This window comes from Roseibium aggregatum (assembly GCF_014692675.1).
Classification (GTDB): Bacteria; Pseudomonadota; Alphaproteobacteria; order Rhizobiales; family Stappiaceae; genus Roseibium; species Roseibium aggregatum_C.
In genome coordinates, this window is the sequence record NZ_JABFCZ010000021.1 from 1 (window position 1) to 115,343 (window position 115,343).

Here is a 115,343-nt window from a genome sequence, read left to right on the forward strand (position 1 = left end):
CAGGCTGCACACGTTCTTGCCAAGATCAATTCCAAGTACAAAAATCGACATCGGTCCGTTCCTCTCTACCTCAAATACAGAGCAATCCTATCGGATCGCTCCGGAGAGGGGCGGGCCATCCCATAATCACACCTCGGGCGCCAGCTCCCGCGACCAGTGGCGCCAGAATTCGTCTACGATGGGCCCGCGATCGGACGCGGAGGGTACGGCAGAACTCCAGGGTTCCAGACGCTGAAACGTGGAGAAGAGGAAATCCGCCAAGACCGGATCCAGAAGACCGGTGCCGATTTCCCCGGTTTGCGCCTTCAACCGGAGCAGCTCGTCGATTTTTTCCGAGACACGCTCCGGAATATCCGCCGCCGCCCGCAATTCATGAAAATTCATCGGAGCGACGGATGCATCCGGATTTGCTTCCAGCCAGAGAATGGCCATGAGCGGCCGGAGTGCATAGAGAACCTTCTTGAGGGCAACCGGTTCGGTCGGAGGGATGAACCGTTTCATCTGGTTCTGCGCCAGATGATAGTAATGCTTGCCGATCAGTCCGCGATCACACACTTCGGCTGCCAGCTCCAGCGCGGCGTTTCGAAAGGCCCCGTCCTCCTGATAGGCAAAGGTCGACCTGAGCCATTCGACAATCACCGCATTGCCGGCAAGCATCAGCCGCAGAGCCTTGGAAAGTTCCCAACCGTTGATGTCGAAGACTTCGGTCAGCGGTTCCTCGATGACATCCCGCTGCGGGAAAAGCGTAAAAGTTTCGGCAAGCGGCCGGACATAGACAAACCGGCAATCGTAGTCGCTGTCCGGAGACGGAAATCCCCAGGCCCGGCTGCCGCTTTCGATGGCAAGCGGAATGGCAATCCGCTCCTGCGCTTCCAGCGCCTTCAATCGGGACCGGATTTCAGCAACAATCGTCTCGTCCATGGGAACCTGATGGTGAGAAACCTTTTGGAGCGCCTTATTTTTTGGTCAATCCGCGAAGAAAGTCCAAAACCTTATTCGTCCGGACAACGCTCGGACGGGAAATATCAAGCAGCTCGTTTACGCCGGCACGATCGAAGGCATCGGTCAAGACGTCAGTTCCCTGCTGCAACTTGACGTCTCTTTCGTCATCGTAAAGGAACACCACGCTCAGGAACGTAAGGTCGCGGCCGTTCTTCAGCTTCATGTTGATTTGCTCCGGCCGCCAATGCACCGGCACCAGAATGAGCGCGTTCGAAAGCTTCGTATTGCTGGAATAGGGTTCGGCGGGATCGCCATTCGGAAAGGAATGGCCGTACCAGATCCAACTTCCGTACTCGTGCGGAAACCTGGCCAGCCACTGCAGCATTTCGACGGGCCAGAATTTTTGCTGGTCCTCGACCACATCAGCTGCAACCAAACCCTTCTCATCGGCAACAAACCAATCCTCGGGAAGCAGCAGGACGAGTTCGGCAAGTTCCACCCCTTCCGGATCCTCCAGGCCGTCCGGAACCGTCATCGGCAGGTCGCTCATCCCGCTCGTCACCAATGTCCACCATTCCTGTCCCGGCCGCGGCGGAAAATACAGGACATCGATGTGGACCTTGTCGGAGTCCGTTTCGTGGAAAACGCCCGTGTTCTCGCCGAGAAAGCCTTCCAGGAAATCCGTGATCTCGTCCAGGTTCCTGCCTTCTCCTTCAGGCGCGCGAAACTCGTATTCGTGACCTTCGTACCGATGGATTCTCGATCCGCCGGGCGTGATCTCATCCTCGGACATCGCCCCTCCCGCGCTCATGATCGAAAAAAACACTCCCAGAAGGCCGAAGGCCATTCCCTGGAAACAACGATGCATCATGAGGCGCCACTCTATTTCCAGTATCAGAAAATCAAATCACTCGTTTTGGGAACAATGGCTTACCACGCCCCATCATGCAATTTCGAAGTTCGGAAGATCTGGAGGCAGCAGGTTCGGAGGTGGCAGACGCCGCCCACCGAAGCCGGAATGTCAGTATGAGACAGGACGCGAAAGCAGAGGGCGTTCCGCCGGTCATTTCGGCCGTGACCTCCATCAGAACCTTGATACCGGGCGGCACCAGCGCTTCACCGTAAAAGGCGTTCGACTTTTAGAAATCAAACCGCGAAACCGTTGTGATCGAGAATGCCCATCACCATTGTTCCTCGGGATCGGTTAGACTCTATGATGCAATTCCTACTTCTTCTATTCTCGCATCGACAATGCGCAGCAAAAGATTTGCCAACATAATAATTTCGAACGCTTCGGCAGGGTTATCCAATTCAATATCTTTATGAGAATGAGGATTCTTGAAAGAGCCGATTGCTCCTGCGAATAGGTGCGCCCGCATTTCCCGTTCAGCTTCTTCCATGGTTAGATCGGTCAGCGGGCCTGCAGTTTTGTCAAATGCTTTCCGCATTAGTGGAACACCGATCATGTCAGTAAGCCCGGACGCCTCCCGCACTGCAACTTCTACAGCCTTCATTGCTTGAAATACCGCAGTATCGTACTCGCCGCGCATGAAGGACATCCAAACAGAATTTGCTATGCGTCTATTCAGTGTCTCTTTTGAAAGCCCGCGAGCAATACTATAATTTTTAAACTCTTCAGGGTTTTCGAACCTATGGGCTCTGCGACTTAGCACTCGCCATCCATTCTGGCCATTTATGCCAGGCACTGGCACAATGAGCGCTTGAGCTTCCAACCATGCCCAAGCCTCAGAAATAGCTAAATTAATGTCTTCTTCAAAAGCTCTATCATATTTCGGATGAGCCGCAGTTCCGTTACCCCACACCTCACCAGCCAAATTGTATGGGTGAAATTTCTCTCTCCCTTTCGCTTCACGCAATAGGAACAGCATTATTGAAGCTAATTCTTCTGGCTCTAAGGAAATTAGAACTTCGGGATCAGGAACCGTTTTTGGAAGTTGCCACATCAAGGACATACCTCGGTTAGCTTATGTCTAGCATCAAACATAACAAAAAAGCCGCCCGGAGGCGGCCTTCCTGAATGATATTCCTCGGCGCGATCACACCCGCCGTTCGACCATCATCTTCTTGATCTCGGCAATCGCCTTGGCCGGGTTGAGACCCTTCGGGCAGGCTTGCGAGCAGTTCATGATGGTGTGGCAGCGGTAGAGCCGGAACGGGTCTTCCAGGTTGTCCAGGCGCTCGCCGGTGGCTTCGTCGCGGCTGTCGATCAGCCAGCGGTAGGCCTGTAAGAGGATGGCCGGGCCGAGGTAGCGGTCGCCGTTCCACCAGTAGCTCGGGCACGAGGTCGAGCAGCAGGCGCAGAGGATGCACTCGTAGAGGCCGTCCAGCTTGGTCCGGTCGTCGTGGGACTGAAGCCATTCCTTTTCCGGCGCCGGAGACACGGTCTGAAGCCAGGGCTCGATGGAGCGGTGCTGGGCGTAGAACTGGGTCATGTCCGGCACGAGGTCCTTGACCACCGGCATGTGCGGCAAGGGATAGATCTTGACCACGTCGCCGGCGACCTCGTCCATGCCCTTGGTGCAGGCGAGCGTGTTGGTGCCGTCGATGTTCATGGCGCAGGAGCCGCAGATGCCTTCGCGGCAGGAGCGGCGGAAGGTCAGCGTCGGGTCGATCTTGTTCTTGATGTAGATGAGCCCGTCGAGCACCATCGGACCGCAGTCGTCGGTGTCTATGAAGTAGGTGTCAACGCGCGGGTTCCGGCCATCGTCCGGGTTCCAGCGGTAGATCCGGTATTCGCGCAGGTTGGTCGCGCCGGCCGGCTTGTCCCATACCTTGCCTGCCGTCACCTGGGAGTTCCGGGGAAGCGTCAGCTGAACCATTTTTCATCGCTCCGCGTTTGGGCCCGCTTTATCGCGTCCGGGCCACATCTGTGCGGCGTTCAGGCGGGAAGCTCGAACACCGTGTTGTCATTCGTTACGCCGGCGGCGCGGTAGCCGAGGGTTTCCAATTCGGAAACACAGTCCTCGGCCCAATGCGGCCGGCAATTCGTTTCAAGCATGATGACCCGCGGCCAGGCGGACCGATCCGTATTGCGCAAAAAGGGAAGGACCACCCGGTCCTCGAAGCCTTCCACATCGACCTTGAGCACATCGACCTTGTCGAGACCTTGCTCGGCCAGCACATCCGCCAGCGGACGCACCGCCACTTCCTTCGGGGACCAGTCGCCGGCCCATTCGCCGGTGGTCAGGTCTTCCACAAGGGTGGCAAAGCCGCAGTTGGAGGGCTCCAGCCAGAGCGACAGGGTGCCTTCGGTTTCGCCGATGGCGACCCCGGCAAGCTTCACCTGATCCAGGCCGTTGGCCTTGATGTTGAAGGCGAGCTTCCGTGCCGTTTCCGGGTTGGCCTCGACTGCCAGCACCTGCGCGCCGCGGCTTGCGGCGAACAGCGTGTAGCTGCCGATGTTGGCGCCCACATCCACAAACGTGATGCCCGGCATCAGGTAAGGGCGCAGCAGCTTGTGCTCGTCCTTTTCCGGCAGCCGGCCCTTGGCCAGGATCTTGCGGTCGTCGTAGTTCTGGCCCGGATAGATCCGGAACTTCAGGCCATCGGCCTCGGTGTCGTAGGGTCCGGTGAACAGACGCGCCACCAGGGCACGGATCCGCTTGCGCAGGGACGCCGACAGATCGTGACGATCCGCCAGCTTCCAGGCGTAGCGGACGAGCCCTTCGGCCTTGTAGGTGCCGAAGGGGCTTTCCGTATCCATGATGGCAGCCGATGCGCTCACGGGACCTGCCGCTCCTTAGTAGACGCGCGCCTTTGGCGCGATCTTCTTCGGGTCGATGCCGCCGTCCTCAGGCTTGGTCAGCGGTTCGGTGACCACCGGACGGTACTCCAGCTTGACGTCGCCGGCCTCGCTCACGCGGGCGAGCGTGTGCTTGCGCCAGTTCTCGTCGTCGCGGCCGGCGAACGGACCGTCCTTGAAGTCCTCGCGGGCATGGGCGCCACGGCTTTCCTTGCGGGCTTCCGCGCCGAACACCGTGGTGATGGCGTTGGCCATCAGGTTTTCCAGCTCCAGCGTTTCCACCAGATCGGAGTTCCAGATCATCGACCGGTCGGTGACCTTGATGTCCTTCAGCTCGCCCCAGATTTCCGTCAGGCGCTTGCAGCCCTGCTCCAGGCTTTCCTGGGTGCGGAAGACGGCAGCGTCTTCCTGCATGGCGCGCTGCATCTTTTCGCGCAGGTCGGCGGTCGGGATCGTGCCGTTGGCGTTCCGGAGCCGCTCGAAGCGTTCCATGATCTTTTCGCAGGAGGCTTCGTTCGGCGTCGGCACGGCCGCCTTCCGGTCGATCACCTGGCCGGCACGAATGGCGGCGGCACGGCCGAACACCACAAGGTCGGTCAGCGAGTTGGAGCCGAGGCGGTTGGCGCCGTGCACCGAGGCGCAGGCGGCTTCGCCGACGGCCATCAGACCCGGCTGGATGCGGTCGGGATTGTCGGCGTCCGCGTTCAGCACTTCGCCCCAGTAGTTGGTCGGAATGCCGCCCATGTTGTAGTGGACCGTCGGCAGGACCGGGATCGGCTCCTTGGTCAGGTCGACACCGGCAAAGATCTTGGCCGATTCGGAAATGCCCGGGAGACGCTCCGCCAGCAGGGCCGGATCCAGGTGATCCAGATGCAGGAAGATGTGATCCTTCTTCGGGCCGACGCCGCGGCCTTCGCGGATCTCGATGGTCATGCAGCGGGAAACCACGTCGCGGGACGCCAGGTCCTTCGCCGACGGTGCATAGCGCTCCATGAAGCGCTCGCCTTCGGAGTTGGTCAGGTAACCGCCCTCGCCGCGCGCGCCTTCGGTGATCAGGCAGCCGGCGCCGTAGATGCCGGTCGGGTGGAACTGCACGAATTCCATGTCCTGCAGCGGCAGGCCCGCACGGGCAACCATGCCGCCGCCGTCGCCGGTGCAGGTATGGGCCGAGGTACAGGAGAAATAGGACCGGCCGTAACCGCCGGTCGCAAGCACGACCATCTTGGCGGAGAAGCGGTGGATGGTGCCGTCGTCCAGGTTCCAGGCGATCACGCCCTGGCAGACGCCGTCGTCCGACATGATCAGGTCGAGCGCGAAATACTCGATGAAGAATTCCGCATTGTTGCGCAGCGACTGGCCGTAGAGCGTGTGCAGGATGGCGTGGCCGGTCCGGTCCGCGGCCGCGCAGGTGCGCTGCACGGGGGGGCCGTCGCCGAAGTTCTGCATGTGGCCGCCGAACGGGCGCTGGTAGATCTTGCCTTCCTCGTTGCGCGAGAAGGGCACGCCGTAGTGTTCCAGCTCGATGACGGCGGCAGGTGCCTCGCGGGCGAGGTATTCCATGGCGTCGGTATCGCCGAGCCAGTCGGAGCCCTTCACCGTGTCATACATGTGCCACTGCCAGCTGTCCGGCGTCATGTTGACCAGAGAGGCGGCGATGCCGCCCTGTGCGGCAACGGTGTGGGAGCGGGTCGGGAAGACCTTGCTGATACAGGCGGTGCGCAGCCCCTGTTCGGCCATGCCGAGGGTCGCACGCAGGCCAGCGCCGCCGGCACCGACCACGACCACGTCGTAGCTGTGGTCGACGAATTCATATGTGTTGGCCATCAGGGTCAGCCTCCAAAGCCGATTTTCAGCACGGCAAAGATGCAGCCGAGGCCGATGAATGTACAAAAGAACGTGTTCGCCATGAGGGACAGGACCTTCAGGCCCTCGCCGTGGACATAGTCCTCGATGATGACCTGCATGCCGAGCTTCATGTGATAGACGCCAGACAGGATCACCAGGAGAAGGACGATCGAGACGATCGGGTTCTTCAGGCTGGAAATGACGTCCGCATGGGAAGAGCCCTGCAGGGCGATCACGAGAATGACGAAGAAGGAGATCAGGAACACGTTGGCGAAGGCCGTAAGACGCTGTTTCCAGAAATGATCGGTGCCTTCCTTGGCGGAGCCGAGGCCGCGAACCTTGCCAAGAGGGGTGCGCATATCAGTCATTGTCTTCTCCCTCAGCGAACCGCGTAACCGATGATCCAGAGCACGATCGTGAGCGTGACCGAGCCGATGATCGTGGCGCGCGCCAGCCATTCGCGGGCCTCGCGGCCGAAACCCGCGCCCATGTCCCAGATGAAGTGGCGCAGGCCGCCGAGCATGTGGTGCACGAGGGCCCAGGTGAAGCCGAAGAGGATCAGCCGGCCGATGAACGAGCCGTAGATCCCGTTGACGAAATCGAAATAGTCCGGACCGGCCGCAGCGGCGATCAGCCACCAGGCGAGCAGGATCGTTCCGAAATAGAGGGCTGCGCCGGTGATGCGGTGCAGGATCGACATGACCATCGTCAGGATCGGCTTGTAGATCTGAAGATGGGGCGACAAGGGGCGGTTGCCCCGCAGGTCGGCATTCGACATGGAACTTCTCTCCCGTACGACGCCTGCTTACGTTTACGTTAGCGTAAGCAATTCAAGGCGTTGTCCAAATGCGTTCTAGCGCCAAGATATCGTCCCGTCAAAGCATCCAATGGATGAATTTGAATTGTTTTTGACAGCCGCGCTTCAAAACTTCACGCGATACAAACTTCCGGGCAAACTTCCAGGCAACTTCAGGGTACGCTTCCGGACACGTAAAAGCGTTGCACAGAACGAAGGTAGTGCTCAACCGAAGACTGACCACCCGGTCTTCCTGGCGAACATTTCCATTGCCTCGGTGCCGAGCTTGGAATTGCCGTAGCGATTGAGCCCCGGCGACCAGACCGCGACCGAGGCCTTGCCCGGCGCAATCGCGAGAATGCCGCCGCCGACACCGCTTTTTCCCGGCAGGCCGACACGGAAGGCAAAGTCGCCGGAGCCGTCATAGTGGCCGCAGGTCATCATCAGCGCCGCGATCCGGCGCCGGCGTTCGCGGGACACCAGTTTGGGCGTGTCGTCGGTATCGATCAGGAACCGGCCGGCCAGGGCAAGCTGGCGGCAGCTCATCTCGATGGCGCACTGGTGGCAATAGGTGCCGTAAACCTCGTCCACACCGGAGTGAAGATTTCCGAAGGACGCCAGGTAATGCGCGAGCGCGACATTGCGGTGCCCCGTCGCTATTTCGGAACGGGCGACCATTTCGTTGATGTGGATGTCCTCGTCATCGGACGCGGCGCGCACGAAGCGCAGGAGCTGGCCCAGGGCTTCTTTCGGCCGCGACCCGGCCAGGTAGATATCGGTCGCGATCAGCGCGCCTGCATTGATGAAGGGATTGCGCGGGATACCGTCTTCGCGCTCCAGCAGCAGAAGCGAATTGAAGGACAGGCCGGAGGGCTCGCGGCCGACACGGCGCCACAGCTGGTCGCCGACCTTGCCCAGCGCCAGCGCGAGAGCGAAGACCTTGGAGACCGACTGGATGGAAAACGGCACCTCCGCATCGCCCGCCGTATAAACCTCGCCATCCGCAGCGGCGACGCACATGCCGAACTGGTGCGGATCGATCTTGGCGAGCTCGGGGATATAGGTGGCCACGCCGCCACGCTCAGGGGAGAGGCCGATGTTTGCGTAGATGTCGTCCAGGAGATCCTTCATGCCGGCCCGTCAGCAAGATTTCGCCGCGGCCTTGCGGCTATCTGCTCCCAGCTTCTCCATATCGGGCGGCCTGTCCAGCGGAAATCTGCTTGAACACATGCATCATGAAGACGGTGGCAAAGATGGGCGTGATCAGGTTGAGGATCGGAACAGCCAGAACACCGGCGATGACCAACCCGCCCATGAAGACGGTCCCATTACGCGCTTTACGCAGGCGTTTGGCTTCCTCGACCGGCATGAAGCGGGTGGCGGCGAATTCGAAGAATTCCCGGCCGAGCAGGTACCCGTTGACCACGAAGAAGGCGACCAGGTTGATGCCAGGGACCAGAAGCAAAAGCAGGGCGAAGATGTTGCCGAGGATCACCACGCCGGTGAACTTGATGGCCAGAAAGATCGACGGCATCAGGGCCATGGCCTTGCCCGGCGGATCGGCCGGATAATCCCGCGTCTCGACGATATCGGCGATCTCGTCCTGGAACAGGCCGGCGAACAGGGCCGAGACGGGGGCGATCAGGAAGCCGAGACCGATGATGGCGCCGACCCCGGTCAGGATCGAGAGCGCCGTGTTCAGCCAGGGATAGGGAAGGTCGACGAAGCCTGCGACCAGCCCCTCGAGCCCGATCCAGATGACCAGAAGAACCGCGAGGGTGAAGCCCAGCATTTTCCAGAAAATGGCCCGGAAGGGCTTTTCGAAGACCTGGCCGAAGGCGCGGGAAGCGGCTGAGAGCATCTGGTTCCTTGCTCGGTTTGAAACGGACAGCCCCGACATAAGTGCGAAGCCAATGGGGTGCAAGGGTCCTGCGGAAAGAAGCCTCGACCACCGGATAGGCCCTAATAAGGAGCTGGTTTCATGCCTTCGTACTCCCAATTAAAATGCTTCCTGAGGCAATCCATCCATTGCTCGAAACGATCCGAGGCACAGCGGTCGACAAGAGCCAGGATCTGCGCTTCGACTTCATCCGGATCGAACCGCTCACATTTTATGAATTTCCAGCTAGCCTTCTGTTTACCCGACTGTCTGACGTTATACCGGTCGCGGCCACACAGGATCGTTATACCGAAGTCGTCGCCGTAAAACTTTCCGGTGTCGTTAATTGTCAGCCGGGCGAGCATCGTCAGGTCATCGGCTGGCGGAATTTCCCGAATGTCAAAAATGGGTTGAAACCCATTGCCCGCATAACTGAATTCCCATCGAACGACATAGAGTTTCCCGGTCACGTTTCCCCCTAAAACGCAGTCACCATCTGTACCGATTCAAGAGCAAACTCATCGGTACAGTCAAGCTGACCACCTATGCGTGGTCGGACCGGCGAAAGGTCTGACTTTAGGGAAACCTGCTCGACCTTACCTTGGCTGCACCAGAAAAGGCGCATGCCGGTAGTGCCGCCACAGGCCGATCAGCTTCCTGCGGCACAGTTTCTCGATCAGGTGATAGCTGGCGAACGCACTAGCGTAGGCGGCGGCGACCGCGATCAGGACGGCGAGCAGGTTCGGCAGCCTCGACCCGATCAGCCGCATCACCAGGAACATGACCGGCACATGCAGGAGATAGAGCGAGAAGCTGATCTTGCCCGCCAATGTGAAAATGCCCGAGCCGAGAACCGCATCGGAAACCGAATTGCCGAAGGCGGCCAGAAAGACGACGACGGCGGCGCCGAAGGCGGTCGTCAGGCTCCAGAACTCGGCCTGCGGCGACACGATCGTCCGGTAAAGCAGATAGAAGGTCAAAAGGGCAAGGCCGACAAAGCCGGTCGCGGGATGATCGAACCGCTGCCGCGCCCGTGCGAACACCCGTCCCGCGATGACGCCGAACAGGAAATAGGGAAGCTTTGACGTGAGCAGGATGCCCGGCCCTGCGAGGCCCGACAGGGTACAGAGAACCACGAGAGCGGCCGTCAGCAGGGGAACCCACCGATAGCGTTCCGGATTTTCCAGCCAGAGCCAGATCAGGAGAAAATAGAAATAGAACTGGATTTCCGGAGGGATCGACCAGAACACCCCGGTCGAGCCGATCATCAGAAGATGGCGGGCGATCTGGACCGGGCCTTCGATGGGCTCGATATAGCCGAGGCCCGGCAGGGCGCTCAGAAGCGTCACCAAGATCACCGAGACCATATAGACGGGAAAGATGCGTGCGAACCGGTGAACGATATAATCGGGCGCATCGAACCGGCGCCCGCCGTATAGAAATGCCATCAAAAACCCGCCGAGCGAGAAAAAAATGGCAACAGATTCGCCCCCGAGCCCCACCGTCAGCCACTCCGGGGTGAACCGCGGTGCCAGGAACAGGTCGAGATGGCTGACGACGACGAGCGAGGCGACCAGACCGCGCAACCCGTCCAGATTGGAAATCCGGGCGGGGTCGGCTGCCTTCCGGCTGTCCGTATGTGTCGCTTCGAAACTCACAAAAAACGCTCAAGCTTGCCGCCGGCTGACGGGGAGACGGTCATCCTCTTCTGAAAAGGCCGGGCGGCGCGCAAGACGTCATCGGGTGCCCGAACCTCCTCAAAGGTTAAAGCCCCGTTAACAATTTATTTCAAATGATTGTCGTCCCTATGGTTAAGGCCGCTCAGAACTGCGTGCGGGCCTTCAGGGCCTGGGCAAGTGTGCCCTCGTCGAGATAATCGAGCTCGCCGCCGACCGGGACGCCGTGAGCCAGGCGAGTGACCTTTACGTCAAGGTGAGCCAACTGGTCAGTGACGTAATGGGCCGTCGTCTGGCCTTCGACAGTGGCGTTGATCGCCAGGATGACTTCCTCGATGGCCTCGCTGCCGCAGCGCTCGATCAGCGCGGCGATGTTGAGGTCCTCCGGGCCGACCCCGTCAAGCGGCGACAGTGTACCGCCGAGGACGTGATAGCGCGCGTTGATCGCGGCGGCCCGTTCCAGGGCCCAGAGGTCGGCGACGTCTTCGACCACCACCAGAACGGACTGGTCGCGGCGCGGGTCGGAACAGATGGCGCAGGGGTCGGAGGTGTCGACCGTGCCGCAGACCGAACAGATACCGATCTTCTCCACCGCCACGCCCATGGCCTCGGCGAGCGGCACCAGAAGCAGGTCCTTCTTCTTGATCAGATGGAGCGCGGCGCGGCGCGCCGAGCGCGGCCCCAGTCCGGGCAGCTTCGCCAGAAGCTGGATCAGCCGCTCGATTTCCGGTCCGACGACCTTGTTCTGCGCCATAGTCAGTTCATTTCCCTAGGCGGCGGTACCCAAAACCACTGCCGGATCCCCTCACCCGGGCCTGCGGCCCGACCTCTCCCCCCAATGGAAGTAAAAAAGGGGGGGAGAGGTTAATTGAAGCAGAAATCGAGGCTTGGCCGAGATATCCTTCTCCCCGAGGGAGAAGGTGGCCCGAAGGGCCGGATGAGGGGTGACAGAGCCTGCCGGCCTCCCAACCCGATCGACAAGCCTCAGCAAATTCAAAACGGCAGTTTCATTCCGGCCGGAAGGCCGAGGCCGCTCATCATTTCCTGGGTCTTTTCCTGCATGGCCTGCTCGACCTTGGCCTTGGCCTCGTTGTGGGCGGCGATGATCAGGTCCTCGAGGATTTCGACGTCCTCTTCCTTGAACATGGCCGGATCGATCTTGACGGCCTTCAGCTCGCCCTTGCCGCCGATCTTCACACTCACCAGACCACCGCCCGCGGTGCCTTCGGCCTCGATTTCGGCAATCTCTTCCTGCAGGGAGCCCATCTGCTCCTGCATCTGCTTTGCCTGTTTCATCATCTTGAGGAAGTCCATGGCCTCATTCTCCATCTGATGCGCCTTGCCCGGTCCGGGCAATCTTTCGGGCAGGCTTAGTCTAATGGAAAACAGAGAGCAAACGGGAATTTCGTTTACTCTTCGTCGGCATCGTCGTCGCCTAGCGCCTCACCCAGAAGCGGGTCGGCGAGTTCCTCGTCCTCGTCGGTCTCCTGGACGCTGACGTTGACGATCTTCGCGCCGGGAAACTTGCCGAGCAGTGCTGCGACCGTTGGATGCGCGCGGGCATCGGACAGGAGCATTTCCCGGTTCGCTTCGCGTTCCTCGTGGATCGTCGGACGACCCTGAGCCCGGCTGATGCTGACGATCCAACGGGTGCCTGTCCATTCGGTGAGCTTGCGGCCGAACTCGCCGGCAATGTCGGCCGATGCGTCCTCGGTCGGCTGGATCTCGATCCGGCCCGGCTCGAACTTGACGAGCCGCATCTGGCGCTCAATAGCGACCTTCATCGGGATGTCGCGCTTTTCGGATGCCAGTGCCGCGCAGTCCTGGAGAGAGCCGAGCGCAACCGCCGGAACGGCCGGCTGGACCTGAGGCGCTGCCTGGGGCCTGATCTGGGGCGGTCGCTGAGCGCCGCCGCCGGCGATGGCGGCAAGCTTCGGCCGTGGCTCGAAGGAGGCGGCCGGACCGCCGCCACCGGGTCCACCAGAAGAACCAGTTGGGGCAGGCGCCCCGCCACCGGCGGAAATCGTTCCGCCGCTTTTCAGAAGCGCCAGCGCCTCGCCCGGATCGGGCAAATCGGCCGCATAGGCCAGACGGACCAGCACCATGTCGGCGGCGGCCAGCGGCTTGGGCGCGGCCTGCACTTCCTGAACGCCCTTCAGCAGGATCTGCCAGGCCCGGGACAGGGCGCGCACGGACAGCTTTTCGGCGAACTCATGACCTTTCAGCCGTTCCGTCTCGGTGACCGAGACATCCTCGCCCGCCTTCGGCACCACCTTCATCCGGGTCACCAGATGGGTGAAGTCGGCCAGATCCGTCAGAACGATCGCGGGATCGGCACCGACCTGGTACTGGGCAGCGAGTTCCTCCATGGCTTCGGCGACGCGGCCGGCCATGACATGGTCGAACAGGTCAATCACCCGAGCCCGGTCGGCAAGACCGAGCATCTGGCGAACCTCATCGGCCTCGATTGCGCCGGCCCCGTGGGCCATGGCCTGATCGAGCAGGGAGAGCGAGTCACGGGCCGAGCCCTCACCGGCTCGGGCGATCAGGGTCAGGGCCTCGTCGGTGATCTGAATGCCTTCGGCATCGGAAATGCGGCGCAGGAGGCCGACCAGCTTCGGCTGCTCGATCCGGCGCAGGTCGAACCGCTGACAGCGGGACAGAACCGTGATCGGAACCTTGCGGATTTCCGTGGTGGCGAAAATAAACTTCACATGCTCGGGCGGCTCCTCGAGCGTCTTCAGGAGGCCGTTGAAGGCCGCCGTCGACAGCATGTGCACTTCGTCGATGATGTAGACCTTGTAGCGCGCCGTCGCCGGACGGTAACGCGCAGCGTCGGTGATCTCGCGAATGTCGTTGATGCCGGTGTGGGAGGCGGCGTCCATCTCGATGACATCCACATGCCGGCCTTCCATGATGGCGCGGCAATGGGTGCCTTCCTGTTCGAGCTTAACCGTCGGCCTGTCGGCTTCGCCGGGAACCTCGTAGTTGAGGCCGCGGGCGAGGATGCGGGCGGTGGTGGTCTTGCCGACCCCGCGCACGCCGGTCAGCATCCAGGCCTGGGCGATGCGCCCGGTCTCGAACGCGTTTTCCAGCGTCTGCACCATGGGCTCCTGACCGACCAGATCCTCGAAGGTCTGGGGCCGGTACTTGCGCGCCAGCACCCGGTAGGCGCCGTCTTTCGCAGCCCCGGTCTTCACGCCATCTTCAGGAAAAGCCATCTCGTCCATGGGCGCACCATACCGCCTTTTTTGCGCCGGTGTCGTGATCCTTTTCCGATTTTTCTGTGCACCATCGGCAAAAGAAATCGGGCGCCACAAGACACCCTTACGGCACATTCGGAACGGACTTTAAGGAAAGGGTGGGAGGCTGGCACGGTGACCCGTGCCGAGATCTCGTTAGGGCTGCTTCCTTCCAGACCTGACCCGGTTGGCGAGTGGCTCGTCCACCACCAACCTCCCGAGGCCCTTATATCAGAACGAAGGGGGCCTTTGGCAAGGGGGTGGGACGAATTGTTTGCCGGCTGGCCGATACCGGAAAAACCGGTCCGCCAAGCCCCTCGCCCAAGACCCTCGCCAAGGCTTCTTTTCATGGTGTAGGCTGTCGGCGTTTTATTTCAGATGCGGACCCGCCTTTTCATGATTCAGTTCGATCTCAACCCCCGTCTCGAAGGCGACAGCTACCCGGTCATCGACCTCGAGCTGTGCGCTGTCCGGCTGATGAAGGATGCCAATTATCCCTGGGTCCTGATGGTACCGCGCAAGTCCGACCTGATCGAAATCATCGACCTGGACGCCCGTGACCGGGGCCGGCTGATGGAGGAAATCGCCGCCGTCTGCGAGGCGCTGAAACAGGTGACCGACTGCGAGAAGCTCAACGTCGGGGCGCTTGGCAACCAGGTGTCCCAGCTGCATGTGCATGTGATCGCCCGCTTCCGGGACGATCCGGCCTGGCCCGGCCCGGTCTGGGGCGTCGTTCCGCCCGAGCCTTACGACCATGACAAGGCAGATCAACTCATTAATGCACTCAAGTCGGCGCTGACCGGTTCTTCGGACTGAACCTTCCAGCGACACCGCCCCCGAATTCAAAGCCAAGGATCTTCTCATGACGGCATCGGCCGGAAAGCCGCATGGTCGAACATCGATCATGAACTTCATCGACAACAGGCTCGATCGCCTCGCGGTGCGGCGGGGCGATACGAACTGGATCAAGGATCAGCTTTACCGCAGTGACACCGAAGTCGTCCTGTCCACCGCAAACCGGCTGGTTCTGCCCGTAGACAACCCTTCACATATCGGATTGCCGCTCGGCAGAACGGTCGAGCTGGGCGCAAACCTGGAGGAGATGATTTTCCTCGGCCTGGACAACACGCGAAATCGCGCGCTCTTCGCCGCCACGACTCCCGGCAGCGACGAGGAAATGGAGGCCGTCGAGGGCGTCAGGGTCATCGACCTGCGCACGCTGGCGCTGGAAGCGGAACATTCCCGGGAAGACCTGAGTGCCCTCTCCCAGGCCCGGGCCCTCATTCACTGGCATCGCACCCACCGGTTCTGTTCGCGCTGCGGTCAGCCGACGACGCTCGCGGAAGCCGGTTACCGGCGCGATTGCCCGTCCTGTGGCGGACAGCATTTCCCGCGCACCGATCCTTGCGTGATCATGCTGATCACCGACGGCGACCGGGCGCTGCTCGGACGGCCGCCGCGGCTGGCGGAAGGCATGTTCACCACCCTTGCCGGTTTCATGGAGCCGGGCGAGACCATCGAACAGGCGGTCCGCCGCGAAACATTCGAGGAAGCCGGCATCCGGGTCGGCGATGTGCGCCTGATCTCCAACCAGCCCTGGCCCTTTCCGGCCAATCTCATGCTCGGCTGCCATGGCGATGCGCTGTCGAGCGAGATATCGATCGGCGACGACGAACTGGAAGCCTGCCGCTGGTGCGACCGGGCAGAAGTCCGCCAGATGGTGGACGGCACGCACCCGCTGGGCCACCGCATCCCGCCGGCCATATCCATTGCCCATGAGCTGATCGTCGGCTGGCTCGGTGAGGCGGACTGAGTTTCCGCCATGACGTGTTAGGGTTGCGTCCGGTCCCCGGTCAAAGGAGCGATTCGTGATCAAGGCGCTTGGTGTTTTCCCGCTGATTTTCATTCTGGCCGGATTTGCCCTGCCGGCGCATTCGGGACCGTACGACAAGGAATTCAGGGCCTATCTCGACAACCAGGTGATCCCCGCCGCTGAGAAGGCCGGCGTCTCCTCCCAGACCCTTCAGCGGGAACTCAAGGGCCTGACCCCGGACACATCGCTTCCCGGCCTCGTCGGCCCCGGCGGCAAGGGCGCACCGCCGAAGATCAATTTCCAGGCGGAATTCCGGGAACCGGCCAATTATTTCAGGGACAGCCAGTTCAATGCCCAGATCGGCCCCGGACGCCGGAAAATGCAGCAGCATGGGGCGGCCCTGGCGCAGATTGAAAAACGCTACGGTGTGCCGAAGCGGATCATCCTGGCCATATGGGCCCGGGAATCGGGCTATGGCGGCGCAAAGATCCCCTATGACGCCATCCGGGTGCTGGCGACCCGGGCCTTCATGGGCCAGCGCCCGGACTTCTTCAAGGGTGAGCTGATCGCGGCACTGAAGATCCTGCAAAGCGGCGATGTCTCCAGGGCGGCAATGAAGAGCTCCTGGGGCGGGGCCATGGGCCAGCCGCAGTTCCTGCCATCGAGCTTCTTGAAATATGCCGTCGATTTCGACGGCGACGGCCACCACAACATCTGGAGTTCCGACGTCGACGTAATGGCCTCCATCGCCCATTACCTGCAGCAGCACGGCTGGGTAAGCGGACGGGACTGGGGCTATGAGGTCTACCTGCCCGATACGGTCTCCTGCACACGCGAGGGCCCGGACAACCGCCAGCCCATCCGCGACTTCGTCAGGGAAGGCGTCAAACGGGTCAGCGGCAAGCCGTTTCCCGACTACGAACTGGCGCGCCCGGGCAATATCCTGATGCCTGCCGGCCGATACGGCCCGGCGTTCATCGCCACGGAGAACTTCTACGTTCTGAAGGACTACAACGAGAGCGACACCTACGCGCTTTTCGTCGGCCATCTCGCGGACCGGTATACAAGCAACAAGAGCTTCGTCGGCGCCTGGAAACCGACCCGGAAAACCACCCGGGGAGCGGTGCGCACCCTGCAGCAGGTCTTGCAGAAGAAGGGCTACGACGTCGGCGGCGCGGACGGTCTCATCGGCTACAAGACCCGCAGGTCCATCGGCAAGGACCAGGAAGCGCAAGGGGCCTTTGCCACGTGCTGGGTGGGATGAGCGGACTTGCGCAGGCCATTCCAGGCCTTAAAAGGGGAGCGACATGACGATCTGACAGAATGGATTTTTTTACCGGTGTCCCCCTCTTATCTTGCATTGCGCTGGATGCGCTTCCTTAGATCCGTTGCCAAACGCACCAGGACGACTTTTCTCTACAATCACAAGATCCACGGGCGATTGCTTCTGGACAGCAGCGAACCGATGTCGCTGGCGCTGTATAGCGGATACGAATACGAAACCGATGAATTCGCGCTGATCCAGACCCATCTCCAGACCCACCCAACCGATGTATTTCTCGATATCGGGGCAAACTGGGGCGGTTATTCCCTGCTGGCCGCACGATGCGGCGTGCCGCAGATCGAGGCATTTGAACCGAACCGCAAGGTTTTCGGACTGCTTGCCGCCAATATCACGCTCAACCGCTTTCACAACCAGATCCGGGCCTGGAACATTGCAGCCGGCGACACGGACTGCGAGACCGAACTTCACATCGATCCCCGGGCAACGGAAGTTTCGACGCTCTCGCCCGATGCCATGCCGAAACGGTGGCAGTTTAGTAGTATCCAGAGTTGTTTCGTCCGCCGCATCGGCGACTTCCTCCCGATCCGGGACAAGACCGTGTTCATCAAGGTCGATGTGGAAGGCTTCGAACAACAGGCGATTGCCGGTTTGAATTCCATCTTGCGGAACAACAAGGTCCATATGATGGTCGAAGTCCTGAATGATCAACACACTTTCGAAGCTTTTGCGGATGCTCACGGGCTGAAGCTGAGGTCGCAATTCGGAAGTAACTTCATCCTCGAGAGCGCTTAAACCGCTCTGCTGCTCCAACCAAGCCGGTAAGAGAGCCGCAAAATTGTGGCCGCGGCGATTGACCCGGCCGGGTGAGGGTCACTCGCTCACCACGCCTTCCGGCGCGGTTTCCAGGCGGAACGCGGCGGCCATGAGCGCCTTGGTGTAGTCGGTCTTCGGATTGTCGAAGATCTCCTCGGCGCGGCCGGCCTCGACCACCTTGCCCTGGCGCATGACGATGACATCATTGGCAAGCGCGCGCACGACCTTGAGATCGTGGGAAATGAACAGATAGGCCAGACCATGGGCCTTCTGCAGGTCGCGCAGCAGATCGACCACCTGGGCCTGAACGCTCATGTCCAGTGCCGAGGTCGGCTCATCCAGCATGACGAATTTCGGTTCCAGCACCATGGCGCGGGCCACGGAAATGCGCTGGCGCTGACCGCCGGAAAACTCGTGCGGATAGCGCCAGCGCGTCGACGCATCGAGACCGACCTCCTCCAGCGCCCTGGCGACCTTGCGGTCGCGCTCTGCCGCCGACAGATCCGGAAAGTGCACCTTCAGGCCTTCACCGACGATGTCGGACACCGACATGCGCGGCGACAACGCGCCGAAGGGGTCCTGGAAGACGATCTGCATGTCGCGGCGGAGCGGCCGCATTTCCTTCCACGAATTTTCCTGGATGTCCCGGCCGTTGAAGGTGATCTTTCCCGTTGAGGAAATCATCCTGAGAATGGCAAGGCCAAGCGTCGTCTTGCCGGATCCGCTTTCGCCGACGATCCCGAGCGTCTGGCCTTCGCGCACGGCGACATCGATGCCGTCGACGGCCTTCACGTACCCCACCGTCTTGCGCAGAAAACCGCGTTTGATCGGGAACCAGACCTTCAGGTCCTCGGCCTCGACCACGACCTGTTTCGTCGTGTCGGAGACCGGCGGCTTGCCCTTGGGTTCGGCAGCGAGCAGGTGTTTGGTGTAGGGATGCTGTGGATTTTCGAAGATGTCCTTCACCGGCCCGTGCTCGACGATCTGGCCCTTGGTCATGACGCAGACCCGGTCGGCGAACTTGCGTACGATGCCCAGGTCATGGGTGATGAACAGCATGGCCATGTGGCGCTCGTGCTGCAGGTCCTTCAGGAGCTTCAGGATCTGCGCCTGCACGGTCACGTCAAGCGCGGTGGTCGGTTCGTCGGCAATCAGGAGGTCCGGTTCGTTGGCAAGGGTCATGGCGATCATGACACGCTGGCGCTGGCCGCCTGACAATTGGTGCGGATAGGAATTGAGCCGGCTCTCCGGATCGTGGATGCCGACCTGGTTCAGGAGTTCCAGGACCCGCTCACGCGCCTTCGAGTCGCTCATGCCCCGGTGGATCTTCAGGATCTCCGACACCTGCCGCTCGACCGTGTGCAGCGGATTGAGCGAGGTCATCGGCTCCTGGAAGATCATGGAAATCTCGTTGCCGCGCACCTTGCGCAGGGTCTTCTCGTCTGCCTTGAGCAGGTCCTCGCCGCGATAAAAGATTTCGCCCGTGGGGTGAGACGCTGCCGGATAGGGCAGAAGCTTCAGGATCGACAGGGCGGAAATGGATTTGCCCGATCCGCTTTCGCCGACCAGGGCGACCGTCTCGCCCTTCTTGATGTCGAAGGAAACGCGGTCCAGCGCCAGATTGGTCTTGCCGGCCTGGGTAAAGGCGACGGACAGATCCTTGACGGATACCAGGGTGTTAGAGGTCATATCGGTCATCCCCTCCTCACCCGAGGCTCTTGCGCGGATCGAAGGCGTCGCGCACCGCTTCGCCGATGAAGATCAGAAGGCTCAGCATGAGCGAGATCACGATGAAGCCGGTGATCCCGAGCCAGGGCGCCTGAAGGTTGTTCTTGCCCTGGGCCAGGAGTTCGCCCAGCGAGGCGGATCCGGGCGGCAGGCCGAAGCCGAGGAAGTCGAGGGCCGTCAGGGTCGAGATCGATCCGTTCAGGATGAAGGGCATGAAGGTCAGGGTCGCCACCATCGCGTTGGGAAGCAGATGGCGCCACATGATGACCGGGTTGGAAACGCCCAGAGCACGCGCCGCCGCAATATATTCGAAGTTCCGGCCGCGGAGGAATTCCGCGCGCACCACCCCCACCAGCGACACCCAGGAAAAGGCCAGCAGGATGGCGAACAGGATCCAGAAACTCGGTGTGAAAACGGATGAGATGATCAGGATCAGGTAAAGGGTCGGCATTGCCGTCCAGATCTCGATGAAGCGCTGAAAGAGCAGATCGAGCCAGCCGCCATAGTAACCCTGGACGGCGCCGGCGGCGACACCGATCACCGAAGATGCCAGGGTCAGGACAAGGCCGAAGAGAACGGAGATCCGGAAGCCGTAGACAAGCCGGGCGAGCACATCGCGGCCCTGGTCGTCGGTCCCGAGCCAGTTCCAGTTGCCGATGTTGCAGTTGGGATCGTTCACGCCTTCGGGATAGCGCTGGCAGCGTTCCTTCTTGTCCATCATCCACGACGGCGGCGCAGGCGCGGGCACCGGAATCGCGTTGTTCACGGTCCGATAGGAGTAACGGACCGGCGGCCACAGCATCCAGCCGTTTGAATTGATTTCGTTTTGAACGAACGGGTCGCGGTAGTCGGTGATCGCCAGGAAACCGCCGAATTTTTCCTCCGGGTAATTCACAAAGACCGGCGCCAGGATCTCGCCCTTGTAGGAGACGATGATCGGCCGGTCGTTGACCAGGAATTCGGCCAAGAGAGACAGGATGAACAGCACCAGAAAGATCCAGAGGGACCAGAAGCCGCGACGGTTCGCCTTGAAACTAGCAAGCCGGCGCCGGTTGATCGGCGACAGGGAAAAACGCGCCGGCGGCGGCGCCGTTTCCCCCGGCAGCGGATTCATGACATCGAGGCCGGTTTCTTCCAGGTCTTTATTCAGGCGACTATCCACTTGTCAGACCTCCCGGCTTTCGAAGTCGATCCGGGGATCGATCCAGGTGTAGGTGAGGTCCGAGATGAGGTTCACCAGCAGCCCCATCAGCGAGAAGATGTAAAGCGTGGCGAAGACCACCGCGTAGTCGCGGTTGATCACCGATTCGAAGCCCAGCAGCCCGATCCCGTCGAGCGAGAAGATCGTCTCGATCAGCAGAGACCCCGTGAAGAACGCCGAGATGAAAGCTCCCGGGAAGCCCGCGACCACGATCAGCATGGCATTTCGGAAAACGTGTCCGTAGAGCACCTGGCGTTCGGTCAGCCCCTTGGAGCGGGCCGTTACCACGTATTGCTTGCGGATCTCGTCCAGGAACGAGTTTTTGGTCAAAAGCGTCGTTGTCGCGAAGGCCGACAGGGACAAGGCGGTCAGCGGCAGGACCAGATGCCAGAAATAATCGGCAATCCGAGCCGGCCAGGACAGGGTCTCCCAGTTCTCTGATGTCAGGCCGCGCAAGGGAAAGAGATCAAGGAACGACCCGCCAGCGAAAAGCACGATCAGGAGCACGGCGAACAGGAAGCCCGGTATGGCATAGGCGACGATAATGACGCCGGAGGTCCACACGTCAAATGTGGAGCCGTCCTTGACGGCTTTCCTGATCCCGAGCGGAATGGAAATCGAATAGGAAATCAGTGTCATCCACAGGCCGAGCGATATCGAAACCGGCATTTTTTCCAAGATCAGGTCCGTGATCCGGATGTCCCGGAAATAGCTGTCGCCGAAGTCGAACCGGGCGTAGTTCCAGAGCATATCCACGAAGCGCTCCAGCGGCGGCTTGTCGAACCCGAACTGGGCCTCGAGCTGCTTGATGAATTCCGGATCGAGCCCCTGGGCGCCCCGGTATTTGGAGGTCACGCTGTCGCCGGCACCGGCACCGGACGCCTCGTTCATGGTGCCGCCCATATCGCCGCCGCCGCCGGAAATGCGTGCGGTCGCGGAGACGTCCGTTCCCGAAAGCTGGGCGATCACGCGTTCCACCGGTCCGCCGGGTGCGAACTGGATGATGACGAAGTTGATCGCCATGATGCCGATCAGCGTCGGGATCATCAGGAGAAGGCGTCGGAGAATATAGGCGCCCATATCGGTCTTTCACTGCCTCTTTTGCTGCGGCTTTTCAGGTCGCTACTCTAACTTTCCTTGCCGATTTTTTTCGCCTTTTCTGTGTCGACCCACCACGTGGTTTCAACAGGCAAATCATAAAACGGCGGCTTTTCCGGGTGACCGAACATATCCCAATAGGCCAGCAGGTGGTTCGGATTGTACCAGTGCGGAACCGCGTAATAGCCCGCGCGCAGAACGCGATCGAGCGCCCGGGCGGCAATCGTCATCTGTTCGCGGGTTTCGGCGCCAATCGCCTTTTCGATCAGGGCATCGACCGCCGGATCGGCGATGCCCGCGAGATTTCGGCTGCCGGGCACAGACGCCGCCTTGGACCCCCACAATTGCCGGATCGCGTCGCTCAGGGTGGCGCCCGTCGGAACCCTCTGGGTCGTGACATCGAAATCGAAGGTGTTCAAACGCGACTGGTACTGGGCCGGATCGACGAGCCGGAAGGTTGCCTCGATTCCCAGACGTTCCAGGTTCTTGGTGAACGGCAGAACAATCCGCTTGAAGCTGGGCGTATTGTTAAGAAATTCGATCGTGAACGGCTTGCCGTCCGGGCCGTTGAGGACGGACCCGTCCCGCTTGAACCCCGCCTCGCTCAGCAATCGCGCAGCCTCTCGCAGCAGCTTGCGGTCAAAGCCCGAGCCGTCGGAGACCGGAGGCGCTGGCGCCTCTTCAAAGACGTCCGCCGGCACCTGGCCGCGGAAGGGCTCCAGCAGGGCAAGTTCCCCCGCCGACGGCCTGCCTTCCGCCTTCATTTCCGAATTTTCGAAATAGGACGCCGAGCGCGTATAGAGCCCGTAAAACAGCACCTGGTTGGTCCATTCGAAGTCGAAGGCATAGCCGATGGCCTTGCGGACCCGCGGATCCTTGAACTTGTCGCGGCGCGTGTTGAAATACCAGCCCTGGGCCCCGGCGGGACGGTTGTCGCGGATCTCTTCGCGGACCACCTTGCCTTCCTCGACGGCGGGAAAATCGTAACTCGTCGCCCAGATCTTGGAGGTGAATTCCTCCTGGAACGTAACCGTGCCTTTCTTGAACGCTTCGAAGGCGGCCTGACGTTCGCGAAAGAAGTCGATGCGAACGACATCGAAATTGTAGCGCCCGACGACAACCGGCAGGTTTGTGGCCCAGTAATCCTTCACCTTTTCGTATTCGACATAACGTCCGACCGCGTGGTCTCCGACCTTGTAGGGGCCGGAAGACAGCGGCGGGGTCAGGGTCGACTGCTTGAAGTCGTAGTCCGTGTAGTAGCGTTTGGAGAAAATCGGCAGTTCGGCCACGAACAGCGGCAGTTGCCGGGTCTGTTTTCCCGAAAACTGCACCGCGACACGCGTGTCGTCCCGCGCCTCGGTATCGACCATTTCCTGGAGGGTCTGGCTGATCTGCGGGTGGCCGTCCGCCTTCAGCAGCATGAGCGAAAACGCCACATCCTCGGCCGTCAGCTTCGAATCGTCGTGAAACTTCGCTTCCGGACGCAGGTTGAAGACGTAGGTATTGCCGTCCTCAGAGATCTCGACGCTTTCCGCCAGGAGCCCGTACATGGCGTCCGGCTCGTCGAGAGCCCGCACCATCAGCGTATCGAAGCACAAACCCATGCGCGGCGGCGCATCGCCCTTCAGGATATAGGAATTGAAGGTATTGTAGGTCAGCACATTCTGGTTATAGGCCCAGCTCGGCGGCCGGAAATTGATCCTGCCGCCCTTGGGCGCGTCGGGATTGACGTAGGCGAAATGAGAAAACCCGGGCGGATATTTCAGGTCCCCGAAAACCGACAGCCCGTGCCTCCTGTCCGCGGCAAACGCCGGCAGCATTAACCCCGGAACGCCGTAGAGCGCGGCGGCGGCGCCCGCGCCTTTCAGGACCGTACGTCTGGAAACCATCTAAATTCCGTCCCCCTTGAGATCCGTCACTTCGGCGCCCCTGTCTTGGCAGCTTTCGCCTCGTCGTACCACCAGATGGTCGGAAAGCCGTTCGAATATTCGGGAATATTGTCCGGATGGCCGAAGCGATCCCAACGAGCCGTCCGGTCGAAATCCAGGTACCATTGCGGGATCACGAAATTGTGGAACATCAGGACCCGGTCGAGTGCATGAGTGGCGGCAACCAGTTCATCCCGGTCCTTGGCGAAAATCACCTTGTCGATCAGGGCGTCGACGCCGGGATCCTTGATGCCGGCGTAATTCTGCGAACTCGGCTTATCCGCCGATTCAGACCCCCAGTAGTCCCGCTGTTCGTTGCCGGGCGACAGGCTTTCTCCCCAGCCCAGCGTTGTCATGTCGAAGTCCCGACTGCGCACCCGGTTGATGTACTGAGGTGTATCCAGAACCCGCATGGTCATCTGGATGCCGATGAGCTTGAGGTTTTTCGCATAAGGCAAAACGTATTTTTCAGCGCTCGGATCCTGGGCGATGAACTCGATTGTGAAAGGCTCTCCGGTCTTTGCATTGACGAGCTTGCGTCCGTCCAGCTTGTAACCGGCCTCGGACAGCAGCTTGAGCGCCTCGCGCAGGTTGGCCCGGAGTTTTTGCGGGTCGCCGTTGACCGGGTTCTCGTAAGGCTTGGTGAAGACCTCCGGCGGAACCAGGTCGCGGACGCTTTCCAGGATTTCAAGCTCCTTGCCCTGCGGGAGACCGGACTGGGCCAGTTCCGTTCCGGCAAAGAAGGACGATATCCGCTTGTACTGACCGTAGAAGGCCGTCCGATTGGTGGATTCGAAATCGAACGCCAGATTGAGCGCCCTTCGCACACGCTCGTCTTTGAATTTTTCCCGGCGCAGGTTGGGCACGAAGGCCTGCATTCTTCCCGACGCCTTGGCCGGAAACTCTTCCAGGATCACTTTTCCTTCCTTCTCCGCCGGAAAATCATAGGCGGTCGCCCAGAACTTCGCGACGTTTTCAACGCGCCAGTCGTATTGGTCAGCCTTGAAGGCTTCCAGAGCCACGACGCTGTCCCGGTAGGAATCATAGCGGATTTCGTCGAAATTGTTGGTGCCGACCCGAATGGGCAGATCCTTTCCCCAATAGTCGTCCACCCGTTCGTAGGTAACCTGGCGGTTGGGTTCGAAATCCTTGATCTTGTAGGGGCCGGACCCGAGAGGCGCTTCCAGCAGGCCGCTTCCTATATCACGTTTTTCGCCCTTGGCATTTGTGCCTTCCCACCAGTGCTTCGGCAACACGGTCAGCTGGCCGACGATATGCGGCAGCTCGCGATTGTTCGCGCTGTCGAATTCGAACCGGACGATGTTGCCGGGCAACGCCTTCACGCTGACGACATTGTGGTAATAGAATCTCCGCCGAGGATCGAGTTCGACCGCTTTTTCAAACGACCAGACGACATCTTCCGCCGTGACGGGAACCCCGTCGTGCCAGCGCGCCTTCGGATTGATCCGGTATTCGACCCAGGAGAAATCATCCGGATAGCGGAGTGCTTCGGCAATTACGCCGTATTCGGCGCTGATGTTCAGCTCATCCAGCGACGACTCCATCAGGCTGTCATAGATCAGGCCGAGACCGGGGGCGGCACTTCCCTTCGGCAGAATGGGGTTGAAGGTATCGAAGCCGCCCATGTCCCACATCCGCAGCAACCCGCCCTTGGGCGCATCCGGATTGACATAGTCGAAGTGCTTCACGTCGGGGCCGTATTTGGGCGTACCTGTCAAGGCCGTCGAATAGTGCCACTCCGGCTCCGCCGCCTGTGCCAGGCCCGCGGCAAGGACAGTGCAACAGGCGAAGGCCGCCGCCCGCATCGTCCAGAGCCACTGTTGCCGCTTCGGTTGTCTACCCGGCATGCCTTCCTCCGCAAGACTGGTCATTTCCCGAAACGCGCAACATGCGGTATCGGGTGCTCAACCGGATACTAGGGAGCATCACGGGCGCCGTCACCCGTTCTTGATCAACATGACAGAAATTTAACCGGTCTGGCCAGCAAGGACCGCCGGCTGCTTGATGACGGAGCGGTTGGCTTTTTGATTGTACATGCGCGCATCCGCGATCCGGAGCAGGTCTTCTATGGTACCGGCCTCCTCGGGATAGCTGGCAAAGCCGATGCTTGCCGACAGGCTGATCGTGGCCCCTGGAAGGGTGAATTCCTGGCAGATCTGATCCATCATCCGTTTCAGGAAGCCCTTGCGCTCGTCCTCTTTCATTGCACCCGGCGTCAGGACGATAAATTCATCGCCGCCGACGCGGGCGACCGTGTCGGTCTGGCGGGTCTGGAACTGCAGCCGGTAGCCGACTTCGATGAGCACCTTGTCGCCGACCGCATGGCCGTAACTGTCGTTGATCGGTTTGAAGGCGTCCAGGTCCAGATAAAAAATCTCGAAACCGGACCCGTTGCGGTCGGCCATGGCCAGAAGCTGCTGCATCCGGTCTTCCAGAAGACGGCGGTTGGCCAGTCCGGTCAGGGGATCGTGCAGGGCCATGGTGCGGACCTTGGCGACTTCCTGAATGAGCAGGAAGGCCATGGTCGATATGATCAGCGTGACGACCATGCCCAGAATACGGGTCATCCAGACTTCCTTGCTGTCGATCGACCAGCCACCGACGGGATAGCTGAGGATTTCCCATTTCTTGTCGCCGGGCAGAACCAGCGGCAGACTGACCGCTTCACTGTGCACCAGATCGCCGTCGCCGAAAATCAGATCCGGGCTGCCATCGGATTGCCCTGACGAAACGATCGCGAACCGGTAACCGTCCGAGACCTCCGCCAGTCCGGCAGCCGCAAACAGCCGGCTCTCGTCGAGGACCAGAGTGGCCACCCCCCAATAGTGGCGCTCCGCGATCGGCTGCTGCGGATAGGCGGGCGGGAAAACCGGGACGCGGACCAAGAGGTGGCGGCCGCCCTGAATCATTTCGACCGGGCCGGACAGCACACTGGACCGGCTTTCCATCGCCTTTTCGATCGACGGCCATTGCTTCGGCATCTGGCGATAGTTCAGCCCGATCGCCGCCGCGTTGCCTGAATAGGGATAAATATATTTCACGACGTTGTCGGGCGCGAGGCCGAGCGAGCGGATGAAGGGAACATCGTCGATCAGTTCGGAGCTGAATTTGGTAAACTCGTCCTGGGTCAGCTCGTCCTGGATGACGTAGCCTCTGAGCCCCTTGCCCAGGGAAATTGCCGCGCCGACCTGTCCCTCCAGGCGTGTTCGCGCTTCAGACAGCTTGGCAAGCGCCTTTTGCTGGTGCTGGGCGGCGATGATGTCCTCGACCAGGCCGGCAACATGGGAGGTTATGAAGAAACCGCCGATAAGGCAGCAAACGGCCACGGCAACCGCCGCCCACAACCCCTTCGAATGGGGCAGGGAAAATATCCGGGCGGTTTTAAATCCCATCGACGTGTCAGCCTTTCGCTCGCCGGCGCCTCACTTAACGTAACGACAGAATTACGCAGAAACGTTAAAATTTATTTCAGGCAAAACAAAGAAAGCCGCGCTTACGAAGCGCGGCTTCCAAAATTGGATTTGGCGTAAAGCCTTGAAATTACGAGCGATTATTCCGACGGCAACGGAACCGGGTCCGAAGACTGTTCCCGCATATAGGCAATCACATCCGCCCGGTCTTCAGGCTTGCGCAGGCCGGCAAAGCCCATTGCGGTCCCGTTGATGTAATCCTTCGGCTTGGTCAGGAAATGATCCAGTTCCTCAAAGGTCCAGGCGGCATTTTCTTCGCCGAAAGCGGTCATGGCGGCGGAATAGCCGAAGCCTTCATGGCTACCCGGCTTGCGGCCGATCACGCCCCACAGATCCGGTCCGACCTTGTTGGGGCCGCCTTGTTCGATCGAATGACAGGCCTGGCACTTCTTGAAGATCTTTTCGCCGGACTCGGCAGACGCGGCGACCAGCCGTTCGCTGATCGGTGCCACTTCCGGCACCGCGTCTGCTTCAGGAGTTGAATCCGCCTCACTGGAAGCGACAACGATCTCATATCCGGGCTTACCCGGGATCGTCGGCTCGAAAATGACATCAGATACAATTCCGACACCCATTGTCAGAAGAAGAACCATCAAAACCGCACCAGCGATCTTGTTAAGCGTGAAGGAATCCATTCTCTCCGGCTCCAAGCTAAGACGCGTCCTGATCCGTAACACCAGTTACGAACCCATATCAGCTTTAAATTTGTGCGGAACCTACAAATTTTTTGGCCTTGCTGTCCATAGGTATAAAAGGTCTCAGCCAAAACTTTCGAATAAAGGACACGCGAAAGGCCCGCAGACGGCATGTTCCGGACGATATTTCCGCCGTTTCCAAAGGTATCTAAGGGTTTAAACGGATGCGACGCCGGCAAAGGACCCGGCGAGATACGGGACAAAGGGCAGACGTTTCGGCACAGATTGCCGTCCGGAGACCGCCTTGGGCGTGAAAGCCGCTTGACCATCGCGCGGGCTATGCTCTAGGCCATACCCTCATAAAATCGACTGAAATGGCGCAGCAAACGGCAATGGGCTGCAAGGAAAAGCGCGAAAAGCGGGCCAAGACGGAGAGACGTCCTTGAATTCTGCACTTGTCATTATTCCGGCACGGCTGGGTGCGACCCGGTTGCCGCGCAAGCCGCTGGCGGATATCTGCGGCAAACCCATGATCGTCCGTGTGCTGGAGCAGGCGCAGAATGCCGCCATCGGACCGGTCGTGGTCGCCTGCGACGACCCCGATATCGCGGCGGCCGTGAAGGCGCACGGCGGTGACGCCGTCATGACCCGGGCCGACCATGAATCCGGTTCCGACCGGATCCACGAGGCCGCCAACCTGGTCGACCCGACCAGCGCGCATGATGTCATTCTCAATCTGCAGGGCGATGTGCCGCTGATTGCGCCGGATGCGCTGCGCGCCGCTTTCAGCCCCCTTGCCGACGAGGCCGTCGACATCGGCACCATCATGACCGAAATCCGGGACGAGCGTTTCCGCGACGATCCGAGTTTCGTGAAGGCGGTGACCACTTTGACGCACACCGGCACCAATCGCGCGCTTTATTTTACGCGGGCCACGGCGCCGAGCGGCCCCGGCCCGCTTTATCAGCATATCGGCGTCTACGCCTATCGCCGGTCCGCGCTGGAAAGATTCGTGTCCCTGCCGCCCTCTCCACTGGAGATCCGGGAGAAACTGGAACAGCTTCGGGCACTGGAAGCCGGCATGCGTATTGATGTATCGATCATCGACAGCGCGCCGATGGACGTCAACACACCAGAGGATCTGGAACGGGCTCAAGCCGCCGTCGCAGCCGGGGCTTGATAGAAAGAAGCAAAATGTCTGACCGAAAGAAAATCGTGTTCCAGGGCGAAGTGGGAGCAAATTCCCATACGGCCTGCCGCAATGTCTATCCCGACTATGAGGCCGTTCCCTGCGCGACTTTCGAGGACTGCTTTTACGCGATCGAAAACGGCGAGGCCGATCTGGGCATGATCCCGGTGGAAAATTCGGTCGCCGGACGGGTCGCCGATATCCATCACCTGCTGCCACGCTCCAGCCTGCACATCATCGGCGAATATTTCCTGCCGATCCGTTTCCAGCTCATGGCGCCGAAGGGCGCCAAGATCGAAGGTCTGAAAACGGTTCAAAGCCATGTCATGGCGCTGGGTCAATGCCGGAAGGTGATCCGCGACCTGGGCCTGGCCCCGGTGATCGGCGCCGACACGGCCGGGTCCGCCCGCCAGATCGCCGAACGCAACGATCCGACCGCAGCAGCGCTTGCCCCCGAGATGGCCGCGGACATCTACGGGCTCGACATCCTGCGCCGGAATGTGGAAGACGCCGACTACAACACGACGCGCTTCCTGATCCTTTCAAAGGAGGATCTGGTTGCCGCCAACACGGGCCAGCCGATCATAACGACCTTCATCTTCCGCGTTCGCAACGTGCCGGCAGCCCTTTACAAGGCGCTCGGCGGGTTTGCCACCAACGGGGTCAACATGACCAAGCTGGAATCCTACCAGCTCGAGGGCCAGTTCTTCGCCTCCATGTTCTACGCGGACATCGAAGGTCATCCGGACGACAAGTCGGTTACGCTGGCCCTGGAGGAACTGAAATTCTTCTGCGCCGAGTTCAAGCTGCTCGGCATTTACTGCGCTAGCCCGTTCCGGGAGAAAATCCGCGAACCGGAAGCCAACCGGGCCCTCAGGCCCAGCCCGCAGATCTGACCCGACCCAGGGGGCCTGACCTCAATCCAATTACAGAAAGGTGCCTATGACCGATATCCGTTTTGATGCCCTGTGCATCGGCAACGCCATTTGTGATGTTTTCGCCCACGTTGAGGACGACTTCCTCGTCCGGGAGGATCTGATCAAGGGCTCCATGCGCCTGATCGACACGGAAGAAGCCGTACGGCTCTATGACAAGATGGGCCAGACGGTTCGCGTTTCCGGCGGCAGCGCGGGCAACACGGCGGCCGGTATCGCCTCTCTCGGCGGAACGCCGGCCTTTTTCGGCAAGGTTGCCTCGGACGAACTCGGCGACAGTTACTTTCACGACATGAAAGGGACCGGCGTCCACTTCGAGACCCCGCGCCTCAACGGCGGCACGCCGACCGCCCGGTCGATGATCCTGATCACGCCGGACGGCGAGCGCACCATGAATACCTATCTCGGCGCCTGCACGGAATTCGGCCCCGCAGACGTGGATCCGGACGTGGTCGCGGCCTCGGCCATCACCTACATGGAAGGCTATCTCTGGGATCCGGAAGAAGCCAAGAAGGCGTTTCTGGAAGCTGCGAAGATCGCCCACGCCAACGGCCGCAAGGTCGGGATCACCTTGTCCGATTCGTTCTGCGTCGATCGCTACCGCGCCGAATTCACCGGGCTCCTGCGCGACGGCGTCGTTGACGTGATGTTCGCCAACGAGCACGAAATCAAGGCGCTCTATGAGACCGCCGATCTCGATACCGCCATTGCCGCGGCCCGCGAGAGCGGCGCGATGACCGCCCTGACCCTGGGCGAGAACGGCGCCATGGCGATCACCCGGGAAGAAACCATCAAGGTCACCGCCCAGAAGGTTGACGAGGTGGTGGACCTGACCGGCGCCGGCGACCTGTTCGCCTCCGGTTTCCTGTTCGGCCTTGCGCGGGACTACGACCTCAAGTCGGCCGCGGAACTCGGCTGCCTGTGCGCGGCAAACGTGATCGGCCACGTGGGCGCCCGTCCGGAAACCGCGCTAAAGCAGATCGCCGGCCAGGCCGGTTTCGAAGTCTGATCCGACAGAAACAAAAGAGGCGGCCCGCCGGGCCGCCTCACAACATTCCATCAGGCCGCACCCTCAGGCGGCGAGGTCTTCCACGCTGATGACTTCCCCGTCCTCATTGAGGCGGTAGATGATCGGCGTGCCGGTGCCGAGTTCCCGCTTCAGGATCTGTTCCGGGGTGAGCTTTTCCAGTTCCATGATCAGCGCGCGCAGGGAGTTGCCGTGAGCGGCGACGATGGTGCGCTTGCCCTGCAGGACCCGCGGCAGGATTTCGCTGCGATAGTAGGGCAGAACCCGCTCGGCGGTCATTTTCAGGCTCTCGCCGCCCGGAGGCGGAACATCGAAGGACCGGCGCCAGATGTGGACCTGCTCCTCACCGAATTCCTTGCGCGCCTCGTCCTTGTTCATGCCGGTCAGATCGCCGTAGTCGCGTTCGTTGAGCGCCTGGTCCTTGATCGTTTCCAGACCGGTCTGCCCCAGTTCCTCCAGGATCAGATCCAGCGTCTTCTGCGCGCGGCTCAGATCCGAAGTGAAGGCGATGTCGAACGTCAGCTTCAGGTCGCGCAGCTGCTCGCCGGCCTTCTTGGCTTCCTCAATGCCCTTTTCGGTAAGACCGGGATCTTTCCAGCCGGTGAAAAGGTTTTTCAAATTCCATTCGCTTTGACCGTGGCGAACGAGCACCAAGAGGCGATCCATGGTCAGGTCTCCTGTCTGTCGGAAAGTAAGGGATCAATCGTTCAGGCCGAGCACGTCGGCCATGGAGTAAAAGCCGGGCTTTTTGTCGAAACCCCAAAGGGCGGCCTTGACCGCGCCACGGGCGAAAAGCTGTCGGTCCTCGGCGCGGTGGGTGAGTTCGATCCGCTCGCCCTCACCTGCGAAAATCACCGAATGCTCGCCGATGACCGAGCCGCCGCGAAGGGTCGCGAAACCGATATCGCCCGCCTTGCGCGCACCGGTAATGCCGTCGCGCGAGCCGACGGAATGGTCGGCAAGGTCGATACCGCGTCCGCCGGCCGCGGCTTCGCCCAGAAGCAGGGCCGTGCCCGACGGGGCATCCACCTTGTGCTTGTGGTGCATTTCCAGGACTTCAATGTCGAAATCCGCATCGAGCGCCTTTGCGGCCTTCTTCACCAGCGCCGCCAGCAGATTGACGCCGAGGCTCATGTTGCCCGACTTGACGATACGCGCGTGGCGGGAAGCCGCGTGAAGCGGCGCGTCTTCGCCCTCGGCCCAGCCGGTGGTGCCGATCACATGGACGATCCGCGCCTGGGCGGCGAGTTCGGCAAAGGTGAGCGACGCGGCGGGCGCGGTGAAATCCAGAACCCCGTCGCTGGCTGCAAATGCCGTCAGCGGATCGTCGGTCACCGGAATGTCCAGCGTGCCGACGCCTGCGAGGTCGCCCGCATCCTGGCCCAGGAACTCGGATCCCGGACGCTCGATCGCGGCGGTCACCCGGGCCCCTTCGGCCTCGCAAACGGCGCGGACCAGAGCCCGTCCCATCCGGCCTGCGGCCCCGACTACGACAAGGCGCATTTCACTCATGCTTCACCTCTCATGCCTGTTCGGCTTGGGGTATAGCAGCTTCCCGGGACGACGCAACCAAGCTGAGCCGCAGAAGGCTGCAAACGCAAACGGGGCGGAGACCGATGGTCTCCGCCCCGCCTGAAATTATCCAAAAAACCGGGGAAGACGCTCAGTCTTCTTCCTTCTCGATTTCCTTGCCGGTGTCCTGGTCGACGACCTTCATGGACAGGCGCACCTTGCCGCGCTCGTCGAAGCCCATCAGCTTGACCCAGACCTTGTCGCCTTCCTTGACCACGTCGGTGACCTTGGCGACCTTGCGCGGAGCGAGCTGGGAAATGTGGACCAGACCGTCCTTGGCGCCGAAGAAGTTCACGAACGCACCGAAGTCGACGCATTTCACGACCGTACCTTCGTAGATCATGCCCACTTCCGGCTCGGCGGCGATGGAGTTGATCCAGTTGACGGCTGCCTTGATCGCCTTGCCATCGGCAGAGGCGATCTTGACCGTTCCGTCGTCCTCGATGTTCACCTTGGCGCCGGTCTTTTCCACGATTTCGCGGATGACCTTGCCGCCCGAACCGATGACTTCACGGATCTTGTCGACCGGGATCTTCATCACTTCGATGCGCGGCGCATGTTCACCCAGCTCGGAGCGGGCTTCGGTGATGGCCTTGGACATTTCGCCGAGGATGTGCACGCGGCCGTCCTTGGCCTGGCCGAGAGCGACCTTCATGATCTCCTCGGTGATGCCCTGGATCTTGATGTCCATCTGCAGCGAGGTAATGCCGTTGGCGGAACCGGCCACCTTGAAGTCCATGTCGCCGAGATGATCCTCGTCGCCGAGAATGTCGGACAGAACCGCGAAACGGTCGCCTTCCTTGATCAGGCCCATGGCGATACCGGCAACCGGCGCCTTGAGCGGAACGCCGGCATCCATCAGGGCCAGCGAGGTGCCGCAGACGGTCGCCATGGAGGACGAGCCGTTGGATTCCGTCACTTCCGAGACAACGCGCAGCGTGTACGGGAAATCGTGGTGGGCCGGCAGCATCGGGTTGATGGCGCGCCAGGCGAGCTTGCCGTGGCCGATTTCGCGGCGTCCGGGAGAGCCCATGCGGCCTGCTTCACCGACCGAATAGGGCGGGAAGTTGTAGTGCAGCATGAAATGGGACTTGTAGGTGCCTTCGAGCGCATCGACGAACTGCTCGTCTTCGCCGGTGCCGAGGGTGGCAACCGCCAGGGCCTGGGTTTCACCGCGGGTGAAGAGCGCAGAGCCGTGGGCGCGCGGCAGGATGCCGACTTCGGAAGAAATCGCACGGACCGTCGACAAGTCGCGGCCGTCGATGCGGGACCCGGTGTCGAGAATGGCGCCGCGGACGATGGCAGCTTCCAGCTTCTTGAACTGATCGCCGAGAACGGTGGCTTCCGGTGCGGCGTCACCGCCGTTGGTGATCAGCGTTTCGACAACCTTCGCCTTGACCGCGTCAACCGCATTCTTGCGTTCGGTCTTCGCGGTAATGGCGTAGGCCGCCTTCAGTTCGTCGGCCGCCATGCCCTTGATCTGCTCGTAGAGAGAAGAGTGATCGGGCATGGTGAATTCGCGCGGCTCCTTGGCGGCGGCTTCCGCCAGCTTGATGATCGCGTCGATCACCGGCTGGAAACCGCGGTGGCCGAACATCACGGCGCCGAGCATGGTGTCTTCGTCGAGTTCCTTGGCTTCGGACTCCACCATCAGGACCGCGTCAGCCGTACCGGCGACGACCAGGTCCAGAGAGGATTCGGGCATGTCGTCAACCAGCGGGTTGAGAACATATTCGCCGTTGATGAAGCCGACGCGCGCGCCGCCGATCGGGCCCATGAAGGGAACGCCGGAAAGCGTCAGCGCAGCGGAGGAGGCGACCATCGCCAGGATGTCCGGTGCGTTTTCCATGTCGTGGGAAAGCACGGTGATGACGACCTGGGTCTCGTTCTTGTAGCCATCGGCGAACAGCGGGCGGATCGGACGGTCGATCAGGCGCGAGGTCAGGGTCTCGTGCTCGGACGGACGGCCTTCACGCTTGAAGTAGCCGCCCGGGATCTTGCCGGCGGCGAAGGCCTTTTCCTGGTAGTTCACGGTCAGCGGGAAGAAATCCTGACCCGGCTTCGGCTGCTTGGCGGAAACGACCGTCGCCAGCACCTTGGTTTCGCCGTAGGTCGCCATCACGGCGCCATCGGCCTGACGGGCAATCTTGCCCGTTTCGAGGACGAGAGGACGACCGCCCCACTCGACTTCTACACGATGAATATCAAACATCATCTTTCCTTACAGCTTTGTCCGTCTGCGCAGGCATTCCTTCAGTTGCGCAAGGACATATCATCGGTCGGCCCCGTACGGGCCGGTTACCGATCGGACAAGCCACGGGCAAGACGACAAGCGGCTCCCAAGTTCACGGAAGCGGCCGGCAATCCTGCCCCATGACCGTCACGGGACTTTCTATAGTCAAACGCGGCGGGCAAATCCACCCGCCGCGTTTGTCTCAACTCGCTTCTTAGCGGCGAACGCCAAGACGCTGGATCAGGGACTGATAGCGCTCTTCGCTCTTGCCCTTGACGTAGTCGAGCAGCGAACGGCGCGAAGCCACCATCTTCAGGAGACCGCGGCGGGAGTGATTGTCCTTGCCGTGGGCCTTGAAGTGTTCGGTCAGGTTATTGATCCGTTCGGTCAGGATTGCGACCTGGACTTCCGGAGAACCGGTATCACCGTCCTTGGTGGCATATTCCTTGATCAACTCAGCTTTACGCTCAGCAGTAATCGACATCGCTCTTTCCTTTCAAAGATGCGGCCGGGAAAACCCGGCGTTTCGGGGATGCCGGAAAACCGGCCCGATCCGCACCATCACCAGAGCCGAGATGTCGGTCAGCAAAGGTTGGTACGGACGGATTGAGCCCAAGGACCCAATGGCTGCGATATATGGCGGAAAACGCCCGCCATTACCAGTTCTTTTTAACGGCCCTCGCGGGCCGTGGTTTTCAAAGATTGAACACCCGGCTCGGCTGGAAGCGGCCCTTGTCGATGGACCCGAGCGCGACGGGCACGCCGGCGTGGCTGGCGAAGGCCGCCTCGCAGGCGAGCGGCGCGGACCGGCCGCGCAGGAGCACGGCCATGCCCTTGCGGATCTTGGCCGCATCTTCCAGCGAGACGGGCACCTCTTCCAGATTGTCCATCGCCTCGCGGACGGGCAGGACGAAGTCCTCGACCAGCGCCTCGACGCCTTCGCCTTCTTCCAGCTCTTCGGCGGCCTCGATCAATTCGTCCAGGGTCACCATGTCGTCTTCGCCGAAGGGACCGACCAGCAGGCGGCGCAGGTCGGTGACGTGCCCGCAGGTGCCGAGACGCCGGCCCATGTCGCGGGCAAGCGCGCGCACATAGGTGCCCTTGCCGCATTCGGCCTCGAACACGGCCCTGTTTTCGTCCGGACACTCCACCAGGTCCAGCCGGTGCACCTCGATCGGACGGGCTTCGAGTTCGACCGTCTCGCCATCGCGGGCAAGATCGTAGGCCCGCTCTCCGTCCACCTTGATGGCGGAAAACGCGGGCGGCACCTGCATGATCGTACCGGTGAAACCGGCCAGGATCGCGCGAATGGCATCCGGATCGGGACGCACGTCGGAGGTCGCGACGACCTCGCCTTCCGTGTCGTCGGTGTTGGTCTCCGCGCCCCAGGTCACCTCGAAGCGGTAGATCTTGCGGCCGTCCATGACGAAGGACACGGTCTTGGTTGCCTCGCCGAACGCCAGCGGCAGACAGCCGGTGGCCCGTGGATCGAGCGTGCCGGCGTGACCGACCTTCTGTGGATGCAGGATGCGCTTGATCTTGCCGAGCGCGTCGTTGGAGGTGATGCCATAGGGCTTGTCGAGCACAAGCCAGCCGTTGATGGCGTTCCGGTTCTTGCGTGCCTTTTGCCGCGCCATGTCTGTTCCGTCGATTTATGTGTAGGCGTTCAGTCGCCGTCGTGATCCAGGTCGCGCGCCACGGTCGGCGAATGCAGCAGGGTCTCGATCCGGTCGTCATCGTCGAACCGGGTGTCGAGCACGAAGCGCAGATCGGGCATGTATTTCATGGTCAGCCGGCGCGACACCAGACCGCGCAGGAATTTGGCCGACCGGTTGAGCGCCTTTTCGACCTTTTCGCCTTCGCTGCCGCCGAGCGGCATGACCAGGCAGGTGGCGAGCCGGAGATCCGGCGTCATGCGCACTTCCGGAACGGTGACGATGACGCCTTCCAGATCCGGGTCCGACAGTTCGCCGCGGGTCAGAATGTCGGACAGTTCCTTGCGGACCAGTTCGCCGACGCGCAACTGGCGCTGCGACGGCCCCTTCGGTCCATGTCCGTGTCCGCTGTGTCTAGACATTGTTTCTATCCTTGCCGGCTACAGGCCGGCAGCAACTTTCAAATAAAAGACGCCGGCGTAATCGTCTGGGATCACGCCGGCGTTCGATTTCCGATGCGGCCGGACGCTTAAAGCGTCCTGGCGATCTCCTCGACACGGAAACATTCGATGATGTCTCCGGGGCGCATGTCCTGGTAGTTGACGAAGTTCATGCCGCATTCCTGACCGGATTCGACCGATTTGACCTCGTCCTTGAAGCGCTTGAGCGTGCCAAGCTGGCCTTCGTGGATGACGACGTCGTCGCGAATGAGGCGAACATTGGCGCCGCGTTCCACGACACCTTCGGTGACCAGACAGCCCGCGACCTTGCCGACCTTGGAAATGTGGAAGATCTCCTTGATCTCCGCATTGCCGAGGAAGGTCTCGCGCCGCTCCGGCGACAGCAGCCCGGACATGGCCGCTTTGATGTCATCCACCAGGTCGTAGATGATGTTGTAGTAGCGGATCTCGATGCCTTCGCGGGCCGCCGCTTCGCGGGCCTGCTTGTTGGCGCGCACGTTGAAGCCGATGATCGGCGCCTTGGACGCGGTTGCCAGGGTGACATCGCTTTCGGTGATGCCACCGACACCAGCGAGCAGGATGCGCGCCGCGACTTCGTCGGTGCCGAGTTCGTTGAGCGCATGGGAGATCGCTTCGACCGAGCCCTGCACGTCGCCCTTGAGCACCAGCGGGAATTCCTTTTTGCCGGTTTCCTGCAGGCGGTTCATCATCTGCTCGAGCGAACCGCGGGCGCCGGACGCCAAGACAGACGCCTTTTCGCGGATCTGGCGCTGACGGTAATCGACGATCTCGCGGGCACGGGCTTCGTTCTCGACCACAGCGACCATGTCGCCGGCTTCCGGCGTGCCCTGGAAGCCCAGAACCTCGACCGGCTTGGACGGACCGGCTTCGGGCACCTGATTGCCGTCCTCGTCGAGCATGGCGCGGACACGGCCCCATTCGGCGCCGGCGACGAGGATGTCGCCCGGACGCAGGGTGCCCTTCTGGACCAGAACGGTCGCGACCGGACCGCGGCCGCGGTCGAGCTGGGCTTCGACCACGATGCCCTCGGCCTTGCGATCCGGATTGGCCTTCAGTTCGAGAACTTCGGACTGAAGCAGGATCATTTCCAGAAGCTTGTCCAGGTTGGTGCCCTTAAGTGCGGACACCTCGACGTCGATGACGTCACCACCCATGGATTCCACGACGATTTCGTCCTGCAGAAGCTCGGTGCGCACCCGGTTCGGATCGGCACCGACCTTGTCGATCTTGTTGATCGCGACAATGATCGGCGCGTCGGCCGCCTTGGCGTGGGCAATGGCTTCCTTGGTCTGCGGCATGACACCGTCATCGGCCGCCACAACCAGGATCACGATATCGGTCGACTTCGCACCGCGGGCACGCATCTGCGAGAACGCGGCGTGGCCCGGCGTATCGATGAAGGTGATCTTGTTGCCGTCCTGCTCCACCTGGTAGGCGCCGATATGCTGGGTGATGCCGCCGGCTTCCCCGGTGACCACCTTGGAATTGCGGATCGCATCGAGCAGCGACGTCTTGCCGTGGTCGACGTGGCCCATGATGGTCACGACCGGAGGCCGCGGCTTCATGTTTTCAGGTGCGTCCTCGGCGGAGAACAGGCCTTCTTCAACGTCAGCTTCAGACACGCGCTTGACCGTGTGGCCCATTTCGACCGCGATCAGTTCCGCCGTATCGGCATCGATGACGTCGTTGATCTTCATCATCTGACCCTGCTTCATGAGAAGCTTGATCACATCGACGGCGCGCTCGGCCATACGGTTGGCGAGTTCCTGGATCGTGATGGCTTCCGGCAGGATCACTTCACGCATGATCTTCTCGCGGACCACCTGCTGGCTGCCGCGCTTTTCCTTTTCGCGGCGGCGGCGGAGCGAGGCGAGCGAGCGCGAACGCTGCTCGTCGGACCCGCCGGTAGCGGCAGAAATCGTCAGCTTGGACCGGCGGCGATCATCGCCACCGCGCGTCCGGGCCGGGGTCGGAGCAGGCTTCTGGCGCTTGACGGCACGCAGGCCACCCTTGCTGCGATCGTCGTCGCCGCCCTCTTCTTCCTCGCGGGCCGGCCGGGCCCCTGCCGGACGCTCGGTGCGTGCCGGACGGGCTTCCCCAGGCTTGGCGGCTTCGGGCGCGGCAGCAGCCGGCTGGGCCGGCGCTTCGGCGGGCTTTTCGGCCGCCGCGCGGGCTTCATCCGCCGCCTTTTCGGCCGCGAGCCGGGCTTCTTCTTCCTCGCGCTGCTTGCGCTCTTCTTCCTCGACCTTGCGCCGGGCTTCTTCCTCAACCTTGCGGCGGGCTTCCTCCTCGGCGCGCCGCTTGGCGTCTTCCTCGGCCTGCTTGCGTTCCTCGACCTCACGGACCTGGGCCATCTTCAGCGCGGCAGCGCGTGCTTCGGCCTCTTCCTTGGTCAGGGTGCGCAGGACGTTGCCGCCCTTCGGGCGCTGTACGCCACGGCGGGCCGCCTGAGGCGCCTCTGCCGCCGGCTTGGCGCGCGGTGCTTCTGCAGCCTCGTCGGGGCGCTTGGCTGCGGGTGCGGACTGATCAGCCTTCGGCTCCTGGCCGGGCACCACAACGCGACGCTTCTTCTTCTCCACGACGACCGCCTTCGACCGGCCATGGGAGAACGATTGCCGAACAGTTCCCTGGTCGCCACCACTCCGCTTGAGGCCGAGCGTCTTGCGCTCAACGCTGATTGTCTTGTCGCCTGGGTTTTTCGTATCGCTCATATTGCCTTCAGTCCTGCGCAACCGCACTGCCTGCGTTGCCTTGTTCATCTGCGGCGGAATTCGACCGGAATGCTTCCAGTTCGCGCACTCGCGACAGGAAGTTTTCGCTCGCCGGACCCGCAAGCAGTGCAGCATGTATCACATTTGACCGACCCAATGCCAAATCCAATTGAGTCGAATCGAACAAACGGACGACGAAACACCCGTTTGCAGTGTCAAATCGGCTGCCGGCCACCGCCGCCAGCTTTCGAATTCCATCCTCGGCTGCATCCGAGGCATGAATGAGGCCCACGACGTCGTCCCGCCGCAAAGCCGCTTCAACTTTCGAAAAACCGGTTACCAGCTCACCGGCCTTGCGGGTCATGGACAACGCCTGCAGGGCGCTCCTTTCCATGAGAGCATCAATCTGCTCCGCAAGTCCCGGTTCAACGCGGGCCTCACATTTGAAGCCCCTGCCGAAAACCCGTTTCTTCTCTTTTTCCGCGGCACGGACAACGTCACGCGCCGCGGTAATCCAGACGCCCCGTCCGGGGAGCCTGCGTTTCAAATCCGGCACCACCCGGCCTTCCGGGTCGAGAACGAAGCGTATCAAACGATCCACCGGAAGTACCTTGCGGCTCACGGCGCATTGCCGTTCCGTCGGTTCGTTCTTTTTTGGCACTCACTCTCTCCGGCCGGATTGCCTGCGATCGGCCCGTTCAGCCGTTCAGAATTGCACCCGCAGGCGCTGCTTCGGTTTCCGCCTCTTCGACTTCCTCGGCGTCTTCCGCCTCGGCTTCGGCCGACATTGCGGCCAGTTCTTCCTCGGTGACCCAGCCGGCGGCGACGCGCGCTGCCATCACCATGGCTTCGGCTTCGGCCCGCGACAGGTCCATTCCGCTCAAGGAGCCCTCGAACCGCTTGGTCTCGCCGTCCTTGCGCTCGGTCCAGCCGACCAGATCGTCCGCCGCACAGCCGGCGAGGTCTTCCATGGTCTTGATGCCGTCCTTGCCCAGAGCGACCATCATCGCCGTGGTCATGCCGTCGATGGACCGCAGATCGTCGGAAACGCCGAGTTCGGTGCGTTCCTTGTCCAGGTTCGCTTCCAGCTCTTCCAGATAATCGCGGGCACGGGCCTGGATCTCTTCCGCGGTTTCCTCGTCGAAACCTTCAATCATGGCGATTTCGTCGAGTTCGACATAGGCCACTTCCTCCACGGAGGTAAAGCCTTCGGTCGCCAGCAGCTGGCCGACCATCTCGTCGACGTTGAGGGCATCCATGAACAGCTGCGAGCGTTCCTGGAATTCCTTCTGACGGCGCTCGGATTCTTCCTGCTCGGTCATGATGTCGATGGCCCAGCCGGTGAGCTGGGAGGCCAGACGCACGTTCTGGCCGCGCCGGCCGATGGCCAGAGACAGCTGTTCGTCGGGAACGACCACCTCGATGCGCTCCGCGTCTTCGTCGAGAACGACCTTGGCCACTTCCGCGGGCTGGAGGGCGTTGACGATGAAGGTCGCCGGATCCTCGTTCCACGGGATGATGTCGATCTTCTCGCCCTGCAGTTCGCCGACCACGGCCTGCACGCGGCTGCCGCGCATACCGACACAGGCGCCGACCGGATCGATCGAGCTGTCCTTCGAAATCACGGCGATCTTGGCGCGCGATCCCGGATCGCGGGCAACCGACTTGATCTCGATGACGCCGTCGTAGATTTCCGGCACTTCCTGGGCAAACAGCTTTGCCATGAACTGCGGATGGGTCCGCGACAGGAAGATCTGCGGACCGCGCTGCTCGCGGCGCACGTCGTAGATATAGGCGCGGATGCGGTCGCCGGTACGGAACGCTTCGCGCGGGATCAGTTCGTCGCGGCGGACAATGCCCTCGCCGCGGCCGAGATCGACGATCACGTTGCCGTATTCGGCCCGCTTGACCACGCCGTTGACGACTTCGCCGACACGGTCCTTGAATTCTTCGTACTGGCGGTCACGCTCGGCTTCGCGCACCTTCTGCACGATCACCTGCTTGGCGGACTGCGCCGCGATACGGCCGAAATCGAGCGGCGGCAGCGGCTCGGCAATGAAATCGCCGATGTTGGCTTCCGGGTTGCGGGCGCGGGCGTCGTCGAGCGAAATTTCGGTCGAAACGTTTTCGACGGCCTCGACGACCTGCAGGAGACGCTGGAGGCGGATTTCACCGGTCTTGGCATTGATCTCGGCACGCACTTCCGTCTCGGTTCCATAACGGGACCGGGCAGCCTTCTGGATCGCATCTTCCATCGCCGTGATGACGATGTTGCGGTCAATCGACTTTTCCCTGGCAACCGCGTCGGCGATTTGCAGCAGTTCCAGCCGGTTCGCGCTGATAGCCATTCAATCCACTCCTCTTGCACGTCTCATTTTCCGCATGACGCGCTTCTGTTTAGTCGGAAGCCCCAATTCGGCGGGCACTTCCTCAGTTGGCCTTGCTCTCGGTTTCCAACTGCGCCCCCCGCGCGGCCAGAGCCGCTTTTTCCGCTTTCAGCGCAGCAGTAATCAGATCATCTGTCAGAACCAGCTTGGCTTCGCCGATGTCTTCCAGAGGCAGTTCGAATGTATCCTGTTCGCCCTTGGGGACATCCGCCAGGCGGACCAGCGCCGCTCCGTCCTTCACGCCCAGAAGCGTGCCGCGGAACCGCTTGCGGCCGTCGAGCATCACGGCGAGCTCGATCTTCACTTCATGGCCGGCCCAGCGTTCGAAATCGCTGGCACGGACAAGCGGCCTGTCGATCCCCGGAGACGAAATTTCCAGGTGATAGGCCCGGTTGATCGGGTCTTCCACATCAAGGGCGGGCGAAACCGCCCGGCTGATGGTTTCGCAGTCCTCGACCGTCATCGTGCCGTCGGGGCGCTCGGCCATGATCTGCAGCGTGCAGCCGTTGGCCGCGCTGATCATGGTGCGCACAAGCCGGTAGCCGAGATCCTCGATCACGGGCTCGACAATAGCGGCCACACGGGCATCCAGACCCTGCTCCGTTATGATTCTCGCCTCTTGTGCGCTCACGCCCTGCTCCTGCAATATCCCTTAATTCCCGATGGAACCGGGATCAAAACCGGCAGCCGGCGCGTGTTCGCAGCCTTCCGCCGATCGGTCTCAGCGTGCCCTGTAAGCAAAAAAGAGCGGGTCCCCTGCGGGCCCACTCTCAAACCGCCATATGAGCCGACTGAGGTGAAACAGCGACTGTATACCGTCAAACAACGGCAAAACGCAAGGGCAAACCCGTTTCGGTCAGCTTTTAGATGGTCGCTGACCGCCGGAAAGTCAAATAGCGCGGAACCCGGCCCTCGCGCAGGGCCTTCGCCTCGTAGCGCGTACCGGGCCAGCCGGCCCAGGGCCGGCGCCAGTCGTCGGCGCATTCCGCCGTCCATTCGAAGGCCGGATGATCGTGGCAGTGGCGCAGGGTCCAGTCGACATAGGTGTCGATGTCGCTTGCGAAGCGGAATTCGGCGCCCGGTTTCAGGACCCTGGCGTAACGATCCAGATTCTTTGCATTGACGAAACGGCGTTTCCAGTGGCGCTTCTTGGGCCAGGGGTCCGGATAGAGCTGGTAGGCAAGATCAAGCGAGGCTTCCGGCAGCCAGTCGAGGACATCGACGGCGTCGTCGTCATGGAGGCGGATGTTCTTGATCCCCTCGCTCACGATCGCGCTGACCGCTTTCGCCATGCTGCCGATGAAAGGCTCCACGCCGATGAAGCCGACGTCCGGATTTTCCCGCGCCCGGTGCAGCAGGTGCTCGCCGCCCCCGAAACCCACTTCCAGCCAGACCTCGCGCACCGGTCCGTCGAACAGCTGTGCGAGGTCACCCGGCGGCGGAGCGGTCAGGTCCAGGCCCAGGCGGGGCAGTTCGTTTTCCATCAGCGCGCTGCGCTTGGGGCTGAGCGGCTTTCCCTTGCGCCGGCCGAAAAAGGCGCCTTCGTATCGATCGGTCATGGTTTGGCTTATACGTTTCCGCCGGCCCGTAACGGGGCCGGCGGAATGTTTTCCATCTTTATCGTCAGGTCAGCGATTAGCCTGCAACGGTCTTCAGGGCGTCGACCAGGTCGGTCTTTTCCCAGGAGAACCCGCCGTCGGCATCCGGGTCGCGGCCGAAGTGGCCGTAAGCCGCGGTGCGGGCGTAGATCGGGTTGTTGAGCTTCAGGTGCTCGCGGATGCGGCGCGGGGTGAGCCCCATGACTTCGCGCAGGCCCTTTTCAAGCTTGGCTTCGTCGCAGTTGCCGGTGCCGTGCAGGTCGACATAGACCGACAGCGGATCGGCAACGCCGATCGCGTAGGACAGCTGGATGGTACACTTTTCGGCCAGATCGGCGGCAACGACGTTCTTGGCGAGATAGCGCGCAGCATAGGCGGCGGAGCGGTCCACCTTGGTCGGATCCTTGCCGGAGAAGGCGCCGCCGCCGTGAGGGGCGGCCCCGCCGTAGGTGTCGACGATGATCTTGCGGCCGGTCAGGCCGCAGTCGCCGTCCGGGCCGCCGATGACGAAGGCGCCGGTCGGATTGACGTGCCAGACGGTGCCGTCCGTGATCCAGCCAGCCGGCAGGGTTTCACGGATGTAGGGCTCGACAACCTTACGCACGTCGTCAGAGGTCATGGATGCGTCCAGGTGCTGGGTCGACAGCACGATGGAGGTGACTTCCACCGGCTTGCCGTTTTCGTAGCGGACGGTGACCTGGCTCTTCGCATCCGGACCCAGAACGCCTGCGTTGCCGTATTTGCGGGCTTCGGCGAGGGTTTTCAGGATCTTGTGGGAATAAAGGATCGGCGCCGGCATCAGTTCCGGCGTTTCACGGCAAGCGTAACCGAACATGATGCCCTGGTCGCCCGCGCCTTCGTCCTTGTTGTCGGCCGCATCGACGCCCTGCGCGATATGGGCGGACTGGGCATGCAGGTGAACCGCGACGTCGCAGCTCTCCCAGTGGAAGCCCTCCTGCTCGTAACCGATATCCTTCACCGCCATGCGCGCCAGATGCGCGATGTAGTCCTTGGTAATCGTGTTCGGGCCGCGGGTTTCGCCGGCAATCACGATGCGGTTTGTCGTTGCCAGCGTTTCAGCGGCAACTCGCGCTTCGGGCATTTCAGCCAGAAATGCATCGACAACGGTATCGGAGATTCGATCGCAGACTTTGTCCGGATGTCCTTCCGACACGGATTCAGAGGTGAAGAGATAATCTTGACGGGCCATTGGCTATCGTCCTTCTGGGAATGAATATGATTGAAGCGGCGAATTCACTCGCCGCTTCAATGCGCATCAATCCTGAAAGTTTTTCCCCGCGTCAAGCGCGAACCCGCATTTCTTAGTCGTCACCGGCCAAAGAACGGACCAGATCCACAATTCTACGGCGAACTTTGGGGTCTTCGATGCGAACGAACGCCTTGTTGAGAGACAGGCCTTCGGAGGAGGAAAGGAAGTCGACCACATAGGATGTAGGCTGAGATTCGCCAAAGCCCTCGGCTTCCTCCGGCGTACCCGGAGCATCTTCGAAGAAGAATGCAACCGGCACTTTCAGGATCGTCGCAATGTGCTGCAGGCGGCTTGCGCCGATCCGGTTTGTGCCTTTTTCGTATTTCTGAATTTGCTGGAAAGTGATGCCTAAAGCTTCTCCGAGCTTTTCCTGGCTCATTCCAAGCATCATACGCCGAAGCCGAACCCGGCTTCCAACATGAACATCAATCGGATTCGGTGCCTTTTTGCTGGGCATGGGTCTTTGGTCTTTCTTATTTTAATTGGCGGAATTCCGCCAAGTTCTCCATGAGAAACGGATGAACAAGCACCTACCCCCGCGCACCTGATCAATGTGTTGCCAACACTACAAGTCCGCTTCACCGCGCTTCGTCATCCGAAGCAATGTCACGGTTGTATCACAAGGTATTCACATTCCCCAAGCAGAAAAATCAATTTTTACGCGAACCCGGATTGTATCGATGTTTTGCAAGTAAAACAAAACTTAAAATTGCGCATATCGTAAAGATCCCGTCGCCGTACCTTGCGTAAATTGTCATGGGTAAACGTTCGGGCAATCTGCCGTCGATCACGCCCCGGGACAGAAGCGGCAGTGAGCCGATCACCCGCCCCTTCGCGTCGACAACCGCGGAAATCCCGGTGTTTGCGGCCCTGACCAGGGGAAGTCCCTGTTCGATCGCCCGCATCCGGGCCTGGGCAAAATGCTGGTATGGCCCCGGCGTATCCCCGAACCAGGCGTCATTCGTCACATTCAGCAGGAAACCCGGGCGGACGTCGGACGCGCCTGCGAAATCCGGAAAAATCGCCTCGTAACAGACCAGCGGCAAAAACGACGGAGCCGTCTGCGGCACCATGACGCGGTGGCGCAGGCCCGCATGAAACGTCCCCGGCGCATCCACAAGCTGCTCCAGCCCGAGCCGCTGGAGCAACCATCGCAAGGGCAGGTATTCGCCGAAGGGAACCAGATGGACCTTGTCGTAGACGTCCCGCACTTCGCCGTTCGGATCGACCAGATAGACGCTGTTGTAATAGGCCGGCCCCTCGCTCGACTGCTCGAACCGGATCGCACCGGTGATCAGCGCGGTTTGCGGCGGAAGCGCCTGCGAGATCCGGTAAAGCGCGCCCGGCTCATGGGTCAGGAGAAAGGGCACGGCGGATTCCGGCCAGACGATCAGCCGGTCATGACCGACGCGGGCGGTTCCGCCAAGCGGCTTGTGGGTGAGGTCCAGATAGGTATCGAAGATCCAGCCCTTGTTGTCAGGCACCCACTTTTCCGCCTGGGCGATGGACGGCTGAACGATACGCACGTCCACATCGCTGAAACCGGCGTCCTCGACGAGATCAAGGCGAACGAGGCCGAAACCGGCCATTCCCGCGAGCAGTGCGAGGGACCCTGTCAGGCCGGCAAGACGGGCGCGCAGGGGCTTGTGATCGGCCAGGACCGCCGGCAGGGCAAAGATCAGGACGGCCAGAAAGCTCAGGCCGTAGATGCCGGTCAGGCTCGCGGTTTGCGCCAGAAACAAAGGCTTGGAGAACGCATAGCCGAACAGGTTCCAGGGAAAGCCGGTCAGGACATGGCCCCGGACCCAGTCTGAAAGCGACAGGAACAGCGCCAGAGCCAGGACCCGGCTCCAGCGATCGCTCCAGAACAGAGCGGCCAGGGCGGTTCCTGCTGCGGTGAAGAGCGCTAACCCTAAGGGCATCGCCAGAACCGCAAAGGGCATCATCCAGGCGAACCGCTCGGCTTCCACGAGGAAGGCGCTGCCGATCCACCACAGGCCCGCCAGGAAATATCCGAACCCGAACCACCAGCCGATGGAAAACCCGGACGCAACGCGCCTCAGGGCGGATTGCCGAGTGCCGGATTCAATTGCCCCGTCCAGCAGCCAGACGAGGGCGGGAAACGTCACGAAGAGGACGGGAAACCAGCCATAGGGCGGGAGCGCGAATGCGGAGACGCCGCCTGCGGCAAAGGCAAGACCGCGTCTGCGCCACCCCCAGGCAAGCAGGCAGGCGTTGGGCACCGCCATCAAAGCCCCGAGGCTACGCTTCATCGCTTTCAGTTCCCGGCCGAATCGCTATCGACCCGAGCTTTGCGCCGCCCGCAAAGCAGGGTCAAGTCCCGCATCGGCTGCGCGAAATATCGCTGTTCGGGATTTGGGAGTTATTCGTCTGCCGCCGGTTGCCCGGCACCTGTCGGAGCGTCGGCTTTCTTCACCCGCCGGCGCTGCTCCGGCAGCCGGCCGTCAAGCTTGCGGCGGCGGATGCGCAGGCGCTTGATCCGGCGCGGATCCGCATCCAGCACTTCAAACTCGTAGCCGGGAAGCCCGGGAGCAGCCAGAAGCTCGCCGCGCACCGGCACACGGCCGATCGAAACGAACAGCAGCCCGCCGAGCGTGTCGACGTCTTCGGAAATCTCGCCGGTTGCGAATTGCGTACCCAGGGTCTGGTCGAGATCCTCCAGCGGAAGCCTCGGGTCCGCGATCCAGCCGCCGTCCCCGGTTTCCGCCAGCATCGCTTCCTCGTCCTCGTCGTGCTCGTCCTCGATATCGCCGACGACTTCCTCGACGAGATCCTCCAGCGAGACGAGACCATCGGTTCCGCCATATTCATCGATGACGAGCGCCATCTGGATCCGGTCCGCCTGCATCTTGGCCATCAGATCCGTCGCCGGCATGGAGGGCGGGACGAACAGCAGTTCACGGACAAGGCCGGCTTCCTTCAGCGACCCGGACAGATCGACCTGGGACAGATCCAGTTCACGAAGGTTGTGTCCCCGCGGCGGCGCGTCCTCGCCGTTCTCACCGTCCTCACCGGAGGTCTCCGGCTTGTCGTCGTTTACGACCGCACGGGCGGCTATGAAGGCCATCAGGTCCTTGATGTGGATCATGCCCCTCGGATCGTCGAGGGTTTCCTCGTAGACCGGCATGCGCGAATGGCTGCTTTCCTCAAACAGTTCCATCACCCGGGAGAGGCTGGAACTGCTTTCGACCGCATCGATGTCCGCCCGGGGGATCATCACATCGTCGACGCGCAGCTCCCTCAGGCGCAGGATGTTGCCGAGAAGCATGCGCTCTTCCGGCGAAAAGGCCGTATCGCCGCTGCCTTCCCGGGCAAGTTCGTCTTCCAGGTTTTCCCGCAGGCTGCCGGTCGGCCGGCGCACGCCAAACATCCGCCTGACCGTATCCCAGATGGCCGCCTTCTTCGGCGGCCCGCTCTGTTGCGGGTCTTCGGCATCCTGCTTGGCCGCGCTTTCGAATGGCGCGGGAGAGGTTTCGGGACTTCGGGCGTCTGAAGCAGTCATTGTCGTCAATCTAGGCAATCCAACCGTTTCAAAAGGCCTGGCTCAATTCTCATCGGCAAGCAGCGGCCTGTCCTGATAGGGATCGGCAATATCCAGCTTTGCAAGGATCGTTCTTTCAAGCTGTTCCATCGCCTCGGCCTCATCTTCTTCCTGATGATCATAATCGAAAAGATGAAGGATTCCGTGAACAATCAGATGGGTAAGATGATCGGCAAATTCAATTGCCAATTCATCTGCTTCGCGGTGAACGGTTTCACTTGCCAGAACGATGTCGCCGAGCATCGGTCCGTAGATCTCGCCCTCCGGATCGCTTCCGGGGAAGGAAAGCACATTCGTCGGCTTGTCCTTTTCACGCCAGCGGCGGTTCAACTCGCGGATCGAAGCATCGTCGGTGAACAGGAGCGACACCTCCGAACCCGGGAAAACCTCCAGCTTTCCGACACTTAAGGCACAGCCAATTGCCCGGACGCACAGCTTTTCAAGCTCTGCTGCGTCCGGCCAGTCGCCGGCCTCGATATTGAGGTCGATCTGGAAGTCTTCCGGCAGAACCTTTTCCGGACCTGCCGCCTCTTTCGTCATTGTGCCGCTTCCGCCCCGCCGGACCGGCGGCGTTCGCGCTCCTGGGAGGCCTCGCGCGAGGCGTTGTCATAGGCCGTGACGATCCGCGCGACAAGTTCGTGCCGGACCACGTCGGCCTCGGTAAAGCGGACATGAGCCACGCCTTCGACGTCGGTCAGCAGCGACAGGGCTTCGCGCAGGCCGGACATCTGGCCAGGCGGCAGATCGATCTGGCTCGGGTCGCCGGTGACGATCATCTTCGATCCCTCGCCCAGACGGGTCAGGAACATCTTCATCTGCATGGAGGTGGTGTTCTGCGCCTCGTCGAGCAGCACCACGGCATTGGAAAGCGTGCGCCCGCGCATGAAGGCGAGCGGCGCGACCTCGATCATGCCCGACTGCAGGCCCCGGTCGACCTTTTCCGGCGGCATCATTTCATAAAGCGCGTCATAGAGCGGACGCAGATAGGGATCGACCTTTTCCTTCATGTCGCCGGGCAGGAAGCCCAGGCGTTCGCCGGCTTCCACGGCCGGGCGGGACAGGATCAGGCGCGAGGCGTCGCCGCGTTCGATCAGGGCCGCCGCATAGGCAACGGCCAGAAACGTCTTGCCCGTTCCGGCAGGTCCGGTGCCGAAGACAAGGTCGGCGCGGTCCATGGAGCGGATATAGGCATCCTGCGTCGGCGTGCGGGCGACGATCGTCTTGCGCCGGGTCGAAATCTGGGCGAAGGCGAGACGGGACTTCGGCTCCAGGGTCGGCAGCGGCAATTGCGCTTCCGCGGCGGCCGCCATGCGCAACGCACCGTCCACATCGCCCGGGTGAACCTCGTGGCCCTGCTGCAGGCGCTGGTAAAGCGCCTCGAGCGCGGTCCGCGCCTGGGCACACCCCGCATGGCTTCCCTTCAGAGTGACCTGATTGCCGCGTGCAACCGCATCGATGCCGAGCCGCTGTTCGATCAGAGCAAGATTCTGATCGAACTGGCCGAAGAGATCACCGATGAGCCTGTTGTCTTCGAACGCGAGAACGATATGCGTCATGTCGGATGCCGGAACTGCAGATGTGTCCGAACCCTTGCGTGCCGTTACTTGGCTGTCACGCGTCAAATGCCGCCTCCTTGATGGCGCCGGGACGAGTTGATCCGCTTTCATCTTGCCTTTCAATCAGGCGTCCGAACAGCGAATTGGCGCCGATCTCGATGATTTCCACCGCTTGTATGCTGCCGATCAGATTTTCCGGCGCATCGAGCTGAACCGCCTGCAGCCAGGGCGACTTGCCGGCCAGCTGGCCGGGATTGCGTCCCTTGCGCTCCAGGAGCACGTCGCAGGTCATGCCGAGCCGCGAGGCGTTAAAGGCTTTCTGCTGCGCGCTGACCAGGTCCTGGAGGGCCGCAAGCCGGGCGCTCTTGATGTCTTCGGGCACCTGATCGTCCATGGCCGCGCCGGGCGTGCCGGGGCGCGAACTGTATTTGAACGAAAAGGCCGAGCCGTATTCGACCCGCCGGATCAGGTCCATCGTGTCCTCGAAATCCCGGTCCGTTTCGCCCGGAAAGCCGACGATGAAATCGCCGGAGAGCGCAATATCGGGTGCCGCTTCCCGGATCCGGTCGATCAGGCGGAAATAATCCTCGCGGGTGTGGCGGCGGTTCATCGCCTTCAGGATCCGGTCGGAGCCGGACTGAACCGGCAGATGCAGATAGGGCATCAGCGAGGTCAGATCCCGGTGCGCGGCGATCAGGTCGTCGTCCATGTCGCGCGGATGGCTGGTCGTGTAGCGCAGCCGGTCGAGGCCGTCGATCTCCGCCAGGCGTCGCAGCAGCCGGCCAAGACCCCAGGCCTTGCCATCTGCGCCTTCGCCGTGCCACGCGTTGACGTTCTGGCCGAGAAGGGTGATTTCCCGGACGCCGGATGCGGCCATCCGCTCCGCTTCCGTGACGATCTGCTCCACCGAACGGGACACTTCGGCACCGCGGGTGTAGGGGACGACGCAGAAGGTGCAGAACTTGTCGCAACCTTCCTGCACGGTCAGGAACGCCGCCGGCGGGCGCTTTTTCACGGGTGCTGCCGCCTGTTCCGACAGGTGCTCGAATTTCGCGTCGATGTCGAACTCGGTTTCGACGACCTTTTCACCGGCGCCGGCCTTGGCCAGAAGACCCGGCAGGCGGTGATAGCTCTGCGGGCCGATCACCAAGTCGACGATCGGCGCACGGCGGGCGATTTCCTCGCCTTCCGCCTGGGCGACGCAACCAGCGACGCCGACCATCATGTCCTTGCCCTGGCGCGCCCGCTCTTCCTTCACCTTGCGGATACGGCCGAGCTCGGAATAGACCTTTTCGGCGGCCTTTTCCCGGATATGGCAGGTGTTCAGGATCACCAGATCGGCGTCTTCCAGGTCCTCGGTCGCCTGAAAACCTTCGGGCGCCAGCACGTCGGTCATGCGGTCGCTGTCATAGACGTTCATCTGGCAGCCATAGGTCCGCACAAAGACCTTCCGCTTCCGGCCGGGGCTGCCGGTCTCGTCCTGGGCCGGGGCTTCAACGATTTCAACTTCCGGACGGCTGGGCCGCATAGCTCACACTCTCTGAGATCTTTGGTAGATGGTTAGCGGCCGATCGGACCTCAAGGCCCCGGTATGCACGCATTTTCCGGCGCTCGTTCAGCGCCCTCACTGTTCTGCGCCTGCTTTAACCGGTTTTTCCTCACTTGAGAATAGGGAAGCGGCCGGGTTTTCGGCAGAATCTTGCGGCCGGTTTTCGGCACCGGTCAGCGATGCCACCGTCATGGCCCTCACCGCCGCCTCCAGATCCCGGGTCAGGGCCTTGCGGTCCGTCGTCGCGTCCACTTCTACCGGCTCGCCCCAGGTCACCAACACATCAAGCGCGCCTTCGGTAAACACACCCCAGAGATGACCGGCCAGTTCCATGTCGCCGTACCAGGCCACATGGGGCCGGAACTGGCGCCCCATCGGGAGGCCGTGGAGGCTTCTGTAGGCCACCGACAGGGGCTGGACCCAGACCTTGCCTTCGTCGCCGAGCGCCCGCGTGGCAGCGCCCAGCAGGGCGGATCGGAACGGCAGCACCGAATTGCCGTCGTTCGAGGTCCCTTCGGCAAAAAGCACCATCGCGTCGCCCTCAGCCATCCGCCTTGCGATTTCATCCGCGGTCCGGCCGGTCTCACTCCGCCGGGTCCGGTTGACGAACACCGTGCGCTGCAGCTTTGCAAACAAGCCGAACACCGGCCAGCCGGAGACTTCGGACTTGGCGATGAAGGACAGCGGCATCAGCGAGCCGACGACGGTGATGTCCACCCAGGAGGCATGGTTCGCCGTGATCAGGAGCGGGCGGTCGCCGGCCGGCTTTCCCTCCTGATGAATTCGGATTCCGACAAGTCGGGTGGCGATCACATGCCAGAGATGGGGCAGCTTGCGCTGGACGGGATGGCCTACCTTCATCGCCAGCCACTGCAGCGGGATCAGGACAAGGGAGACGACCGTCAAAGCAAGGATCGTCAGGACTGCCTTAATCTGAGCCATTGCTCCTGCCTCGATCATCGGTCATGCGGCGAGAGATCCACGCGCATGACAAGCGCCGTGCCATCCCCCTCGCCGGAGCGATAATAGCCCTTGCGCTCGCCGACCTGGCGGAACCCGAGGGCCCTGTAGAGCAGGATGGCCGGTTCGTTGGCGGCGTCGACCTCCAGAAACAGACTGGCGCAGCGGTCGCCGTAAAGACGGAACATGCCGTCCTTCATCAGCTTTTTGGCGACACCCCGGCCACGCTGGCGCGGATGAACCGCAATGGTAATCACTTCCGCCTCGTCGGCGGCCTGGCGGAGGATCAGAAATCCGAGCGGATTGCGCGTGCCGTAAGGGCTCGCCCGGCGGGCGACACGGATCGATACGCCCGGCTGCGCCTTCAGGCGCGCCAGTTCCTCCGCATCCCAGTCATGTACAAAGGACTTCGCGTGGATTTCGGCGAGCTTGGGCAAGTCTTCATCCAGCGCGTCCTCAACGACAGGCGGTGCCGTCCAGAACCACCAGAAACTCATCGCCTTTCAATCCTTCCCGATTTCGGCGGCGACGCCTCAGGCGGCCGCAGGTAAAGCGGAACAGGTGCGGCCTCTTTCGGATCGGCCGAAATTCCAAGGTGCGCAACATCCCTGATATCCGGATAGCCGCGTTCAGACAAGACACGCTCCGGTCCGTAGCCGGCCGCTTCGGCCACCGCACGTGCCGCAGAACCGGCAAAGCTCACATCGGGGGCCAAGTTTTCCTTCAGCTCGGTCAGGGTGCGCACGGCAGGCTCGCCGGCTGGCTCGCCACGGCCATCAAACTCCTGGCAATAGACTTCCTCGCCTTTTCCCGTCAGCGCCACCAGGATGGAGGACCCGGCCTTCGGGTCGTTTGCCGCGGCGCAGGCAAGGGCCGCAAGCGTGGTCACGCCGACCACCGGCTTGCCGAGAACGAGGCCAAAACCGCGCGCAACGGACAGGCCGACTCGCAATCCGGTGAAACTGCCCGGGCCGGTCGTCACCACCACCCGGTCGAGATCGGTGAAGGCTGTCGAGGATTCGGCCATGACCTCGCCGATCATGTCCATCAGCTTTTCCGCATGCCCCCGGCCGATCTCCTCGCTGCTGACCGCCAGACACTCGGGTCCGGCGCTGTCATCACAGACGGCAGCGGCACAATTGGCAAGGGCGGTATCGATAGCAAGAACGCGCATGGTCCGTTTCAATTACCCTCGTCCCCGGCACCCGTCCACCCGCGCTTTGGACTTAGCCCGAAGGTCGGGCTTGCAACCCGGGAAATACAATTTCCCTCGACGCGCGCATGAAAAGGCCCGGCAAAGCACCGGGCCCAACCTCTTTTACGGAAAGGAAATTTCCTAAATCGGACGCACTTCCTGCACTTCCGGAACGAAATGCTTCAGAAGGTTCTGGATACCGTGCTGGAGGGTTGCGGTGGAGGACGGGCAGCCGGCGCAGGCGCCGCGCATGGACAGATAGACCACGCCCTGCTTGAACCCCTTGAAGGTGATGTCGCCGCCATCCTGCGCCACGGCCGGGCGCACCCGGGTTTCCAGAAGATCCTTGATGACGTTCACGGTCTCTTCGTCGGTCTTGTCGAAGAATTCGCCGTCTTCCAGGTCTTCGCCCTGATCCGTCGCCATCACCGGCTGGCCGGACATGAACTGTTCCATGATCGCACCGAGGATGGCCGGCTTCATGTGCTGCCAGTCCGTGTCGTCCTTGGTGACGGTGATGAAGTCATGGCCGAAGAAGATCGCCACGACGCCCGGCACCTGGAACAGCTTTTCCGCAAGCGGAGAAGCGGCCGCGTCGGCGGCAGAGCGGAAGTCGTAGGTTCCTTCCGGCAGGACGACGCGCCCGGGAAGGAATTTCAGGGTTGCCGGATTCGGCGTTGCTTCCGTCTGAATAAACATCTCTTGATCCCTGCGGCCGCATGGCCGCGCCTGTCCTGTTCGCTTCCGTCAGTCCATCGTAAAAATACGATGATAAGTACTAACCCATACGGGCGCACTTTGGAATAATTAAAATGTAGATATACCCGTGAGGTCAAATATCAACCCCGCGACGGCGGGCCATTCCATCATTCATCGGCCTCAGGCCAGAGCCGCGATCGAATCGTCATCCAGGTTTCCGGGCACGATCGTCACGGGGATCGGAAAGTTTCCGGCCGACTTTCCGGCGATCGACGACACCAGGGGGCCGGGCCCTTCCGAACTCGTCCCGGCCGCCAGCACGAGAATGGCGATATCCGTGTCGGCCTCGATCAGTTCCAGAACCGCTTCGGCCTTGTTGCCTTCCCGGATGACGGTCTCCGGTTCGGTCTTTGCGACGGAGCGCACCCGTTCCGCCGCCTTGGCAAGCGTCGCCTCGGCCTCTTCCGTGGCCTCGGCACGCATGATGTCCTCAACGCCGAGCCAGTGCTGGAAGTCGCCGGGGGCGACAACGAACAAAAGCGTCACAATCCCGCTCGTCCGCGCGGCCCGTTTGGCGGCATAGACAATCGCGCGGTCACATTCCGGCGTGTCGTCGACCACCACCAGAAACTTCCGGCGGTGTCCTTCCTCATTGCTCTTTCTGATCGCTACCATGCGCGCATGCTGCCATCCGCCGCGCCCGCCTGCAAGCAGGACGAGAGGGTCATGAACAGGACCTCGCCTGTGACACGTGCGGAAGCTAGAGAATGAATTTCGACAAGTCGACGTTCTTCGCCAGTTCGCCGATGTTCTCCCGGACATAGTCCGCCGTGATCTCGACGGTTTCGCCGTCCCGGTCGGGCGCAGTGAACGAGATTTCATCCAGGATGCGCTCCATCACCGTCTGCAGCCGGCGCGCACCGATATTCTCGATGGACGCGTTCAGGTCGACGGCGACCGAGGCGATCTCCTCGATGGCCTCCTCGGTGAAGGACAGGTTGAGGTTTTCCGTCTGCATCAGGGCGACATACTGCTTGATGAGGCTTGCCTCGGGCTCGGTCAGGATCGCGCGGAAGTCTTCCTTGGTCAAAGCCCTGAGTTCGACGCGGATCGGCAACCGGCCCTGCAGTTCCGGAAGCAAGTCGGAGGGCTTGGCGACGTGGAAGGCGCCGGAGGCGATGAAGAGAATATGGTCGGTCTTTACCGGGCCGTGTTTGGTGGAAACCACCGTCCCCTCGATCAGCGGCAACAGGTCGCGCTGGACGCCTTCACGGGAGACGTCGGCGCCGGCGCGCCCTTCGCGCGCGCAGATCTTGTCGATTTCATCGAGGAAGACGATACCGGAGTTTTCCACGAGCGACACGGCTTCCTGGGTGATCTTGTCCTCATCGAGGAGCTTGTCGGATTCCTCGTTGATCAGGACCTCGTAGGACTCGCTGACCGTTGTCCGCTTGGTCTTGGTGTGCCCACCAAAGGCCTTGCCGAGCAGATCGGAGACATTCATCACCCCGACGCTGGCCCCCGGCATGCCCGGCAGGTCGAAACTCGGCATCTGCGGCTGGGCGCGGACCTCGATCTCGATTTCCTTTTCGTCCATCTCGCCTTCGCGCAACTTCTTGCGGAAGCTGTCCCGGGTGGCGGGGCTGGCGCTGGTTCCCACCAGCGCATCGAGCACCCGCTCTTCGGCCAGAAGATGCGCCTTGGCCTTCACGGACTCGCGCTTTTCGGCGCGCACCAGGGCGATACCGGCTTCCACCAGGTCGCGGACGATCTGTTCCACGTCGCGGCCGACGTAACCGACCTCGGTGAATTTCGTCGCCTCCACCTTCGCAAACGGGGCATTGGCCAGTTTTGCGAGCCTGCGGGAAATCTCCGTCTTGCCGACGCCGGTCGGGCCGATCATCAAAATGTTCTTCGGCAGAACCTCTTCGCGCATCTGGCCTTCGAGCTGCTGACGCCGCCAGCGGTTGCGCAGCGCGATCGCCACGGCGCGTTTGGCGTCCTTCTGGCCGACAATGTAGCGGTCCAGTTCGGAAACGATCTCGCGGGGTGAAAAGTCGGTCATGTCTTTTCCATCAAACAGGGAATATCAGTTGTGCCGGTCACGACAGGCATGGACGTGATGCCGGCGCCGTTTCTATTTTCTCAGACGCCGTCACGTCTCGCTGTCCAGGCTTTCGACGAGCACATTGGCATTGGTGTAGACGCAGATGTCGGCGGCAATCGCCATCGCCTTGCGCGCCACCGCTTCCGCATCATGTTCGCTGTCCATCAGGGCCCGGGCGGCCGCCAGAGCGTAGTTGCCGCCGGAGCCGATGCCCATGACGCCGCCTTCCGGCTCCAGAACGTCGCCCGTTCCGGTCAGCACCAGGGACACCTGCTTGTCGGCCACCAGCATCATGGCTTCCAGGCGGCGCAGGTACCGGTCGGTGCGCCAGTCCTTGGCCAGTTCGACACAGGCGCGCATGAGCTGGCCCGGATATTGTTCGAGTTTCGCTTCCAGCCGTTCAAACAGGGTGAAGGCATCCGCCGTCGCCCCGGCAAAGCCGGCGATCACCTCGCCCTTGGCAAGGGGACGAACCTTCCGGGCGGTGTTCTTGATGACGGTCTGGCCGAGCGAGACCTGCCCGTCGCCGGCAATCACGACCTTGCCTCCCTTGCGGATCATCAGGATCGTGGTGCCATGCCAGGTCGCGGGTTCGCGGCTATCGCTCATTTCATCCTCATCGGGGCTGGGACCGGCCGAGTCCGGTCGGACCGGCCGCCTAAAAATCTATAGTCGAGACCTATGTAATCCGGCGGTCCGCCGATTCCAAGTTAACGGGAGCCTTACAATGACATCTGGAACCGGGTCTGGCGCAGCAACGACCTGACCAGGGTCTCAAGCTGGCCGGCCGCGCGCTCATCGGTCAGGTCGCCCTTGCTATCGAATCCTTGCGCTGCCCGCGCGACGACAATCATCTGCGGCAGGACGTTTGCACCCAGACCGACTTCCAGGATCGTGCGCACGCCGATCAGCCCGCGCATGCCGCCGAAAGCCCCGGGCGATGCGGCTCCGATCGCGAAAAGGGGAGACCTGAACGCCGCCATGGGTTCTTCGCCCGGATCCTTGATGCGGCTGACCCAATCGATGGTGTTCTTCAAAAGAGGGGTGATGCCTGCATTATATTCCGGACATGCGATGAAGATGCCGTCGCTCTCCTGCATCAACCGCTTCAGTTTGCGGGCGTTCTGCGGCACGCCGTCCTGCGCCTCCAGATCCCCGTCATAGATCGGCATCGGATAGTCCTTGAGCGAAATGCGCGTCACCTCCGCATCCGCCAGCGCCAGGTGCTTGCCGACAAGGGCCGCCAGTTTCGAATTGTGGGACCCGGCGCGGACCGAGCCGGAGAAAATCAGGATCCGGGGTTGGCGCATGTCATCTCCTTTGAAGGTGGCCCTAGAGCGAGTCTCCTTCACAATATGGGAGGGAAATCCGGCTGGTGAAGCCCGATCCCCGTTTGCGGCTCAACGGGTCGGACGGTGAGACCGGCCGCCGGCGTCAGTGGATCTTGCGATAAACCCAGACCCTTGCCGGGGGAAGGTTTTTCCAGATCCATTCCGAAGCGGTCATGTTGATGGTGCCGCAGCGGGGCCGGACGGGCGGGAAAATGCCGTAGGAAAACTGAATGAAGGGCGCGCCCGGCTTCAGAAGCGTCATGGCCTCTTCCAGAAGCGCAAGCCGGGCAGGCTCCGAACGTGTCAGCAGCGGCAGGGACGAGACGATCCCGTCCAGGCCGCCTTCCAGCCCGCCCGCAGGCACGCCGAAATGAGCTTCCAGTTCCCCTTTCAGCGCATAGGCATCGCCCTGCAGGACATCCAGGCCCGGATAGCGGGAATTCAGAAGCTTGCAGAATTCGGAACTGTATTCGAGAACCGTCAGATCCTTGTGGCTGACGCCGCGGTCGAAAATCGCCTTGGTGACCACACCGGTCCCCGGTCCGAGTTCGACAAGACGGGCGCCTGGAACCACGTCGAGATAAGACGCCATCCTCGCGGCGAGTGCCGGCCCCGAGGGGGACACCGCACCGGTCTTGAGGGGGTTTTCGATCCAGGATTTCAGAAACCTGACTTCGTCGAGCGCCTTTGCCTTCAAGGCACGAACCTTTCGAACCTTCGCTTTCAGGGTATCAGAACCCAAATCGGACATATGCGACAACGAAAGTTCCTCCGGCTCGTAGGGCCAGCACTGTAAATATTACATTGGGCCAATTTCAAGGCGATGACCGGTGTCACGCGCCCAGATTATCGATGAAGTCCTTGACCTTAGAGAAGAATCCGGCGGATTCCGGATGGTTTTCGCCGGAACTTTCCTGTTCGAATTCCGCCAGCAATTCCCGCTGGCGCTTGGTCAGGTTGGTCGGCGTTTCGACCGTGACCTGAATGTACATGTCACCGTGCTGGCTGGAGCGCATGATCGGCATGCCCTTGCCGCGCAGGCGGAACTGCTTGCCGGCCTGGGTGCCTTCGGGAACCTTCACGCGGCTGGTCGACCCGTCCACGGTGGGAACGTCGAACTGCCCGCCGAGGGTCGCCGTCGTCATGGAAATCGGCACGCGGCAATAAAGATCTGCACCGTCGCGCTGGAACAGGTCGTGGGGTTTCAGCGACAGGAAAATATAAAGGTCGCCGGCCGGACCGCCGCGCAGACCCGCCTCGCCTTCGCCGGCAAGGCGAATGCGCGTGCCGTCCTCGATCCCGGCCGGAATGTTGACGGACAGGGTCCGTTCCTGGGTCGTCCGCCCTGCACCGCCGCAACTGGTGCAGGGATCGGAGATCACCTGGCCGCGTCCCTGACAGGACGGGCAGGTTCTCTCCAGGGTGAAAAAGCCCTGGGCCGCGCGGACCCGTCCGGCTCCGCCGCAGGTGCGGCAGGCGGTCGGGCTGCTGCCCGGTTTGGCGCCGGAGCCCGAACAGGTCTCGCAAGTCACGCTGGTGGGAACCTCGATTTCCACCGTCTTGCCGGAAAAGGCTTCTTCCAGGGTGATTTCGAGATTGTAGCGCAAGTCGGCGCCGCGCTCGCGGCCGCTTCCGCGACGGCCGCCGCCCATGCCGAAGAACTCCTCGAAGATGTCCGACATGGTGGAATGGAAATCGGCGCCGTGCCCGGCACCGCCGCCGCCGAATCCGCCGTTTTCGAAGGCGGCATGGCCGAAACGGTCGTAGGCCGCCCGCTTCTGGTCATCCTTCAGCGTGTCATAGGCTTCATTCACTTCCTTGAAGCTGGCTTCCGCCTCCGCATCGCCCGGATTGCGATCGGGATGATATTTCATCGCCATCTTCCGATAGGCGCTTTTCAGCGCCTTTTCGTCCGCATCGCGCGAAACACCCAGAACTTCGTAGAAATCGCGTTTGGCCATCAAGGTTACCCGTTAATCTCAGCTTGGGTCCGGCTTCGTGTCATTATTGCGTTCAAATGCGTGCGTTTAAGCAGCTTGTAGCCGTTTTCGGTGCAAAGTCGAATCAAAGGTGGATCGACCTTTTTCCGGCCGACCTCCGCGATAATCATCTCCGGATACAAGTCGGTCGTACCGGAGGCGAAAAACGCTTCAAGAGCCGCGAAGTCATGTCCCTCGATATCGACCTTCAACGCGTCGATCCGCTTAATGCCATTGCGCCGGCAGAGTTCCTCCAGCGGCACGACCTCGAAGCCCCCGGCCACGTCCTCCGCCGTCAGCGCAATCCTGTTCGCGCCGCGGTTCCTGGCGTTGCGCGTCATGTTGGCCCAACCGCTCTCGGCACCGATGCCGCAGGCCTGCACCGTTATGTCCTCTTGCGCGCCGGATGCCGCAATATTGAACTCAAGCCGGCGCCGTGTCTCCCGGTCCGGCTCCACCGCGACGATCCGAACCGGCCGGCCGACCTGCCGCGACTGTGCAACAGTCCAGAGGCTGTAAAAACCCACATTGGCGCCAAGGTCCAGGAAAATAAAGGGATCCGACCTGGAGCCTTTCAGCGCCTCCGCCAGGGCTTGGCGTTCCGGAAGATCGAAAAACTGCGGCCCTGCGACCAGCCGTTTTTCGCATCGGTTCGTGGAAGGAAACAGCCGCGCACTGATCGTCGGAAAGACCGTGACATCGTACGGTTCTTTTCTCCCGAGCAGACAGACACGGCGCACCAGGGAGGTCATCAACCTGCCGAACCCGTTTACCGGGAAAGACCTGGCCATCTCCAGACAACGCTCGACTGCATCTGGCAACGCATAAGCGCCAAAGGGAAGTTTGAAGTGGCTCAAAGTCCGGATCCGCAACAGCAAAGCCGGCCCGGTTACGCATAACCGGGCCGGCGTTTTTTAATCGATCAGGCCGACTTCTGGCCCTTCTGGTCGTCGTCCTTGACTTCCTCGAAGTCCGCATCGACGACGTCCTCGTCCTTGGCAGCGGCTTCTTCACCGCCTTCGCCGCCTTCGCCGCCTTCGCCGCCTTCGGCAGCTTCGGCCTGGGACGCCTGATACATGGCTTCGCCGAGCTTCATGGACACTTCGGCCAGAGCCTGGGTCTTGGCCTGGATATCTTCCAGAGCCTCGCCTTCAAGCGCGGTCTTTAAAGCCGCCAGAGCGTCTTCGATGGCGGACTTGTCGTCCGCGCTGACCTTGTCGCCATAGTCCTTCAGGGACTTCTCGGTGGAGTGGACCAGAGATTCGCCCTGGTTCCTGGCTTCGACCAGTTCCTTGCGCTTCTTGTCCTCGTCCGCATGAGCTTCGGCGTCCTTGACCATCTGTTCGATGTCGGCGTCGCTGAGGCCGCCGGAGGCCTGGATGCGGATCTGCTGCTCCTTGCCGGTGCCCTTGTCCTTGGCCGACACGTTGACGATGCCGTTGGCGTCGATGTCGAAGGCGACTTCGATCTGCGGCACGCCGCGCGGCGCCGGCGGCAGGCCGACCAGGTCGAACTGACCGAGGATCTTGTTGTCCGCAGCCATTTCACGTTCACCCTGGAAGACGCGGATGGTCACGGCCGTCTGATTGTCTTCAGCAGTCGAGAACACCTGGCTCTTCTTGGTCGGGATCGTCGTGTTGCGGTCGATCAGGCGGGTGAAGACGCCGCCGAGGGTTTCGATACCCAGCGACAGCGGGGTCACGTCGAGAAGCAAGACGTCCTTGACGTCACCCTGCAGAACACCGGCCTGGATGGCGGCGCCCATGGCGACCACTTCGTCCGGGTTCACACCCTTGTGCGGCTCCTTGCCGAAGAAGGTCTGAACGGTTTCCTGGATCTTCGGCATGCGGGTCATGCCGCCGACAAGAACCACCTCGTCGATCTGGCCGGCGGACAGGCCGGCATCCTTCAGGGCTGCCTTGCACGGCTCTATGGTGCGCTTGACCAGGTCTTCGACCAGCGACTCGAACTTGGCGCGGGTGAGCTTCAGGGTCAGGTGCTTCGGACCGGAGGCATCTGCGGTGATGAACGGCAGGTTGACTTCGGTCTGGGTCGAGGACGACAGCTCGATCTTGGCCTTTTCGGCAGCTTCCTTCAGACGCTGCAGGGCCAGCTTGTCCTGCTTCAGGTCGATGCCCTGGTCCTTCTTGAATTCGGCAGCCAGGTAGTCGACGAGGACCATGTCGAAGTCTTCACCGCCGAGGAAGGTGTCGCCGTTGGTGGATTTCACCTCGAAGACGCCGTCGCCGATTTCGAGAACCGATACGTCGAAGGTACCGCCGCCAAGGTCGTAAACGGCAATGGTCTTGCCGTCGTTCTTTTCCAGACCGTAGGCGAGCGCGGCCGCAGTCGGCTCGTTGATGATGCGCAGCACTTCAAGGCCGGCGATCTTGCCGGCGTCCTTGGTGGCCTGACGCTGGGCGTCGTTGAAGTAGGCCGGAACGGTGATGACCGCTTGGGTGACCTTTTCACCGAGATAGGATTCGGCGGTTTCCTTCATCTTCTGAAGAATGAAGGCGGACACCTGGGACGGGGAATATTTCTCGCTGTGGGCTTCGACCCATGCATCGCCGTTGTCTGCCTTGACGATGCCATAGGGAACCAGAGCCTTGTCCTTCTCGACGGTCGGGTCTTCGTACCGGCGGCCGATCAGGCGCTTGACTGCGAACAGCGTGTTGGTGGGGTTGGTGACCGCCTGGCGCTTGGCCGGCTGGCCGACGAGACGTTCGCCGTCGTCGGTGAAGGCCACCATCGAAGGCGTGGTCCGTGCGCCTTCCGCATTCTCGATGACTTTTGCATTCTTGCCGTCCATGACGGCCACGCACGAATTGGTCGTGCCGAGGTCGATACCAATGACCTTTGCCATAACTTGCCTCTCTTTCTAGCAAACCGAAAAGACCCGCAGCGGCATCCCTTCGGTTCCTTCTCACAAGATATCCGGAAGTCATGTCCGGATGTCGCGCCGAGCGCGTTGATCGCTATATAGGTGGATGAACTTGCTGCTGCAAGACACCTGGGTGAAGCGTTTCGCTGTCTGCCATTTTAATGACCGACAATTCTTCCAGGAACGTTACCAGCAGACAGATAACTATAAAAATAGCAGGGAAACATTCCGCAATGACCGCAAAACCTGTTCCGCCGGAAGGCTTCAGGCTGCTGCCCGGCACCTTCGACAGGGACCGGCAGGAGGCCCTTGTCGCCCAGATCCGGCAGATTCTGGAGGAATCCCCCCTGTTCCAGCCGGTCATGCCGCGGACCGGAAAACCGTTTTCCGTGCGCATGAGCAATTGCGGGCCGCTCGGCTGGGTGTCGGATATCAACGGCTACCGCTATCAGCCGACGCACCCGGTCACCGGCAGGCCCTGGCCGCCGATGCCTCAGATGCTGAGCGAGCTGTGGCAGACCGTCGCGCCTGAGTATCCGCCCGCACAAGCCTGCCTGATCAATTTCTACCATGCGGATGCGAAGATGGGCCTGCACCAGGACCGGGACGAAGAAACCTTCGATGCGCCGGTCGTCTCCGTTTCCCTCGGCGACACGGCGACATTCCGGATCGGCGGCACCACCCGCAAGGGCCCGACAACCTCCATGCGCCTTGCCTCCGGCGACGTGGTGGTGCTCGGCGGCGAGGCCCGGCTCGCCTATCACGGCATCGACCGGATCCTGAAAGGCTCCTCGACGCTGTTGAAGAACGGCGGCCGGATCAATCTGACGCTGAGGCGGGTGACCAAGGGCTGACGGTCAGTTTCGGGCAACTGAGGGAAACCTGCGGTCCGGCCGTTCCTAAAACGAGTGAACCACATAAACGACCACCGCAATCGCAATCACCCAGAGCGCGATCCGTCCTGAGCGGGTGTGGCGGGCCTCCGCCTTGCCGATCGCTTCCGCCGTCGCCCGGTCGAAGCGCAGGCCGTTGGCGGTCATGTTCTCCAGTTCTTCCGACATGCGCCCGACCCGGTCGGCGAAGATCGGCAGGTCATTGGCGACCCGGGTGAGCGCGCCGAGGGCCGCGCCCGCGTCGCGGAGCTTGCCGACCGGGCCGAGATTGTCCCGGATCCAGTCGCCGACCACGGGTTCGGCCGTTTTCCACATGTCGAGATGCGGGTTCAGCGTGCGCGCCACCCCTTCGACCACCACCATGGTTTTCTGCAGCATGATGAGCTGGGTCTGGGTGTGCATGTCGAACAGCTCGGTCACCTCGAAAAGCTGGGTCAGAAGCCGCGCCATGGAAATCTCGCTGGCGTCGTGGCCGTGGATCGGTTCGCCGATCGCCCGGATGGCCTGGGCGAACATGTCGATGTCCTGATCGGCAGGCACGTAGCCCGCCTCGAAATGCACCTCGGCCACCCGGCGATAGTTGCGGGTGATGAAGCCGAACAGGATTTCGGCCAGAACCCGGCGTTCGCGCACACTGAGCCGGCCGGTGATGCCGAAATCGACGGCGACCAGCGTGCCGTCCGGCTCCACGAAGAGATTGCCCTGGTGCATGTCGGCATGGAAGAAGCCGTCGCGCAGGGTGTGGCGCAGGAAGCTCTGGATCACCGCGGCGCCCAGCGCCTCCAGATCGTGGCCATCGTCCCGCAAGCCCTCGACATCCGACATCTTGCGGCCGTCGATCCACTCCATGGTGAGCACGCCCTTGGAGGTGCGGATCCAGTCGACTTCCGGCACCCGGAAGCCGGGATCGCCGGCCGTGTTTTCCGCCATTTCGGAAAGGCCCGCCGCCTCCAGACGGAAGTCCATCTCCACCGCGACGGAGCGGGCCAGGGTATCGACGATGGCGACAGGCCGGAGCCGCCTTGAGGGCGGGTGAAAGCGTTCCGCAAAACGGGCCACAAGATAGAAGCTGTCCAGATCGCGCCTGAACCGGCGGGCGACGCCGGGACGCAGGATCTTGACCGCGACCTTGCGCTCCGTGCCGTCCCGGTCGAGGACGGTCGCCAGATGCACCTGGGCGATGGAGGCCGCCGCCACCGGCTCGCCGAAGTCGATGAAGATCTCGTCCACCGCCTTGCCGAGCTGGTCGGCAACTGCTGCTTCGGCTTCTTTCTGCGAGAAGGCCGGAAGGCGGTCCTGCAGGGCGGAAAGTTCGCGCGCCGCCTCCTTGCCGACCACGTCGGCACGGGTTGCCAGGAACTGGCCGAGCTTCACGTAGGAAGGCCCGAGCCGGTTGAGCGCATCGGACAGCCGCAGCTCCGCGCTCTTGTTGCGCACCGAGCGGCGCTCGAACAGCCGTGCGACACGGATCGCCAGGCGCGGGCCGGACGGCAGGTCCGGCAGATGCGCCAGCCCGAATACCCCCTCGCGCGCCATCACGAAACCCGCCCGCACAAGGCGGAGAAACGGCATCACCGCAAGCCCCATGGATCAGAGTTTCCAGCCGGAATGAAGGGCTGCGATGCCGCCGGAATAATTGCGCCAGGTGACCTGTTCGAAGCCGGCTTCGCGGATCATTTCGGCGAAACGGTCCTGATGCGGGAACTTGCGGATCGATTCCACCAGATAGCGATAGGGCTCGCCGTCTCCGGTGACCATCCGGCCCATGACCGGGATCGCGTTGAAGGAAAAGGCGTCATAGACCTTGTCGAGCATGGGGACGTCGACATCGGAAAATTCCAGGCACATAAAGCGGCCGCCGCGCTTCAGCACCCTATAGGCTTCGCGAAGCGCCTTCGGGATATCCGGCACGTTGCGGATGCCGAAAGCGATCGTGTAGGCATCGAAGCTCTTGTCGGGGAAAGGCAGCTCTTCCGCATTTCCTTGCGAGAACCGGATCAGGTCCGAAAGACCAGCCTTTTCCGCCCGGTCGCGTCCGACAGTGAGCATGGATTCGTTGATGTCGCACACCACCGCCTTCACGGTTTCGCCCGAACGGCGGACGACCCGGGTGGCGATGTCGCCAGTGCCGCCGGCCACATCGAGCAGCGTCCACGGTCGTGCCCCCGATTTCGGCGGCGCAAGCGCGGACACCATCGCGTCCTTCCAGACCCGGTGCATGCCGCCCGACATCAGATCGTTCATGAGATCGTAGCGCTCGGCCACCTTGTGGAAGACATCGTCGACGAGCGCCTGCTTTTCGCCCTCGCCGACAGTGGTGAACCCGAAGCTGGTCGGCATGTCTTCCGGAGAGCGGTTCGATGTCCGCTGCCGTTGCTGGCCGTCCTGCATCATGTCTTTGTCTCCTGGGCTTTTCTCAAAGGCCTTGCCGGCCGGGCCGGCACGCCTTATCGCGGTGCCGGAGGTCCGGCGCAATCCGATTTGCGGCGGAACATAGTACAAGCAACCTGCGAACGCTATCATCCGCTTGCCGAAAGTGTCATATGCCGCAAGTGCCTAAACAAGTTGGCTGAAGGAGCCTGTCCGATCCATGCCAGAATTGCCCGAGGTGGAAACCGTGCGCCGGGGGCTTGCCCCGACAATGGAAGGCGCACGGATCGTCAGGCTCGACCAGAACCGGCCCGATCTCCGGTTTCCGTTTCCTGCCGATTTCAAGGCCCGGCTGGAGGGAAGGACGATAACGGCGCTCTCCCGCCGCTCGAAATATCTGCTGGCGGATCTCAGCAGCGGCGACGTGCTGGTCATGCATCTGGGCATGTCCGGTTCGTTCCGGATCGAGGAAGAGGTCGAGCACACGCCGGGCGCCTTTGCTCTTGCCCGGTCGAAAGATCCCAAACACGACCACGTCGTCTTCCATCTGAAGACGGCCAAAGGGTCGGACGCGCGCGTGATCTACAATGACCCGCGGCGGTTCGGTTTCATGACGCTCGTTCCGCGCCCTCAGCTTTCGTCCCATCCGCTGTTTGCGAATTTAGGGCTCGAGCCGCTCGGCAACGAACTGAACGGGGAAACGCTGTCGCGTCTGTTCGCCGGCAAGACCACCTCCCTGAAGGCGGCCCTTCTCAACCAGAAGCTCATTGCCGGCCTCGGCAATATATATGTGTGCGAGGCGTTGTGGCGGACGGGCCTGAGCCCGACGCGACAGGCCGGGTCGATTGCCGGCAAATCCGGCAAAGCCACGGCAAAAACCACCGCGCTTGCCGGGCATATTCGCGAAACCCTTAAGGAGGCGATCGAAGCGGGCGGCTCGTCCTTGCGCGATCACACTCAGGCAGACGGATCGCTCGGCTATTTCCAACATAATTTTGCAGTCTACGACCGGGAAGGCGCCCCCTGCCGGCAGGCAGGCTGCACCGGCACGATTGCCCGGATCGTGCAATCCAATCGCTCGACTTTCTACTGCCCGAAGTGCCAGCGTTAGACCCGGTCTAGTCCATTGGCGTAAGCGCAACGGTGTTGCCAGCCGGAATGGGCTCGGTTACCCCTCTAGCCCATCAAGAATTTGGAAGGGGAACCGCCAGATGGGATATGAGAACATTCGCGTCGAAAAGCGCGGCCGGGTCGGCCTGATAACCCTCGATCGCCCGAAAGCGCTGAACGCGCTGAACGCTGCCCTGATGAAAGAAGTCAGTACCGCCCTTGACGGTTTCGAGGAAGACGAGCGCGTTGGCTGCGTCGTCCTGACCGGTTCGGAAAAGGCCTTTGCCGCCGGCGCCGACATCAAGGAGATGCAGCCGTTCGATTTCGCCCAGGCCTATCTGACCGACCTGATCACGCCCTGGGACCGGGTCGCGCGCAACCGCAAGCCGATCATTGCGGCCGTTGCCGGCTACGCACTCGGCGGCGGGTGCGAACTGGCGATGATGTGCGACTTCATCCTTGCCGCCGATACGGCCAAGTTCGGCCAGCCGGAAATCACCCTCGGCGTGATGCCGGGCGCGGGCGGCACCCAGCGCCTGACCCGCTTCGTCGGCAAGTCCAAGGCCATGGAAATGTGCCTGACCGGCCGGATGATGAATGCGGAGGAGGCCGAGCGCAGCGGGCTGGTCAGCCGCGTGGTGCCCGCCGACGAACTTCTGGAAGAGGCCCTGAGGGTCGCGGAGAAGATCGCGGAATTCTCGCTGCCGGTCGCCATGCTGACGAAGGAAAGCGTGAACCGGGCCTATGAAACGACGCTTGCGGAAGGCATTCGTTTCGAACGCCGTGTTTTCCACGCGACCTTCGCCACGGAAGATCAGACCGAGGGCATGAATGCTTTCATTGAAAAACGCACGCCACAGTTCCGCAACAAATAAAGCGGATTTCACGTGGCAAAGGCCATTGACTGAGGCCTGAGGCCCCATTATAAGCAGCGCCCAACCGGTGGCGGGATCCCTGCCACCGTTGCTATTTGATCTGGAGCTTCCCTGCCTAAGGGCGGAGGTTCTGATTGTAACCGGACATTAGTTCCACTCACGGACCAGGATTGAGCCCATGGCCAACACACCCTCGGCCAAGAAGGCGGCCCGCAAGATTGCCCGCCGGACGGCCACGAACAAAGCTCGTCGGAGCCGCGTGCGGACCTTTTTGCGTAAGGTCGAAGAAGCCATCGCTTCCGGAGACCAGGCAGCCGCAAGCGACGCTTTGAAAGCCGCTCAGCCGGAAATCATGCGCGCAGCCGGAAAAGGCGTTCTTCACGCCAACACGGCGTCCCGCAAGGTGTCGCGTCTCAATGCCCGCGTGAAGGCGCTCGGCGCCTGATACCAGCTGCAAATTCGCGTTCGAAAGACCCGGCCGTCGTGCCGGGTTTTTTTTAGCCGCGCAATTATATCAGGGCTGATACGGCTAAACACATTTGCAATATTGAGAGAATTTGCAAGTTTGTGTTGTGTCATAATTTTCTGTTATATTTCAATTACTTATTTGCATATGCAGTTACCCCGCCCCGCATGAGCCGCAATTCATACGAGTCAAGAGATTTCTCATTAAATTTTTTTCGCCTCCCCGTTTTTGGGCCCTTTTATGAATACACATTTGGAAAAATCATTGAGACAAAACGCTTTTGCCCGATCATGGAAACGAGGCACAGGGGAAGTTACGTAAGGGCGTTTTCAAGCCGTTTATAATTTGTTAAACCGACGCGGTTGCTCACGCAGGACGGCCTGTATATGTTTAAAAAGTCGGGAGCGCAGACAACCGGCCCAGAGAACAAAAACTAATCTGTTTGGATAAGAAATGATCAAGTCAACCAATCAGAATCCTGAGCATATGAAGACCCATCACCGAAATGAATACATTAGTAAATTTTCATTTCATGACCGTAAAGCTCTCTGAGCTTTAACCTCTCAAAATAAAAACCTTGAATTACATGACGCCAATGGCATTGCTATTGGTACAGGGGGGCTGTCATGCAATTTTCAAATCAGTACGCAGGTGACGTGGATTCTGCTCAAGCCTACGATCGGCTGTCGGGCAATGAGAATGCCGTCCTCATCGATGTGCGTACGCGGGCAGAATGGAATTTCGTCGGCGTACCGGATCTGTCGGCAATCGGGAAAGAAACGCTGTTCGTTGAATGGCAAAGCTTTCCTCCCGCCGCGCCGGTCACCGATTTCGCGTCCGACTTGAGTGCGCTTCTGGCGCAACGGGGATGTGACAAGGACACCGAGCTCTTTTTCCTGTGCCGCTCGGGTCAACGCAGCCAGTCCGCAGCGATCGCGCTGACGCAGGCAGGCTTCGGCAAATGTTTCAATGTTTCCGGCGGTTTCGAGGGCCCTCTCGACCCGAAAGGCCACCGGGGAACGCAATCCGGCTGGAAAGCGGCTGGACTTCCTTGGGTACAGAGTTAAAAGGCCGCCAGACAGGCGGCAGAAATCGGGTCCGAGTTTTGGCCCGTTTGTGAGTGAACCGTCCCTGATGGGACATAAAACAGCTGCAAATGCAGCATATTGGCGAAAAAGGAAGAAAGACTGTGGCGGATCTTTCTTCATCTAGACAGGAGGCGGAAATGCAGGTTCAGGAGGCAAGTGGCTCTGAACATTGGAATCGCGTTAAGAAGCGGCTTCGCGCGGAATTGGGCGACGATGTTTTTTCCAGCTGGTTCGCCCGCGTCGATCTGGAAGAACATCACGACGGCACGGTCCGTCTGTCGGTCCCGACCCGGTTTTTGAAACAGTGGATTCAGTCCCACTACAATGACCGTCTCATGGGTCTTTGGCAGCGCGAATGCGAAAATGTTCACCGGATCGAACTGACGGTGCGCGGCGCCATGCGTCCGCGGCAGAGCGCAAGCCCGGCCCCGTCGGGCCTGGCAACGCCGAAGCGCCTCCCGGCCCAGGTCGGCGACCGGCGCCTGGAGGGCTTTGGCGAAGGCAACTCCGTTGCAGCCGCACAGGCAGAGACAGCGGCGCTCGGCCGAGGCGAAGCGGAAGCGGCGCGCGATGTCCTGCAAGGGGCCGCGCTCGACCCGAAATACACGTTCGAGACCTTTGTCGAAGGCGATTCCAACAGCCTCGCGCTGGCGGCGGCCCGCCAGGTTGCCTCCGGCGGCGCGGTGACGTTCAACCCGCTTTATCTGCATGCCTCCGTGGGCCTGGGCAAGACTCACCTGATGCAGGCCGTTGCCGCAAAGGCGCGCGCATCGGGCCGCAAGGTACTGTATCTGACGGCGGAACACTTCATGTACCGCTTCGTTTCCGCGCTGAAGGCCCAGTCCGCTCTGGCCTTCAAGGACACGCTGCGCAGCATCGATCTCCTGTTGATCGATGACATGCAGTTCCTGCACGGCAAACAGGTTCAGCAGGAGTTCTGCCATACCCTCAATGCGCTGATCGACGGTGCCCGCCAGGTGATCGTTGCGGCCGACCGCGCGCCGTCCGAACTCGACACCCTGGACGACCGGGTCCGCTCGCGCCTGTCCGGCGGCCTCGTCGTCGGCATCCAGGAGCCGGACTTCAGCCTGCGGCGGAATATCCTGACGGCACGCGTTGCGGCCGCCAAGCGCACCTATCCGAATTTCGAGGTGCCGGAAACCGTCCTGGACTACATCGCCAAGCATGTGGCCTCCTCGGGCCGGGACCTGGAAGGCGCTCTCAATCGTCTGGTCGCACATAACCAGCTGACCAACCAGCCGATCACCCAGGAGATGGCCGAGCTCACCCTGCGCGACCTGATCCGCTCCAGCGAGCCTCGGCGGGTCAAGATCGAGGACATCCAGAGGGTGGTCTCCAAGCACTATAACGTGACCAAGGCCGACCTCCTGTCCGCCCGCCGGACCCGGACCATCGTGCGGCCGCGCCAGATCGCCATGTACCTTGCAAAGGTCATGACGCCGCGCTCGCTTCCCGAAATCGGGCGCCGATTCGGAAACAGGGACCACACCACAGTGCTGCACGCGGTCCGCAAGATCGAAGAGCTTGCAAAGGGCGATTACGCGCTTGCCCAGGAACTGGAATTGCTCAAGCGCATGCTCGACGCTTAAAAGCGGTCGAAATATCTTCAAAATCAGGGGCGTCCGGCAGGGCGCCCCTCTTGCATTTCACGGCCTTTGAGGGCAGTGTCGATCCCCCGTTCCCTCCTAGGGAGCCAACAATTTCATTCAGTCGGCGCCTTCCGGCCGGCCCCTCACGAGTACGGACTTTGCGTATGAAAGCGACACTCGAGCGCAGCGACCTCCTCAAGTCCCTGACCCATGTACACAGGGTTGTCGAGCGCCGTAACACGATCCCGATCCTGTCGAACGTTCTTCTCAGGGCCGAGAGCGATTCCCTGAAGCTGAAGGCAACGGACCTGGACCTGGAAATCCTGGAAACCGTTCCCGGCATGATCGAGATGAACGGCGCCACCACGGTTCCGGCGCACATGATCTATGACATCGTCCGCAAGCTTCCGGAAGGCTCCCAGGTCGTCCTGGAGACGACCGGTGACAACGCGACGCTGGAAATCCGCGCAGGACGGTCGAAATTCACCCTGCAGATGCTTCCGGAAACCGATTTTCCGGACCTGACCGCGGGCGAGTTCACCCACGGGTTCGCGCTTTCGGCGAGCGATGTACGCAAGCTGATCGATACCACCCAGTTTGCGATCTCGACCGAGGAAACCCGCTACTACCTGAACGGCATCTACCTGCACACGGTCGACACGCCGCAGGGCCAGAAGTTCCGCGCGGTTGCCACCGACGGCCACAGGCTGGCCCAGGCGGAAGTTCCCGCGCCGGCAGGCTCGGCCGGCATGCCGGGCATCATCGTTCCCCGGAAGACGGTCGGCGAAATCCAGAAGCTGCTGGAAGAGCCGGAAGCCGATGTCCAGATCGAACTGTCCGACACCAAGATCCGCGTGACCACGGGCAGCATCGTGCTGACGTCCAAGCTGATCGACGGCACCTTCCCCGATTACGGCCGGGTGATCCCGCAGGGCAACGACAAGGAAATGCGCGTCGACCGCGACGAGTTCAAGGAAGCGGTCGACCGTGTTTCGACGATTTCGTCGGAACGGGGCCGCGCGGTGAAACTGTCGCTTGACGACGGGCGCATGGTGCTGACGGTCAACAATCCGGACTCCGGCAGTGCGACGGAAGAGGTTGCGGTCGAATATGATGCCGAACCGCTGGAGATCGGCTTCAATTCGCGCTACCTGCTCGACATCGCCAATCAGCTCAACAGCGACACCGCCCTGTTCAAGCTTGCGGATTCCGGTTCGCCGACGCTGATCCAGGACAATACGGTCGACGACTGCCTGTTCGTTCTGATGCCGATGCGGGTGTGAACGGACGGCATCTTGCGCGGCGGCCAATGAGGTCCCATGACGACTGAAACGTCAGCGGCGCTCACTCGCCTGACCCTGACGGACTTTCGCAACTATGAGCGTCTCGATCTCGCATTTTCCGAGCCGCTCGTCGCCTTTGTCGGCAACAACGGCCTGGGCAAGACCAATATCCTGGAAGCGATCTCCTTTCTGACCGCAGGACGCGGACTGCGCCGGGCAGCGTTTGCCGACATCGCCCGTGTGTCCGGTTCCGGCAACTGGGCGGTTTCGGCCGTTCTTTCGGCAGACGGCCTGGAAACCCGGTTCGGAACCGGTTTCACGGCCGGCGAACCCGGACGGCGGGTCAGGATCGACGGCGAGGACGTCAAGTCGTCGGAGCGCCTGCTCGACCATATGCGGATCCTCTGGCTGGTGCCGGCGATGGACGGCCTGTTTACCGGTCCGGCCGGCGACCGGCGCCGGTTTCTGGACCGGCTGACCCTGTCGATCGACCCGGGACACGGCCGCAGGGTCAGCGATTTCGAAAAGGCGCTGCGCCAACGAAACCGGCTTCTGGAGCAAGGCGGATCGGACAGCTATCTCAGTGCGATCGAACAGCAGGTGGCGGAGCTTGGAACCGCCGTCTCGATCGCACGGCACGAGACTGTCAGCCTGCTCGGGGATACGCTCAAGGTTCAGGCGGACGCCGGGCTGCCGTTTCCGACCGCAAGCCTTGCCCTGGAAGGCGCCTTTGAAACGGCGACGGTGGGCATGAGCGCGGCGGACCGGGAAGATCACTACCTGGACCTCCTGCGCGAGGGCCGCGGACGGGACCGGGCCGCCGGCCGCACCCTGATGGGGCCCCATCTGAGCGATCTTCAGGTGCGCCACGTGGCAAAGGCCATGCCCGCGTCCCAGTCCTCGACCGGGGAACAGAAGGCTCTGCTCGTCGGCCTGATCCTGGCGCATGCGGACCTGACCGCCGCCGTCTCGGGAATGAAACCCGTTCTGCTTCTGGATGAAATCGCGGCCCATCTCGACCCGAACCGTCGGGCGGCCATGTTCACCCGGCTTTCGCTGCTGGGCCTGCAGGCGTTCATGACCGGCACCGATGAAATCCTGTTCAAGGACATGCCGGCCCAAAGCCAGGTGTTCAGGCTTGCCGACGGCCACGTCGAAACGCTTCCGCCGGCAACCTGAGATTTTTGAAAATCAGCCTGAAAAGGCTTGTCAGGCCGTTATGTCGACCTTGGATCCGGTGCCGGCAGCCGTCGGCGCCTTTCCGCCGGGAAGATCGTCCGAATCGTGGTCGTTGACCTGATCGGGCCCGGGGCCTTCGGCTGCTTCGCTGCTGGTCGGACGGATGCTTTGGGGCGGTGCGGAGAGCGCACCAATGGTACCTACATTCATGAGATTGTCCTCAGATTAAATACCCCCAATGACGCCACCATTCGCCGGAAATCGTATATAATTCATTAACGAGACGGACGGTGGGATGCCGACAATGTCAAAGTCGTGGCGGCAACCGCCGGAAACCAGTAGCCGGCAACGAAAGAAATGCAGTCAATTCAGTATGATACGCCTGCAGATCCGGCCGAGTTGAATGCAGCCTGAAACACCGTATAACGAACCATAAAACTCATATCGACGAGCAGCTGATTCGCATGAACGATACCCCTCAGAACGACGCCGCCGCAGCCGAATACGGCGCGGAATCCATCAAGGTCCTGAAAGGCCTGGATGCGGTGCGCAAGCGCCCGGGAATGTACATCGGTGACACCGATGACGGGTCCGGCCTGCACCACATGGTCTATGAGGTCGTCGACAACGCGATCGACGAGGCGCTTGCTGGACATGCCGACCTGGTCACGGTCACCCTGAACCCGGACGGATCGGTCACCGTGACCGACAACGGTCGCGGGATCCCGACCGACATGCATGCCGAGGAAGGCGTGTCGGCGGCGGAAGTCATCATGACCCAGCTTCATGCGGGCGGAAAGTTCGACCAGAATTCCTACAAGGTCTCCGGCGGTCTTCACGGCGTGGGCGTCTCGGTGGTGAATGCGCTTTCCACGCGGCTGGACCTGAGGATCTGGCGCAACGGCAAGGAACATTTCATGTCCTTTGCCCATGGCGACGCAAAGGGTCCGCTTGAGGTGGTCGGCGAGGCCAACGGCAAAAAGGGGACGGAGGTCACCTTCCTGCCGTCGCCGGAAACCTTCACCAAGACCGAGTTCGACTTCTCCACGCTGGAGCACCGGTTGCGGGAACTCGCCTTCCTGAATTCCGGCGTCCGCATCGTCCTTACCGACAAGCGCGGTGTCGAGGATGTGGTCGAGAACCTTTACTACGAGGGCGGGCTCGAGGCCTTCGTGCGCTATCTGGACCGGGCGAAACATCCGCTGATCGAGGCCCCGGTCACGATGACGGCGGAGCGGGACGGCATCACGGTCGAAGCCGCCATGTGGTGGAACGACAGCTATCACGAGCACGTCCTGTGCTTCACCAACAACATTCCGCAGCGCGACGGCGGCACCCATCTGGCCGGCTTCCGCGCCGCGCTGACCCGCCAGGTGACCGGCTACGCCGAAAGTGCCGGCCTTTTGAAGAAGGAAAAGGTTTCGCTCACCGGCGACGACTGCCGCGAAGGCCTGACCTGCGTGCTGTCGGTCAAGGTACCGGACCCCAAGTTCTCCTCGCAGACAAAGGACAAGCTGGTCTCCTCGGAAGTCCGGCCCGTCGTGGAAAACCTGATCTCCACCGCCCTTGCCGAATGGTTTGAGGAAAACCCGGCGCCTGCCCGCTCGGTCGTCTCGAAGGTGGTCGAGGCCGCTTCCGCGCGTGAGGCGGCCCGCAAGGCCCGCGAGCTCACCCGGCGCAAGGGCGCGCTCGATGTCGCCTCCCTGCCCGGCAAGCTTGCCGACTGCCAGGAGCGCGACCCGGCCAAGGCCGAACTGTTCCTGGTGGAGGGTGATTCCGCAGGCGGTTCGGCAAAGCAGGGCCGCCACCGCGAAAACCAGGCCGTCCTGCCCCTGCGCGGCAAGATCCTCAACGTGGAACGCGCCCGCTTCGACAAGATGCTGTCGTCGAACGAGATCGGGACCCTGATCACCGCGCTCGGAACCGGGATCGGCAAGGAAGAATTCAATCTGGAGAAGCTGCGCTACCACAAGATCATCATCATGACCGATGCTGACGTGGACGGCGCCCACATCCGGACCCTGCTTCTGACCTTCTTTTTCCGCCAGATGCAGGAGCTGATCGAAAGCGGCTATGTCTATATCGCCCAGCCGCCGCTCTACAAGGTCAAGCGCGGGCAATCGGAACAGTATCTGAAGGACCAGAAGGCGCTTGAGGATTACCTGATTTCCAGCGGCCTGGAGGATTCCTCGCTCACCCTTGCCAACGGCGAAGTGCGTACCGGCGAAGACCTGCGCGAAGTTCTCGAACAGGCACGTGCCATCGCATCGATCTTCGACGGCCTGCATTCGCGCTACGACCGCACCGTCGTGGAACAGGCGGCAATCGCCGGCGCCCTGAATCCGGAAGTTCTGCACGACCGGGACAAGGCAGCGGAAGCGGCCGCCTATATCGCACGCCGTCTCGACATCCTGGCCGATGAATTCGAGCGCGGCTGGACCGGTGAGGCCCGGGACGACGGCAGCCTCGTCTTCCGGCGGACCGTTCGCGGCGTCGAAGAAGCGGCGACGATCGATGCAGCGCTGTTGAGTTCGGCGGATGCCCGGCGGCTGGCGTCTTATGCCGATCATCTCCAGGAAGTCTACGGCAAGGCGGCCAATCTGCGCCGGAAGGACATCCATACCGAAATCCGCGGGCCCAGGACCCTGCTTGAGCAGATTTTCGCCTACGGCCAGAAGGGCATTTCGCTGCAGCGCTACAAGGGCCTCGGCGAGATGAACCCGGAACAGCTGTGGGAAACGACGCTCGATCCGAACGCCCGCTCCCTGCTGCAGGTCAAGATCCGCGAAGCGGACGACGCGGACGACATCTTCACCAAGCTGATGGGCGATGAGGTCGAACCGCGCCGGGAATTCATTCAGGACAACGCCCTGAGCGTCGCCAACCTGGACATCTGATTTATCGCATCCGCCGCATCCGGAACCCTGTCCGGATTCGGGGAAGCCCGATCCGTAAGACCAACCGCAACTAATTGGTTCCTGTTAATTGCGGTTGGTCTTACGCCCAAGGCGCCGGTTTGCCGAAGAAATACCCCTGGGCCGCCTCGATCCCGAGCGCGCGCAACAGCGCCATTTCCCGCTCGGTCTCTACATGTTTGGCGATCACCTTGATGCCGAGATCATGGGCGGCGTCCGTCAGGCCTTTCAAAACCAGGGCCTTGGACCTGTCCCTGGTCACAAGCTGGGTCAGGCTGGAATCGAGCTTGATCCAGTCGACCCTGAGATCGGTCAGGCGCGCAAGCACCGGCCAATGTCCGGCAAAATCATCGATCGCCGTCTGGCAGCCGAGATCGATCAGGAACTGGAAAAAACTCTCGATAGTGGTCGGTTCCCGCAGGAAGTCCCGTTCCGCGACTTCCAGACAGATCCGGCTTGCCATCAGCGGATCGTTACAGAGCCGCTTTTGCAGGAGATCCCGGAAATCCGGATTGCCGGCCGATTCAGCGGAAACGTTGACGGTCAGGACGGTCTTGCCGTCACGGGCGGCTGCCGCGTCCAGAACCTTGTCCAGGGTCCAGCCTTCGATCTGCGCCACGAAACCGCTGCGTTCCGCCGCCGAAATAAGCACCTTCGGCGAATAGCCGGACGCCTGCTCGCCCCTCAGGCGCAGAAGGATTTCCTCTCCGCACGGCCTGTCTTCCTGCAGAAACCGGATCGGCATGGAATAAAGCGCAAAGTCGTTCGCCCGGATGTCGTCCGGCTCGAGGACCTGTGCCGGCACGGCATCGTCGAGCCGGAAGTCGTCCGCATCGGCCTTGTGCAGATGGACCGTCCGGCCGCCCACCCTCTTGCCGCGCAGGCAGGCGGCATCCGCCAGCCGCAACAGGGCGGAGGGATCGATGGGCTTGTCCGCGACCTGCGATGTCAGGAAGGAAATCCCGATCGAGCTGCCGATGGTGAAGATGCGGTTGCTGACCTCCAGACGAATTCGGGACAACGCGTCCAGGACCCGTTCGGCATGATCAAGCGCATGGCCTTCATCCGGCAACAGACACATGCCGGCGAACTCGTCGCCGCCGATCCTGCCGACGCAGCCGGTATCGCAAAAACAGCGCTGCAGGGCGAAAGCAACCCGCACGAGCATCTCATCACCGGCGTCATGCCCGCCCAGGTCGTTGACCTTCTTGAACTCGTCGAGGTCGAAATAAAACACCGCCAGTCCGCCCAGCGGATTTTCCTCCAGCCGCGCAAGGTGTTCCTGGAGAAAGGTGAGAAAGGCGCGCCGGTTCGAGAGGCCGGTCAGGGCATCCTGATAGGCCAGGCGCCGGTATTCCTCCACCTCGTGGGGGCTATCCACGTTGCTGCGGACAATCGCCATGACGCCCGGCCGGTCCCGGTCCGACGGTTCGGCCAGCGGCACGAGACGGATTTCGGTGATTTTTGCCGCCGACCCGGGTTCGCAATGGGCTTTCCGCGCGCTCAGGCCGGCATAGAGCGTCTGCACGTCGCCGTTCAGGCAGTTTTCGAGCATGACTTCCAGTTCGGCCAGATCGATGGATCCGCCGGCGGCGTCTTCCAGGGGGGCCAAGATGGACGCCGGCTCCTCGAGCGCTCCGAAAATCAGCACATCGTCCGGGAACCGGGTCAGAAGGTCGTCGATTCCCAAACTTTCCGGTTCCTCAGCGACGCCATCGAACTGAAGCAGGACAACGGCGGACGCCTCTTCCTGGAGCGGGATCGGCGTACAAACGGCCCTGCTTCCCAGATCCGCGCCCGAAGCCGACACCAGCTTGCCGCTGATTTCGGCCGGCGTTCCGTTGAAGGCGGCTTTCAGGGCCGGCCGGCAGCGCCGCCGGGTTTCCCGGGACAGGCAGTCTGAGAACCTGGTGCCGATCGGGTCGCCGGTTCCAAGTCCAAGGAGATCTCCGAAGGCCCTGTTTACAGCTACGACCGCGCCGTCGGTGTTCAGGAACGCCGCCGGCTGGGGGATCACCTCCAGCAGGGAACCATATAATCCGGTCGCTCTGTTTGCAGCCGGCCGAAAGGAGGTTTCCTCCTGACTGCAGACCACCCCATGACTATTCGGCACAAGCCGCCCTTTCAAAATTTCGACGGTATTAAGGTCAGCAGGCAAAGACGCCCCCGCCCTTCGGGTTTGCCAGGGAAGGCCGGCCAGACCGCAACATCGAACCTGGATAGGGAAAAACCTGTCCTGCGCTCGCCCTTACGCTCATTCCAACCTTCCCTGGCAAACAGAATGAGCAAAATCAATGTGTCCTGATCCTGGAAACGCCACTACTCAATAACTAATCGACGTTTTTTGAATTTCTTCATGTTTAACACGAGTCCTCTCTCGAGAAATATTACGATCTGAATACCCACAGACCTTCGAGAAATTATATTTAACGGGATATTAATACGATCTACTTGTTTTTTTAGTGTTCAATTTATTATAAAAATACAATAAACCTCGCCGTGTAAAATTTCCCGCCTCAATTTCACCACCTTGGCCGGCAATAGAACGCCTTGAATTTTCAGCGCGCTTTCGACGGAAAGCCGGTCGCAAGGATAAGCACATGCCCCCGCCCCAGATCCGCACTGCCTTCGTAAAAGTGCATACATTTTTCCCGTCCGCGCTGCCGGCGTCCAGGACCTTCGCCCTCGCGGGCCTGATGCTGTTTTCCGCCTGTTTTCTTGTTCCGCCGTTTCAGACCGCCGAGGCGAGCACGGCTTTTGTCCAGTGCGGCAAGGCCTCCTGGTACGCGCTGACGTCCATGACGGCGAGCGGGGAACGCGCCGATCCGAATGTGCTGGCGGCCGCCCACCGGACCTTGCCGTTCGGAACGCTCGTCAAGGTCTCAAATCTCAGAAACGGCAGGGAAATCACGGTCCGGATCAACGATCGCGGCCCCTTCGTCAAAGGCCGCGTGATCGATGTGACCAAGGCCGTCGCGCACAAGCTGGGTTTTCTGCCGCAGGGCGTGGCAAAGGTGCGCATCACCGTGGCCGGTGCCGACGGCAAGGCGCTCAAGGGACCGGGCTGCGGGAAGTGACGGTCTTCGGGCGCCGGCAGGCCGCCGGCCCTGCGGATGGTCTTCCGGCCGCCGTCCTTTGAATGAATACAAGTGATCGATTCCCGGACGGTAAATCAAAAAATAAATTATTTTACGGTAATGACAAACGGTGCCGTCCTTAGTAGTATGCGCGCTGTGGTCGATGGGGCCACGTGCACAGTAACTTATTCCGCGCGGCCCGTGTTTGGTCGCGCGTTTTTTTTACTGCCCGCCGAACCACGCTTTCCAGCCCCGAAACGTTAACGTTTCCAGGCCCCCGGGGTCGGCCGTCGGGGTGAGCACATTCCGGCCCGCCCGACCCTGAAAACCCGTGCCTGCCCGAATTTGCCCGGATTGCCCGCTGTCCGCCGTCCGGAATGGTCGGGGCACTTCATTGACGTGCGTGTGGGTCTTGTTTTTCTACACGCATATCTTGCAGAAAAAATGGCACCGGAAATCCGCAGCCAGGTATGCAAACACCGGAAGCCGGACTTTCCAAAAGCCGGCGGCCGTCTTTTGAAGAAAGCAATTGCCCCTGACTGGTCAATCGGGTATCAGGACAGTCTGTCGGCACCAAGCATGCCGTCCGCGCACCCGTAGCTCAGCTGGATAGAGCGCTGCCCTCCGAAGGCAGAGGTCACAGGTTCGAATCCTGTCGGGTGCGCCAATTTTTTCTCTCTTCACGCTGTCGCGATCGTTGATCGCTACGCTCCAGAGCGGGCGGCCAAAAGTGGCCGACGCGCGTTTGCGCTTGCGAACCCTGCGGGTTCGACGGTGTGCCGAGGTGCTACATGTTTTCGCGCTTTCGGCCTTCGGCCTGCTTGAGCGTGAATCCCCCTTTCTTCCCCTGCCATACTTCGGCTTTAACGAGTGCAGACGTGTTATTTTCCGGCTATTGACGTCCTGCGGTTGCTGGCTCGGATACAGAACGCCCACACAAGCCAAGCCCCCGCTCGTTGTCACGAGCGGGGCCTGTTCGTCATGGTCACTCACCCTCGCCAAACGGCCAACGTTATCCGCTTCAATAGCTGTCGTGCAGCTTGACCCAGCCCATGATGGAGCCGTTTTCGTTGCGGCCCTTCGGCGTCAGGTCGAGCCAGTTGAAGGCACCCATGAGGAGTTCGGCGCCGCGGTGGTAGGTGGAGTAGGTGTGATAGACCGCACCTGCCTCGTCCTTCGCAAAGACGCTGACGCCGAACATGTCCTGGGCCTTTTCGATCCTCGTCTTGCCGTAATTGTAGCTTGCTCGGCCGGCGGCGCGGTCATCCTCCGTGAAGGAGACGCCGAAATCGTAGTTGAAATCGTTGCCGCCGGAGGAGACCCAGTTGAAGGTCCAGCCCATGCGGTCCTTCACTTCCATGATCCGCTCGACCGGCGCGCGCGAGACCGCGGCGAAGGCGAGATCCGCGTGCTCGAAATGCTGGCGGGCGGCGTCGATGTTGTCGGCGATGAACGAGCAGCCCGGGCAGATGTGGTCCGAGCCCGGCGTCAGCATGAAGTGATAGACGGCAAGCTGGCTGCGGCCCTCGAAGAGATTCTCCAGGGCGCAGGGGCCTTCGGGTCCTTCAAAGACGTAAGGCTTGTCAATCCGGACCCAGGGCAGCTGCCTGCGCTCAGCGCGCAGGGCATCGAGGTCGTGGGTGATATCAAGTTCCTTCGCCAGAAGCGCCTTGCGGGCATCCAGCCACTCATTTCGTGAAACGACGGAATGTTCCATGGTCAGTCTCCTTCAGATCAGGTTGCTTGTCAGGTCGTTGGCCGCGGCCGGCGGGAGGCGAGCTTCAGCCAGGGCGGCAGGTGGAAAAGGCTCATCAGCAGGTACATCCAGGTCATGCCGGTGATCGGCGGCAGGCCTGAAGCCGATGAGCAGATCAGGGTCTGCGCGGCATCGCCCGCCGACATCCACGCCATCAGCGCGAAGACCGGAGAGGCGGCAAGGCCGAGCCAGCCGGCCGCGTCGCGAGGCAATTGCGCCCCGGCCTTGCCGTTGGCCGTTGTTGCTTGTGTGGTCATGTCCGTTTCTCCGTTCCGATTTCGGCGTTGCCTGCGGTTGCAGAACCGGACAAGGATGTAGGACGGGGGAAGGACCGGGTGTGAGTTACAAGTGTGACGGGATTTGAATGGACTCGCTGATCACCGCAGCCGGGCGCGCCCTTGCAGGCGGCGATCCGCTCGGCGCCCTGAAACGGGTCGCACTGCGCGACGACGCGCCGGCGCTCGCCCTGCGCGGCATCGCCATGGCGCAGCTCGGCGACCTGCCCCTTGCCCGGGAGCTGTTGCGGAAGGCGGCCCGCGCCTTCGGGTCGATGGAGCCCATGCACCGCGCGCGGTGCCAGGTCGCCGAGGCCGAGATCGCGCTTGTCTCCCGTGACTTGGGAAAATCGTTGCAGGCCCTCGGGCCGGCGCGGGCGGCCCTTTCAGCCCATGGCGACCGGACGAATGCGGCCTATGCCGGCTTTCTCGAGGCCCGGCGGCTGCTTCTGATCGGGCAGCTCGACGCGGCCGAACGGATGCTTGCCGGGATCGATATCGACACCCTGCCGCCGGCGGCCCGGCCGGGATACGAGCTGGTCACCGCCGGGATCGCCATGCGGCGTATCCGGGCGAAACCGGCTCGAGACGCCCTTGAACGGGCGGCGCTGGCGGCGCGCGAAACCGGCATTCCCGCGCTGGAGGCCGAGGTCGGCCGGGCGGTGCAAGCTTTTGAAGCCCCCGCGGCGCGCCTGATCACGCGCGACGGCGAACGGATGCTCAAGCTCGGTGATGTCGAGGCCCTGCTGGCATCGGATGCGCTTGTCGTCGACGCCTGCCGCAACGCCTTGCGCTGCCGGCAGAACGTGGTTCCGCTGGCAAGCCGGCCGGTGCTGTTTTCGCTCCTGCGGGCGCTTGCCGAAGGCTGGCCCGGCGATGTGGCACGGGAAGCGCTTCTCACGCGGGCCTTCGGCGCGCGGCATGCGGACGAGTCCCATCGCGGGCGGCTGCGCGTCGAGATCGGACGGCTTCGCGAGGCGATCAGGCCGCAGACCGAAATCAGCGCCACAAGCCAGGGCTTTGTGCTGCAACCCAAAACGGCGGCGGCGGTTGTAGTGCTGGCGCCGCCGGTGGAGGAAGAGCACGGCGACATCCTGGCCCTGCTCGCCGACGACGAGGCCTGGTCGAGTTCGGCGCTGGCGCAGGCGCTCGGCGTCAGCCCGCGCACCGTCCAGCGGGCGCTCTATGTGCTGTCGGAGACCGGCAAGGTCGAGCGCTTCGGCCGCGGGCCGGCCTGCCGCTGGATCGCGTCGGCGGTGCCCGGTTTCCCGACAAGTTTGTTACTCCCCGCCTCCGCGATCAACCGCTAGAGTGGGCCTATGAAACGCAGATCCGCAGAAATCCTTCGCGAATACGGTCCCTTTCCCGGCGTCGACGCCGTGGCCGGGGTCAGCTTCGACGGTAACAAGGTCTGGTTCGCGACCGGCGACCGGCTGACCGCCCTCGACCCGGAAAGCGACGAGACATCAAGCACGATCGAGATCGGTGCGGATGCCGGAACCGCGTTCGACGGCAAGCACCTGTTCCAGATCGCGGAAACGGTCATCCGGAAGATCGATCCTCAGACCGGAGAAGTGCTCGGCACGATCCCGGCGCCCGGCGAAGGCGGGGATTCCGGGCTGGCCTGGGCGGAAGGAACGCTCTGGGTCGGCCAGCACCGCGGCTGCAGGATCCATCAGGTCGATCCGGAAACGGGAAGGATCCTGCGCACAATTACCTCCGACCGTTTCGTCACCGGCGTCACCTGGGTCGACGGCGAGTTCTGGCACGGCACCTGGCAGGACGACAAGAGCGATATCCGGCGCATCGATCCGGCCACCGGCGCGGTGCTGGAACGCCTGGACATGCCGGAGGGAATGGGCGTGTCGGGCATGGAATCGGACGGCGCCGGCCGTTTCTTCTGCGGCGGCGGCGGCAGCGGCAAGGTGCGCGCCGTCCGCCGGCCCGGGAAAACCGGCGTGGCCTGACCTCATTCCGGTTCAGGCAAACGACACGTCCAACCGCGTCACCATATGGCGAATTCCACTGCTGTCCGGTTTTATGTTGGACATCTCATATATCTCATTTGAATGATTGAAGAATTTCAGATCATTCGGCTTAAAGACGCGCGATGATCCCCCCACTTGTCATTCCGGTTTGACGCGGCAGCGGCAAGACCGGAATCCAGTACTCCGTGTAGCATACGAGTGAAAAAGATAGCAGATTCAATAGATTACTGGATCCCAGCCTTCGCTGGGATGACAACAAACTCTCAGATCAAGCGGATTGCCATATTCAGCCAAACTTAAACCGGACAGCAGTGGGCGAATTCCGCGCTGCTTTCGAGCAATCGGACCGAGAACCCGAGCCGTTCGTTGCCAATAAGGGCCTTAACCCGGTTTGCTTTCCCGCCTCACGCCATCAGGCCGCATATCTTCCACGTCACCTGGGCTTGCTCTCCCAAAGGACCGGATCTTCGAGCAATGCGTCCGCAGGCTCCTGCTGCCCATGTCTCACGAACGTTACTGGAAACAAGGCGTCCCAATGATTCTCTCAGGGCACGACATTCATTCGACGTTCTGGACTACGCATAATTGACAATATCAAGAGACAGACTGCGGATAATTGGAAATATAAGCATGCAAACGAATATTCATGGCACGCGGCACTCGCCACAGGACGTTTTTCGTCGACATATCAATGATTTCTACAACGTTATATATACTATGGATAATACTATTGATTGAATTCAATTTTTCTTTCCATTTCAAGTTTTAAACAACAAAACTAGATAAATTAATTGTAAACGGACCGAAGCAAACTATTCCCTAAGGTTAATTTTAGACCTTGGGGGTTACAATGAACTTTTTCGCCGCAAGTGACGACAAGGCAATTCTGGATGCGTTCAGCCGTTCCCAGGCAATCATTGAATTCGAACCGAATGGGACGGTCATCACAGCGAATGACAATTTCCTGAACACGCTCGGGTATTCGCTTGACGAGATCAAGGGCCAGCACCACAGCCTTTTCGTCGAGCTGGATTACGCCAAGAGCCAGGATTATAAAGACTTCTGGTCAGGCCTCGCCCAGGGTGAATTCAAGGCGGATGAATTCAAGCGTATCGGCAAAGGGGGCAGGGAAGTCTGGATTCAAGCCAACTACAATCCAATTCTCGATGCATCCGGAGTTCCGTTCAAGGTCGTCAAATTCGCAACCGACATTACCGAGCAGGTTCTCGAGCGGAAGCGGCGCGAAACCGTCCAAAAGGACATTGACGCGCAGCTGACCGAAATTGCCCAGGCGATTTCAAACACAATGGAACAGGCCTCCGGCTCAGCTTCGGCCTCGACCCAAACCGCAGCCAGCGTCCAGACCGTTGCGGCAGCTGCCGAAGAGCTTGTCGCCTCCATCCAGGAAATCAGCCGTCAGGTGCAAAAGGCTTCCGAGATTTCCCAGAAAGCCGTTGGCGAGGCGGCCCAATCCAACGAAACAATGGTCGGCTTGTCTGAAGATGCCAAGACGATCGGCAGTGTCATCGAACTGATCGACAACATTGCCAACCAGACAAACCTGCTTGCCCTGAATGCGACCATAGAAGCCGCACGTGCGGGCGAAGCGGGAAAAGGCTTCGCGGTGGTTGCCGCCGAGGTGAAAGAACTTGCTTCGCAAACCAGCAAAGCGACCGAAGAGATTTCAAATCAGATTGAATCCATGCAGGGCACAACAGACCAGGCGGTCAGTGCCATCGCGAGCATCATGGATATCATCAATGAGATCAGCGACATCTCTACGAGCATTTCTTCCGCGGTCGAAGAACAGTCCGTCGTTACCCAGGAAATTTCCACCAATATGCAAAGCGCCTCCCAGGGCGTGGAACTCGTGACTTCAAACATCCAGGCCATTTCGTCCGCGACATTCCAGATCGACGCTGCAACCGAAAAAGTTCGGGAAGCATCAAGATCCATTGCCTGATAGCCGGCGTATAGGAGAAGCGAAGAGGTAAACGAAGGGATTGAATATGCGCCAGAACTTCAGGCCGGAGACAAAGCCACACGTTTCGACACGTTCACCGGAATTGCCGGGAACATCGTGCCGCGTCGTGATGATGCAAACTGGAATCCAAGACAAAACGTCTCAAGCAACTGCTTCAACAAGTAAATAAAAATAAAGATCATGAGGCTGGCACAGAAAACGTCCGTCGCGGTGAAATTGCTGGCGCTTTTGTCCAGTCATAAAAACAACAAATACACGGCGGAGGAAATTGCAGATCGCCTGAAAGTAAGCCGGTCTCTGGTAGCGCAAGTTGTTATGGAATTGCGGCGAAATCACTATGTAACCACCAAGACCGGAAAACATGGCGGCATCTCGATGCTGAAAGACCCGCAATCCATTTCCTTGACTGAAATCATTCAAATATTTGAAGCTGATTTTGCTTTAACGAGGTGTCTTAAACACGACCATGACGCGGACTGCATCTTTCCCAATGGCTGTCCAATGAAAGAAATTTTTACGAACGCGTTGGATAAATTTTTTGACGTTCTTTCAAAAGCGACGATTGACGACCTATTAGACGCGGATTTCACCCCTTAAATTTCATAAATACTCATAACCTTCGGACGAAAAGCCGCTAAAAAGACTTTAACCCCTCGCCGTTTCTTCCACGGCGAGGGCAACGGCGGCAAGGTGCGCGCCGTCCGCCGGCCCGGGAAATCCGGGGCGGCCTGACCTCATTCCGGTTCAGGCAAACGCCTCATCCGATCGCGCCACCATATGGCGGTCGCCGATGTCATCATAACGAACCCGCTCCACGGTCTCCCCAATGCCATGGATCGGCGAGGGAACATCGCCGACCGGAACCTGGAACATGTCCCGCCGGCGGGACGGATCGGGGATCGGGACCGCCTCCATCAGGCGCCTTGTGTAGGGATGGCAGGGGTTTTCGAAGATCTGCCGCCGGGTGCCGGTTTCGACGATCTGGCCCAGATACATGACCGCCACCCGGTGCGACACCTGTTCGACCACGGCCATGTCGTGGGAGATGAAGAGATAGGCGAGCCCCATCTCGTCCTGCAGTTCCTTCAACAGATCGAGCACCTGGGCCTGAACCGACACGTCGAGCGCGGACACGCTTTCATCGGCGATGATCACCTTCGGCGACAGGGCAAGTGCGCGGGCGATGCAGATCCGCTGCCTCTGACCGCCGGAAAACTCGTGCGGGTGGCGGGACATCTGTTCTGTGCTCAGCCCGACGCGGCGGAACAGGCCGGCGACCCGGTCTTGCAGTTCCGTTCCCTTTGCCAGGCCGTGAATGACCAGCGGCTCGCCGACGAGGTCTCCCACGGTCATGCGCGGGTCGAGCGACGCGTAGGGGTCCTGGAACACCATCTGGATGTTGCGCCGGAAGGCCCGGTCGGCAGCAGAGTTGCGGCCGCTCATGAGATGCTGGCCGGCGACCCGGATCGAACCGTCCCAGGGCACGAGGTTCATCAGCGCCTTGCCGATGGAGGACTTGCCGCAACCGCTTTCGCCGACGAGGCCGAGGGTCTCACCGGGGCGGATATCGAAGGAGACGCCTTCGACCGCATGCACGCGGGACACGACCCGCTGAAGCAGGCCGCCGCGCAGGTCGAAGCGGACGGTCAGGTCGTTCACCTCCAGGGCAGCGCCTGCCGCCTTTTCCCTGATCTCAGAGTCCTTTCCGGACATGGCGCCCAGTTTCGGCACGGCGGCCAACAGCTTTTGGGTATAGGGATCGCCAGGTGTCTGAAACAGCGGCCCCACCGGACCGTCCTCGACGATCTGGCCCTGGTTCATGACGATGACGCGGTCGGCCATTTCGGCAACGACGCCCATGTCGTGGGTGATCAGGATGACCGCCGTGCCGAAGTCCCGCTGCAGGTCGCGGATCAGCTGCAGGATCTGCGCCTGGATGGTGACGTCGAGCGCGGTCGTCGGTTCGTCGGCAATCAGGACTTTCGGGTTGCAGGCCAGCGCCATGGCGATCATGACCCGCTGGCGCATGCCGCCGGAAAGTTCGTGCGGATACTGTTTCAAGCGCCGCGGCGGCTCCGACAGGCGGACGGCCTCGAGCATCTCCAGGGCCCGTTTTTCCGCCTCACGGCGGGAGACACTCTGGTGCGCGATGACCGCCTCGCGCAACTGCCGGCCGATGGTCAGCACCGGATTGAGCGACGTCATCGGCTCCTGGAAGATCATCGCGATATCGCCGCCACGGACGGAACGCATGGCCGTCTCGTCCAGCTGGCACAGGTCGCGGCCGTCGAGCAGGACCGAGCCGCCGCCGATCCGGGCCATGGGCTCGGGCAGCAGGCGCATGATCGACAGGGCGGTCATCGACTTGCCCGACCCGGATTCGCCTGCAATGCACAGGGTTTCGCCGCGCTTCAGATCGAAGGACAGGCCGTCCACGACGGTCTTGCTGCCATCGGGTGTGGCCACTTCCGTCTTCAGATCGCGGACGGAAAGGACGATCTCTTCGAGCTGGCTTGCGGAAACGTCGGTCTGTTGCATCGGCTGCTTGCTGGTCTGGACCCGGGAGTAGAGAACCGGCAGACGGTAATCCGCCGGTTCAAAAGGCTCATTCGAGAACGAGCTTGGGGAAGTAGAAGGAAACGACCCAGTTCGGCTCATCGACGATCTCGGAAATCCGGAGATCGCCGCAGACCGAGCACAGCATGTAGGCGTCGACCGCGGAATAGCCGTGGCGGGCGCACAGGAGGTCGATCATGTTCGACACGGCTGCCTGCGCGCCTTCAAACAGGTTCTCGCCGATGCCGGTCGTGACCTCGTACCCCTTCTCGTCAAGATGGCGGGTCACCGGACCGGGGGTCTCGAACCGCGGCATCTTCAGGTCTGCGCCCTTGATCAGGTCCAGTTCAAGGACCACGCTCATCGGGCTTTCGATGGCCGTGCCGCAGACTTCGCCGTCGCCCTGGGCCGCATGGGTGTCGCCGATGGAAAACAGCGCGCCTGCGACCTCGATCGGCAGGTAAAGCGTCGTCCCGGCAGCGAGATCGCGGATATCCATGTTGCCGCCGACACGGCGCGGCGGAACGATGGAGTGGAGCCCGGCTTCCGCCGGCGCCACGCCGATGGTTCCCGCGAAGGGCTTGAGCGGCACCTTTCCGTGCGGGGAAAAGGCCGACATGCCGAGATTGTCCTTGTCATAGGACCACACATGCAGCGCCGGATCCTTGAACTGGTCCGCCAGCAGCCCGAAGCCGGGAATATTGGCGGTCCAGCCGAAGCCGGAGGGTTTGAACTGGTGGATTTTCACCACCAGCGCATCGCCCGGCTCGGCCCCATCCACATGGATGGGACCGTTGACCGGATTGATCTTGCCGAAGTCCATCTCGGCAACGTCCTTCACGGTGCTTTCCGGGGTCAACTGACCGGCGGAGCTGTCATTGCATTCGAATTCCAGCACCGTGCCCGGAGCCACTTTCTCGACCGGGGCAATGGAATTGTCCCAGCCGAAGTGATGTTGTGCCGCGTGGATCGTGTAGCTCGCGGCCTTGCAGTTACTGCACATCTTTCGCCCAAACGTAGTCGTAGTTGACGGGAATATGGACCGGATCGACGAAGATCGCGTCCGGGCCACCCAGACGGTCCGACCGCATGGTGAACCGCTGTTCGTTGAAGATCGGAACCCAGGGCGCGTCGTCCATGATGGAGATGAAGATCTTCCGCCACAGGGCCTCGCGTTCCGCCTTTTTGGCCGGGTCGGTGATGCTGTCGGCCTCGGTCGCCAGCTTATCGAGCTCCTCGTTGCAGTACCAGGACCAGTTCCAGCCGCCCTTGACCGCGCCGGCACAGCCGAGGATCGGGCCGTAGAAGTTGGACGGATCCGGGAAGTCGGCGATCCAGGCCATGCCGCCCGACCAGATCATCGGCGCCTGATCCGGCTCGCCGCCGGCTGCAATGACGTTGGCCTGGGCCAGGGCCTTCAGCTCCGCCTTGATGCCGATGGCGGCGAGATCCGCCTGGATCGACTGGGCGATGCGCGGGTTCGGGTCGGTGTTGTAGACGTAAAGCTCGGTTTCGAACCCGTCCGGGAAGCCGGCGTCAGCCAGCATCTTCTTGGCCGCTTCAGGATCGAACGGATAGCCCTTGTAGTCCTTGTCGTAGCCGGGCATGGACGGCGGCAGCGGCTGGTTGGCCGGAACGGCGCGGCCGTTGATGATCCGCACGATCCGGTCCTTGTTGATGGCCATGTTGACCGCCTTGCGGACTTCCGGCTTGTCGAACGGCGGCATCTTGACGTTCATGGTCACGTAGCCGGTCTGAAGCTGGCCGCCCTCGATGATCAGGTCCTTGTATTGCGGATCCTTGGTCACCTCGAGGAATTTCGCGGGCGGAATGCCGTCGCCGGGAATATCGGCCTCACCCCGCTGCAGGCGCAGCAGCGCCACGATCGGCTCCTGACCGACCTCGAAGTCGATCTCGTCGAGTTTCGGAATGCCCGGCTTCCAGTAGTCGGCATTGCGCTTGAACACGAGGCGCTGTCCGAGCGTCCATTCGGCCAGTTCGAAGGCGCCGGAACCGACCGGATGCTTGCCGAAATCGGCGCCCCATTTTTCGACTTCCTCCTTCGGAACGACGGAGGAGAAGTTGATCGCCAGAACATGGAGCATGGTCGCGTCCGGGCGGGAGAGTTCGATCTTAACCGTGTAGGGGTCGACGACGGTGACGCCGGACAGAGAGTCCGCCTTGCCTGCGGAGACTTCATCGAAACCCTTGATGGAGCCGAAGAAGCCGGCGCCCGGGCTCTGGGTTTTCGGATTGGCGACGCGGTCGAGGGAATACTTGACGTCGTCTGCGGTCAGTTCGCGGCCGTTATGGAACTTGACGCCCTTGCGCAAGGTGAAGGTGTAGGTCAGGCCGTCATCGGAAATGGTGAAGTCCTCGGCCAGATCCTTTTCCAGATTGGTCGTGCCCGGCTCATAGTCCATCAGGCCGTCGAACAGGCTCTTGATCATCGACCAGTTCTGCCAGTCGTAGCCGATGGCCGGATCGAGGGTCGAGACGTCATCCTTGTAGGTGACGATCATCGAGCCGCCCTGCTTGATGTCATCCGCATTTGCCGGCACGGCAAGGGCGGCTGCCAATAGAGCGGCGCCCGCCACTCCCGTCAGAAATCTGCTTTTCATGTTCCAACCTCCGTTTTCGGTTTGGTTCCGCGTCCCGGCCGCTCTCTTGGCGGCTTACAGGGCGCGCATTTCGCCTTTACGCATCAGCGAAGCTTGATCCGCGGATCGATCAGCGGTGCGATCATGTCCGCGAGGAAATTTCCAAGGACGATGGCGCAGGCGGAAACCAGCGTGACGCCCATTATGATCGGGATGTCGACGCGCTGGATCGCCTGCCATGCGAGCTGGCCGATGCCGGGCCAGCCGAAGACGCTTTCCACGACCACGATGCCGCTCATGAAAAGGCCGATATCGATGCCGATCATGGCGATGATGGGCAAAAGCGCGTTGGGTACCGCGTGGCCGAACAGAACCTGGAACCGCTGCAGACCCTTGGCGCGGGCGGTGCGGATATAGTCCTGGCGCAGCACGTCGAGCATGGAGGAACGCATCATGCGGGCGTACCAGCCCGCCCCCAGGAGCCCGAGGGTGAGCGACGGCAGGACCATGTGCCGGAAGGTTCCGTAGCCGCCGATGGGAAACCAGCCGAGCTGCACGGCGAAGACGTAAAGCAGCAGGATGCCGATCACGAACTGGGGTGAGGACACGCCGGCAAAGGACAGCACCATCAGCGTGTTGTCGGTCGCCGAATTACGCTTCAGCGCCGCGATCAGCCCCATGGAGAGACCTATGACCAGTTCGCAGACGATCGCCCCGGCCATCAGCAGCAGCGTTGCCGGAAGCCGGGCCGCGATCAGTTCCGACACTTCCGTTTTCTGCAGGTAGGAGCGACCGAAATCGCCCTGGACCAGCCCGAACAGGTACCGGCCGTATTGCTGGTAGAATGGCAGGTTGAGCCCGAGCTGCTCGCGGATGTTTTCAACCGTCTGCGCGGTGGCGCTGCGGCCGGCGATCTGGCGCGCCGGGTCGGCGGGAATGAGATAGAGCAGCACGAAGGTGAAGAGCGACACGCCGAGCAGGATCAGGGCCGACTGCAGGATGCGGCGCAGAACATAGGAGACCATTCAGTGCCTGCCTTTCTGCGTCGGATCGAGCACTTCGCGCAGGGCATCCCCCAGGAGGTTGAAGGACAACGCCAGCGCGATGATCGCAACGCCCGGAAAGAACACCAGCCAGGGCGCGGAGGTGAAATAGGTCTGGTTCTCGTAGATGATGTTGCCCCAGGAGGGGGTGGGCGGCTGGACGCCGATGCCGAGATAGCTGAGCGTCGCCTCCAGCAGCACCGTCGTCGAGATCCCCAGGGTGCCGAACACCACGATGGACGAGACCAGATGCGGCAGGATATGGCGGAACAGGATCCGCCCGAGGCCGGCGCCCATGGCCCGTTCCGCGACGATGAATTCGCGCTCCGCCAGAGACCGGGTTTCGGTATAGACGACACGGGCCATCTGCACCCAGTTGACCATGGCGATCACCATGGCGACGATCCAGAGGCTCGACCGGAACAGGGCGGCGAGAGTAATCGCCAATAGCAAGGCCGGGAACGCCATCATCAGATCGGTGAAGCGCATCAGCACGGTCTCGACCCAGCCGCGGAAGAACCCGGCCAGGATCCCGACGAGCGCGCCGACGGCAACGGCGATGCCGTTGGCGACGAGGCCGATGATCAGGGAGGTCTGGGCACCGTAGATCAGCCGTGACAGCAGGTCCCGGCCCAGAAGATCGGTGCCGAGCCAGAACCGTTCGCCAGGCGGCAGCGGTGCGCCTTCCAGGGTCAGGCCGTCGAAATACTGTTCCGCCGGATCGAAGGGGGCGACCAGGGGCGCGAAAACCGCGGCACCGACGATCAATACAATTGTCACCAGTGCAACCACCGCCAGTTTGCGGCGGAGCAGGCGCTGCAACGCTCCCTGCCGGCGCGGTTCGGAGGGTCCAGCCGTTTCGGCCGGCAGCGCCATGGCGTCAGGCTTCGCGTCTGTTGCCACGCGCACCTCCCATCCGGGCGTTCAGCTCGTCGGCGGCATCCTCGATGGAGAGCCGGCCGGCCATGGCCAGTTCGCGGAGATCCCGGTAGGCCGTCCGGGCATCGCAGTTCTTCTGCTCCATCAGGGCGAGGATCGCCTCGACCACCTGAGGCCGGCGCGACAGACGGTGTTCCAGAACGGAAATCCGCTCCTCATAGGCAAGCCGCTCGTCAAAGGACCGCTGCGCCACGACCAGCGCTCCATAGACGCCGCTGGATCCGATCGGCTTGTTGAGATGCGCGCCCGCGCCGCGGCGGATCGCCCATTCGACGCGGCCCGGGGCTTCCGTGCCCAGAAGCGCGATCATGGGCATGGGCTGAATATCCGCCTTCCAGGGAAACTGCGCCTCATGGCCCATGTCGCCGTCGAAGACGAGTACATTCGCATTGGCATGCTCGGGTTTCAGTTCCGGCCAGACACACTCCACCGTGAGGCCGAGACGCTCCATCTGGCGGCAGAGATTGTCCCGGTCCGAATGGGACCGGTGCAGCACGACGGCATGCCATCCGCGGAAGCTTGGTGTGCGGAATGCGCCGGCCATCAGGTTACGAGCCTCAGTTTCGGACCGGACCCCTGGCCGCCGCCGGCCGAAAACGGCCGGTTCGCATCGGCCCCGGCATGGGGATCGTAGTCGACCAGATAAGGATCGGGCGCCATTTCGGTCGCCGCGGCATCGAGCAGACGGAACCGGGGCATCGGCCGTTCCTCGCCGGCGCCTTCGACCACGCCGATATAGGGCGTCAGATAGGCATGCTGGGTCTTGCGCTCGATCCTGACGGGCCCGAGCGGCGTCAGGAGCGGCATGTCCGGCAGACCGGCGACGATCCCGTCCGGATCGTCCGAGCCGGTCGCGGCAATCGCGCGGGCCAGGAGCCAGACTGCCAGATACGGTCCGACGAACATGTGCGACACGGACGCGTCCGGTCCCCGCAACAGGCGCATGCCGCCGGTGAAGGAGCGGTTTTCGACCGTATCGAGGGTCTGGAAATAAGTGGAGGTCGAAATCAGGCCTTCGGCCGCTTCCCCGAGAACCGGCAGTTCGGCCTCGGTCAGATTGCAGCTCAGCACCGGGCAGCGGGAGGGATGGAAGAAAGGATCCTCCTCGCCGAGCTTCCGGTAGGCCTTCAGGAAGGCGTAGCTGCTGGTGCCGATGAGGTTGTTCAGGATGAAGTCGGGACGCTTCAGGCGTATTTCCTCGATCAGGTGGCCGATCTCCTGATCTCCGATCGGGATATAGCGCTCGCCGAGAACGCTTCCGCCGTAGCCGCCGAGGAGCTCGCGCGCGATCCGGTTGATCTCCCAGCCCCAGATATAGTTGGAGCCGACAAGAAAGGCGCGGTTGCCGAAGGCCGGCACGGCGTACTGGAACAGGGGCACGACGTTCTGGTTCGGACAGGCCCCGGTGTAGATGACCCGGTCATGGCTTTCGAACCCCTCGTAGGGCGTCGGATACCAGAGCAATCCTCCGAGGCGTTCCAGGACCGGGTGAACTTCCTTGCGGCTCCAGGACGTCTGGCAACCGATGATGTGCCGGCAACCGTCCTTGCGCATCAGGCGGTCGGCAAGGGTCGCATAACGGTCCGCCTCGCCCCTCGGGTCCGCCTCGATGCCGCGCAGGGTAAAATCAAAGGCATCCGACGCGTTGATTTCGTCGATGGCGATGCGCGCACCCCAACAGGCCTCCCGGCCGATAACCGAATACGGTCCGGTCGTCGAGAAAAGGACGCCAATCGGGATTTCCTTCCGCGCCATGTCCTTGCCGTACTCCTTAGGACTGTCCCCGCAGCCCGCTTGTGTGACCGTTGCGGCACAAAAAAACCCCGACCCGCAGTCCTGAAAGCCTGCGAAAGATCGGGGCGCATTTGCCGTGCGGCGAAGCCTGTGCCGCTATTTGAGGATCAATGCTTGTCGATCCGAATTCGCTTGTCAATGCCCCGACTGCATAAAAATTCCGCCCGCCTATTTCTGCATCACTTGCATCGGCAGTACCGCGTGGATGCCGCCCTCAGGCAGGAACACGGAATGGAAATGCAAGTCCCGTACCGGACGCCGGTGGCGACGGCACCGAGGGAACAAGATATGCATCCAGGCTATTGAATTCGCGACCAATGCGAATCCATTTTTCAATTGGCTCGCCATCGAAATGGGCGGTTTGCTCCTGCATTCAACCCGCGGCAGACGCGCCCACACCTTGCGCATACCGCCCAAAATGAAGGCAGGCGCGTTCCCCGAAAATCGCTTGTTCAGCCACTGTATTCCAGATCCACCCCACGTCAAGACACTTGGAATCAACCGATTTTCCCAGTGCTTAGGGTCACGACCGATCGGGAAGGACTGCCATCTTTCAAAAATAGCAACAGTGCCTAATTAGGGATCTTGCCCCTTTTTGAAACATGCTCCAATAATGTGACCAATATAAATTGGTTCCACAAAGTTTGGCCATGACCGGAAACGACAGACCCGCACAGAAAAATTCCAGCCTCGCGCTGGAGCGCCTGAGGATCATCGTCGATCAGCTGCAGATGGACGGGCGCGATCAGCTTCCGACCGAGCGGGAACTGGCCGAGGAGATCGGCGTCGGCCGGCGCGCCGTCCGCCGGGCGCTCGAGGTGATGGAAACGGAAGGCCGCATCTGGCGGCGGCAGGGCTCCGGCACCTTCATCGGACCTGAGCCGACCCATCCGGAACGCCAAATCCGCAAGCTTCCTGAAGTCAGCAACATGCTTGAGGTCATGGAAGTCCGCCTGCGAATCGAGCCGGTGCTGGCGCAGCTGGCCGCGCTGAGGGCGACACCATCTGATGTCACTGCCATGCGCGACCTGGCCGAAAAGGTCGCCAGCGCCGACGACCTGGACAGCCGCGAACTCTGGGACGGCGCCCTGCACCGGGCGATCGCGAGTGCGGCCGGCAACACGCTTTTCCTTGCCCTGTTCGACGTGGTCGACCGGGTTCGCCAGAACGATGCCTGGCGCCACGTGCGCGAAGCCATCCGCACCAGCGACGCCCTGACGCTCTACAAGTCGCAGCATATCCAGGTGATCGACGCGATCGAACGCCGCGACCCGATCGCCGCGGAAAAGACCATGCGCCAGCACCTGCTCGCCTTGCAAGAGCGCCTGCTGTTCCAGTCCTCCGGAGAGCTGACCGATGCCGTCTGACGAAAACGGCGGCCGGGAACCGGAAACCGCCGACCTGTTGCAGGTCCGGGACCTGGGCGTGCACTTCAAGGGCACGAAAGCCAACGTGGTCGACGGCGTCTCCTTTTCCGTCGCGCCCGGCTCGACCCTGTGCATCGTCGGCGAAAGCGGCTGCGGCAAGTCGGTGACGGCGCTGTCGCTGATGGGCCTGCTGCCCATGCCGCCGGCCGAGATCGTCTCCGGCACGGCGCATTTCGACGGCCAGGATCTCCTGTCGCTTCCCTCCCGGGCCCTTGGGGACATCCGCGGCAACCGGATGGCGATGATCTTCCAGGAACCGATGACCTCGCTCAATCCTGCCTATCGGATCGGCGACCAGATCGCCGAGGTGGTGCTGCGCCACAAGCCGGTCTCCCGCAAGGAAGCCCGCGCCCGGGCACTTGAAATGCTGGACAAGGTCAAGATCCCGGCGGCGGCCCAGCGGCTCGACGATTACCCGCACCAGCTGTCCGGCGGCATGCGCCAGCGCGTCATGATCGCCATGGCCCTTGCCAACGACCCCGCGCTGCTGATCGCGGACGAACCGACCACGGCTCTCGACGTCACCATTCAGGCGCAGATCATCGATCTGATCCGGGACCTGCAGGCGGAAACCGGTACCGCGCTGGTCATGATCACCCACGATCTCGGCGTGGTCGCGGAAATCGCCGACAAGGTGGCGGTCATGTATGCCGGCCGCATTGTCGAGGAAGGCACGGCGGAAATGATCTTCGACGATCCGCAGCACCCCTACACCATCGGGCTGATGAGCTCGATCCCTTCCATCGGCAAGCGCTCCGGACGCCTGACCACGATCAGCGGCATGGTGCCGACCATCGACGCCATGCCGGCAGGCTGCCGGTTCGCGCCGCGCTGTCCCTTTGCCGATCAGGCCTGCGCCGCGGCCCCGCCGCCGCTGCAGGCGATTACCGGCGGACACCGGGTCGCCTGCGTGCATGCGCCGCTCGAGGCCACATTCGCGGAGGCCAGCGCATGAGCCTTCCCACGAAAGACAAGATCCTGGAAACCCGCGCCGTTGCCCGGCACTTCACCAGCGGCGACAGCCTGTTTGGCGAAAAGAAGGTGGTGCGCGCCGTGGACGGGGTCAGCCTCACCGTCCGGCGCGGCGAAACCCTGTCCATCGTCGGCGAAAGCGGCTGCGGCAAGTCGACCCTGGCGCGGCTTCTTGTACGGCTGATCAAGCCGACCTCCGGTGAAGTGCTCTACGATGGCAATGACATTTCCACCCTGTCGGAACGGGAAATGCGGCGCCTGCGCGGCGAGCTGCAGTTCGTGTTCCAGGATCCGTTTTCCTCGCTCAACCCGCGCATGACCGTCGGCGCCATCATCGAGGAACCGATGAAGGTGCACACGCGCCTGCCGCGCACCGAACGGCGCCGCAAGGTCGCCGATCTCCTGCAGAAGGTCGGCCTGCGACCGGAATTCTCCAACCGCTACCCGCATGAGTTTTCCGGCGGACAACGCCAGCGCATCGGCATTGCCCGGGCGCTCGCCAGCGGCCCGAAGGTGATCATCGGCGACGAGCCGGTGTCCGCGCTCGACGTCTCGGTCCAGGCCCAGGTCATCAACCTGCTGGAAGACCTGAAGGACGAGTTTAAGCTGACCCTGATCCTGATTGCCCATGACCTTGCCGTGATCCGCCACATGAGCGACAGGGTCGCCGTCATGTATCTGGGCGAGATCGTGGAACTGGCCGACACCGACGCGCTTTATGACGCGCCGCTGCATCCCTACACGCAGGCGCTGATGCAGGCGATCCCGATCCCCTCGCCTCACAGACGCGGCATGCTGGCCGATCTGAAGGGCGACGTGCCCTCGCCGCTTGCGCCGCCGAGCGGCTGCCGCTTCCACACGAGGTGCCCCCATGCGACGGCGATCTGCGGCACCGAAAAACCTCTTTTGAGCGCGGCCGGTGAAGACCGCCAGGTGGCCTGCCACCACTGGCAGATGATCACCGGCACCGCGCAAGACCAGAATAGCGAACCGCCCCGAACCGCCGCGGCGGACCGGCGTTTCGCTCTTTATCGGGACTGGAGTCAAGAACAGCACAAAGCCCCATCGACGGGCTCCCGGCCTCGAAACACCCAGAGGAGAAGTGAAAATGCGTAAACAACTGCTCGCCGCGCTCTTGCTCGGCGCAAGCTCCGTGTTGACCCCTGCACTGGCGGCGGACCTCCGCATCGGCCTGCAGGAAGACCCGGACGTTCTCGACCCGGATCAGTCCCGGACGTTCGTCGGCCGTATCGTCTATGCGTCGCTCTGCGACAAGCTGGTCGACATCACCCCGGACCTGCAGATCATCCCGCAGCTCGCCACGGACTGGAGCTGGTCCGACGACGGCCTGACGCTGACCATGAACCTGCGTCAAGATGCAAGTTTCCACGACGGCACGCCGTTCAACGCGGAAGCGGTGAAGGCGAATATCGACCGTTCCCAGAACCTGCCGGAAAGCCGCCGCAAGAGTGAAGTGAAGTCGATCGCAGGCGTTGAAGTCACCGGTCCGTACCAGGTCAAGTTCACGCTGAAGGCGCCGGACGCGACCCTGCTCGCCCAGTTCGCCGACCGTTCGGGCATGATGCTGTCGCCGGCCGCGACCGCTGCCGAAGGCGCCGACTTCGGTGCCAAGCCGGTCTGCTCCGGCCCGTTCAAGTTCGTCGAACGTGTCGCGCAGGACCGGATCGTGCTTGAGAAGTTCGCCGACTACTGGAACAAGGACGCGATCCATTTCGACAAGGTGACCTTCCTGCCGATCCCGGACACCACCGTGCGCCTGGCCAACCTGCGCTCCGGCGACCTGGACATGCTGGAACGCCTGGCGGCAACGGACGTGGCTTCGGTCAAGTCGGACAGCAAGCTGCAATATGCGGAAGCGGTCAGCCTCGGCTACCAGGGCATCACCGTGAACCTCAACAACGGCGAGCGCGGCGACAATCCGTTCGGCAACGACCCGAAGATCCGTCAGGCCTTCAGCCTGTCGCTGGATCGTGACGCCATCAACCAGGTCGTCTTCGAAGGCGTGTTTGCGCCGGGCAACCAGCCGTTCCCGCCGACGAGCCCGTGGTATGACAAGGATTACCCGGTTCCCGCCCGCGACGTGGAAAAGGCAAAAGCCCTTCTGAAGGAAGCCGGCTACGACAGCCTGGACGTCGAAGTCCAAGTCGCCAACAACCCGGTCCAGACCCAGCTGATGCAGGTGGTTCAGGCCATGGCCGCCGAGGCCGGCTTCAACGTCAAGCTGAAGTCGATGGAATTCGCCAGCCTGCTCGCCGACCAGTCGGCCGGCAACTACCAGGGCAGCCAGGTGGGCTGGTCGGGCCGCGTGGACCCGGACGGCAACATCCACCAGTTCATGACCTGCAAGGGCGGCATCAACGACAGCAAGTATTGCAACCCGGAGGTCGACAAGCTGCTCGACGAAGCCCGGCAGAGCACCGACAACGCTGTCCGCAAGGCGAAGTATGACGCGGCCCGGGACATCCTGATCAAGGACCTGCCGATCATCTACCTTTACCATCAGACCTGGATCTGGGCCCTTTCCGACAAGATGGAAGGCTTCATCGCCTATCCGGACGGCATGATCCGGCTTGAGAACGTGAAGTTCAAGTAAGCCTACAGAAGCACCCCTGGGATCCGGCTCCGGCCGGATCCCTCACCCACTTGGATGTGAACCCATGCTTTCCTACATCGCCCGCCGGCTGGCGATTGCGATCCCGACCCTGATCCTCGTGTCGATCTTCGTGTTCGTGCTGCAGAAACTGCTGCCCGGAGATCCCGCGCTGGTGCTTGCCGGCGAGGAGCGGGATCCGCAGGTGCTGGAGTTCATCCGCCAGAAATATCATCTGACCGAGCCGATCCTTTACCAGTATTTCTATTGGGTCGAAGCCATGCTTCGCGGCGATCTCGGCGTTTCGCTGCGCACCAACCAGCCGGTGCTGGAGCTGATCGCGGACAAGCTCCCGGTCACGATCCAGCTTGCAATCATGGCGATGATCATCGCCTTCATGATCGGCATTCCGACCGGCATCCTGTCGGCGGCGAAGAAAGGCACGCCGGTCGACTACATCGCCAATATCGTCGCGCTGTCCGGTCTTTCCATTCCCAATTTCTGGCTCGGCATCATGCTGATCATGCTCGTCTCGGTGAATCTGGGCTGGCTGCCGGCCTCAGGCTACGAGTCGCCCTTTATCGACCCGGTCCGCTCCTTCCAGACCATGATCATGCCGGCCTTCGTGCTCGGAACCGCCCTTGCCGCCACCTTGATGCGCCATACCCGCTCCGCCATGCTCGGCGTCCTGAAAGCGGATTACGTGCGCACCGCCCGCGCCAAGGGCCTGCGCGAACTGGTCGTGATCATCAAGCACGCCTTCCGCAATGCCCTCCTGCCCATCGTGACCCTGAGCGCGCTGCTGTTCGGCGAGCTTCTGGCGGGCGCGGTTCTCACCGAACAGATCTTCACCATTCCCGGCTTCGGCAAACTGATCGTCGATGCGGTCTTCACCCGTGACTATGCGGTCGTCCAGGGCGTCGTGCTGTGTACCGCGGCAGGCTTCATCCTGATGAACCTGATCGCCGATATTCTCTACTTCCTGCTCAACCCGCGCATGAGGAGTGCCCTGTGAGCGTCACGACCGATCATGCCGTTGCAGACGAGGAAGCCATTCGCAGCGAAAGCCGCGCCTGGAAGAAACTCAAGGCCAACAAGAGTGCGCTTGTCGGCTTCGTCATCGTTGCCTTCTTCATCATCATCGCCGTGGCGGCTCCGCTTTTACCGATCGCCGATCCGGCCGCGACGAGCTGGAGCGCGATCCGCAAGGCGCCCTCGGCCGCCCACTGGCTCGGCACCGACGAGATCGGCCGGGATATCCTGTCGCGCATGATCTGGGGGGCGCAGGCCTCGCTGATGGCCGGGGTGGTTTCGGTCTTCATCGCGGTGCTGATCGGTGTCCCGTTCGGGCTCTTGTCCGGCTATTTCGGCGGCTGGATCGACCAGGGTATCTCCCGGGCGACGGACGCGCTGCTGGCAACGCCGTTCCTGATCCTCGCCATCGCGCTTGCCGCCTTCCTGGGCCCGAGCCTGACCAATGCCATGCTCGCCATCGGCCTGTCCGCCATGCCGATCTTCGTGCGGCTGACCCGGGGCCAGGTGCTTTCGGTCAAGACGGAAGACTATGTGGAAGGCGCCCGCGCCATCGGCCTGACCGACCTGGCGATCATGACGCGCTACGTGCTGCCGAATGTATTCGCTCCGGTGCTGGTGCAGGCGACCCTGACGGTGGCGACCGCGATCATTGCCGAAGCGAGCCTTTCGTTTCTGGGCCTTGGACAACAGCCGCCCGACCCGAGCTGGGGCTCCATGCTGAACGTTGCCAAAAATTTCATGACACAGGCCCCGTGGATGGCCTGGTGGCCGGGTGCGGCCATCTTCCTCGTCGTCCTCGGCTTCAATCTTCTGGGAGACGGCCTTCGCGACGCGCTCGACCCGCGCGAAGGCTGATAATGCAAACAGGTTTCGACTGAGACCTATAATCAAGAGAACACCATGACCGCTTTCACCACCCGCCCCGAAATCAAAGGCACATTCGGCGTCGTCACCTCCACCCACTGGATCGCCACCGCCGTCGGCATGAGCATCCTGGAAAAGGGCGGCAACGCCTTCGATGCGGCGGTCGCAACCGGCTTCGTGCTGCAGGTGGTAGAACCGCAACTGAACGGTTTCGGCGGCGACCTGCCGGCAATCTTCCACGATGCGCGGACGAACCAGACCAAGGTGCTGTGCGCGCAAGGAACGGCGCCGGCCGGGGCCACCATCGACCATTACAAGAGCGAAGGCATCGACTTCATTCCCGGCAACGGGCTGCTCGCCACGGTGATCCCGGGCGCTTTCGACGGCTGGATGCAGCTCCTGCGCGACCACGGCACCATGGCCCTGCGCGACGTGCTGGAACCGGCCATCTATTACGCCGAACACGGCCAGCCGATTCTGCCGATCACCTGCAAGGCGATCGACGGGCTGAAGGAGTTCTTCGAGACCGAATGGCCGACGTCTTATCAGACCTGGCTGCCCGGCGGAAAGGTTCCGGAAGCCAATTCCCTGTTCCAGCAGCCGGTGCTGGCGGCGACCTGGAAACGCCTCCTGAGCGAAGCGGAAAGCAAGACCGGCCGCGAAGCCCAGATCGAGGCGGCGCGCGACTGTTTCTACCGCGGCTTCATTGCCGAGGAGATCGAGGCCTATCTGAAGACCGCCGAGGTCATGGACGGGTCCGGCCGCGCCCACAAGGGCGTGCTGACCGCTGACGACCTCGCCGGCTGGTCCGCAACTTATGAAGATCCGCTCACCGACGACTACCACGACTGGACCGTCGCCAAGACCGGCCCCTGGGGTCAGGGCCCGGTGCTGCTGCAGGCCCTTGCGATCCTGCGCGGCTTCGACATCTCAAATCTCGATCCGGCCGGAGCCGACTTCGTCCATCTCGTCGCCGAGGCGATGAAGCTCGCCTATGCCGACCGGGAGGCCTATTACGGCGACCCGGACTTCATGGACATTCCGATGGCAGCCCTGCTTTCGGAAGACTACAACGCGAAGCGCCGGGCGCTCATTTCCGACCAGGCCTCCTTCGACCTGCGTCCGGGCGTCCTGCCTGGCTTCGAGGCCCAGGTGGAAAAGACGCTCGCCGTGATCGACAGCGCCGGGATCACCAAGACCGGCGTCTACGAGCCGACCATGGGGCACCTGTCGGAACGGCGCGGCGACACGGTTCACATTGACATCATCGACCGCTGGGGCAACCTGTTCTCCGCCACGCCGTCCGGAGGCTGGCTGCAGTCCTCGCCGGTCATTCCGAACCTCGGCTTCTGCCTGAACTCGCGCGCGCAGATGTTCTGGCTGGAAGACGGCCTGCCGTCCTCGCTGGCTCCGGGCAAGCGGCCGCGCACGACGCTGACGCCGAGCCTTGCCTTTCATAAAGGACGGCCGACGCTCGCCTTCGGCACACCCGGCGGCGACCAGCAGGACCAGTGGCAGCTGCAGCTGTTCCTGCGCTACGTCCACCACGGGCTGGACCTGCAGCACTGCATCGACCTGCCGCTGTTCCACACCACCCATTTCCCGGCGTCGTTCCATCCGCGCCAGCGCCAGCCTGGCCATATCATGGTGGAAGAAACCATCGGCGCGGACGTCCTTGCCTCCCTACGCGCCAAGGGCCATGCGATCACCGAGGCGCCGGCTTGGTCGATCGGCCGGCTGACCGCAGCCAAGCGGGAGGAAAACGGTCTGTTGCGCGCCGCCGCCACACCGCGCCTGATGCAGGCCTATGCGGTCGGCCGATAACCGCCGGAGAGACAAGAGATGACCTATTCCATCGTCGCGCGGGATGCCAAAACCGGCGAGTTCGGCATTGCCGTTGCCAGCCGGTTCTTCGCCGTCGGCGCCATCGTTCCCCATATGGCGGGCGGTATCGGCGCCATTGCGACCCAGGCGTTCATCAGCCCGCTCTACGGCACCGACGGGCTGCAGATGCTGAAGGCGGGCAAATCCGCCGAGGAGGTTCTGGAAGCCGTCATCGGACGCGACGAAGGCCGGCACGCACGCCAGCTTCACCTGATCGACGCGCAAGGGCGATCCGCCGCCTTTACCGGCGAGAAATGCATCGACTGGGCCGGTCATCTCATCGAGGAAAACGTGTCCGTTGCGGGAAACATGCTTGCCGGGCCGGGCGTGATCGCGGAAACCATGGAGAGCTACCTGAAAAATGCGGACCTGCCGCTGGTCGAGCGCCTGCTGACGGCAATGGAAGCGGGCGAGAAGGCCGGCGGCGACAAGCGCGGCAAGCAATCGGCGGCTCTCAGGATCGTGCGGACGGAGGCCTTCCCGTGGCTGGATATCCGCACCGACGACCATGCCGATCCACTGGCGGAGCTTCGCCGGCTGCATGACGTTGCCCGGGAGCGGTTTCTCCACGTGGCGGAGACCCTGCCGACCACGGAAAATGTCTCCGGCATGCTCGACAGGTCCGTGATCGACCGCAGGATCGCCGAGCTGGAAGCGGAAAGGCTCGCCAGCGGCCGTCCGTCAGCCTCCTTCGCAACGCCTCCGGTACCAGCCCCGTAATTCGGGCAGAGACCGGACTTACTTGATCTCGGTCCTGGCATGCACATGGGCAATCAGCGACAGGGCCTGGCGTGCGCATTTGTTATCGACCATCCAGGCGAGAAGCTGCCCCGGGGCGGCATTTTCCATGTCTTTCGGCAGGACCTTGATCGACAATTCGCGCAAGTTACCGTCGAGCGAAACGACCATGGTTCCATCCTCCGCCGTGTAGTTATCCGGCAAGGGCAGGGAATTCTCGCCCTTCGGCCAGTCAAGATCGGTAACGCGGACGCCCGGTCCGCGGACCGAGACGGTCAGGGGAAGCGTCGACCGTTTACGCCACAGAACCAGTCCCGAGGCGCGCGTGCAGCGCGGTCCGGAGCTGTCCACGCTGACATCCCAGATGCTTGACGGCGATGCGAGCAAATCGCTCTTTGCGCTCCTCGACGCGCCCACGACTTCCGAGCGGGCGTCAGGATCTCCGAGGAACGTCTTGACCGCGTCCCATTGTGCCACCTGAACACTTTCCTGCGGCTTGTCGTCCTGCGCCTCGACAGGCCCGGTGTAGGGACCATCGATCACCTTCATCTCGCCGGTCTTCGACAGGACCGTGATGCGCGCCCCTTCCGGCAGTGAGATCTGCACCGCCGGATCAAGCTTCTGCCCGGCGTGCAATCCCGCATCGCCGCTTGTTGCAACGACAACGACTTCCGCCATGGCGGGGGTGACGATAAGGCCAAGAATGAATGCGGCAATCATATACAGTCTACGCATCGGACCATCTCCTGGAACAACTTCGATACCGGCATGGAGTAAAACTGTGCCGGTAACGGATTGGAATTGTGCAGTTATTTCTCCGAAAAAACCACTTTTGCGCCTTCGGCGCCTTCTCGCAAACGCTTGAGATGCAGCCGTGTCGGCCCATCCTCCGGATTGAGTTTTGCGACCTTTTCAAATGCGGCAAGGGCGTCCCGATCGCCGTTTTCCATTTGCCGGAATGCCTCAAGATAGCCTTTCATCCAGGCGGCTGCGGTATTTTCCGCCGGCATCGGCTCGTAACAGGAAAGCGGGGCCGCGCGTCCTTTCAGGACAATATCTCCGACCGGACGGAACGCGACGCTATCGCAGTCTTCCGCAACGTCTCGGCTGACACAGATCCGGGTTCCGAGATAGCGGTTCGCCCCTTCCAGGCGCGCCGCCGTGTTCACCGTGTCGCCAATGCCCGTGTAGTCGAAAAAGCGCCGTCCGCCGAAATTCCCGATCACCGCCTCACCGCGGTGGACGCCGATGCGCGTTGCCCCCAGAGGTATGCCCCGGCGAACCGCATCCGCGCGATAGTCCTCGCAGGCGGCATCGAGCGCCATGGCAAGGTTTACCGCGCGCGCCGACTGGTCGGACATGGCCTCCGGCGCGCCGAAAAAGCCGACGACCGCGTCGCCGATGATCTTGTCGATCGTCGCACCATGTTCGGTCATCAGGTCGCACATCCGGTCGAGATACCCGTTCAGGAGTTCGGCGACCTGGTCCGGCGGCAAGGATTCCGACAGGGTCGTAAAACCCTGCAGATCGGTGAAGAGATAGGTGACGGTCCGCTTCTGGCCGCCGAGCGCCAGGCTTATGTCGCCGCTGGACAGGCGTTTGACGACGGCGGGGCTGACATATCGGGAGAAGGCGGTCTTGAGGAACGCACGCTCCGTCCGGTCGGCCCGCCAGCGAACCACCGCGAGGATGAATGCGCAGGCAAGGGCCGCGGCCGGAGGACCGAGGACCGGCGGCATGACGATGTCCCTGCTGACGAGCAGCCAGACGCCAAACGCATAGATCGCAATGGCTGCGCCGAGGAATAGCGCGAACCGGCCGGGTCGCCTGGTGCGAGCAAATATCAACGCGACGGCAAGGGCGGCGGCTGCCATGAGAAGCAGTGTCTGCGTCAGCGACAGGGTTGCGATCATGCGGCCAGACAGAACCTGCGCCAGGATATGGGCATGGATCACGATCCCGGGCAAGGTTCCCGCGGCCGAGCCGGCAATTGAAACAAGCGGCGTCGGGTGCCGGTCGATGTTCGGCAGGTCGGTGCCGATGAGGACATATTTTCCGGCAAACCAGTCCGGCGGCAGGAACGCGACGGTTTGCGCCGGATATCTTGGAAACGCCGGCGCGCCGTCCTGTTCCGGCGGATGATAAAGGATCCGTCCGCTTACGGGTTTCCGCCCGCTGCCGGTATCGGCCAGGGCGCCCGTAAACGTCAGGACCGGCTTTCCGTCCCGGTCAAAGGGCGACGGCAGATGGCGCAGGATGCCATCGGTATCGTCGCGCTGGAGAATGACGGAACCGTGTTTGCGGTTCGCAACAACCTCCTGCAGATAGGCGTATTGCCGGTCCGTCAGGAGCTTGGCCCCTTTCGCCACCGCGAGGATCACGGGGCTGGACGCCCGGTCGATCGCTTCGAACAATTTGCGGTCCTTGTCCGGATCGCTCGGGCTGTCGAGCAGGATGTCGAGACCGATGGCCTTCGGACCGGCCGCCGCGAGCGTGTCGATCAGATCTGCCAGGAAACCCCGGTCGATGGGCGAGCGGTAGGGAAACTGGGCGAGCGTGTCTTCGGTCAGGGTCACGATCACGATGTCATCCCGCTTCGTCGCGCTGACATCGGCAAAGCGGAACAGCAGCAGGTCTCCGATTACCGGATCCAGCCGGGTCGCAAGCGGCAGGGCGATCGCCACGGCCAGGATACTGGCGGCAAGAGCGATCGCCAGCCGCCGCCACGGACCTGCCGCGCGCGGCGCGTAGGGAGGGGGCTGTGTCGCGCGACCGATGCGGTTTTCCCGTTTATCGGTGCGCGCGACTGCAAGATCATTTGGGCGCATCGAACCGTTTTACCTCGGAGCGGGTGCCGTCCGCGTAGGAAAGCTGAACCGAGATATACCCTGTGGGTTTCGGAATGGCCGTATAGACGACCGACCCGGGCCCGGCACTCGGGATCGCATGCGGATTGTCCGGGTCGCACGTGCCGATCTCGAACTCCTTGTCGGGCGTATCGGTATCGACGCCGTAAAGCACCGTGTCGATGGCGCAGCGATAGCTGATCAGCTGCGTGAAATAGACCAGACGCTTGCCGTTCCAGTCGCGGTAGCTGACCCAGGCGTTGGACAGGCGCTCCAGAATGTCCTTCTGGCCGGCGACCAGGGCAGCGCCCGGGCGGAAATTCACCTTGAAGGGCCCCTGGGTTTCGCCGCGGATATCGGTGTATTTCACCTCGATATCCGTATCTCCCGCCGTTCCGGGCAGTTCGAATGACGGATAGGGGATCGGCTGGCCCGTGGTCGGGTCGACCGCACCGTTGACGAAGCCGGTGGACCGGAAATCCCCTCCGGGCAGGCGGACGAAGATTTCCCGCGTCCGGTCGGCGATCGACAGGTTGAGCATCCAGCCCTGGTTGGAGCGCATGGGGATGATCTTGACCGGATTGGCGAGCGCCGTCGTGTTCAGGAGCGACAGGGCCGCCAGCCGGGTCTTGGCATCCTCGACACGCTCGGCCGCCATCTGCTGGTCGATGAAATAGCGCAGGAAGTGGCCGTCCTCGACGCCCTTCATGAACCGTTTCAGAAGATCGAGCTCCTTTGTCTTGTCGGCAAGGGACTGCTGGCCGAGCCGCGCCTGGGAATAATCCAGGCTGAGTGCGTAAAGCGCCGGAGCGAAGTCGGGATAGGCATCGATGAAGGCGGTCAGGCGGCGTACCCGCTCGTCACGATCCTCCAGCAGGATCTCTGCGAACAGGGTGGTCGGGTCGCGCCGGCCCTGGGACAGGGCCCGGTAGACCTCGCGCGCGCCGGCACGGCCTTCCTGGACCTTGAGAACCGCCTGGAACCGCAGATGCGGATCGACCTGGGGTTCGCCGAAGGCGAAATACTTCAGGTAATCCTGGCGGGCTCTGGGATAATCGCCCTTGAGTTCGCGCAGGCGCGCATTGGCGTAGAACTCGTGCGGGCGCGTGGGGTTCTCCACCAGCAGGGACCGGCTCTGAAGTTTCGCAAACAGCTTTTCGATATCGCTGCCCGCACCGTTTCCGACCTGCTCAAGACGCTTGCGGGCGAGTTCGGCAAAGGAGCCTTGCGGGAACCGGTCCAGGTAGGCCTGGATCTCGGCCGTGTCGTTGCTGTCCTTCACATCGTTCCAGAACTGCAGCTCCAGCTGGATGGCGTTACCGGCGGCCGATCCACTGGCAACCGTGTTGCCTCCGGCCTGATTGCCGCCCGGCACCAGCACGATATCGGTGGTCAGCGAGGAATGGTCCCAGGGAACCTGCTCGCCGCCGGTCGCCTCGACCACCTGCTGGCGAACGCGCTTGAACACGGCTTCGATGGTCGCCCCCGGCACGAGAATTTCCCGGGCGATCGCGCCGCTATAGGGGCTGTTGAGACCCTGGCCGTCCGTCGCCGTGCTGCCCGGCGCGGTGGCGAAGGAAATGAAGCTTCCCCGGGGCGTGCTGGACAGGAGGGTGAAGCCGCCGGCGGTTCCGCCCGCCGACCGCTTGAGCGCGGTGTTGCGGCAGGCATCGAGAATGACGATATTCGCACCATCATGGGCCTGTTCGACCGCGGACAAGACCCAGTCGACGGACATGGCCTCGAATTCCGCGTCGACCTCATCACGCAGGTCGGCTTTCAGAGGGGCAAGGTAATTGTGCCCGCCCGCCTCAAATCCATGACCGGAATAGTAGACGGCGGCGATCGATCCGGTGCCGGCCTGTTTGAGCTTGTCGGTGAAATCGCGAACCGACCGCTTCATGGTGCGCAGGTCCGCATTGAGCACGAGCTCGACGTCAAAGCCCGCGGTTTTCAGGCTGTCGGCGATGAGCGCCGCATCATTGGCCGGGTTCTTGAGCGGCGGCAGCGTCTTGCTGCCGTAGTCGGCGTTGCCGAAGACCAGGGCGAGACGTTCGCCGGCCAGGGCCTTGCCCGACAGGGCGCATACCAGCACCAAGCCTGCAAGGAGATATGCCGCAATGAAAGAATGTGTCCGCCGGGCTGGCATTCTGTTCATGGTCGCTCCCCCGATTTGATCGTTCCTGATTTGACCGTGTCCGGATCGTAGCGTCAATTGCTTCAGATTATGTTGCAGCAGAACGAAAAATCCGGATCATCCTGGAACGACATCTAGCAGCACCAAGAAAAAAGCGATGTGATTTCCGTCACGTAGTGGCGATTGTGCCGTATTCGCCTTCGCCGGGGCTTTCCGGTGCTGTCATCCGTAAATATATAAAGACCCTACCGATCCGGAATCCTTGAGGTCACGGTGTCATGCGCCCGATTGTTCCGCCCCCGATTGTCGGCCTTGCCGCCGCCGGCGTGATCTGGCTGGCGTTCACCTACCTGCCGGCCCTGACAATCGCCTTTCCCGGCCAGATCGTTCTCGCCGCGATTTTCGCAGGCACCGGCGTGCTGATCGAGGGCATGGGTGTTCTCGCCTTCCTGCGGAAAAGAACGACGATCAATCCCTTGAGGCCGGAGCGGGCCGGAAGCCTCGTCGTATCCGGCCTCTACCGGATTTCGCGCAATCCGATGTATCTCGGCATGGCCGTTCTCCTGGCCGGCTGGGCCCTTTATCTCGGCAGCCTGGCGGCCCTCATCATCATTCCGGCCTTCGTCTGGCTCCTGACCGAGCTCCAGATCAAGCCGGAGGAAGTCGCGCTTGAGTCCGTCTTCGGCGAGGACTATCAATCCTACAAGGCGCGGGTGCGCCGCTGGATCTGACCGAACCGGGTCTTCAAGCCCAAACACATCCTCCGGAACCGCCATGTCTGCCACAGCGAAGATCATTCCGGCCCTTTTGAGCGCAGGCCTCCTGGCCGGTTGCGTCTCCGTTTCCGCGGGCGGCTCGGTCTTCGGTGCAAGATCGACGGTATCGGGCAATACGGTGGAAACCGAGACGACGGTCAGAAGCGCCTCCGTCGGGGTCACGCTTCCCCCGCAAAACGGGACAAATGCGCCGTACCCGCAATGAGACGGGTCGGGCGACCCGTTTCAGAACCTGTCCAGGATTGCCTTGAGCTGATCCAGGTCGACGTGCGTGCTGGCGGTAAAGGCGCGGCCCTGCGGATCGTCGGTCATCATGCTGGCGTAGTCGAAACCCTTTTCGCGGGCGAGCATGTAATAGTGCGGCGAGCCCATGCCGGGAAAGAACAGTTCCACGAACGTGCACGGTGGCGAGCGGCGGAAGATCAGGTTGGTCAGGCCCGCGCCATGGGCGCCGGCGATCGCGGGTGCCCTGGAGAACGTGCGCACCTGCTCTTCAAATAACAGATCGCCCGGATCGATCAGCTCAAAGCCGTAACGGCCCACCAGGTCGTTCACGGCCTGCTGGTTGCGGAAGATCCGCCCGTTGGCGGCCGACGGCTTCCTGATGACGAACAGCGGCGCGCCGTCTTCCTGGATCTCGGGAACGCCCAACCGGTCACAGAGCCACTGCAGATAGGGCCCGTAGAGAAAGAAGCCCCGGACGACATAGGCCTCGTCGACCCTGAAAACCTTCCTTTTTCCCTGAACGACCACCTTGCGCTTGCCGAAGATGCCGAGTTTCACCGCCTCCTGGAAAAACCGCGTTGAAGCGGTGTTTGCCGTCACCAGAAAAGGAATGTCGTCGGGCAGTCCGAGGCTCTCGATGACCCGGACCCGGTTTATGATCAGGGTGAAGAAATGAAAGTAGTTGTCGCCATGGATGTGGTGCAGGAGGATCGCGGACGGGAGCCGTTCTACCGGTCCCATCATGTGGGTGAGATATTTCGGGTTCCGCTCGCGGACATGATTGTCGGTCGAGCCCCAGACCACCCGGCCGTTGACGAACAGGAGCCCCATTTTCGGGTCGACCGTACACGGCACCTTGACCCGGAAGACGGCTTCTTCGTCCTCGGCTTCAGCCCGGTCCGCCAGGCCTTCATGGGCCTGTTCCGGCATGATGGCCGGTCCCGGGTCCGAATAGGGCGGACGCGTCTTGTAGTGGATCCTCTCCGTGACGTCCGCAAACGACGCCTGCGGCCACAGGCGGTCCAGACGATGGACCACCGCCTTCCGGCTCCGGTGCAACGTATCCCGGAAAGGATAGCTCATGTTCGGTCTGCCTCTTGGCGAATGAAGAGAGAGCGGCCGCGTGCGACTCATGCCACGGCCACCTGTCGTATCCGCCCTGCGGCTTAGCCCGAGATCTTTATTTCGACAAGAGCCTGGGTCCGGTTTTCGTCGATGTGCCGGATCGCCTCAGCGAGTACGCCCGGCAGGTCCTTGCCGTCGGAAACGCTTGCCGTCCAGGCACGGCTTGCTTCCGCCACCTTGGTGAAATCCGGGCTGGGCGCGAGACCGACCAGCGGCATGTCATTGGATTTTGCCGCGTAACCTTCGGGATAGATGCCGGTCACCGAGTGCCGCACCGCGCCCCATTCGGCATTGTTCAAGACCAGGAGCAGGATCGGCAGACCGAGGGATTCCGCAATCTGGTGACAGGTCACCGGATTGGAGAACATGTAGGAGCCGTCGCCCATGGTGGCGACCACCAGCCGGTTGCGGTCGGCAAGCTGAATGCCGAGGCCGCAGGGGAACGACCAGCCGAGACCACCGGAATGCGGTTCCTGGAACCAGGTATTGTGTTCCTTGAGGTCGATCTGGGCGAGCGGGCAGCCGAGTTCCGACAGAACGGTGGCCGGCCGGTTCGCGATCGCATCCGAAAGGCATTTGGAAACATAGGCCTTGGTCATCGGCGCGCCGCTGCCGGCGTCGGCCGCGGCCAGCGCCTTGTCGAGCGTGGCCCTGGTGCGGCCCGTCACCTTGTCGCGGCGGGCGGCGCATTTGGCCTTCTGGCCCGCCTGATGCGCCTTCATGGCGTCTGCGAGCGCGAGCACCGCATCGGAGGTGTCCGCCATGATCGACACGTCGGAGCGGAAATTGCGGACCGGGAAGCGGGAATAAAGCGGGTTCTGGCCGATCTGGATGATCTTGCAGTCCGCCCGCGGCTTATGGACGTCCGGCGACCAGGGCGCCAGGCAGTCGAGCACGACGATGGCGTCCGCCTCGCTGATATAGGGCTCCAGGTCCGCGCCCGCGTTCATGGGATGGAATGACGGCAATGCGAGCTGGACCGCCCAGTACTGGGAAACCGGAATGGCCCAGGTATCGACCATGTCGGCAAAGGCGGCGAAGGCTTCTTCAGATCCCGTGCCGCGCTGCGCGACGATCAGCGGATTTTCCGCCTCCGCCAGGATACGGGCGGCTTCGGCAATGGCTTCGGGATGAACGCCGATCTTGTGCGCGCTCATGGTGGGCGCCGGCTCCAGTTCGGAGACCGGACACGGCTCGCACAGCACCTCGCGCGGCAGGCTCATATAGACCGGCCCCTTGGGCAGGGACGTGGCGACCGCATAGGCGCGGTCGGCCATTTCGGCGACCTGTTCGGGAAAGCGCAGCTCATAGTCCCACTTGGTGGCCTCACGGACGAGTGCGGTCTGGTCGCGCATTTCCTGGCCCCAGCCGATCGGCACGGTGCGGGCGCCGAGACGGTCGCGTTCGACAACGGGAGTGCGGCCGGAGAACAGCAGCATCGGCACATGATCGGTCGCCGCATTGATGGCGCCAATCGCACAGTTCGCCAGTCCGACGTTGGTGTGCGCCATGACCGCCTGGGCCTTGCCGGTTGCGAAATAATAGCCGTGGGCCATGCCCATGGCGGCATTTTCATGGGGCATGATCAGGGCTTCGGGCAGATCGATCTGCTTGGCGCGGGCTTCCGCCAGGCCTTCGATGATCGGCGGGAAATCGGTCCCCGAGTTGGCGAAAATATAGTCCACACCCAAGGTCTTCAGGCGGGCGAGCAGCGCTCCGCCTGCGGTCATGGTGTCTTTTGTCATCGTTTCGTATCCGCCCCTAGACATGGCCCCCAGGGCCATTTCATTTCTTTCGCGCCGATTAAACCGACCTACCACGGCCGCGCAACCATCTGTAGGTTTTAGCCTGTTGATAGTTTGATTTCAAACCAATTGCCCACATCCTCTCAATTGCGATCTGAGCGCCCCCGATCAGGGACGCTTCAAGACGATACGGCTTTGCAATGCGGCCACTTCGATATCCGCCGAATGCAGCGGTTCCCCGTCCAGATTGATCTGCAGGGGCTGATCCGCATGGATGGTCAACTCCGCCAGTTGCTTCTTCACCACCGCGCCGCGCAGTCCCTCAAGTCCGCCCTGCAGAAGGCGGCCGAGTATATCCGGCACATCGGTCGCCTGAGGCGCGGGAATAATGGTCAGGTCCAGCTTGCCGTCATTGAGGTCGGCATCGGGACAAAGCTGAAAGCCACCACCCGCCTGGCGCCCATTACCGATCGCAAGGGCAAGAAACGCCCCTTCCCAGGAAAAGCCATCACCCTCGATCCGCCCTTCATGGGCATCAAGTTCGGCAAACCGGTTCAGACCGGTGAAGAGATAGGCGGCCCCGCCGAGGGTTTTCTTCAATCTCGGGTCCGTCTCCGTGGTCACGCTTGCTCCGAAGCCGCCGGTTGCCATGTTGACGAACGCCCGTCCGTTGACCACGCCGATGTCGGTCGGCTTCGCGTCCGCTTCCGCCGCTATTTTCAGGCAGGCCGTCAGATCCTGCGGATCAAGCCCCATGCCGCAGGCAAAGTCGTTGGCGGTTCCAAGCGGCAGGACGGCGAGGGCGAAGGGCGGTTTGTCATCCGCGGCAAGGTCCCCATGGAGCGTGGAAACGACCGCGTTCACGGTGCCGTCGCCGCCACCGGCAACGAGGCAATCGATCCCGTCATCGGACGCCAGGGCGAGTGCTTCCCGGGTCAGGCGTTCCGTATCGCCGTCTTCCCAGGTCACGCGGACCGAGACCTCATGGCCGGCATCGCGCACTTTACCCACAGCCGCCCGCACGTCTTCGCGCTGAGCGGACTTTCCATTGAGAACGAGACGCAAATGGCTTCCGCTCATTTCAGGTTCCTCAAAAACATCAGGGCCCTGCCCCCCTAACCCGGCAGCATCTCTTCCCGGTCCGCCCGTGCGGCCCGGGCCTCTTCCATCAGCCAGCCCCGGAAGGCCCGAACCACCGGGCGCAGGGTCCGGTTTTCCGGATAGACGAAATGATAGGCGGTCTCCTGCGGCATGGGCAGGTCAAACAGACGAACCAGCCGGCCGGAGGAAAGTTCCTCCTCGATGAAGAATTTCGGAATGAGCGCGGCGCCGGCATGATGCACGGCGGCTTCGGAGATCATGACGAATTGTTCGAAACGCGCGCCCTGGAAGGCCGCGTCCGTTTCCACACCGGCAATGTCGAACCACTGGCGCCAGGCGAGCGGCCTGGTGGCAAGCTGCAGGCGCGGCACAGGAACAAGATCCGCGGGCTTGCGGATACCGTGGCGGTCGCGGAACGCCCGCGATGCGACCGGCACCACCTCTTCGGGAAACAGCGGCTCGGCAATGGTCCCGGCCCAGACCGGATCGCCGTGATGGATGGCGCCGTCGAACGGCTCCACATCGAAGTCGAAGGGCTGCAGGCGCACACTCAGGTTCAGACCGGCGCTCGGATAGCGGCGCTGGAATTCCGCCAGGCGCGGCGCGAGCCAGCGGGTACCGAACGTGGGCAAAACCGCGAGATTGAGCACATCCTCGCTGCCGGCATAGGACATGACCTGCCGGGTCGCCGTCGTCATCTGCTCCAGGGCGCCCCTGATATCGTGGAGGTAGAGCCGGCCCGCATCGGTCAGCACGATCCTCTGCCGGACCCGGCGGAACAGCTCGACCCCCAGCCGGTCCTCCAGATGGCGCACCTGCTTGGAAACCGCCCCTTGTGTCAGATGCAGTTCCTCGGCTGCCCGGGTAAAACTCAAATGGCGCGCGGCGCATTCGAAGGCGATCAGGGCATCGGCCGGCGGCAGAAAGGCGCGTTTCATGTTCGTTCTATCCGGGACAAGGGCAGTTCATTCCAGTTCGGCATGAACAATGGAGGAGAAATCGCTTTTCCGCAATTGCCGTCCGGGGCAGATTGTGCCGAA

The 115,343-nt window shown here is 62.0% G+C and carries 103 protein-coding genes, 1 tRNA gene and 1 other RNA gene; 32 read left to right on the top strand and 73 right to left on the bottom strand.

From position 1 onward, the window contains the following. Nucleotides 1–126: 126 nt before the first annotated feature. From HK439_RS18255 to ffs, 16 genes are all read right to left on the bottom strand, one after another. Nucleotides 127–921 carry a DNA polymerase beta superfamily protein gene (locus HK439_RS18255; RefSeq protein ID WP_190292911.1) on the bottom strand — a complete coding sequence of 265 codons (795 nt, stop codon included), beginning with the start codon at nt 919–921 and terminating at the stop codon, nt 127–129. Nucleotides 922–955: 34 nt separating this feature from the next. Beyond that, nucleotides 956–1,789, bottom strand: coding sequence for a suppressor of fused domain protein (locus HK439_RS18260; RefSeq protein ID WP_190292912.1), 834 nt, complete (start codon nt 1,787–1,789; stop codon nt 956–958). 364 nt (nt 1,790–2,153) lie between these two features. After that, nucleotides 2,154–2,906 (bottom strand): TIGR02391 family protein, encoded by a 753-nt coding sequence (locus tag HK439_RS18265; RefSeq protein ID WP_190292913.1) that lies wholly within the window; start codon nt 2,904–2,906, stop codon nt 2,154–2,156. A 93-nt stretch (nt 2,907–2,999) separates the two neighbouring features. Further along, on the bottom strand, nt 3,000–3,782 hold the full coding sequence (locus tag HK439_RS18270; RefSeq protein WP_190292914.1) for a succinate dehydrogenase iron-sulfur subunit: 783 nt from the start codon (nt 3,780–3,782) through the stop codon (nt 3,000–3,002). Between the two features lie 59 nt (nt 3,783–3,841). Next, nucleotides 3,842–4,687 carry an FkbM family methyltransferase gene (locus HK439_RS18275; RefSeq protein ID WP_209011924.1) on the bottom strand — a complete coding sequence of 282 codons (846 nt, stop codon included), beginning with the start codon at nt 4,685–4,687 and terminating at the stop codon, nt 3,842–3,844. A gap of 15 nt (nt 4,688–4,702) precedes the next feature. Further along, the gene (gene sdhA / locus HK439_RS18280) at nt 4,703–6,529 is read right to left on the bottom strand and encodes a succinate dehydrogenase flavoprotein subunit (protein ID WP_190292915.1); all 1,827 of its coding nucleotides are present in this window, start codon (nt 6,527–6,529) and stop codon (nt 4,703–4,705) included. 5 nt (nt 6,530–6,534) lie between these two features. Beyond that, entirely contained in the window at nt 6,535–6,918 is a 384-nt protein-coding gene (sdhD, locus tag HK439_RS18285; protein WP_190292916.1) for a succinate dehydrogenase, hydrophobic membrane anchor protein, read from the bottom strand. 11 nt (nt 6,919–6,929) lie between these two features. Continuing rightward, nucleotides 6,930–7,328, bottom strand: a complete 399-nt coding sequence (gene sdhC, locus HK439_RS18290) for a succinate dehydrogenase, cytochrome b556 subunit (protein ID WP_190292917.1) — start codon at nt 7,326–7,328, stop codon at nt 6,930–6,932. A gap of 243 nt (nt 7,329–7,571) precedes the next feature. Next, nucleotides 7,572–8,477 carry a glutaminase gene (locus HK439_RS18295; RefSeq protein WP_190292918.1) on the bottom strand — a complete coding sequence of 302 codons (906 nt, stop codon included), beginning with the start codon at nt 8,475–8,477 and terminating at the stop codon, nt 7,572–7,574. Nucleotides 8,478–8,514: 37 nt separating this feature from the next. Further along, nucleotides 8,515–9,207 carry a sulfate transporter family protein gene (locus tag HK439_RS18300; RefSeq protein WP_190292919.1) on the bottom strand — a complete coding sequence of 231 codons (693 nt, stop codon included), beginning with the start codon at nt 9,205–9,207 and terminating at the stop codon, nt 8,515–8,517. A gap of 101 nt (nt 9,208–9,308) precedes the next feature. Continuing rightward, nucleotides 9,309–9,695 carry a hypothetical protein gene (locus tag HK439_RS18305; RefSeq protein ID WP_190292920.1) on the bottom strand — a complete coding sequence of 129 codons (387 nt, stop codon included), beginning with the start codon at nt 9,693–9,695 and terminating at the stop codon, nt 9,309–9,311. Between the two features lie 126 nt (nt 9,696–9,821). After that, nucleotides 9,822–10,883 (bottom strand): acyltransferase family protein, encoded by a 1,062-nt coding sequence (locus HK439_RS18310; protein WP_190292921.1) that lies wholly within the window; start codon nt 10,881–10,883, stop codon nt 9,822–9,824. Between the two features lie 163 nt (nt 10,884–11,046). Next, on the bottom strand, nt 11,047–11,655 hold the full coding sequence (recR, locus tag HK439_RS18315; protein WP_190292922.1) for a recombination mediator RecR: 609 nt from the start codon (nt 11,653–11,655) through the stop codon (nt 11,047–11,049). 239 nt (nt 11,656–11,894) lie between these two features. After that, the gene (locus tag HK439_RS18320; protein WP_190293016.1) at nt 11,895–12,215 is read right to left on the bottom strand and encodes a YbaB/EbfC family nucleoid-associated protein; all 321 of its coding nucleotides are present in this window, start codon (nt 12,213–12,215) and stop codon (nt 11,895–11,897) included. Between the two features lie 95 nt (nt 12,216–12,310). Next, nucleotides 12,311–14,131 carry a DNA polymerase III subunit gamma/tau gene (locus HK439_RS18325; RefSeq protein WP_190292923.1) on the bottom strand — a complete coding sequence of 607 codons (1,821 nt, stop codon included), beginning with the start codon at nt 14,129–14,131 and terminating at the stop codon, nt 12,311–12,313. A 131-nt stretch (nt 14,132–14,262) separates the two neighbouring features. Further along, nucleotides 14,263–14,361: signal recognition particle sRNA small type (gene ffs, locus HK439_RS18330), an RNA gene on the bottom strand. Nucleotides 14,362–14,539: 178 nt separating this feature from the next. On the opposite strand from ffs, the gene HK439_RS18335 reads away from it, so the two are divergent. The 4 genes from HK439_RS18335 (at nt 14,540) to HK439_RS18350 (ending at nt 18,033) form a co-directional block, all read left to right on the top strand. Further along, nucleotides 14,540–14,959, top strand: a complete 420-nt coding sequence (locus tag HK439_RS18335; protein WP_190292924.1) for an HIT domain-containing protein — start codon at nt 14,540–14,542, stop codon at nt 14,957–14,959. 46 nt (nt 14,960–15,005) lie between these two features. Then, a complete protein-coding gene (nudC, locus tag HK439_RS18340; RefSeq protein WP_209011925.1) occupies nt 15,006–15,956 on the top strand; it encodes an NAD(+) diphosphatase in 951 nt (316 codons plus the stop codon). A 55-nt stretch (nt 15,957–16,011) separates the two neighbouring features. After that, nucleotides 16,012–17,220 (top strand): lytic murein transglycosylase, encoded by a 1,209-nt coding sequence (locus HK439_RS18345; protein ID WP_190292925.1) that lies wholly within the window; start codon nt 16,012–16,014, stop codon nt 17,218–17,220. Nucleotides 17,221–17,295: 75 nt separating this feature from the next. Further along, nucleotides 17,296–18,033: an FkbM family methyltransferase gene (locus HK439_RS18350; RefSeq protein WP_190292926.1), complete on the top strand. Its 738-nt coding sequence runs from the start codon at nt 17,296–17,298 to the stop codon at nt 18,031–18,033. 78 nt (nt 18,034–18,111) lie between these two features. Here the strand turns inward: HK439_RS18350 and HK439_RS18355 are convergent, their stop codons facing one another. The 7 genes from HK439_RS18355 to HK439_RS18385 all read right to left on the bottom strand — a co-directional run bounded on the left by HK439_RS18355 (nt 18,112) and on the right by HK439_RS18385 (nt 28,135). After that, nucleotides 18,112–19,743, bottom strand: coding sequence for an ABC transporter ATP-binding protein (locus tag HK439_RS18355; protein WP_209011926.1), 1,632 nt, complete (start codon nt 19,741–19,743; stop codon nt 18,112–18,114). Between the two features lie 16 nt (nt 19,744–19,759). Beyond that, nucleotides 19,760–20,896, bottom strand: coding sequence for an ABC transporter permease (locus HK439_RS18360; RefSeq protein WP_190293018.1), 1,137 nt, complete (start codon nt 20,894–20,896; stop codon nt 19,760–19,762). Between the two features lie 51 nt (nt 20,897–20,947). After that, nucleotides 20,948–22,063, bottom strand: a complete 1,116-nt coding sequence (locus tag HK439_RS18365; protein ID WP_190292928.1) for a microcin C ABC transporter permease YejB — start codon at nt 22,061–22,063, stop codon at nt 20,948–20,950. A 47-nt stretch (nt 22,064–22,110) separates the two neighbouring features. After that, complete coding sequence (locus tag HK439_RS18370; RefSeq protein ID WP_190292929.1) at nt 22,111–23,970, bottom strand: extracellular solute-binding protein; 1,860 nt, start codon at nt 23,968–23,970, stop codon at nt 22,111–22,113. 26 nt (nt 23,971–23,996) lie between these two features. After that, entirely contained in the window at nt 23,997–25,877 is a 1,881-nt protein-coding gene (locus HK439_RS18375; RefSeq protein ID WP_190292930.1) for an extracellular solute-binding protein, read from the bottom strand. A gap of 120 nt (nt 25,878–25,997) precedes the next feature. Then, nucleotides 25,998–27,422, bottom strand: coding sequence for a diguanylate cyclase (locus tag HK439_RS18380; RefSeq protein WP_190292931.1), 1,425 nt, complete (start codon nt 27,420–27,422; stop codon nt 25,998–26,000). 158 nt (nt 27,423–27,580) lie between these two features. Beyond that, nucleotides 27,581–28,135, bottom strand: coding sequence for a c-type cytochrome (locus HK439_RS18385; RefSeq protein ID WP_190292932.1), 555 nt, complete (start codon nt 28,133–28,135; stop codon nt 27,581–27,583). Nucleotides 28,136–28,577: 442 nt separating this feature from the next. Here HK439_RS18385 and HK439_RS18390 point away from each other — a divergent pair, with 442 nt between their 5' ends. Genes HK439_RS18390 through HK439_RS18400 form a run of 3 tightly spaced genes read left to right on the top strand, consistent with a single transcriptional unit; the run spans nt 28,578 to nt 31,268 of the window. Then, complete coding sequence (locus HK439_RS18390; protein ID WP_190292933.1) at nt 28,578–29,315, top strand: 3-deoxy-manno-octulosonate cytidylyltransferase; 738 nt, start codon at nt 28,578–28,580, stop codon at nt 29,313–29,315. 14 nt (nt 29,316–29,329) lie between these two features. Continuing rightward, on the top strand, nt 29,330–30,220 hold the full coding sequence (locus HK439_RS18395; protein WP_190292934.1) for a prephenate dehydratase: 891 nt from the start codon (nt 29,330–29,332) through the stop codon (nt 30,218–30,220). A 46-nt stretch (nt 30,221–30,266) separates the two neighbouring features. Beyond that, entirely contained in the window at nt 30,267–31,268 is a 1,002-nt protein-coding gene (locus HK439_RS18400) for an adenosine kinase (protein ID WP_190292935.1), read from the top strand. A 63-nt stretch (nt 31,269–31,331) separates the two neighbouring features. Here the strand turns inward: HK439_RS18400 and HK439_RS18405 are convergent, their stop codons facing one another. The 30 genes from HK439_RS18405 to dnaK all read right to left on the bottom strand — a co-directional run bounded on the left by HK439_RS18405 (nt 31,332) and on the right by dnaK (nt 62,998). Further along, nucleotides 31,332–31,952 (bottom strand): 2,3-bisphosphoglycerate-dependent phosphoglycerate mutase, encoded by a 621-nt coding sequence (locus tag HK439_RS18405; RefSeq protein WP_190292936.1) that lies wholly within the window; start codon nt 31,950–31,952, stop codon nt 31,332–31,334. Between the two features lie 33 nt (nt 31,953–31,985). Beyond that, nucleotides 31,986–32,798, bottom strand: coding sequence for a 4-hydroxy-tetrahydrodipicolinate reductase (gene dapB / locus HK439_RS18410; RefSeq protein WP_190292937.1), 813 nt, complete (start codon nt 32,796–32,798; stop codon nt 31,986–31,988). Between the two features lie 151 nt (nt 32,799–32,949). Beyond that, nucleotides 32,950–35,070 (bottom strand): polyribonucleotide nucleotidyltransferase, encoded by a 2,121-nt coding sequence (gene pnp / locus HK439_RS18415; RefSeq protein ID WP_190292938.1) that lies wholly within the window; start codon nt 35,068–35,070, stop codon nt 32,950–32,952. 235 nt (nt 35,071–35,305) lie between these two features. Then, the gene (gene rpsO / locus HK439_RS18420) at nt 35,306–35,575 is read right to left on the bottom strand and encodes a 30S ribosomal protein S15 (RefSeq protein WP_190292939.1); all 270 of its coding nucleotides are present in this window, start codon (nt 35,573–35,575) and stop codon (nt 35,306–35,308) included. Between the two features lie 211 nt (nt 35,576–35,786). Then, nucleotides 35,787–36,728: a tRNA pseudouridine(55) synthase TruB gene (gene truB / locus HK439_RS18425; protein ID WP_190292940.1), complete on the bottom strand. Its 942-nt coding sequence runs from the start codon at nt 36,726–36,728 to the stop codon at nt 35,787–35,789. A 29-nt stretch (nt 36,729–36,757) separates the two neighbouring features. Further along, nucleotides 36,758–37,168 carry a 30S ribosome-binding factor RbfA gene (rbfA, locus tag HK439_RS18430; RefSeq protein ID WP_190292941.1) on the bottom strand — a complete coding sequence of 137 codons (411 nt, stop codon included), beginning with the start codon at nt 37,166–37,168 and terminating at the stop codon, nt 36,758–36,760. A gap of 107 nt (nt 37,169–37,275) precedes the next feature. Beyond that, a complete protein-coding gene (gene infB, locus HK439_RS18435; RefSeq protein WP_190292942.1) occupies nt 37,276–39,939 on the bottom strand; it encodes a translation initiation factor IF-2 in 2,664 nt (887 codons plus the stop codon). 7 nt (nt 39,940–39,946) lie between these two features. Next, entirely contained in the window at nt 39,947–40,600 is a 654-nt protein-coding gene (locus HK439_RS18440) for an RNA-binding protein (protein WP_190292943.1), read from the bottom strand. Nucleotides 40,601–40,637: 37 nt separating this feature from the next. After that, nucleotides 40,638–42,287, bottom strand: a complete 1,650-nt coding sequence (gene nusA, locus HK439_RS18445) for a transcription termination factor NusA (RefSeq protein ID WP_190292944.1) — start codon at nt 42,285–42,287, stop codon at nt 40,638–40,640. Between the two features lie 82 nt (nt 42,288–42,369). After that, nucleotides 42,370–42,957 (bottom strand): ribosome maturation factor RimP, encoded by a 588-nt coding sequence (rimP, locus tag HK439_RS18450; protein ID WP_190292945.1) that lies wholly within the window; start codon nt 42,955–42,957, stop codon nt 42,370–42,372. A gap of 232 nt (nt 42,958–43,189) precedes the next feature. Beyond that, nucleotides 43,190–43,885 carry a tRNA (guanine(46)-N(7))-methyltransferase TrmB gene (trmB, locus tag HK439_RS18455; protein WP_190292946.1) on the bottom strand — a complete coding sequence of 232 codons (696 nt, stop codon included), beginning with the start codon at nt 43,883–43,885 and terminating at the stop codon, nt 43,190–43,192. Nucleotides 43,886–43,961: 76 nt separating this feature from the next. Further along, nucleotides 43,962–45,134: a methionine adenosyltransferase gene (gene metK, locus HK439_RS18460; RefSeq protein WP_190292947.1), complete on the bottom strand. Its 1,173-nt coding sequence runs from the start codon at nt 45,132–45,134 to the stop codon at nt 43,962–43,964. 112 nt (nt 45,135–45,246) lie between these two features. Next, nucleotides 45,247–45,651, bottom strand: coding sequence for a helix-turn-helix domain-containing protein (locus HK439_RS18465; protein WP_190292948.1), 405 nt, complete (start codon nt 45,649–45,651; stop codon nt 45,247–45,249). A gap of 193 nt (nt 45,652–45,844) precedes the next feature. Then, on the bottom strand, nt 45,845–47,467 hold the full coding sequence (gene lnt, locus HK439_RS18470; RefSeq protein ID WP_190292949.1) for an apolipoprotein N-acyltransferase: 1,623 nt from the start codon (nt 47,465–47,467) through the stop codon (nt 45,845–45,847). 110 nt (nt 47,468–47,577) lie between these two features. Further along, a complete protein-coding gene (locus tag HK439_RS18475; RefSeq protein WP_190292950.1) occupies nt 47,578–48,717 on the bottom strand; it encodes a transporter associated domain-containing protein in 1,140 nt (379 codons plus the stop codon). 42 nt (nt 48,718–48,759) lie between these two features. Then, nucleotides 48,760–49,296, bottom strand: coding sequence for an rRNA maturation RNase YbeY (ybeY, locus tag HK439_RS18480; protein WP_190292951.1), 537 nt, complete (start codon nt 49,294–49,296; stop codon nt 48,760–48,762). Next, on the bottom strand, nt 49,293–50,312 hold the full coding sequence (locus HK439_RS18485) for a PhoH family protein (protein ID WP_190292952.1): 1,020 nt from the start codon (nt 50,310–50,312) through the stop codon (nt 49,293–49,295). Before HK439_RS18485 ends, ybeY begins: the two co-directional genes overlap by 4 nt. A 55-nt stretch (nt 50,313–50,367) precedes the next feature. Further along, complete coding sequence (gene miaB, locus HK439_RS18490) at nt 50,368–51,840, bottom strand: tRNA (N6-isopentenyl adenosine(37)-C2)-methylthiotransferase MiaB (protein ID WP_190292953.1); 1,473 nt, start codon at nt 51,838–51,840, stop codon at nt 50,368–50,370. A gap of 96 nt (nt 51,841–51,936) precedes the next feature. Beyond that, nucleotides 51,937–52,803, bottom strand: coding sequence for a lysophospholipid acyltransferase family protein (locus tag HK439_RS18495; protein ID WP_190292954.1), 867 nt, complete (start codon nt 52,801–52,803; stop codon nt 51,937–51,939). A gap of 14 nt (nt 52,804–52,817) precedes the next feature. Continuing rightward, nucleotides 52,818–53,318, bottom strand: a complete 501-nt coding sequence (locus HK439_RS18500; protein ID WP_190292955.1) for a GNAT family N-acetyltransferase — start codon at nt 53,316–53,318, stop codon at nt 52,818–52,820. Continuing rightward, nucleotides 53,315–53,995 carry a tRNA (adenosine(37)-N6)-threonylcarbamoyltransferase complex dimerization subunit type 1 TsaB gene (tsaB, locus tag HK439_RS18505; RefSeq protein WP_190292956.1) on the bottom strand — a complete coding sequence of 227 codons (681 nt, stop codon included), beginning with the start codon at nt 53,993–53,995 and terminating at the stop codon, nt 53,315–53,317. The genes HK439_RS18500 and tsaB overlap by 4 nt, the downstream gene beginning before the upstream one ends. A gap of 162 nt (nt 53,996–54,157) precedes the next feature. Next, on the bottom strand, nt 54,158–54,715 hold the full coding sequence (locus tag HK439_RS18510; RefSeq protein WP_190292957.1) for a NifU family protein: 558 nt from the start codon (nt 54,713–54,715) through the stop codon (nt 54,158–54,160). 180 nt (nt 54,716–54,895) lie between these two features. Then, complete coding sequence (locus HK439_RS18515) at nt 54,896–55,390, bottom strand: universal stress protein (RefSeq protein WP_190292958.1); 495 nt, start codon at nt 55,388–55,390, stop codon at nt 54,896–54,898. A gap of 85 nt (nt 55,391–55,475) precedes the next feature. Beyond that, nucleotides 55,476–56,780: an ATP-dependent protease ATPase subunit HslU gene (gene hslU, locus HK439_RS18520; RefSeq protein WP_190292959.1), complete on the bottom strand. Its 1,305-nt coding sequence runs from the start codon at nt 56,778–56,780 to the stop codon at nt 55,476–55,478. A 90-nt stretch (nt 56,781–56,870) separates the two neighbouring features. Further along, on the bottom strand, nt 56,871–57,431 hold the full coding sequence (gene hslV, locus HK439_RS18525) for an ATP-dependent protease subunit HslV (RefSeq protein WP_190292960.1): 561 nt from the start codon (nt 57,429–57,431) through the stop codon (nt 56,871–56,873). Between the two features lie 113 nt (nt 57,432–57,544). Continuing rightward, on the bottom strand, nt 57,545–58,132 hold the full coding sequence (locus HK439_RS18530; protein ID WP_190292961.1) for an NADPH-dependent FMN reductase: 588 nt from the start codon (nt 58,130–58,132) through the stop codon (nt 57,545–57,547). Nucleotides 58,133–58,256: 124 nt separating this feature from the next. Next, nucleotides 58,257–58,904 carry a class I SAM-dependent methyltransferase gene (locus tag HK439_RS18535; RefSeq protein WP_190293019.1) on the bottom strand — a complete coding sequence of 216 codons (648 nt, stop codon included), beginning with the start codon at nt 58,902–58,904 and terminating at the stop codon, nt 58,257–58,259. An 82-nt stretch (nt 58,905–58,986) separates the two neighbouring features. Beyond that, entirely contained in the window at nt 58,987–60,114 is a 1,128-nt protein-coding gene (dnaJ, locus tag HK439_RS18540; RefSeq protein WP_190292962.1) for a molecular chaperone DnaJ, read from the bottom strand. Between the two features lie 5 nt (nt 60,115–60,119). Further along, nucleotides 60,120–60,989 (bottom strand): FkbM family methyltransferase, encoded by an 870-nt coding sequence (locus tag HK439_RS18545; RefSeq protein WP_190292963.1) that lies wholly within the window; start codon nt 60,987–60,989, stop codon nt 60,120–60,122. A gap of 65 nt (nt 60,990–61,054) precedes the next feature. Then, the gene (gene dnaK / locus HK439_RS18550; RefSeq protein ID WP_190292964.1) at nt 61,055–62,998 is read right to left on the bottom strand and encodes a molecular chaperone DnaK; all 1,944 of its coding nucleotides are present in this window, start codon (nt 62,996–62,998) and stop codon (nt 61,055–61,057) included. 251 nt (nt 62,999–63,249) lie between these two features. Here dnaK and HK439_RS18555 point away from each other — a divergent pair, with 251 nt between their 5' ends. After that, complete coding sequence (locus tag HK439_RS18555; RefSeq protein ID WP_190292965.1) at nt 63,250–63,870, top strand: alpha-ketoglutarate-dependent dioxygenase AlkB family protein; 621 nt, start codon at nt 63,250–63,252, stop codon at nt 63,868–63,870. Between the two features lie 45 nt (nt 63,871–63,915). Here HK439_RS18555 and ubiB read toward each other — a convergent pair whose 3' ends face one another. Both ubiB and ubiE read right to left on the bottom strand, forming a co-directional pair. Then, nucleotides 63,916–65,496, bottom strand: a complete 1,581-nt coding sequence (ubiB, locus tag HK439_RS18560; protein WP_190292966.1) for a 2-polyprenylphenol 6-hydroxylase — start codon at nt 65,494–65,496, stop codon at nt 63,916–63,918. 3 nt (nt 65,497–65,499) lie between these two features. Further along, nucleotides 65,500–66,300, bottom strand: a complete 801-nt coding sequence (gene ubiE / locus HK439_RS18565) for a bifunctional demethylmenaquinone methyltransferase/2-methoxy-6-polyprenyl-1,4-benzoquinol methylase UbiE (RefSeq protein WP_235988008.1) — start codon at nt 66,298–66,300, stop codon at nt 65,500–65,502. Nucleotides 66,301–66,499: 199 nt separating this feature from the next. Here ubiE and mutM point away from each other — a divergent pair, with 199 nt between their 5' ends. From mutM to recF, 7 genes are all read left to right on the top strand, one after another. Further along, entirely contained in the window at nt 66,500–67,390 is an 891-nt protein-coding gene (gene mutM, locus HK439_RS18570; protein WP_190292968.1) for a bifunctional DNA-formamidopyrimidine glycosylase/DNA-(apurinic or apyrimidinic site) lyase, read from the top strand. 100 nt (nt 67,391–67,490) lie between these two features. After that, nucleotides 67,491–68,264, top strand: coding sequence for an enoyl-CoA hydratase (locus tag HK439_RS18575; RefSeq protein WP_190292969.1), 774 nt, complete (start codon nt 67,491–67,493; stop codon nt 68,262–68,264). Nucleotides 68,265–68,442: 178 nt separating this feature from the next. Next, nucleotides 68,443–68,709, top strand: coding sequence for a 30S ribosomal protein S20 (gene rpsT / locus HK439_RS18580; RefSeq protein WP_190292970.1), 267 nt, complete (start codon nt 68,443–68,445; stop codon nt 68,707–68,709). 647 nt (nt 68,710–69,356) lie between these two features. Beyond that, a complete protein-coding gene (locus HK439_RS18585) occupies nt 69,357–69,797 on the top strand; it encodes a rhodanese-like domain-containing protein (protein WP_190292971.1) in 441 nt (146 codons plus the stop codon). 158 nt (nt 69,798–69,955) lie between these two features. Next, entirely contained in the window at nt 69,956–71,428 is a 1,473-nt protein-coding gene (gene dnaA / locus HK439_RS18590; protein WP_190292972.1) for a chromosomal replication initiator protein DnaA, read from the top strand. 164 nt (nt 71,429–71,592) lie between these two features. After that, entirely contained in the window at nt 71,593–72,711 is a 1,119-nt protein-coding gene (dnaN, locus tag HK439_RS18595) for a DNA polymerase III subunit beta (protein ID WP_190292973.1), read from the top strand. A gap of 36 nt (nt 72,712–72,747) precedes the next feature. Beyond that, on the top strand, nt 72,748–73,890 hold the full coding sequence (gene recF, locus HK439_RS18600; protein ID WP_190292974.1) for a DNA replication/repair protein RecF: 1,143 nt from the start codon (nt 72,748–72,750) through the stop codon (nt 73,888–73,890). A 30-nt stretch (nt 73,891–73,920) separates the two neighbouring features. Here recF and HK439_RS18605 read toward each other — a convergent pair whose 3' ends face one another. Beyond that, entirely contained in the window at nt 73,921–74,100 is a 180-nt protein-coding gene (locus tag HK439_RS18605) for a hypothetical protein (protein ID WP_190292975.1), read from the bottom strand. A 254-nt stretch (nt 74,101–74,354) separates the two neighbouring features. On the opposite strand from HK439_RS18605, the gene gyrB reads away from it, so the two are divergent. Beyond that, nucleotides 74,355–76,787 carry a DNA topoisomerase (ATP-hydrolyzing) subunit B gene (gene gyrB / locus HK439_RS18610; protein WP_190292976.1) on the top strand — a complete coding sequence of 811 codons (2,433 nt, stop codon included), beginning with the start codon at nt 74,355–74,357 and terminating at the stop codon, nt 76,785–76,787. Between the two features lie 100 nt (nt 76,788–76,887). Here gyrB and HK439_RS18615 read toward each other — a convergent pair whose 3' ends face one another. After that, the gene (locus tag HK439_RS18615) at nt 76,888–78,822 is read right to left on the bottom strand and encodes an EAL domain-containing protein (RefSeq protein ID WP_209011928.1); all 1,935 of its coding nucleotides are present in this window, start codon (nt 78,820–78,822) and stop codon (nt 76,888–76,890) included. Nucleotides 78,823–79,501: 679 nt separating this feature from the next. Between HK439_RS18615 and HK439_RS18620 the strand changes: the two genes are divergently transcribed. Together HK439_RS18620 and HK439_RS18625 are read left to right on the top strand one after the other, a co-directional pair. Further along, nucleotides 79,502–79,882, top strand: coding sequence for a septal ring lytic transglycosylase RlpA family protein (locus HK439_RS18620; protein ID WP_190293021.1), 381 nt, complete (start codon nt 79,502–79,504; stop codon nt 79,880–79,882). Nucleotides 79,883–80,472: 590 nt separating this feature from the next. Continuing rightward, nucleotides 80,473–80,549 (top strand) — tRNA-Arg (locus HK439_RS18625). A gap of 354 nt (nt 80,550–80,903) precedes the next feature. On the opposite strand, the gene HK439_RS18630 is transcribed toward HK439_RS18625, so the two are convergent. Together HK439_RS18630 and HK439_RS18635 are read right to left on the bottom strand one after the other, a co-directional pair. Then, complete coding sequence (locus HK439_RS18630; RefSeq protein WP_190292977.1) at nt 80,904–81,599, bottom strand: DUF899 domain-containing protein; 696 nt, start codon at nt 81,597–81,599, stop codon at nt 80,904–80,906. A 29-nt stretch (nt 81,600–81,628) separates the two neighbouring features. Next, nucleotides 81,629–81,895, bottom strand: a complete 267-nt coding sequence (locus HK439_RS18635; protein ID WP_190292978.1) for a hypothetical protein — start codon at nt 81,893–81,895, stop codon at nt 81,629–81,631. 107 nt (nt 81,896–82,002) lie between these two features. Between HK439_RS18635 and HK439_RS18640 the strand changes: the two genes are divergently transcribed. The 4 genes from HK439_RS18640 (at nt 82,003) to HK439_RS18655 (ending at nt 86,482) form a co-directional block, all read left to right on the top strand. Further along, on the top strand, nt 82,003–83,223 hold the full coding sequence (locus HK439_RS18640; protein WP_190292979.1) for an HTH domain-containing protein: 1,221 nt from the start codon (nt 82,003–82,005) through the stop codon (nt 83,221–83,223). 9 nt (nt 83,224–83,232) lie between these two features. Further along, the gene (locus HK439_RS18645) at nt 83,233–83,880 is read left to right on the top strand and encodes a DUF6923 family protein (protein ID WP_190292980.1); all 648 of its coding nucleotides are present in this window, start codon (nt 83,233–83,235) and stop codon (nt 83,878–83,880) included. Between the two features lie 871 nt (nt 83,881–84,751). Then, a complete protein-coding gene (locus HK439_RS18650) occupies nt 84,752–85,864 on the top strand; it encodes a methyl-accepting chemotaxis protein (protein WP_190292981.1) in 1,113 nt (370 codons plus the stop codon). A gap of 201 nt (nt 85,865–86,065) precedes the next feature. Then, nucleotides 86,066–86,482: an RrF2 family transcriptional regulator gene (locus tag HK439_RS18655; protein ID WP_190292982.1), complete on the top strand. Its 417-nt coding sequence runs from the start codon at nt 86,066–86,068 to the stop codon at nt 86,480–86,482. A 147-nt stretch (nt 86,483–86,629) separates the two neighbouring features. Here HK439_RS18655 and HK439_RS18660 read toward each other — a convergent pair whose 3' ends face one another. The 7 genes from HK439_RS18660 to HK439_RS18690 form a co-directional block, all read right to left on the bottom strand. Next, a complete protein-coding gene (locus HK439_RS18660) occupies nt 86,630–88,423 on the bottom strand; it encodes an ABC transporter ATP-binding protein (RefSeq protein ID WP_190292983.1) in 1,794 nt (597 codons plus the stop codon). A 67-nt stretch (nt 88,424–88,490) separates the two neighbouring features. Next, on the bottom strand, nt 88,491–89,444 hold the full coding sequence (locus HK439_RS18665) for an acetamidase/formamidase family protein (RefSeq protein ID WP_190292984.1): 954 nt from the start codon (nt 89,442–89,444) through the stop codon (nt 88,491–88,493). Beyond that, complete coding sequence (locus HK439_RS18670) at nt 89,434–91,062, bottom strand: ABC transporter substrate-binding protein (protein ID WP_190292985.1); 1,629 nt, start codon at nt 91,060–91,062, stop codon at nt 89,434–89,436. Before HK439_RS18670 ends, HK439_RS18665 begins: the two co-directional genes overlap by 11 nt. Nucleotides 91,063–91,145: 83 nt before the next feature. Beyond that, nucleotides 91,146–92,066, bottom strand: a complete 921-nt coding sequence (locus HK439_RS18675) for an ABC transporter permease (RefSeq protein ID WP_190292986.1) — start codon at nt 92,064–92,066, stop codon at nt 91,146–91,148. Further along, nucleotides 92,067–92,960 (bottom strand): ABC transporter permease, encoded by an 894-nt coding sequence (locus tag HK439_RS18680; protein WP_190293022.1) that lies wholly within the window; start codon nt 92,958–92,960, stop codon nt 92,067–92,069. A gap of 4 nt (nt 92,961–92,964) precedes the next feature. Beyond that, nucleotides 92,965–93,567: an ANTAR domain-containing response regulator gene (locus HK439_RS18685; protein ID WP_190292987.1), complete on the bottom strand. Its 603-nt coding sequence runs from the start codon at nt 93,565–93,567 to the stop codon at nt 92,965–92,967. Then, nucleotides 93,567–94,778: a transporter substrate-binding domain-containing protein gene (locus HK439_RS18690; protein WP_190292988.1), complete on the bottom strand. Its 1,212-nt coding sequence runs from the start codon at nt 94,776–94,778 to the stop codon at nt 93,567–93,569. The genes HK439_RS18685 and HK439_RS18690 overlap by 1 nt, the downstream gene beginning before the upstream one ends. Nucleotides 94,779–95,467: 689 nt before the next feature. On the opposite strand from HK439_RS18690, the gene HK439_RS18695 reads away from it, so the two are divergent. From HK439_RS18695 to HK439_RS18730, 8 genes are all read left to right on the top strand, one after another. After that, nucleotides 95,468–96,184, top strand: coding sequence for a FadR/GntR family transcriptional regulator (locus HK439_RS18695; protein ID WP_190292989.1), 717 nt, complete (start codon nt 95,468–95,470; stop codon nt 96,182–96,184). Then, entirely contained in the window at nt 96,174–97,199 is a 1,026-nt protein-coding gene (locus HK439_RS18700) for an ABC transporter ATP-binding protein (RefSeq protein WP_190292990.1), read from the top strand. The genes HK439_RS18695 and HK439_RS18700 overlap by 11 nt, the downstream gene beginning before the upstream one ends. Then, nucleotides 97,196–98,332, top strand: a complete 1,137-nt coding sequence (locus HK439_RS18705) for an ABC transporter ATP-binding protein (RefSeq protein ID WP_190292991.1) — start codon at nt 97,196–97,198, stop codon at nt 98,330–98,332. The genes HK439_RS18700 and HK439_RS18705 overlap by 4 nt, the downstream gene beginning before the upstream one ends. Next, nucleotides 98,319–99,830, top strand: a complete 1,512-nt coding sequence (locus HK439_RS18710; protein WP_190292992.1) for an ABC transporter substrate-binding protein — start codon at nt 98,319–98,321, stop codon at nt 99,828–99,830. The genes HK439_RS18705 and HK439_RS18710 overlap by 14 nt, the downstream gene beginning before the upstream one ends. 64 nt (nt 99,831–99,894) lie before the next feature. Further along, the gene (locus HK439_RS18715) at nt 99,895–100,842 is read left to right on the top strand and encodes an ABC transporter permease (RefSeq protein WP_190292993.1); all 948 of its coding nucleotides are present in this window, start codon (nt 99,895–99,897) and stop codon (nt 100,840–100,842) included. After that, on the top strand, nt 100,839–101,717 hold the full coding sequence (locus HK439_RS18720) for an ABC transporter permease (RefSeq protein ID WP_190292994.1): 879 nt from the start codon (nt 100,839–100,841) through the stop codon (nt 101,715–101,717). The genes HK439_RS18715 and HK439_RS18720 overlap by 4 nt, the downstream gene beginning before the upstream one ends. A 45-nt stretch (nt 101,718–101,762) precedes the next feature. Then, nucleotides 101,763–103,550, top strand: coding sequence for a gamma-glutamyltransferase family protein (locus tag HK439_RS18725; RefSeq protein WP_190292995.1), 1,788 nt, complete (start codon nt 101,763–101,765; stop codon nt 103,548–103,550). 18 nt (nt 103,551–103,568) lie between these two features. After that, on the top strand, nt 103,569–104,330 hold the full coding sequence (locus HK439_RS18730) for a DUF1028 domain-containing protein (protein WP_190292996.1): 762 nt from the start codon (nt 103,569–103,571) through the stop codon (nt 104,328–104,330). Between the two features lie 18 nt (nt 104,331–104,348). Here HK439_RS18730 and HK439_RS18735 read toward each other — a convergent pair whose 3' ends face one another. The 3 genes from HK439_RS18735 to HK439_RS18745 all read right to left on the bottom strand — a co-directional run bounded on the left by HK439_RS18735 (nt 104,349) and on the right by HK439_RS18745 (nt 109,289). Further along, entirely contained in the window at nt 104,349–105,083 is a 735-nt protein-coding gene (locus HK439_RS18735) for a hypothetical protein (protein ID WP_190292997.1), read from the bottom strand. Nucleotides 105,084–105,157: 74 nt separating this feature from the next. After that, a complete protein-coding gene (locus HK439_RS18740; RefSeq protein ID WP_190292998.1) occupies nt 105,158–107,176 on the bottom strand; it encodes an adenylate/guanylate cyclase domain-containing protein in 2,019 nt (672 codons plus the stop codon). Then, entirely contained in the window at nt 107,163–109,289 is a 2,127-nt protein-coding gene (locus HK439_RS18745) for a caspase family protein (RefSeq protein ID WP_190292999.1), read from the bottom strand. Before HK439_RS18745 ends, HK439_RS18740 begins: the two co-directional genes overlap by 14 nt. 320 nt (nt 109,290–109,609) lie before the next feature. On the opposite strand from HK439_RS18745, the gene HK439_RS18750 reads away from it, so the two are divergent. Next, complete coding sequence (locus HK439_RS18750; RefSeq protein ID WP_190293000.1) at nt 109,610–110,062, top strand: methyltransferase family protein; 453 nt, start codon at nt 109,610–109,612, stop codon at nt 110,060–110,062. Between the two features lie 43 nt (nt 110,063–110,105). After that, nucleotides 110,106–110,312 carry a hypothetical protein gene (locus HK439_RS18755; RefSeq protein WP_190293001.1) on the top strand — a complete coding sequence of 69 codons (207 nt, stop codon included), beginning with the start codon at nt 110,106–110,108 and terminating at the stop codon, nt 110,310–110,312. Between the two features lie 20 nt (nt 110,313–110,332). Here HK439_RS18755 and HK439_RS18760 read toward each other — a convergent pair whose 3' ends face one another. From HK439_RS18760 to HK439_RS18775, 4 genes are all read right to left on the bottom strand, one after another. Next, nucleotides 110,333–111,415: a glycosyltransferase family 61 protein gene (locus HK439_RS18760; protein WP_190293002.1), complete on the bottom strand. Its 1,083-nt coding sequence runs from the start codon at nt 111,413–111,415 to the stop codon at nt 110,333–110,335. An 83-nt stretch (nt 111,416–111,498) separates the two neighbouring features. Continuing rightward, on the bottom strand, nt 111,499–113,202 hold the full coding sequence (locus tag HK439_RS18765) for a thiamine pyrophosphate-requiring protein (protein WP_190293003.1): 1,704 nt from the start codon (nt 113,200–113,202) through the stop codon (nt 111,499–111,501). 168 nt (nt 113,203–113,370) lie between these two features. Then, a complete protein-coding gene (gene yegS / locus HK439_RS18770; RefSeq protein ID WP_190293004.1) occupies nt 113,371–114,282 on the bottom strand; it encodes a lipid kinase YegS in 912 nt (303 codons plus the stop codon). A gap of 35 nt (nt 114,283–114,317) precedes the next feature. Further along, nucleotides 114,318–115,241 carry a LysR substrate-binding domain-containing protein gene (locus tag HK439_RS18775; RefSeq protein WP_190293005.1) on the bottom strand — a complete coding sequence of 308 codons (924 nt, stop codon included), beginning with the start codon at nt 115,239–115,241 and terminating at the stop codon, nt 114,318–114,320. Between the last annotated feature and the right edge of the window lie 102 nt (nt 115,242–115,343).

Coding starts and splice junctions, on each gene's coding strand:
- HK439_RS18400 (WP_190292935.1), top strand. CDS start 30,267: ATGACCGATATCCGTTTTGATGCCCTGTGCATCGGCAACGCCATTTGT.
- HK439_RS18645 (WP_190292980.1), top strand. CDS start 83,233: ATGAAACGCAGATCCGCAGAAATCCTTCGCGAATACGGTCCCTTTCCC.
- HK439_RS18495 (WP_190292954.1), bottom strand. CDS start 52,803: ATGGCTCAGATTAAGGCAGTCCTGACGATCCTTGCTTTGACGGTCGTC.
- metK (WP_190292947.1), bottom strand. CDS start 45,134: ATGGCCCGTCAAGATTATCTCTTCACCTCTGAATCCGTGTCGGAAGGA.
- HK439_RS18655 (WP_190292982.1), top strand. CDS start 86,066: ATGAGGCTGGCACAGAAAACGTCCGTCGCGGTGAAATTGCTGGCGCTT.
- HK439_RS18620 (WP_190293021.1), top strand. CDS start 79,502: ATGCTGTTTTCCGCCTGTTTTCTTGTTCCGCCGTTTCAGACCGCCGAG.
- HK439_RS18535 (WP_190293019.1), bottom strand. CDS start 58,904: ATGTCCGATTTGGGTTCTGATACCCTGAAAGCGAAGGTTCGAAAGGTT.
- HK439_RS18750 (WP_190293000.1), top strand. CDS start 109,610: ATGCGCCCGATTGTTCCGCCCCCGATTGTCGGCCTTGCCGCCGCCGGC.
- recF (WP_190292974.1), top strand. CDS start 72,748: ATGACGACTGAAACGTCAGCGGCGCTCACTCGCCTGACCCTGACGGAC.
- HK439_RS18360 (WP_190293018.1), bottom strand. CDS start 20,896: ATGAATCCGCTGCCGGGGGAAACGGCGCCGCCGCCGGCGCGTTTTTCC.
- HK439_RS18705 (WP_190292991.1), top strand. CDS start 97,196: ATGAGCCTTCCCACGAAAGACAAGATCCTGGAAACCCGCGCCGTTGCC.
- HK439_RS18650 (WP_190292981.1), top strand. CDS start 84,752: ATGAACTTTTTCGCCGCAAGTGACGACAAGGCAATTCTGGATGCGTTC.
- HK439_RS18760 (WP_190293002.1), bottom strand. CDS start 111,415: ATGAGCTATCCTTTCCGGGATACGTTGCACCGGAGCCGGAAGGCGGTG.
- infB (WP_190292942.1), bottom strand. CDS start 39,939: ATGAGCGATACGAAAAACCCAGGCGACAAGACAATCAGCGTTGAGCGC.
- HK439_RS18630 (WP_190292977.1), bottom strand. CDS start 81,599: ATGGAACATTCCGTCGTTTCACGAAATGAGTGGCTGGATGCCCGCAAG.
- rpsO (WP_190292939.1), bottom strand. CDS start 35,575: ATGTCGATTACTGCTGAGCGTAAAGCTGAGTTGATCAAGGAATATGCC.
- trmB (WP_190292946.1), bottom strand. CDS start 43,885: ATGACCGATCGATACGAAGGCGCCTTTTTCGGCCGGCGCAAGGGAAAG.
- pnp (WP_190292938.1), bottom strand. CDS start 35,070: ATGTTTGATATTCATCGTGTAGAAGTCGAGTGGGGCGGTCGTCCTCTC.
- HK439_RS18700 (WP_190292990.1), top strand. CDS start 96,174: ATGCCGTCTGACGAAAACGGCGGCCGGGAACCGGAAACCGCCGACCTG.
- HK439_RS18765 (WP_190293003.1), bottom strand. CDS start 113,202: ATGACAAAAGACACCATGACCGCAGGCGGAGCGCTGCTCGCCCGCCTG.
- HK439_RS18660 (WP_190292983.1), bottom strand. CDS start 88,423: ATGCAACAGACCGACGTTTCCGCAAGCCAGCTCGAAGAGATCGTCCTT.
- HK439_RS18510 (WP_190292957.1), bottom strand. CDS start 54,715: ATGTTTATTCAGACGGAAGCAACGCCGAATCCGGCAACCCTGAAATTC.
- HK439_RS18325 (WP_190292923.1), bottom strand. CDS start 14,131: ATGGACGAGATGGCTTTTCCTGAAGATGGCGTGAAGACCGGGGCTGCG.
- dnaN (WP_190292973.1), top strand. CDS start 71,593: ATGAAAGCGACACTCGAGCGCAGCGACCTCCTCAAGTCCCTGACCCAT.
- HK439_RS18555 (WP_190292965.1), top strand. CDS start 63,250: ATGACCGCAAAACCTGTTCCGCCGGAAGGCTTCAGGCTGCTGCCCGGC.
- HK439_RS18730 (WP_190292996.1), top strand. CDS start 103,569: ATGACCTATTCCATCGTCGCGCGGGATGCCAAAACCGGCGAGTTCGGC.
- HK439_RS18295 (WP_190292918.1), bottom strand. CDS start 8,477: ATGAAGGATCTCCTGGACGACATCTACGCAAACATCGGCCTCTCCCCT.
- lnt (WP_190292949.1), bottom strand. CDS start 47,467: ATGAAGCGTAGCCTCGGGGCTTTGATGGCGGTGCCCAACGCCTGCCTG.
- HK439_RS18475 (WP_190292950.1), bottom strand. CDS start 48,717: ATGACTGCTTCAGACGCCCGAAGTCCCGAAACCTCTCCCGCGCCATTC.
- HK439_RS18530 (WP_190292961.1), bottom strand. CDS start 58,132: ATGCGCCAACCCCGGATCCTGATTTTCTCCGGCTCGGTCCGCGCCGGG.
- rpsT (WP_190292970.1), top strand. CDS start 68,443: ATGGCCAACACACCCTCGGCCAAGAAGGCGGCCCGCAAGATTGCCCGC.
- HK439_RS18635 (WP_190292978.1), bottom strand. CDS start 81,895: ATGACCACACAAGCAACAACGGCCAACGGCAAGGCCGGGGCGCAATTG.
- HK439_RS18405 (WP_190292936.1), bottom strand. CDS start 31,952: ATGGATCGCCTCTTGGTGCTCGTTCGCCACGGTCAAAGCGAATGGAAT.
- hslV (WP_190292960.1), bottom strand. CDS start 57,431: ATGAGCGATAGCCGCGAACCCGCGACCTGGCATGGCACCACGATCCTG.
- dapB (WP_190292937.1), bottom strand. CDS start 32,798: ATGAGTGAAATGCGCCTTGTCGTAGTCGGGGCCGCAGGCCGGATGGGA.
- dnaK (WP_190292964.1), bottom strand. CDS start 62,998: ATGGCAAAGGTCATTGGTATCGACCTCGGCACGACCAATTCGTGCGTG.
- HK439_RS18500 (WP_190292955.1), bottom strand. CDS start 53,318: ATGAGTTTCTGGTGGTTCTGGACGGCACCGCCTGTCGTTGAGGACGCG.
- recR (WP_190292922.1), bottom strand. CDS start 11,655: ATGGCGCAGAACAAGGTCGTCGGACCGGAAATCGAGCGGCTGATCCAG.
- ubiB (WP_190292966.1), bottom strand. CDS start 65,496: ATGGGGCTTGCGGTGATGCCGTTTCTCCGCCTTGTGCGGGCGGGTTTC.
- sdhD (WP_190292916.1), bottom strand. CDS start 6,918: ATGACTGATATGCGCACCCCTCTTGGCAAGGTTCGCGGCCTCGGCTCC.
- HK439_RS18255 (WP_190292911.1), bottom strand. CDS start 921: ATGGACGAGACGATTGTTGCTGAAATCCGGTCCCGATTGAAGGCGCTG.
- truB (WP_190292940.1), bottom strand. CDS start 36,728: ATGGCGCGGCAAAAGGCACGCAAGAACCGGAACGCCATCAACGGCTGG.
- HK439_RS18365 (WP_190292928.1), bottom strand. CDS start 22,063: ATGGGCGCCTATATTCTCCGACGCCTTCTCCTGATGATCCCGACGCTG.
- gyrB (WP_190292976.1), top strand. CDS start 74,355: ATGAACGATACCCCTCAGAACGACGCCGCCGCAGCCGAATACGGCGCG.
- HK439_RS18300 (WP_190292919.1), bottom strand. CDS start 9,207: ATGCTCTCAGCCGCTTCCCGCGCCTTCGGCCAGGTCTTCGAAAAGCCC.
- dnaJ (WP_190292962.1), bottom strand. CDS start 60,114: ATGGCCAAACGCGATTTCTACGAAGTTCTGGGTGTTTCGCGCGATGCG.
- HK439_RS18680 (WP_190293022.1), bottom strand. CDS start 92,960: ATGGCGCTGCCGGCCGAAACGGCTGGACCCTCCGAACCGCGCCGGCAG.
- HK439_RS18265 (WP_190292913.1), bottom strand. CDS start 2,906: ATGTGGCAACTTCCAAAAACGGTTCCTGATCCCGAAGTTCTAATTTCC.
- HK439_RS18740 (WP_190292998.1), bottom strand. CDS start 107,176: ATGCGCCCAAATGATCTTGCAGTCGCGCGCACCGATAAACGGGAAAAC.
- mutM (WP_190292968.1), top strand. CDS start 66,500: ATGCCAGAATTGCCCGAGGTGGAAACCGTGCGCCGGGGGCTTGCCCCG.
- HK439_RS18380 (WP_190292931.1), bottom strand. CDS start 27,422: ATGGGATTTAAAACCGCCCGGATATTTTCCCTGCCCCATTCGAAGGGG.
- HK439_RS18775 (WP_190293005.1), bottom strand. CDS start 115,241: ATGAAACGCGCCTTTCTGCCGCCGGCCGATGCCCTGATCGCCTTCGAA.
- HK439_RS18375 (WP_190292930.1), bottom strand. CDS start 25,877: ATGCCGGGTAGACAACCGAAGCGGCAACAGTGGCTCTGGACGATGCGG.
- HK439_RS18515 (WP_190292958.1), bottom strand. CDS start 55,390: ATGGTAGCGATCAGAAAGAGCAATGAGGAAGGACACCGCCGGAAGTTT.
- miaB (WP_190292953.1), bottom strand. CDS start 51,840: ATGCGGCCCAGCCGTCCGGAAGTTGAAATCGTTGAAGCCCCGGCCCAG.
- sdhC (WP_190292917.1), bottom strand. CDS start 7,328: ATGTCGAATGCCGACCTGCGGGGCAACCGCCCCTTGTCGCCCCATCTT.
- sdhA (WP_190292915.1), bottom strand. CDS start 6,529: ATGGCCAACACATATGAATTCGTCGACCACAGCTACGACGTGGTCGTG.
- HK439_RS18755 (WP_190293001.1), top strand. CDS start 110,106: ATGTCTGCCACAGCGAAGATCATTCCGGCCCTTTTGAGCGCAGGCCTC.
- ubiE (WP_235988008.1), bottom strand. CDS start 66,300: ATGCAGGACGGCCAGCAACGGCAGCGGACATCGAACCGCTCTCCGGAA.
- HK439_RS18585 (WP_190292971.1), top strand. CDS start 69,357: ATGCAATTTTCAAATCAGTACGCAGGTGACGTGGATTCTGCTCAAGCC.
- HK439_RS18735 (WP_190292997.1), bottom strand. CDS start 105,083: ATGCGTAGACTGTATATGATTGCCGCATTCATTCTTGGCCTTATCGTC.
- rbfA (WP_190292941.1), bottom strand. CDS start 37,168: ATGTCTAGACACAGCGGACACGGACATGGACCGAAGGGGCCGTCGCAG.
- ybeY (WP_190292951.1), bottom strand. CDS start 49,296: ATGACGAAAGAGGCGGCAGGTCCGGAAAAGGTTCTGCCGGAAGACTTC.
- HK439_RS18575 (WP_190292969.1), top strand. CDS start 67,491: ATGGGATATGAGAACATTCGCGTCGAAAAGCGCGGCCGGGTCGGCCTG.
- HK439_RS18605 (WP_190292975.1), bottom strand. CDS start 74,100: ATGAATGTAGGTACCATTGGTGCGCTCTCCGCACCGCCCCAAAGCATC.
- HK439_RS18355 (WP_209011926.1), bottom strand. CDS start 19,743: ATGACCTCTAACACCCTGGTATCCGTCAAGGATCTGTCCGTCGCCTTT.
- HK439_RS18260 (WP_190292912.1), bottom strand. CDS start 1,789: ATGGCCTTCGGCCTTCTGGGAGTGTTTTTTTCGATCATGAGCGCGGGA.
- HK439_RS18395 (WP_190292934.1), top strand. CDS start 29,330: ATGTCTGACCGAAAGAAAATCGTGTTCCAGGGCGAAGTGGGAGCAAAT.
- nudC (WP_209011925.1), top strand. CDS start 15,006: ATGACGGCATCGGCCGGAAAGCCGCATGGTCGAACATCGATCATGAAC.
- HK439_RS18695 (WP_190292989.1), top strand. CDS start 95,468: ATGACCGGAAACGACAGACCCGCACAGAAAAATTCCAGCCTCGCGCTG.
- nusA (WP_190292944.1), bottom strand. CDS start 42,287: ATGGCTATCAGCGCGAACCGGCTGGAACTGCTGCAAATCGCCGACGCG.
- HK439_RS18335 (WP_190292924.1), top strand. CDS start 14,540: ATGATTCAGTTCGATCTCAACCCCCGTCTCGAAGGCGACAGCTACCCG.
- HK439_RS18665 (WP_190292984.1), bottom strand. CDS start 89,444: ATGTGCAGTAACTGCAAGGCCGCGAGCTACACGATCCACGCGGCACAA.
- yegS (WP_190293004.1), bottom strand. CDS start 114,282: ATGAGCGGAAGCCATTTGCGTCTCGTTCTCAATGGAAAGTCCGCTCAG.
- HK439_RS18725 (WP_190292995.1), top strand. CDS start 101,763: ATGACCGCTTTCACCACCCGCCCCGAAATCAAAGGCACATTCGGCGTC.
- HK439_RS18370 (WP_190292929.1), bottom strand. CDS start 23,970: ATGGTTTCCAGACGTACGGTCCTGAAAGGCGCGGGCGCCGCCGCCGCG.
- HK439_RS18640 (WP_190292979.1), top strand. CDS start 82,003: ATGGACTCGCTGATCACCGCAGCCGGGCGCGCCCTTGCAGGCGGCGAT.
- HK439_RS18685 (WP_190292987.1), bottom strand. CDS start 93,567: ATGGCCGGCGCATTCCGCACACCAAGCTTCCGCGGATGGCATGCCGTC.
- HK439_RS18675 (WP_190292986.1), bottom strand. CDS start 92,066: ATGGTCTCCTATGTTCTGCGCCGCATCCTGCAGTCGGCCCTGATCCTG.
- HK439_RS18270 (WP_190292914.1), bottom strand. CDS start 3,782: ATGGTTCAGCTGACGCTTCCCCGGAACTCCCAGGTGACGGCAGGCAAG.
- HK439_RS18385 (WP_190292932.1), bottom strand. CDS start 28,135: ATGGATTCCTTCACGCTTAACAAGATCGCTGGTGCGGTTTTGATGGTT.
- dnaA (WP_190292972.1), top strand. CDS start 69,956: ATGCAGGTTCAGGAGGCAAGTGGCTCTGAACATTGGAATCGCGTTAAG.
- HK439_RS18465 (WP_190292948.1), bottom strand. CDS start 45,651: ATGCCCAGCAAAAAGGCACCGAATCCGATTGATGTTCATGTTGGAAGC.
- tsaB (WP_190292956.1), bottom strand. CDS start 53,995: ATGCGCGTTCTTGCTATCGATACCGCCCTTGCCAATTGTGCCGCTGCC.
- HK439_RS18320 (WP_190293016.1), bottom strand. CDS start 12,215: ATGGACTTCCTCAAGATGATGAAACAGGCAAAGCAGATGCAGGAGCAG.
- hslU (WP_190292959.1), bottom strand. CDS start 56,780: ATGACCGACTTTTCACCCCGCGAGATCGTTTCCGAACTGGACCGCTAC.
- HK439_RS18715 (WP_190292993.1), top strand. CDS start 99,895: ATGCTTTCCTACATCGCCCGCCGGCTGGCGATTGCGATCCCGACCCTG.
- HK439_RS18670 (WP_190292985.1), bottom strand. CDS start 91,062: ATGAAAAGCAGATTTCTGACGGGAGTGGCGGGCGCCGCTCTATTGGCA.
- HK439_RS18485 (WP_190292952.1), bottom strand. CDS start 50,312: ATGACGCATATCGTTCTCGCGTTCGAAGACAACAGGCTCATCGGTGAT.
- HK439_RS18690 (WP_190292988.1), bottom strand. CDS start 94,778: ATGGCGCGGAAGGAAATCCCGATTGGCGTCCTTTTCTCGACGACCGGA.